96 protein-coding genes, 1 other RNA gene and 1 pseudogene (2 of these 98 running past the window's edge) are annotated in these 115,343 nt (G+C 38.0%); 41 read left to right on the forward strand and 57 right to left on the reverse strand.

All coding sequences use genetic code 11. From position 1 onward, the window contains the following. The 3 genes from GAB14E_RS17125 to GAB14E_RS17115 all read left to right on the forward strand — a co-directional run. A protein-coding gene (locus GAB14E_RS17125) for a DUF3549 family protein (RefSeq protein ID WP_033081211.1) crosses the window boundary here: on the forward strand, positions 1 to 1,026 show its 3' portion. Its footprint begins 39 nt before the window's first position; only the last 1,026 of its 1,065 coding nucleotides appear in the window; the start codon falls outside the window, past its left edge; its stop codon occupies positions 1,024 to 1,026. 9 nt (positions 1,027 to 1,035) lie between these two features. Next, positions 1,036 to 1,338, forward strand: a complete 303-nt coding sequence (locus GAB14E_RS17120; protein WP_033081212.1) for a DUF3301 domain-containing protein — start codon at positions 1,036 to 1,038, stop codon at positions 1,336 to 1,338. Between the two features lie 124 nt (positions 1,339 to 1,462). Further along, positions 1,463 to 2,623, forward strand: a complete 1,161-nt coding sequence (locus GAB14E_RS17115) for a hypothetical protein (protein WP_033081213.1) — start codon at positions 1,463 to 1,465, stop codon at positions 2,621 to 2,623. A 253-nt stretch (positions 2,624 to 2,876) separates the two neighbouring features. On the opposite strand, the gene GAB14E_RS17110 is transcribed toward GAB14E_RS17115, so the two are convergent. From GAB14E_RS17110 to cobT, 5 genes are all read right to left on the reverse strand, one after another. Beyond that, positions 2,877 to 4,394, reverse strand: coding sequence for a cobyric acid synthase (locus tag GAB14E_RS17110; RefSeq protein ID WP_231562002.1), 1,518 nt, complete (start codon positions 4,392 to 4,394; stop codon positions 2,877 to 2,879). A 94-nt stretch (positions 4,395 to 4,488) separates the two neighbouring features. Then, positions 4,489 to 5,268, reverse strand: coding sequence for a histidine phosphatase family protein (locus GAB14E_RS17105; RefSeq protein WP_033081215.1), 780 nt, complete (start codon positions 5,266 to 5,268; stop codon positions 4,489 to 4,491). Positions 5,269 to 5,323: 55 nt separating this feature from the next. Then, positions 5,324 to 5,890, reverse strand: a complete 567-nt coding sequence (gene cobU, locus GAB14E_RS17100; RefSeq protein ID WP_033081216.1) for a bifunctional adenosylcobinamide kinase/adenosylcobinamide-phosphate guanylyltransferase — start codon at positions 5,888 to 5,890, stop codon at positions 5,324 to 5,326. After that, positions 5,887 to 6,738, reverse strand: a complete 852-nt coding sequence (locus GAB14E_RS17095; RefSeq protein ID WP_231561994.1) for an adenosylcobinamide-GDP ribazoletransferase — start codon at positions 6,736 to 6,738, stop codon at positions 5,887 to 5,889. The genes cobU and GAB14E_RS17095 overlap by 4 nt, the downstream gene beginning before the upstream one ends. After that, entirely contained in the window at positions 6,731 to 7,927 is a 1,197-nt protein-coding gene (cobT, locus tag GAB14E_RS17090) for a nicotinate-nucleotide--dimethylbenzimidazole phosphoribosyltransferase (protein WP_052093501.1), read from the reverse strand. The genes GAB14E_RS17095 and cobT overlap by 8 nt, the downstream gene beginning before the upstream one ends. A 234-nt stretch (positions 7,928 to 8,161) precedes the next feature. Between cobT and GAB14E_RS17085 the strand changes: the two genes are divergently transcribed. Next, complete coding sequence (locus GAB14E_RS17085; RefSeq protein WP_033081217.1) at positions 8,162 to 8,710, forward strand: hypothetical protein; 549 nt, start codon at positions 8,162 to 8,164, stop codon at positions 8,708 to 8,710. A 137-nt stretch (positions 8,711 to 8,847) separates the two neighbouring features. On the opposite strand, the gene GAB14E_RS17080 is transcribed toward GAB14E_RS17085, so the two are convergent. Further along, entirely contained in the window at positions 8,848 to 9,975 is a 1,128-nt protein-coding gene (locus tag GAB14E_RS17080) for a PilT/PilU family type 4a pilus ATPase (protein WP_033081218.1), read from the reverse strand. A 40-nt stretch (positions 9,976 to 10,015) separates the two neighbouring features. Next, entirely contained in the window at positions 10,016 to 11,059 is a 1,044-nt protein-coding gene (locus tag GAB14E_RS17075) for a type IV pilus twitching motility protein PilT (protein WP_033081219.1), read from the reverse strand. A 118-nt stretch (positions 11,060 to 11,177) separates the two neighbouring features. Between GAB14E_RS17075 and GAB14E_RS17070 the strand changes: the two genes are divergently transcribed. From GAB14E_RS17070 to GAB14E_RS17030, 11 genes are all read left to right on the forward strand, one after another. Further along, positions 11,178 to 11,909: a YggS family pyridoxal phosphate-dependent enzyme gene (locus GAB14E_RS17070; protein ID WP_081967731.1), complete on the forward strand. Its 732-nt coding sequence runs from the start codon at positions 11,178 to 11,180 to the stop codon at positions 11,907 to 11,909. Next, positions 11,909 to 12,748, forward strand: coding sequence for a pyrroline-5-carboxylate reductase (gene proC, locus GAB14E_RS17065; RefSeq protein WP_331386594.1), 840 nt, complete (start codon positions 11,909 to 11,911; stop codon positions 12,746 to 12,748). The genes GAB14E_RS17070 and proC overlap by 1 nt, the downstream gene beginning before the upstream one ends. A 42-nt stretch (positions 12,749 to 12,790) precedes the next feature. Then, on the forward strand, positions 12,791 to 13,336 hold the full coding sequence (locus GAB14E_RS17060) for a YggT family protein (protein ID WP_033081221.1): 546 nt from the start codon (positions 12,791 to 12,793) through the stop codon (positions 13,334 to 13,336). A 113-nt stretch (positions 13,337 to 13,449) separates the two neighbouring features. Further along, positions 13,450 to 13,890 carry a DUF4426 domain-containing protein gene (locus GAB14E_RS17055; protein WP_052093502.1) on the forward strand — a complete coding sequence of 147 codons (441 nt, stop codon included), beginning with the start codon at positions 13,450 to 13,452 and terminating at the stop codon, positions 13,888 to 13,890. A gap of 189 nt (positions 13,891 to 14,079) precedes the next feature. Further along, positions 14,080 to 14,694: an RdgB/HAM1 family non-canonical purine NTP pyrophosphatase gene (gene rdgB, locus GAB14E_RS17050; RefSeq protein WP_197061162.1), complete on the forward strand. Its 615-nt coding sequence runs from the start codon at positions 14,080 to 14,082 to the stop codon at positions 14,692 to 14,694. A 42-nt stretch (positions 14,695 to 14,736) separates the two neighbouring features. Then, a complete protein-coding gene (hemW, locus tag GAB14E_RS17045; RefSeq protein ID WP_033081223.1) occupies positions 14,737 to 15,894 on the forward strand; it encodes a radical SAM family heme chaperone HemW in 1,158 nt (385 codons plus the stop codon). Further along, entirely contained in the window at positions 15,894 to 16,436 is a 543-nt protein-coding gene (gene tadA, locus GAB14E_RS17040; RefSeq protein ID WP_052093503.1) for a tRNA adenosine(34) deaminase TadA, read from the forward strand. Before hemW ends, tadA begins: the two co-directional genes overlap by 1 nt. 186 nt (positions 16,437 to 16,622) lie before the next feature. Then, positions 16,623 to 21,836 (forward strand): response regulator, encoded by a 5,214-nt coding sequence (locus GAB14E_RS23925; RefSeq protein ID WP_052093504.1) that lies wholly within the window; start codon positions 16,623 to 16,625, stop codon positions 21,834 to 21,836. Between the two features lie 183 nt (positions 21,837 to 22,019). Further along, entirely contained in the window at positions 22,020 to 24,311 is a 2,292-nt protein-coding gene (locus tag GAB14E_RS23930; RefSeq protein WP_052093505.1) for a serine/threonine-protein kinase, read from the forward strand. Positions 24,312 to 24,384: 73 nt separating this feature from the next. Next, positions 24,385 to 25,125, forward strand: a complete 741-nt coding sequence (locus GAB14E_RS17035; protein ID WP_033081224.1) for a PP2C family protein-serine/threonine phosphatase — start codon at positions 24,385 to 24,387, stop codon at positions 25,123 to 25,125. Positions 25,126 to 25,171: 46 nt separating this feature from the next. Beyond that, the gene (locus GAB14E_RS17030; RefSeq protein WP_033081225.1) at positions 25,172 to 25,519 is read left to right on the forward strand and encodes an FHA domain-containing protein; all 348 of its coding nucleotides are present in this window, start codon (positions 25,172 to 25,174) and stop codon (positions 25,517 to 25,519) included. Positions 25,520 to 25,748: 229 nt separating this feature from the next. Here GAB14E_RS17030 and GAB14E_RS25065 read toward each other — a convergent pair whose 3' ends face one another. Both GAB14E_RS25065 and mltF read right to left on the reverse strand, forming a co-directional pair. Further along, positions 25,749 to 25,892 carry a hypothetical protein gene (locus tag GAB14E_RS25065; RefSeq protein WP_197061160.1) on the reverse strand — a complete coding sequence of 48 codons (144 nt, stop codon included), beginning with the start codon at positions 25,890 to 25,892 and terminating at the stop codon, positions 25,749 to 25,751. A gap of 119 nt (positions 25,893 to 26,011) precedes the next feature. Then, positions 26,012 to 27,574: a membrane-bound lytic murein transglycosylase MltF gene (gene mltF / locus GAB14E_RS0122615; protein ID WP_081967740.1), complete on the reverse strand. Its 1,563-nt coding sequence runs from the start codon at positions 27,572 to 27,574 to the stop codon at positions 26,012 to 26,014. 225 nt (positions 27,575 to 27,799) lie between these two features. On the opposite strand from mltF, the gene purL reads away from it, so the two are divergent. Then, a complete protein-coding gene (gene purL, locus GAB14E_RS17025) occupies positions 27,800 to 31,786 on the forward strand; it encodes a phosphoribosylformylglycinamidine synthase (RefSeq protein WP_414734055.1) in 3,987 nt (1,328 codons plus the stop codon). A 227-nt stretch (positions 31,787 to 32,013) separates the two neighbouring features. Next, positions 32,014 to 32,688, forward strand: coding sequence for a nitroreductase family protein (locus GAB14E_RS17020; RefSeq protein WP_033081226.1), 675 nt, complete (start codon positions 32,014 to 32,016; stop codon positions 32,686 to 32,688). A gap of 49 nt (positions 32,689 to 32,737) precedes the next feature. On the opposite strand, the gene GAB14E_RS17015 is transcribed toward GAB14E_RS17020, so the two are convergent. Further along, positions 32,738 to 32,953: a hypothetical protein gene (locus GAB14E_RS17015; protein ID WP_033081227.1), complete on the reverse strand. Its 216-nt coding sequence runs from the start codon at positions 32,951 to 32,953 to the stop codon at positions 32,738 to 32,740. Positions 32,954 to 32,965: 12 nt separating this feature from the next. Continuing rightward, positions 32,966 to 33,304: a ribonuclease E inhibitor RraB gene (locus tag GAB14E_RS17010; protein WP_033081228.1), complete on the reverse strand. Its 339-nt coding sequence runs from the start codon at positions 33,302 to 33,304 to the stop codon at positions 32,966 to 32,968. A gap of 115 nt (positions 33,305 to 33,419) precedes the next feature. Between GAB14E_RS17010 and GAB14E_RS17005 the strand changes: the two genes are divergently transcribed. Continuing rightward, complete coding sequence (locus tag GAB14E_RS17005; protein ID WP_033081229.1) at positions 33,420 to 34,361, forward strand: RluA family pseudouridine synthase; 942 nt, start codon at positions 33,420 to 33,422, stop codon at positions 34,359 to 34,361. 60 nt (positions 34,362 to 34,421) lie between these two features. Here the strand turns inward: GAB14E_RS17005 and dapA are convergent, their stop codons facing one another. From dapA to GAB14E_RS16990, 3 genes are all read right to left on the reverse strand, one after another. Next, positions 34,422 to 35,354: a 4-hydroxy-tetrahydrodipicolinate synthase gene (gene dapA / locus GAB14E_RS17000; protein ID WP_033081230.1), complete on the reverse strand. Its 933-nt coding sequence runs from the start codon at positions 35,352 to 35,354 to the stop codon at positions 34,422 to 34,424. Between the two features lie 91 nt (positions 35,355 to 35,445). Continuing rightward, positions 35,446 to 35,835, reverse strand: a complete 390-nt coding sequence (locus GAB14E_RS16995) for a hypothetical protein (RefSeq protein WP_231561996.1) — start codon at positions 35,833 to 35,835, stop codon at positions 35,446 to 35,448. Between the two features lie 185 nt (positions 35,836 to 36,020). After that, a complete protein-coding gene (locus GAB14E_RS16990) occupies positions 36,021 to 36,797 on the reverse strand; it encodes a DUF4097 family beta strand repeat-containing protein (protein ID WP_033081232.1) in 777 nt (258 codons plus the stop codon). Positions 36,798 to 36,907: 110 nt separating this feature from the next. On the opposite strand from GAB14E_RS16990, the gene GAB14E_RS16985 reads away from it, so the two are divergent. From GAB14E_RS16985 to GAB14E_RS16970, 4 genes are all read left to right on the forward strand, one after another. Further along, positions 36,908 to 38,251 (forward strand): CinA family nicotinamide mononucleotide deamidase-related protein, encoded by a 1,344-nt coding sequence (locus GAB14E_RS16985; protein WP_052093506.1) that lies wholly within the window; start codon positions 36,908 to 36,910, stop codon positions 38,249 to 38,251. 112 nt (positions 38,252 to 38,363) lie between these two features. Then, complete coding sequence (locus tag GAB14E_RS16980; protein ID WP_033081233.1) at positions 38,364 to 38,690, forward strand: hypothetical protein; 327 nt, start codon at positions 38,364 to 38,366, stop codon at positions 38,688 to 38,690. 115 nt (positions 38,691 to 38,805) lie between these two features. Beyond that, complete coding sequence (locus GAB14E_RS16975) at positions 38,806 to 40,494, forward strand: DUF342 domain-containing protein (RefSeq protein WP_033081234.1); 1,689 nt, start codon at positions 38,806 to 38,808, stop codon at positions 40,492 to 40,494. A 5-nt stretch (positions 40,495 to 40,499) separates the two neighbouring features. Beyond that, entirely contained in the window at positions 40,500 to 41,300 is an 801-nt protein-coding gene (locus tag GAB14E_RS16970; protein ID WP_033081235.1) for a YggN family protein, read from the forward strand. Between the two features lie 137 nt (positions 41,301 to 41,437). Here the strand turns inward: GAB14E_RS16970 and GAB14E_RS16965 are convergent, their stop codons facing one another. Continuing rightward, on the reverse strand, positions 41,438 to 43,099 hold the full coding sequence (locus GAB14E_RS16965; RefSeq protein ID WP_033081236.1) for an electron transfer flavoprotein-ubiquinone oxidoreductase: 1,662 nt from the start codon (positions 43,097 to 43,099) through the stop codon (positions 41,438 to 41,440). A gap of 258 nt (positions 43,100 to 43,357) precedes the next feature. On the opposite strand from GAB14E_RS16965, the gene GAB14E_RS16960 reads away from it, so the two are divergent. From GAB14E_RS16960 to GAB14E_RS16950, 3 genes are all read left to right on the forward strand, one after another. Further along, the gene (locus GAB14E_RS16960) at positions 43,358 to 44,110 is read left to right on the forward strand and encodes an electron transfer flavoprotein subunit beta/FixA family protein (protein WP_033081237.1); all 753 of its coding nucleotides are present in this window, start codon (positions 43,358 to 43,360) and stop codon (positions 44,108 to 44,110) included. Further along, positions 44,107 to 45,033 carry an electron transfer flavoprotein subunit alpha/FixB family protein gene (locus tag GAB14E_RS16955; protein ID WP_033081238.1) on the forward strand — a complete coding sequence of 309 codons (927 nt, stop codon included), beginning with the start codon at positions 44,107 to 44,109 and terminating at the stop codon, positions 45,031 to 45,033. Before GAB14E_RS16960 ends, GAB14E_RS16955 begins: the two co-directional genes overlap by 4 nt. Before the next feature lie 484 nt (positions 45,034 to 45,517). Further along, positions 45,518 to 45,859 carry an SUI1 family translation initiation factor gene (locus GAB14E_RS16950; protein WP_033081431.1) on the forward strand — a complete coding sequence of 114 codons (342 nt, stop codon included), beginning with the start codon at positions 45,518 to 45,520 and terminating at the stop codon, positions 45,857 to 45,859. Positions 45,860 to 45,908: 49 nt separating this feature from the next. Here the strand turns inward: GAB14E_RS16950 and recR are convergent, their stop codons facing one another. Both recR and GAB14E_RS23705 read right to left on the reverse strand, forming a co-directional pair. After that, positions 45,909 to 46,514 carry a recombination mediator RecR gene (gene recR, locus GAB14E_RS16945; RefSeq protein ID WP_033081239.1) on the reverse strand — a complete coding sequence of 202 codons (606 nt, stop codon included), beginning with the start codon at positions 46,512 to 46,514 and terminating at the stop codon, positions 45,909 to 45,911. 169 nt (positions 46,515 to 46,683) lie between these two features. Continuing rightward, positions 46,684 to 47,371, reverse strand: a pseudogene (locus GAB14E_RS23705) (PAS domain-containing protein). 95 nt (positions 47,372 to 47,466) lie between these two features. On the opposite strand from GAB14E_RS23705, the gene GAB14E_RS16940 reads away from it, so the two are divergent. Together GAB14E_RS16940 and GAB14E_RS16935 are read left to right on the forward strand one after the other, a co-directional pair. Beyond that, positions 47,467 to 47,895, forward strand: a complete 429-nt coding sequence (locus tag GAB14E_RS16940) for a hypothetical protein (protein ID WP_033081240.1) — start codon at positions 47,467 to 47,469, stop codon at positions 47,893 to 47,895. Between the two features lie 162 nt (positions 47,896 to 48,057). Continuing rightward, a complete protein-coding gene (locus tag GAB14E_RS16935) occupies positions 48,058 to 48,471 on the forward strand; it encodes a hypothetical protein (RefSeq protein WP_033081241.1) in 414 nt (137 codons plus the stop codon). A gap of 186 nt (positions 48,472 to 48,657) precedes the next feature. On the opposite strand, the gene GAB14E_RS16930 is transcribed toward GAB14E_RS16935, so the two are convergent. The 7 genes from GAB14E_RS16930 to GAB14E_RS16900 form a co-directional block, all read right to left on the reverse strand. Beyond that, positions 48,658 to 48,885, reverse strand: a complete 228-nt coding sequence (locus tag GAB14E_RS16930) for a hypothetical protein (RefSeq protein ID WP_156115665.1) — start codon at positions 48,883 to 48,885, stop codon at positions 48,658 to 48,660. Positions 48,886 to 49,132: 247 nt separating this feature from the next. Further along, on the reverse strand, positions 49,133 to 49,336 hold the full coding sequence (locus GAB14E_RS16925) for a hypothetical protein (RefSeq protein ID WP_033081243.1): 204 nt from the start codon (positions 49,334 to 49,336) through the stop codon (positions 49,133 to 49,135). A gap of 520 nt (positions 49,337 to 49,856) precedes the next feature. Beyond that, positions 49,857 to 52,487, reverse strand: coding sequence for a beta-glucosidase (locus tag GAB14E_RS16920; RefSeq protein ID WP_033081244.1), 2,631 nt, complete (start codon positions 52,485 to 52,487; stop codon positions 49,857 to 49,859). A gap of 249 nt (positions 52,488 to 52,736) precedes the next feature. Next, on the reverse strand, positions 52,737 to 53,567 hold the full coding sequence (locus GAB14E_RS16915; protein ID WP_033081245.1) for a sugar-binding protein: 831 nt from the start codon (positions 53,565 to 53,567) through the stop codon (positions 52,737 to 52,739). Then, a complete protein-coding gene (locus tag GAB14E_RS16910) occupies positions 53,560 to 54,138 on the reverse strand; it encodes a gluconokinase (RefSeq protein ID WP_033081246.1) in 579 nt (192 codons plus the stop codon). The genes GAB14E_RS16915 and GAB14E_RS16910 overlap by 8 nt, the downstream gene beginning before the upstream one ends. After that, positions 54,131 to 56,551 carry a GH36-type glycosyl hydrolase domain-containing protein gene (locus tag GAB14E_RS16905; RefSeq protein WP_052093507.1) on the reverse strand — a complete coding sequence of 807 codons (2,421 nt, stop codon included), beginning with the start codon at positions 56,549 to 56,551 and terminating at the stop codon, positions 54,131 to 54,133. The genes GAB14E_RS16910 and GAB14E_RS16905 overlap by 8 nt, the downstream gene beginning before the upstream one ends. Further along, positions 56,544 to 58,019: an MFS transporter gene (locus GAB14E_RS16900; protein ID WP_231561997.1), complete on the reverse strand. Its 1,476-nt coding sequence runs from the start codon at positions 58,017 to 58,019 to the stop codon at positions 56,544 to 56,546. Before GAB14E_RS16900 ends, GAB14E_RS16905 begins: the two co-directional genes overlap by 8 nt. A 437-nt stretch (positions 58,020 to 58,456) precedes the next feature. Here GAB14E_RS16900 and GAB14E_RS16895 point away from each other — a divergent pair, with 437 nt between their 5' ends. The 3 genes from GAB14E_RS16895 (at position 58,457) to GAB14E_RS16885 (ending at position 63,975) form a co-directional block, all read left to right on the forward strand. After that, positions 58,457 to 61,471 (forward strand): TonB-dependent receptor, encoded by a 3,015-nt coding sequence (locus GAB14E_RS16895; protein WP_033081247.1) that lies wholly within the window; start codon positions 58,457 to 58,459, stop codon positions 61,469 to 61,471. Between the two features lie 265 nt (positions 61,472 to 61,736). Continuing rightward, positions 61,737 to 62,453, forward strand: coding sequence for a SapC family protein (locus GAB14E_RS16890; protein ID WP_033081248.1), 717 nt, complete (start codon positions 61,737 to 61,739; stop codon positions 62,451 to 62,453). Positions 62,454 to 62,490: 37 nt separating this feature from the next. Further along, positions 62,491 to 63,975 (forward strand): tryptophan halogenase family protein, encoded by a 1,485-nt coding sequence (locus GAB14E_RS16885; protein ID WP_033081249.1) that lies wholly within the window; start codon positions 62,491 to 62,493, stop codon positions 63,973 to 63,975. Between the two features lie 137 nt (positions 63,976 to 64,112). On the opposite strand, the gene GAB14E_RS16880 is transcribed toward GAB14E_RS16885, so the two are convergent. Next, positions 64,113 to 65,672 (reverse strand): tryptophan halogenase family protein, encoded by a 1,560-nt coding sequence (locus GAB14E_RS16880; protein ID WP_033081250.1) that lies wholly within the window; start codon positions 65,670 to 65,672, stop codon positions 64,113 to 64,115. A 365-nt stretch (positions 65,673 to 66,037) separates the two neighbouring features. Between GAB14E_RS16880 and GAB14E_RS16875 the strand changes: the two genes are divergently transcribed. After that, the gene (locus GAB14E_RS16875; protein WP_033081251.1) at positions 66,038 to 66,439 is read left to right on the forward strand and encodes a sensor histidine kinase; all 402 of its coding nucleotides are present in this window, start codon (positions 66,038 to 66,040) and stop codon (positions 66,437 to 66,439) included. 144 nt (positions 66,440 to 66,583) lie between these two features. On the opposite strand, the gene GAB14E_RS16870 is transcribed toward GAB14E_RS16875, so the two are convergent. From GAB14E_RS16870 to GAB14E_RS16860, 3 genes are all read right to left on the reverse strand, one after another. Beyond that, on the reverse strand, positions 66,584 to 67,384 hold the full coding sequence (locus GAB14E_RS16870) for a substrate-binding periplasmic protein (protein WP_081967732.1): 801 nt from the start codon (positions 67,382 to 67,384) through the stop codon (positions 66,584 to 66,586). A 250-nt stretch (positions 67,385 to 67,634) separates the two neighbouring features. Continuing rightward, entirely contained in the window at positions 67,635 to 70,253 is a 2,619-nt protein-coding gene (locus GAB14E_RS16865; RefSeq protein ID WP_081967733.1) for a glycoside hydrolase family 3 protein, read from the reverse strand. A 52-nt stretch (positions 70,254 to 70,305) separates the two neighbouring features. Continuing rightward, complete coding sequence (locus GAB14E_RS16860; RefSeq protein WP_033081253.1) at positions 70,306 to 71,565, reverse strand: sugar MFS transporter; 1,260 nt, start codon at positions 71,563 to 71,565, stop codon at positions 70,306 to 70,308. A 310-nt stretch (positions 71,566 to 71,875) separates the two neighbouring features. Between GAB14E_RS16860 and GAB14E_RS16855 the strand changes: the two genes are divergently transcribed. From GAB14E_RS16855 to GAB14E_RS16835, 5 genes are all read left to right on the forward strand, one after another. After that, positions 71,876 to 73,207: a GH1 family beta-glucosidase gene (locus tag GAB14E_RS16855; RefSeq protein WP_033081254.1), complete on the forward strand. Its 1,332-nt coding sequence runs from the start codon at positions 71,876 to 71,878 to the stop codon at positions 73,205 to 73,207. A gap of 48 nt (positions 73,208 to 73,255) precedes the next feature. After that, entirely contained in the window at positions 73,256 to 74,791 is a 1,536-nt protein-coding gene (locus tag GAB14E_RS16850; protein ID WP_033081255.1) for an MFS transporter, read from the forward strand. An 85-nt stretch (positions 74,792 to 74,876) separates the two neighbouring features. After that, a complete protein-coding gene (locus tag GAB14E_RS16845) occupies positions 74,877 to 76,205 on the forward strand; it encodes a glycoside-pentoside-hexuronide (GPH):cation symporter (RefSeq protein WP_033081256.1) in 1,329 nt (442 codons plus the stop codon). A gap of 77 nt (positions 76,206 to 76,282) precedes the next feature. Continuing rightward, a complete protein-coding gene (locus GAB14E_RS16840; protein ID WP_033081257.1) occupies positions 76,283 to 77,284 on the forward strand; it encodes a LacI family DNA-binding transcriptional regulator in 1,002 nt (333 codons plus the stop codon). A 57-nt stretch (positions 77,285 to 77,341) separates the two neighbouring features. Next, entirely contained in the window at positions 77,342 to 78,331 is a 990-nt protein-coding gene (locus tag GAB14E_RS16835) for a glucokinase (protein ID WP_033081258.1), read from the forward strand. A gap of 78 nt (positions 78,332 to 78,409) precedes the next feature. Here GAB14E_RS16835 and GAB14E_RS16830 read toward each other — a convergent pair whose 3' ends face one another. The 16 genes from GAB14E_RS16830 to GAB14E_RS16760 all read right to left on the reverse strand — a co-directional run bounded on the left by GAB14E_RS16830 (position 78,410) and on the right by GAB14E_RS16760 (position 96,703). Next, entirely contained in the window at positions 78,410 to 78,739 is a 330-nt protein-coding gene (locus GAB14E_RS16830) for a YbaB/EbfC family nucleoid-associated protein (RefSeq protein WP_197061163.1), read from the reverse strand. A 76-nt stretch (positions 78,740 to 78,815) separates the two neighbouring features. Continuing rightward, positions 78,816 to 81,044, reverse strand: a complete 2,229-nt coding sequence (gene dnaX, locus GAB14E_RS16825) for a DNA polymerase III subunit gamma/tau (protein WP_033081260.1) — start codon at positions 81,042 to 81,044, stop codon at positions 78,816 to 78,818. Positions 81,045 to 81,073: 29 nt separating this feature from the next. Continuing rightward, positions 81,074 to 81,619 carry an adenine phosphoribosyltransferase gene (gene apt, locus GAB14E_RS16820; protein WP_033081261.1) on the reverse strand — a complete coding sequence of 182 codons (546 nt, stop codon included), beginning with the start codon at positions 81,617 to 81,619 and terminating at the stop codon, positions 81,074 to 81,076. A gap of 114 nt (positions 81,620 to 81,733) precedes the next feature. Continuing rightward, entirely contained in the window at positions 81,734 to 82,129 is a 396-nt protein-coding gene (locus GAB14E_RS16815) for a response regulator (RefSeq protein ID WP_033081435.1), read from the reverse strand. A gap of 155 nt (positions 82,130 to 82,284) precedes the next feature. Then, entirely contained in the window at positions 82,285 to 82,965 is a 681-nt protein-coding gene (locus GAB14E_RS25645) for a YehS family protein (protein WP_033081262.1), read from the reverse strand. A gap of 67 nt (positions 82,966 to 83,032) precedes the next feature. Beyond that, the gene (locus tag GAB14E_RS16805; protein ID WP_033081263.1) at positions 83,033 to 83,512 is read right to left on the reverse strand and encodes an aminoacyl-tRNA deacylase; all 480 of its coding nucleotides are present in this window, start codon (positions 83,510 to 83,512) and stop codon (positions 83,033 to 83,035) included. A 151-nt stretch (positions 83,513 to 83,663) separates the two neighbouring features. Further along, positions 83,664 to 84,077 carry an HvfA family oxazolone/thioamide-modified RiPP metallophore gene (locus GAB14E_RS16800; protein ID WP_033081264.1) on the reverse strand — a complete coding sequence of 138 codons (414 nt, stop codon included), beginning with the start codon at positions 84,075 to 84,077 and terminating at the stop codon, positions 83,664 to 83,666. A gap of 192 nt (positions 84,078 to 84,269) precedes the next feature. After that, complete coding sequence (locus GAB14E_RS16795) at positions 84,270 to 85,550, reverse strand: tetratricopeptide repeat protein (RefSeq protein WP_033081265.1); 1,281 nt, start codon at positions 85,548 to 85,550, stop codon at positions 84,270 to 84,272. 2 nt (positions 85,551 to 85,552) lie between these two features. Further along, a complete protein-coding gene (locus tag GAB14E_RS16790; RefSeq protein ID WP_033081266.1) occupies positions 85,553 to 86,167 on the reverse strand; it encodes an energy transducer TonB in 615 nt (204 codons plus the stop codon). A 5-nt stretch (positions 86,168 to 86,172) separates the two neighbouring features. Beyond that, a complete protein-coding gene (locus GAB14E_RS16785) occupies positions 86,173 to 86,574 on the reverse strand; it encodes an ExbD/TolR family protein (RefSeq protein WP_011044506.1) in 402 nt (133 codons plus the stop codon). A 12-nt stretch (positions 86,575 to 86,586) separates the two neighbouring features. Then, positions 86,587 to 87,111, reverse strand: a complete 525-nt coding sequence (locus GAB14E_RS16780) for a MotA/TolQ/ExbB proton channel family protein (protein WP_033081267.1) — start codon at positions 87,109 to 87,111, stop codon at positions 86,587 to 86,589. Further along, entirely contained in the window at positions 87,111 to 88,460 is a 1,350-nt protein-coding gene (locus GAB14E_RS16775) for a MotA/TolQ/ExbB proton channel family protein (protein ID WP_033081268.1), read from the reverse strand. The genes GAB14E_RS16780 and GAB14E_RS16775 overlap by 1 nt, the downstream gene beginning before the upstream one ends. Further along, entirely contained in the window at positions 88,460 to 89,239 is a 780-nt protein-coding gene (locus GAB14E_RS16770) for a DUF3450 domain-containing protein (protein WP_033081269.1), read from the reverse strand. The genes GAB14E_RS16775 and GAB14E_RS16770 overlap by 1 nt, the downstream gene beginning before the upstream one ends. Before the next feature lie 1,023 nt (positions 89,240 to 90,262). Continuing rightward, entirely contained in the window at positions 90,263 to 91,969 is a 1,707-nt protein-coding gene (locus GAB14E_RS16765) for a tetratricopeptide repeat-containing sulfotransferase family protein (RefSeq protein ID WP_033081270.1), read from the reverse strand. Positions 91,970 to 92,030: 61 nt separating this feature from the next. Next, on the reverse strand, positions 92,031 to 93,704 hold the full coding sequence (locus GAB14E_RS23935; protein WP_052093508.1) for a tetratricopeptide repeat-containing sulfotransferase family protein: 1,674 nt from the start codon (positions 93,702 to 93,704) through the stop codon (positions 92,031 to 92,033). Positions 93,705 to 93,826: 122 nt separating this feature from the next. After that, positions 93,827 to 96,703, reverse strand: a complete 2,877-nt coding sequence (locus GAB14E_RS16760) for a TonB-dependent receptor domain-containing protein (protein ID WP_033081271.1) — start codon at positions 96,701 to 96,703, stop codon at positions 93,827 to 93,829. Positions 96,704 to 97,353: 650 nt separating this feature from the next. Between GAB14E_RS16760 and priC the strand changes: the two genes are divergently transcribed. Both priC and GAB14E_RS16750 read left to right on the forward strand, forming a co-directional pair. Continuing rightward, complete coding sequence (gene priC / locus GAB14E_RS16755) at positions 97,354 to 98,037, forward strand: primosomal replication protein PriC (RefSeq protein WP_033081272.1); 684 nt, start codon at positions 97,354 to 97,356, stop codon at positions 98,035 to 98,037. A 96-nt stretch (positions 98,038 to 98,133) separates the two neighbouring features. Continuing rightward, on the forward strand, positions 98,134 to 98,400 hold the full coding sequence (locus GAB14E_RS16750; RefSeq protein ID WP_033081273.1) for a late competence development ComFB family protein: 267 nt from the start codon (positions 98,134 to 98,136) through the stop codon (positions 98,398 to 98,400). 429 nt (positions 98,401 to 98,829) lie between these two features. Here GAB14E_RS16750 and GAB14E_RS16745 read toward each other — a convergent pair whose 3' ends face one another. The 13 genes from GAB14E_RS16745 to pspA all read right to left on the reverse strand — a co-directional run bounded on the left by GAB14E_RS16745 (position 98,830) and on the right by pspA (position 111,612). Next, positions 98,830 to 99,801 (reverse strand): aspartyl/asparaginyl beta-hydroxylase domain-containing protein, encoded by a 972-nt coding sequence (locus tag GAB14E_RS16745; protein ID WP_033081274.1) that lies wholly within the window; start codon positions 99,799 to 99,801, stop codon positions 98,830 to 98,832. Positions 99,802 to 100,326: 525 nt separating this feature from the next. Next, positions 100,327 to 100,423: signal recognition particle sRNA small type (ffs, locus tag GAB14E_RS24460), an RNA gene on the reverse strand. 134 nt (positions 100,424 to 100,557) lie between these two features. After that, complete coding sequence (locus GAB14E_RS16740) at positions 100,558 to 101,490, reverse strand: DUF3014 domain-containing protein (protein ID WP_033081275.1); 933 nt, start codon at positions 101,488 to 101,490, stop codon at positions 100,558 to 100,560. Positions 101,491 to 101,693: 203 nt separating this feature from the next. Next, entirely contained in the window at positions 101,694 to 102,332 is a 639-nt protein-coding gene (gene maiA / locus GAB14E_RS16735) for a maleylacetoacetate isomerase (RefSeq protein WP_033081276.1), read from the reverse strand. Between the two features lie 299 nt (positions 102,333 to 102,631). Further along, on the reverse strand, positions 102,632 to 103,621 hold the full coding sequence (locus tag GAB14E_RS16730) for a fumarylacetoacetate hydrolase family protein (RefSeq protein ID WP_033081277.1): 990 nt from the start codon (positions 103,619 to 103,621) through the stop codon (positions 102,632 to 102,634). Between the two features lie 180 nt (positions 103,622 to 103,801). Further along, positions 103,802 to 105,352: a transcriptional regulator TyrR gene (gene tyrR, locus GAB14E_RS16725; RefSeq protein WP_033081278.1), complete on the reverse strand. Its 1,551-nt coding sequence runs from the start codon at positions 105,350 to 105,352 to the stop codon at positions 103,802 to 103,804. Between the two features lie 197 nt (positions 105,353 to 105,549). After that, on the reverse strand, positions 105,550 to 105,903 hold the full coding sequence (locus GAB14E_RS16720) for a 4a-hydroxytetrahydrobiopterin dehydratase (RefSeq protein WP_033081279.1): 354 nt from the start codon (positions 105,901 to 105,903) through the stop codon (positions 105,550 to 105,552). A gap of 87 nt (positions 105,904 to 105,990) precedes the next feature. Then, positions 105,991 to 106,794, reverse strand: a complete 804-nt coding sequence (phhA, locus tag GAB14E_RS16715; RefSeq protein WP_033081280.1) for a phenylalanine 4-monooxygenase — start codon at positions 106,792 to 106,794, stop codon at positions 105,991 to 105,993. 604 nt (positions 106,795 to 107,398) lie between these two features. Then, positions 107,399 to 108,523 carry a YcjF family protein gene (locus GAB14E_RS16710; protein WP_033081281.1) on the reverse strand — a complete coding sequence of 375 codons (1,125 nt, stop codon included), beginning with the start codon at positions 108,521 to 108,523 and terminating at the stop codon, positions 107,399 to 107,401. After that, on the reverse strand, positions 108,520 to 109,995 hold the full coding sequence (locus GAB14E_RS16705; protein ID WP_052093509.1) for a YcjX family GTP-binding protein: 1,476 nt from the start codon (positions 109,993 to 109,995) through the stop codon (positions 108,520 to 108,522). The genes GAB14E_RS16710 and GAB14E_RS16705 overlap by 4 nt, the downstream gene beginning before the upstream one ends. Before the next feature lie 199 nt (positions 109,996 to 110,194). Beyond that, complete coding sequence (gene pspC, locus GAB14E_RS16700; protein ID WP_033081282.1) at positions 110,195 to 110,647, reverse strand: envelope stress response membrane protein PspC; 453 nt, start codon at positions 110,645 to 110,647, stop codon at positions 110,195 to 110,197. After that, positions 110,644 to 110,856 carry an envelope stress response membrane protein PspB gene (gene pspB, locus GAB14E_RS16695; protein ID WP_033081438.1) on the reverse strand — a complete coding sequence of 71 codons (213 nt, stop codon included), beginning with the start codon at positions 110,854 to 110,856 and terminating at the stop codon, positions 110,644 to 110,646. The genes pspC and pspB overlap by 4 nt, the downstream gene beginning before the upstream one ends. 90 nt (positions 110,857 to 110,946) lie before the next feature. After that, entirely contained in the window at positions 110,947 to 111,612 is a 666-nt protein-coding gene (gene pspA / locus GAB14E_RS16690) for a phage shock protein PspA (RefSeq protein ID WP_033081283.1), read from the reverse strand. Positions 111,613 to 111,859: 247 nt separating this feature from the next. On the opposite strand from pspA, the gene pspF reads away from it, so the two are divergent. The 3 genes in view from pspF to GAB14E_RS16675 are tightly spaced (at most 1 nt apart) and all read left to right on the forward strand, a layout consistent with a single transcriptional unit that may run on beyond the window. After that, positions 111,860 to 112,978 (forward strand): phage shock protein operon transcriptional activator, encoded by a 1,119-nt coding sequence (gene pspF / locus GAB14E_RS16685; RefSeq protein WP_033081284.1) that lies wholly within the window; start codon positions 111,860 to 111,862, stop codon positions 112,976 to 112,978. Beyond that, positions 112,968 to 114,638 (forward strand): ABC transporter substrate-binding protein, encoded by a 1,671-nt coding sequence (locus GAB14E_RS16680; RefSeq protein WP_033081285.1) that lies wholly within the window; start codon positions 112,968 to 112,970, stop codon positions 114,636 to 114,638. Before pspF ends, GAB14E_RS16680 begins: the two co-directional genes overlap by 11 nt. 1 nt (position 114,639) lies before the next feature. Beyond that, a protein-coding gene (locus tag GAB14E_RS16675) for an ABC transporter permease (protein ID WP_033081286.1) crosses the window boundary here: on the forward strand, positions 114,640 to 115,343 show its 5' portion. It continues 325 nt past the right edge of the window; 704 of the gene's 1,029 nt are visible here — the first part of the coding sequence; it begins with the start codon at positions 114,640 to 114,642; its stop codon lies off the right edge, out of view.

Here is a 115,343-nt window from a genome sequence, read left to right on the forward strand (position 1 = left end):
TCAGAGTTACTTAAACTTTCAGGCTCTCAATATCGTCTTTATGATATAGGTCGACTTGTCACCAAGTTACCTAAAGAGCAGTTTGAAAAGGTTGAATTAAATCAGTTGCCCTACCCGACCCCCACTCAAGGGCAGGCTTGTATTGCGATAGCTTTTTGGCAAAAACAATCTGCACAACCTTATTTATGGCTATTAAAATTACCACTTGATGAGCGTGGCTTATTAAACCAAGGTGCAAGAAATCACTTTATCGCGATTATTGTCGAAGCTCTAGGTGATAATTTAACCCAAGAGACTTCTAAAAAACAAGAAGAATTACTGAGTAGTAACCCTTACCTATTTACACCTGCACAATATAAACTAGCAAGTTTAAACAGCAAAATAAAAGTTGATTTAAAACAAAAACCTAGTGAATATTTATCACCGTTTATACAATATCTTAACCAAGAGTCTGATTGGGAAAACTGGCAAGATGTTGGTGTACAAGGGATTACTGACTTTATTGCTCGAATAAATCAAGATAACCATAACGAATTACTCCTTAGTGCACTGGCTAAGCTACCAGAAGAAGTACTCTCCCCCGTTTGTAGTGCTCTTGAAAATGAACAATATAATGTTAACTTAATTGATGCATTGTTAAGTTTATTATCAAGCACTTTAGAAAGTTCACCAGTATCTCCGAAAGAGTTATCAAAGGCGACACTGTTATTAAGAGCATTAGCAGCCAATAGCCAACATATACATGTCAAAGTGGTGGTCACACGAATATTAAGTAAAAATAATGTCAGTAATGAGCTGTTAATTACCTTATCTGGTCGTTGTTGGTCGGCATTAGCTGATGAAACGACACTTATGTGTTACTTTGAACACTTATTAAAAAACAACGATATGGCAATGTTCTCCAGTATCTTTAAAGATCTGGTCAGTATTCCATTAATTAGGCCCATCGCTTTTGCTTGTATACGCAGTGCAAATCGCTCACCGGCATTAGCAGAAGCCATTGGACAGTTGTTTAGTCAAACTTAGGTATTATGTATGGAAAATATTTACTATTTATTAGTCTTTTGTTTATTTTGCTGGTATTTCGTTTACTTAAGGCAGGTATCTGAAGCCGCGAAACGTCATGTTTTTCGTTACTGTAAAGAAGGTGGCTTGCAGTTTATTTCACTCGCGAGACGCTCAAGCCGGGTAAAATTTACTAAGCAACATGGACTTTGCATCTATAGCACTTTTGATTTTGATTTTAGCGGCGATGGCGAGTCAAACAATCAAGGTTGTTTAACGTTATTTGGCTTAAAGCTTGAACAGATTAATTTACCCGCTTATCGAGTAAATTAATTTTTCTATATCAGCAATACCATTATAGCTTCACTGTCATACAGACCGTTTAGCTGTTATTTATTTAAAGCATAAGTTTAGTTGTAGAATAAGAATTTACTTATTCCATTTGTTGGAGATTTTTGTGCCATTTTTACATGCAGTTTTTTGTTTAAAAGGATTTGACGATCGCAATCGTTTTTTTGCCACCTCTGTGGTTGCTCTTTTAGGGTTTATCTTTTTTTCTGCAATATTTTCCAATTATGTCGTGGTAAGTTTTGCGACTTTATTAATATTAACCACGGTGCTCACTTACAGTACTAAGCGACGATTACATGACGCTAAGCTTAATAAAAATTGGCAATTAGTGCCAGGTGGCTTGCTCTTACTTACCGGCTTGCTGAGCTTAATAATTGAGAATAGTAGCAGTTATTATTTACTCATTTTACCCGCCCTAAGCACTGCGCTACTACTCACTTACCCAAGTAAAAATAATAAAGCAACTGGTAATTATATCCTTGGTTATTACGGTCCCGTTGATCTCAGTATTTATCAGCAAGAGACTATTGCGATGAAACCTCATAATCAACGTATCGAACCGACATTGTTGACTGATGATCCTAGCGAGAGCCTTTATGCTAATGAAACTACTCTAGCGCAAAGCGCTACTGCAAACCACCAGTCTGATTATCAGACTGGTAACGATCAAACTAACAGTAAACAAGTGGATATCGGCGAGCTTATTCGCATAAAATTCCTAGGAAATCGTAAATTACAGTTAGGTATTTTTGCTAGTGTTGCACTAATTTTCATTGCCGTCTTGCTCAGTAGCCTAGTTAACACTATCAGTCAGCGAAATATTGATGTTCATGATATTGAATCAACTCAGCCACAAGTGCTAGCTAAGCAAACTTCAAATGATATTCTTGCCAACAAAAAATACTTACTGGCAATGCCAGATAATTTCAATTTATACTTATCTGAGTATCAAGGAATAATAATTCACTGGCAAGCCGACCAAGTTAGCACCGGTCAACTATGGTCACTTTCATCGGCGAAAGGCGATAAAAGCTGTCAGAGCATTAAATTTAATAAAGGTTCACCGTTACGTCCTCTATCTGTTTTAGTTGAAAATGGCAGTGAGTACTTCGCTAGCTTCTCTCCTCTTGATAGCCAAGAGCTAGTACAGGCGCTTGCTTTTCGCGGTAAATTTTCATTATGTGGTTATAGTTTTTCTCTTAAAGGCAGCCAAGCTGTATTGGGAAAACACAATCAATACGCTCCTTTCTTAGATAAAGACGCTTAACTATAAGCGCACCTAAAGAAAATCTTGGGTTAGCGAGAATCAGCAGCTAAAAAAAATCTGCTCAACTAAGTTGGACAGATTTTTTTAATATAGACGTGCCTACTTCACATATTTATTTCAATCAACTCTTACTGAGTAAAGCCTATACCCGCCTTTATCAAGTCAGTATAAATGCTTTTCATAGCATTGGTATTATCACTTAAAGGATTGATTTAGATCATTACTGCAAACAATATCCATTACTATATTGTGGTTAAGTGTACCAGTCAGTTATTATTTTTTTTATTTTTTTCATATCTAGATGTTTTTGACATGCTTGATTTACTCGCTCAATTGCTTGTTCCTCAAGTGCTTCAATACTTGGCGAGTCACTCACCTCATGACTAAGCCAAGTCATAAAGAGTTTTAAAGCTTTAGGTTGATCAAATAAACCATGTAAATAACACCCTGCAATTTGACCATCATCGCTTAATAAGCCTTGTTTCTCACCTTGAATATCAAGTAAATAACTCGTTTTAATGCCATCATTGATCAGTGTACTTTCTCCAGCATGAATTTCATAACCACCAATATCTGCGCGGTGCTGAGCAAGTTGCAATACGCCGGTAACATTAGTTAATGTTTTTTGCGCTTTTAGTACAGTCTGCATTGGAAAATAGCCTAAGCCATGACTTACGCCTGCTTGTCCTTCTAAGCCTTTTGGATCTTCAATCAGTTTACCCAACATTTGATAACCACCACAAATACCTATTACTTTGCCGCCATAACGCAGATGTTTTGCAATATCATCATGCCAACCACGTTGATATAAAAAGGCCAGATCACCACGAACATTTTTACTACCAGGTAAAATGATCAGATCGCATGCTGGAATAGTCACTTTTTCAGGGCTGTTTTCACCTTCAGCACCTTTAGCGAAAAGGAACTGACAATCAATATCGTTATGGTGGCGTAAAGCATCAAAATCAGTATGATTACTCATATGCGGGTAAACTAAAACGACAATTCGAATTCTCGCTGAGGACGATTTAGCTTCAGTAAATTCCTGTTTAGTCACTAATGCATCTTCAGAAGATATATCTAAACCGTGTAAATAAGGCAAAACCCCTAACACCGGTTTATTGGTTTTTTTCTCCAACCAGGTAAGTCCTGATTCAAGCAATTTAATGTCACCGCGAAAGCGATTAATGACAAAGCCAACCACTCTGTCTTGCTCTGATTGCGATAACAACATCAAGGTGCCAACCAATTGTGCAAAAACGCCACCTTTATCAATATCAGCAATAATCAAAACGGGACAATCAACGGCTTCGGCGAACCCCATATTGGCAATATCCCCCTCACGTAAATTTATTTCTGCTGGGCTTCCCGCACCTTCGACCACCACTAAATCATATTTTTTTATCAAACGTTTGTGTGAGCTAAGCACGGCTTGCATCGCCACTTTTTTATAATCTTGGTATTCATTGGCTTCCATATTAGACGATGTCTTATGGTTGAGCGCTTTGCCGTGCACGATAACTTGTGCGCCAGTATCACTATTAGGCTTCAGTAAAATAGGGTTAAAATCGACATCTAAAGGTAAACGCGCAGCTTTCGCTTGCAATGCTTGCGCTCGGCCTATTTCTCCTCCACACGGGGTAACGGCACTATTAAGCGCCATGTTCTGTGGTTTAAAAGGTGCCACTTTTATTTTTAAATCCGCAAATAAGCGGCAAAGGCCAGCCACTAGGGTCGTTTTCCCTGCATCTGACGTTGTTCCTTGTACCATCAAGGTTTTTCCTTGACCATCTTTGCCTGATCCTTTTAGTTCTGACTCAACAAAATTCTGAGCAAAGGGAGCGTTATTCTTTTTAATTTTCATTCTAAAAACCTTCGAGCAACGGCATAGCAATGCACATCACTTGTTGATGCAGTTGTTGGGCTGCTTGTCTGCTGTATTGATCCGGTAGTGTTTGTTGTTGGCTACTGTTTATATCTTGATAAGGCTGGCTAATGTTAATTCGAGTTAAGCTGCCATGGCCAATCTGTAATTTTTGGTGCCAACTGGCTTGCTGCCAATCGAGTTGCAGAATATGCGCTAAAATCATACGAATAACGCCGCCATGAGCGATAACTAAAATTCGTTGAGGTATTTTCAGTGCTTTTTTATCAGAGGAAATAACAATATGTTGTGCTATTAGTTCTTGCCAAGTTTTTATTACTCTATGGTGAAAATCAGCCAAAGCCTCTGCATTAGGTAACATTATCTCAGCAGGTGCCTGAAAAAAGGCTTCAAGCTGCGACCAGTGCAGCTCAATTCGCTGGTCGTTTATATCACTAATACCTGTAGCAATAGAGGGCTCATCACCAAAAGGAATGTCATCAAATGGCACTCCATCAAAGCAGCCGAAGTTCATTTCTTGTAAACCTAGTGAGATCTCTAACGGTATCTCACAGTGATGAGAAAACTCTTTTGCTAGATGCTGACAACGTATCAAAGGAGAACTAATAATACATTGATAGGCTTTACTTGTTTTTTGCTGGGCAACTAAACGTTCAAGCAAATGAACGTTTTCTGTAACGATAGGCTGGACATCAGTACGGCCATATAAAGCCGGTTTACCGGCGACTTTAACATGCCTTATTAGGTCAATTTCAATCATAAAATTCAATATTTATCCGTGATATAGCTAATATTTCAGTTTGATAAGCTATTTTCTACTCTGCATTATCTTTGTTAGCCATTGGTTTTAAAAGTAGCGGAATACCTGCCGTTACCAAGGTAACTTTATCGGCTACTTCTGCAACTTTCTGGTTTAACCAACCACAATAGTCAACATATAAACGGGTTGATTCGCCCATAGGCACCACACCTAAACCTATTTCATTACTAACGATAATAATATCGACATTTAGTGATAGCAAACTCACTATTAGTTTATCTATCTCGATTTGTAAGTGTTGACCTCGCTCAGCATTGCTTGCCTCGTGTACAGCATAAAGTTGATTGTTCAACCACAAAGTTAAGCAGTCCAATAAATAGACATTATTGTTATCAAGTTCAATCAGTTTTTCAGCAAGCGCTACTGGGCATTCAATTAATTGCCAACTATCACCTCTATCACTTTGATGTTTTATTATTCTATTATCCATCTCAGCATCAATGGCTGTTGCAGTAGCAAGGTAGACCGGTTTTTTATTGATATTTATCGCCAAGTCTAATACTTGTTGCTCCGCAAATCGCGACTTACCCGAGCGAGCCCCCCCTAATACAAAATGAATCATCCTACAACTCCCGATAAGATATCTTTATTGGCAAAGGAAACGAGTGTTAAATAAATCAGCAACTGAGAAATTTGTTGAGCCGCACCTAAACAATCACCAGTGAAGCCGCCTATCTTAGCCAAAAGCCATTGTTTAAATAGTCTGCGAAAGACAAATAAAATTAACACCAAGCAGAGGATAACTTCACTGCTATAAAATATTAATGGAGATATGCCAATCAAAAGTAAAATACTTAGCTCTGATGAAGACTGTGCTTGGGCTAAAGGTTTACTTTTACTGTGCTCAGAATCACAAACATAAGGCATGGATGAAATTAAACTGCCAGCAATAGCTCTAGATAAACATTCAGCTAATACAATAGCAAGAAGTAAGTGATTACTATCTTGTTTAGCTAGCTCGACTAACAATGTAAACTTTAACAACAAAGCTATTATTAAGGTCACTGCACCATAAGTGCCAATACGACTATCTTTCATTATGCTTAGCCGTTTTTCTATAGCAAATGCACCACCTATACCATCGGCCATGTCTGCTAAACCATCTTCATGAAAAGCGCCCGTCAATAACAAACTCACGCCCATCACTAACAAGATAGCGATATTGATGGGTACAAAGGCACTGAAACTGGCGTAACTTAACGCTAACAGCAAACCTATAACTAAGCCTACTAAGGAGAAATACTGGTTAGATCTACTGAGTAAGGCCTCTGAATAAAACATTGTTTTGGGCACTGGAATACGGGTAAAAAAACTTAATGCCAAATAAAATAAATTTAGCTGAGCTTTTAACTTTTCAAATAGCTGTTGTGTTAACTGCCCTGTTGACATCTCTTTTATCGGCTTAGTCAACGCTAACTCCAGCACTTTCGAAACTGGCCATATTATTATAAAAGCTTGCTGCGGCTTTTATCAGCGGTAAAGCGAGTGCTGCACCTGTGCCCTCACCAAGACGAAGACCTAAGTTCAATAATGGTTGGCTGCTAAGGTCAGTAAAAGTTTGAGCCGCCAGAAGTTCTTCAAGTAATATTTGGTGTGCTTTTTCTTGGGAGACATGGGAAAATATAAGGTAATTAGCAACCTCTTTATCTAAACGAAATGCAACGAGTGCGGCGACACTAACAATGAAACCATCAATAACGATAGGTGTACTTAAAGCTGCCGCAGATAAGATAGCAGCAACCATCTGCACGATTTCAAAACCGCCTAACTCTGCCAGTAAGTTTAAAACCTCATCTTGATTCAAACTCTCAGCTTGACGATCGGATAGATTAACTCGTTGTAATGCCCTTTCAATTAAGGCAACCTTTTTTGCCAATTGCTCATCTGTGATCCCTGTGCCACGACCAACACATTCACTGGCACTAAGAGAAGTGAGTGCAGACATTAAAGCTGCAGATGAGCTGGTATTGGCGATGCCCATTTCACCAAGTAATATTAACTCAACACCTTGCTTAACTTGGTCTTCAATAAGTTTATTTGTCTGTTCAAAGCCCTGTTTCAACTGTTCAAGTGTCATAGCAGCTTCAACTGAAAAGTTATTGGTTCCAGCTCCTAGTCGCTGTTGATAAAGCTTCACGACATTCAATTGATTATGCTTTGGTTGTGAAATTTCGCCCTGGCTTACTGGTTCTAATATGCCGCAATCAATCACATTAAGCGTTATATCATTGCTTTGACAAAAACAATTGATTGCCGCTCCACCTTGTAAAAAGTTGAGCACCATTTGTTTAGTGACTGCACTAGGCGCAATACTAAGGTTCTCTACATTGATGCCATGATCGCCAGCAAATACCAACATGCTTGGCTTTTTTATACTGATCTGGCATTTGCTTGAATCATTACTTGCACTAAATTGACTGAGTTCAGAGCTATCAGTACTAAGGCCTGAGCTTTTTTGATATCTTTGCTTAGTAATCAAAGCGAGTTGCAAAGCCAAAGGTTCAAGTGCCCCTAAAGCACCTAAGGGCTTAGTTTTGTTGTCAATATTACTTTGTATAAATTCTACTGCTTCTTTGTTTAAGGGGGCGATGGACATCATGAGTTTAATCTATGTATTTGTAATAAATGGAAAATTAATAACAATATTTTAAGCTATTTAACTCACTAAAAACATAACTCTTTTTACTATCATATACAGATAAATTCAGTTTAATATGATGATAATCACTATGAAATACAGCGCTTGCTTAGCTAGAAATAAGTAATAAAACTCTGTACCATCATAGCTAAGAGATTTTCAACTTAAAATTTTACGTCAGGCTGATATAGTTTTATGAAAATAGTTACAAAATATACCCTTATCTTTTCCAGCATTTTTTTGGCTGGCTGCGTTAATCAAAATACTAAAATATCCTCAAACATTATGCCCACAACGAACGCGTGCACTAAGCTCGAGTTATTAAAAACAGCTTATCATGATGACTTTTCTCAAATAAAAGAAATTAAAGTGGGTGGTCGGGTAAGTAATATGTGGAAAGCTAAATATCAGCTTTTTGGTGAAAACTGCCAAGTCTTTTCATGGGGAGGGGAGCAACATTCCTATTCTTGTAGGTTAGTAGCACCTAATGAAGATACCGGAAAAAGCTATTATCAAAATGCTAAACGAATTACTCAAGAATGTTTAGGTGATGAATGGCAATTGCAAGAAAGTAAGAGAAATCATGATGACGGCATGAAAGCAAGCTTTACCAACCACAATGCTAAACCTAGTGAGAAAGTAACATTTTCAACACATTTAGTCCCCACTTCAGGTTTATTTTCGACAACTTGGACCATTTATTATTATGTGGGTAATACTTCACAGCCTGGTAATAAACAATAATGACTTTCATTGCTTAAGCTAGCTGTAGTGAATATAAATTCACTACAGCTTCATCAAAGTGAAGAGTTAATATTAACTTAAATGAATATGTAAATATCAACTTGAGTGCTAGGTAAACCCGTCATTTTGAATATCGATTAATCATCTACGGGTTCAAAACCATCCAATGTTACCCCTGATAGCCCACCTGTACCCCCCTGCTCATTACTGCGTAATTTAATCATTAAGCGTAAATCATTCGGGGAATCAGCATGATGTAATGCATCGGCATAGGTGATCATGCCTTTTTGGTAGTGATTGAATAAAGCCTGATCGAACGTTTGCATGCCCAACTCATTAGATTTTTCCATAACCTCTTTAATGCTGCCTATATCACCTTTTTTGATGAGCTCACTAACATAAGGTGAGTTAAGTAAAATCTCAATGGCCGCAACACGGCTATGGCCATCTTGCGTTGGTACCAGTTGCTGAGCAATAATTCCGCGTAGGTTCAAAGCCAAATCAAATAACAATTTACCATGTTGATCCGCTGGTACTAAATGCATAATACGATCAATTGCTTGGTTGGCATTATTAGCATGCAGAGTCGCTATACATAAATGACCTGTTTCAGCAAAACTTAAGGCATGCTCCATAATCTCCTGATTACGGATTTCACCAATCAAGATAACATCTGGGGCTTGGCGTAATGAACTTTGCAACGCCGCATCAAAAGATTCAGTATCTAAACCAACCTCACGTTGGGTGATCATGCTTTTTCCGTGCTCATGAACAAATTCTACCGGATCTTCAATGGTAAGAATATGACCACTGGAATTTCGGTTACGATAGCCAATTAATGATGCCATCGATGTCGATTTACCGGTACCAGTACCACCGACAAACAGTACTAAACCACGCTTAGACATAATGACATCTTTCAGAATAGGTGGTAATCCTAAGTCATCGACGTCGGGTATATCTGTAACAATACGTCGGGCAACCATACCTGCCATATCACGTTGCCAAAAAGCTGAGATACGAAAACGACCAATACCTTCAATTTCAATAGCAAAGTTACATTCTTTTTCAGTATCAAATTGCTTCTTTTGCTTTTCATTCATGGCGTCATATACTAGCGACAACGACTCTTCAGCAGTTAATGCCCCATCATCTATCGGTTGCAAATCACCATTTATTTTAGCGCTTACGGGTAATTTGGCGGTAACGAACATATCAGAGGCATCTTGTTTTACCATCCGTTCTAATAATTCATGAAGTCTCATTTAATATCCTTTCTTTCATATTCAAGCAAAATGCTAACCATTAAAAGCCAGAGAACTGGTTTTTATCGACCGCTTTTTCCATGGCATTTTGTTTGGTAATGATGCCTCGATTAACAAGGTTTTGCAGACATTGATCCATAGTTTGCATGCCATGCTGCATACCCGTTTGTATTGCTGAGTACATTTGGGCAATTTTATCCTCACGAATAAGGTTACGAATAGCAGGCACTCCAATCATTATTTCATGAGCTGCAACACGACCACCACCCACTCTTTTAATGAGTGTTTGTGAGATCACTGCACGAAGTGACTCCGACAGCATAGAGCGAACCATAGATTTTTCTTCACCTGGAAATACATCAATAATACGGTCAATAGTTTTTGGCGCTGAGGTAGTATGTAAGGTGCCAAACACTAAATGGCCAGTTTCAGCTGCAGTCATCGCCAAACGAATCGTTTCTAAATCACGCATTTCACCAACAAGGATAACATCGGGGTCTTCACGTAGGGCCGAGCGCAATGCCGCAGAAAAGCTTAACGTATCACGATGTACTTCTCGTTGGTTGATAAGACACTTTTTAGTTTCATGAACAAATTCTATTGGATCTTCGATGGTGAGAATATGATCGTGTTTATTATCGTTAATATAATCAACCATGGCTGCTAAGGTGGTCGATTTACCCGACCCTGTTGGTCCCGTAACCAAAACTAAGCCACGTGGTGTGTCTGAAATCTCACGAAATATATCAGGACAACCTAAATCATCAAGTGAAAGTATTTTACTTGGGATAGTACGAAATACGGCAGCTGGGCCGCGATTTTGATTAAATGCATTTACCCTAAACCGTGCTAAATTAGGCACTTCAAAAGAGAAATCGACTTCTAAATTTTCTTCATACTCTTTACGCTGGCGATCATTCATAATGTCATACACAAGCGCATTAACATCTTTAGCATCAAAAGCTGGGATATTGAGTTTACGTACATCGCCGTCGACACGAATAGACGGCGGTGTGCCCGTTGATAAATGTAAATCTGATGCGTCATGCTGCACACTAAATGCTAGAAGTTCGGTAATATCCATAAAAGCCTCTTTTTATAGGATGATAAAAAATAATAATTTTATCTTTTATCGGTAATAATTTATTAGGTTATACTAACCAGAAAATAAGATAAGTTAAAACAGTTCACTATAATTTCCCATGATAAATATTAAAGATAATATTGATAAAATTAAAGCCCAAATTCAGCAGGCTTGCCAACAAAGTGCTCGATTAATTCCTGTTACTGAATTACCAAAGCCATTGTTAGAAAACTCATCACCCGTATCGCTTTTAGCTGTCAGTAAAACTAAACCTGCGACACTGATTGAACAGGCCTACTTAGCTGGACAAAAAGATTTTGGTGAAAATTATCTGCAAGAAGCGGTAGAAAAAATAACGCAGCTAGCACATTTACCTGAATTAACTTGGCACTTTATTGGTCCTATTCAATCAAATAAGACCAAACTAATTGCCAGTAATTTCTCTTGGGTTCATAGTGTTGATAGAGAGAAAATTGCGCTACGCCTGAATCAACATATCCAAGACGATGATTGCCACGATACTCCGCTAAACATTTGTTTACAAGTGAATATTAGCAATGAAGAGTCAAAGTCTGGTATTGATGTAAGTGAAGTTTTCACACTCGCTAAAGTCATCAATAACTGTGATAAACTTACCTTACGAGGTTTAATGGCTGTTCCTGAGAAAAATGCTAACAGTGCCTGTTATGAAAAGATGCAGCTGTTATTTGAACAATTAAAAAAACAATACCCTAGTGTCGATACGCTTTCTTTAGGCATGTCTAATGATTTAGAACAGGCTGTCGCCCACGGTTCCACTATGGTGAGAATCGGTACCGCCATTTTTGGATCTCGAACAAATAAAACTTAATTTTTAGGATCTTCTCTATGAAAAAAATTGCATTTATTGGTGCTGGTAATATGGCACGTGCGATTATAACTGGCTTAATCAGCTCTGGCGTTTCAGCACAAAACATAATGGTGGCTAATCCCTCAGCAGAAAAAAGGTTAAAATTAGCACAAGAATTTGGTGTTTTACAAACGGATGATAATAACAAGGCCAGCGAGTTTGCCGAAGTGATCGTGCTTTGTGTTAAACCACACTTTATTGCAGAGGTTTGCCAGAAAATAAGCCAAGCGATAAATATTTCCGGTAAACTTTTTATCTCAGTAGCTGCAGGAGCAACAGTTAAACAAATTCAACTTGCCTTATCATCAAGTAACGCTGTTAATACTCCCCCTGTCGTTCGTGTTATGCCAAATACCCCAGCGCAACTCGGCTTAGGAATGAGTGGTTTATTTGCCTCGAAAGAAGTAAGTATTGAACAAAAGGCCACTGCTGAGAAACTCATGACTGCGGTGGGGAAAATAATCTGGCTTGCCGCCGAGGGCAAGATTAATGATATTATCGCGGTTGCAGGCTCTGCACCCGCCTACTTTTTCTTGTTTATGGAAGCGATGGAAAAGCAAGCATTACAATTGGGATTTTCTGCCCAAGAAAGTCGCATATTAGTTCAGCAAACCGCCCTTGGTGCAGCGCAAATGGTCGAACAGAGTGATGATGCGATTAGTACGTTACGCGCTAATGTCACCTCAAAAAATGGCACAACACACGCTGCGATAGAGCAATTTAAGCTTGATGGTATCGAAGCAATGGTGAAAAACGCTATGCTTGCTGCAATAGCACGTGCAGAAGAAATGGCTAAATAATTCATTTCTATACAACATATTTAATTTATTAGAGGAAAACCAATGGAAGCAGTTATTTATTTGCTTAGATTCGCCTTCGACGCTTTGTTAATGATCTTAATCATACGTGTGTGGTTACAATGGGTTAAAGCTGATTTTTATAATCCCTTAAGCCAATTTATTGTTAAAGTGAGTAACCCTTTAGTGGTGCCACTACGTCGAATTATTCCTGGACTGGGTGGATTAGACTTAGCTACAGTGGTAATTGCCTATGTTGTAGCTACCTTAAAGTTTGTCACTTTGGCAGCTCTATCCGGAGAAAGCCTAGGAGTTTTAGCGTTTTACATTGGCCTATTAGTTTTATTAAAACAAGCTGGTTTCTTACTGTTTATAATTATGATCGTGATGGCTATTATGAGTTGGGTAGTACAAGGCTACAATGCTACTTTGATGGTTCTTAGCCAGTTAACAGACCCATTTTTACGTCCAATTCGTAAAATAATTCCAAATTTGGGCGGTTTAGATTTATCAATGTTGGTAGCTTTTTTAGCGATGAATGTGATTAATATCTTATTATCAAATTCACTACCATATTGGGGCGCTTTGTAAAATCGTACCTTGATATATTTTTCAGCGTTACTGACCTTTTTGGGCGGCTGTTCTATAATAAAAGAATATAATGGAACAGTTCCAAACCCTACGTGATTTTTTTGGAGAACAACATGAAAGCTTCAATCATCAAACTACTTATCGCACTTAGCCTTAGTTTGTTTGTGATGACCAGCGCTAGCGCTGAAAACATGAAAAAATTAGGCTCTATGAATGTTCATTACATGGCTATTGGCTCGACTTTTTTCACTCCAGAAATTGCCAAGGTTTATGGCATTACTCGTAGTAGATATAATGGTTTAATCAATATTTCTGTATTAGATAATAGCCAACAAGACAACCCAGCGAAAACGGTTAGCATTACCGGTAAAGCTAAAAACAACCTTGGACAATTTAAAGAGTTAGACTTTAAAGAAGTCAAAGAGGGTAATGCTATTTATTACCTTGCTCAGGTTAGCTATAACAATGAAGAAACACTTCATTTTGATATAATGATCAATGATGGCAAAGAAAAACAACAACTAAAGTTTTCCCAAATTTTTTATGTTGATTAGCTTCGCACCATTTCGTATAAAGAAGTGGCCACTTAGAATGTCATGAGCGATATTCGAGCAAACCAAAAGAGCTTATATAGCTCTTTTTTTTATCGTTAATTTTAGCCAAAGCCACCTCGCTAAGGTAGAATAGCGTCGATAGAAAGCCCATCATAAAAGTAGCATAAACCGTAATAACCACAGGTAGTCATCATGTCAAAAGTTGTATTAGCCACAGGAAATCAAGGCAAAGTTAAAGAGTTGTCGCACTTATTAAGTGAGCAAAATATTGAGATTGTGCCACAAAGTGAATTTGACGTGCCTGAAGTTGCTGAAACAGGCACTACCTTTGTCGAAAATGCCATTATTAAAGCCCGTCATGCCGCCAAAATCACAGGTTTACCTGCAATTGCCGATGATTCAGGCTTAGAAGTTGATGCCTTAAATGGTGCGCCCGGCGTATATTCCGCTCGCTACGCAGCAGATATAACCCAAGGTGAACTTACCGATGACGATAATACCAATAAGCTGCTTGCAGCATTAGCTAATACTCCAGATGAACAACGAACAGCTCGATTTCACTGTGTATTGGTTTATATGAAACATGAAAATGATCCAACACCACTTATTTGTCACGGTGTCTGGCAAGGGACTATTTCCAGAGACAAACAAGGCGAACAGGGCTTTGGGTACGATCCTATTTTTTGGCAAAACGATTTACAAATGTCTTCTGCGCAATTACCACGGGAAGTAAAAAACAAGTTAAGTCACCGCGGTCAAGCACTAGCTAAATTAGTTGAAAAACTTAGTAAAACTTCGAAGTAAACGTTATTTTGAGCCCAGTGCTTACTGTTAGGTATGTTAAATATGTTAGAAAACCAGCCTCTTTCCCTTTATATTCATATTCCATGGTGTGTGGAGAAGTGCCCCTATTGTGATTTCAATTCTCATGCTGTTAAAAGTTCGATTCCTGAGCAAGACTATGTAAGCGCATTAATTGCTGATTTAGATGCCGATATTACTCGCTTTCAATTAACCGAGCGCTCCTTACACTCAATTTTTATTGGTGGTGGCACACCCAGTTTATTTTCGGCACAATCGATTAAGAGCTTGTTACAACAAGTACTCAATCGCTTTGATCACAAAGACGATATAGAGATTACCCTAGAAGCGAATCCTGGTACGGTTGAAGCTGATAAGTTTATTGGTTTTTTCAATGCCGGAGTTAGTCGGCTTTCTATCGGCGTGCAAAGTTTTTCTTCTGATAAGTTAATTAAGCTTGGTCGAATCCATGATAGCAACCAAGCGAAAACCGCAGCAAAATTAGCAACTGAAAGTGGCGTGACAAGTTTTAATTTAGATCTCATGCACGGCTTACCTAACCAATCAATTGATAATGCCCTTGACGATCTAAAAACGGCCATCAGCCTAAACCCTAATCATATTTCTTGGTATCAGCTAACCATTGAGCCAAATACCATTTTTCACTCAAAACCACCTAAATTGCCTGTAGATGATATTTTATGGGAAATCCAAGACCAAGGAGTTAAGTTACTCAATGCCGCTGGTTACCAGCAATATGAAATTTCAGCGTACGCTAAATCTGGTTATCAATGTCAACATAATTTAAATTATTGGCAATATGGCGATTATCTTGGTATCGGCTGCGGCGCTCATGGCAAGATTACAGATAGTGAAACACAAAAAATTATGCGCACGGTTAAAGTGAAACATCCTAAGGGATATTTAGATGTGAACCGTGACTTTTTAGATCAATTGACAGAAGTTGATGAAAGTGATCGCCCTTTTGAATTTATGATGAACCAATTAAGGTTGCATAAATCATTTAGTGTCAAGCAATTCCAAACAAGTACCGGCCTAAAAATAAACGCCGTTTTACCTAAACTTGAAGAAGCTAAAAAAAAGAACCTTATGGCTTGTCAGGTGATAAATAATGAAGAACATTGGTTGGTTACTAAAACAGGACAAAGGTACTTAAATGATTTGTTGGAGTTATTCTTGTAATGAAATCATCAATAAGCTCAGAGCCAGCACTAGTCACTGAAGAGCAGGCTCTACTTGATATAACCTTCATGAAAAGAGCTATTGAGTTAGCACAACAAGCCGAGTTGCATGATGAAATACCAGTTGGTGCAGTAGTCGTTTATCAAGATAAAATCATTGGCGAGGGCTTTAATCAGTCCATCATGCTTAATGACCCTTCTAGTCATGCTGAAATGAATGCTATCAGAGCAGCAGGGGACTTCCTTAATAACTACCGACTACTTGATTGCACTCTATATGTAACTCTTGAGCCCTGCCCTATGTGTGCTGGTTTATTAGTGCATAGCCGAATAAAGCGTTTAGTCTATGCTTGTAGTGATCTTAAAACAGGCGCGGCAGGCAGTGCTTTTAATTTAGTGAACAGCCCACAACTGAATCACCAAATAGAAGTTCAATCAGGTAATTTACAAGAAGAGTGTAGCCAACTATTATCTTCTTTTTTTAAACGACGTAGAAAAGAAAAGAAACAAGCTAAACAAGCGGCTAAAAAAACCTCCCTTTAACAGCAAATAAAACCGGTAAACATTGTTACTAGAAATAGTAGCAAATTGATGGCGAATATTGAACGCTGTGCTAACTTATAAGTACTCTTCTTATTTAGTGATGTTAATTTTCTTCTTTTATTCATATTAAAAAATTAACAAATTAATAAGCTATTAACGCTGTACTTGGCTCATGGAAAGACTCCTATGTCGGCTTATTTGTCTAATAATCCCAAAGATACTCACGCTCTACAATTAACTAAACCAAACACGAATGCTGATTTTTTTGACAGTAACAAAAAAGTATTTTTAATCATAGTGTTAGTCTTGTGTTTATTACCTAGCCTACTCAACTTTATTGGACTCGATTTCTCTTCCAATATAACAGCACTGAACACCAATCAAGCTATCGAAGCTAATCACTTGTTTTATGCGCTTGCCGGAGCGCTTCACCACACATTATTAGAGTGGTCCGCAGTGATTCTAGCTGTACTGACTTTCATTCTGGCATTAGTGCATTATCGGATCCATAAAGATGTTGCTATCCCAATAATGGGCATGGCAATTTTTTGTGCTGGCTCAGTGGATGCTTTTCACACCTTAGCTGCCACCCGGATTATTTCAGCACAAGCTGCAAATACCGACTTCATTCCTTTTACTTGGGCTTTTTCACGAATATTCAATGCTTGTATTATGATCACCGGAACTCTGATATCTTTTATGCTTTATGCAAGGCAGCAAAAAGCTGACAAAGCTGACAAAGCTGACAAAGTACATAATATTGAATACGTACAAACAAAGAGTAAAAATGATTACCGAGCCATACTTATTATCGGACTTTGTTTTATCACTCTGGCTTATGTCTTAGTACACATCGCAGCTAATAGTACTAACCTACCGCAAACCATGTTTAGGAATGCCCTGATCACTCGCCCATATGACGTATTACCGTTAGGTTTATTTGTCTTTGCCGGCAGCTTATTCATCAATTTGTATAGACAATTCCCAACAATCGCCAAGTATGGCTTATTACTCAGTGTTATCCCTGAAGTCACTACCCAAATTCATATGGCATTTGGTTCAGTTGCCTTGTTCGACAACCACTTTAATATCGCCCATAGTTTGAAAATACTCGCTTATGGTTGCGCCTTTTTAGGTTTACTTTTTGATCTAAAAGCAACGTCAATAAATAAATCAGCGCCTGAATTAAGCCCTACCAGACAACCACTAATGAATTCCTGCCAAGATAAAACCGACAATACACAATTGCAAAGTGAGTTATTAGACGTGGGCCATGCTCGACATTCTATTAGTATGCAAGTACCTATTGCCGCTTTTATTTTAGTATTAAGTGTTGCCACTTTAGTGAGCTTTTTATTTTATTTTGAGACTGAGCGTTTGTTAACAGAACAGACAAGTAATGAAATAGCCATTGAAAGTAACCTAGTTGAGCCTATGATTGCACAACTTTACAGCCAAGCTAATTCTGACATTCTCTTTTTAAGCCGTACGCCTGGCGTACAAGGCGTTATTGACTCTCTTACTGAAAGTGATGAACTGCTGTGGAAAAGCCGCATTGAGCAAACATTCAGTGAATTCCTCATTAATAAATCATTTTATTATCAAATTCGCTATATAGGTATCGCCAATAACGGTCAGGAATTAATTAATGTCCGCAACGACAGTCAAAGTATAGTGATACCAAGCTCTCGTTTACAGCAAAAATCTACTAGGCCGTATTTTCAAGCCACTATTGATAAAGACCCCGGGCAGGTATATTTCTCTAAAATAGAGTTAGCTAAAAATTACGGTAGAATTGAGCAACCTCATAAGCCGGTATTACGAGTAGCAACGCCTATTTACCACCCCTCTACAGGAAATGTTTTTGGCCTTATTGTTATAAATATTAACTTTGGCGACTTTATTGCTCAACTAAAAACCAGAGAGTTGAGTCAATTATCTTTTTATTTAACCAATGAAGAAGGCGACTTTGTTTCACACCCTGACAATAGTAAAACTTTTGGTTTCAACCTAGACCATCGTTATTTAATACAAAATGAATTTCCTGAGTTACAAACAGTTTTTAGGCAAAAATTAACGGAACATCGAGTAGAGAGCCTCACTATTGATGAACATAAGTTTCTTGGTCATTATCAACAAGTAAATTTGAATCGCTTCGATAACATTCATCAACTCAATTTATTGGTACTAAAAGACAGCACAGAAATGGAGCAAACGTTAGCGGCTTACCGAATGCGTAGTTTATTATTAGGTAGTGCCTTGGCTTTAGTCGCGTTAGCAATAGCAACAGTTGCCGCTAGGAGGATTGCCACACCATTACAACAAATAACAGATAGTATAGAAAACTACGAAAAATCTAATACCTTAAGCACACTACCCATCGAAAGTAGCACCGAAATAGGTGTACTTGCTCGCAGTTTTAGTAATCTATTTACCAGAATGCAATTTGCTCTAGGTGAACAACAGCACTCTGCATTACTAGCAAAACAAAGTTCGGAACAAATAAAGGCTATTTTCTCCAGTGCCGCTGAAGGTTTCATCACCATGGATGAACAAGGCGGTATTATTACTTTTAACCAAGCTGCTCAAGAGATGTTTGGCTATAGTGAGACCGAAGCCCTTAATCAAAACATTCGTACTTTAATTCCAATACAGAAGAACTCAAAACACAGTGGCAACCTGAATAAAGATGAGGCAACTGGCATAGCTCATATTATGGGTGTAGGTAGAAAGCTCAAAGCTCAGAATAAATCAGGTGAAATTTTTTCTATTCATTTATCCATTTCAAAAGTTACCAGTGAACAAGGTATAGTCTTTACCGGTATTATTCGAGATATTTCAAAAGAAGAACTGCTTGAATTAGAGCAAGAGCAACACCAGCGCATTTTAATGGAGGTAAACGAAAGAGTCAGCCTAGCAACAGATGCTGCAGGTATTGGCATTTGGCAATATGAAATAGCCAATGAGAAGCTTACTTGGGATAAGTGGATGCATAAAATATATGAAACATCTACGGCCGACTTTACTAATAAGCTCGCAGATTGGCAAAATTCAGTGCATCCTGAGGATTTGGAATCAGCCAACCAAGCGGTTATTGATGCAATTGAAAAGAAAACAAATTTTGATTATGAATTTAGGATAATAACACCTGAAGGTGAAATTAAGCATATAAAAGCCATGGCTTTGGTGAAATTGGATAGTCAAGGCAATGCCGTACAGATGACGGGCGTTAACTTTGACATTACCGAGCGAAAAGTAGTTGAACAAGAGCATATTACGGCGAAAGAATTAGCTGAAGATACGGCTCGCCATAAAGCTGAGTTTCTTGCCAGTATGAGCCATGAAATACGAACGCCTATGAATGGAATTTTAGGTATGCTTGGTTTACTACTGAGAAATGATCTAAGTGAAGAGCAGATGCATAGAGTGGATCTAGCTAATTCTAGCGCAGAGGCCCTACTGAGTTTAATTAACGATATTTTAGACTTCTCTAAAGTAGAAGCAGGTAAACTCGATTTAGAAATCATAGACTTCGATTTAAGAAAACTGTTTGGCGAGTTCAGCGAGTCACTTGCTTTAAAAAGCCAAGAAAAAAATATTGAAATAATATTAGATAATAGAGGTATCCAACAAAGTCATGTCAAAGGAGATCCCGGCAGGATCAGACAGATTCTTAATAACTTAACCGGTAATGCCATTAAATTTACCGAGCAGGGTGAAATAGTCATCACGGCAAAATTAATAGAAGAAGAGCCCATCAATGACTCAAGGGCCAATCAGCTAATCTTGCACTGCAGTGTTAGTGATACAGGCATAGGAATCCCCCATGATAAGATATCAAATTTATTTCAATCATTTACTCAAGTTGATGCATCTACGACTAGGAAATACGGTGGCACAGGCCTAGGGCTTGCTATTTGTAAACAACTCTGTCAATTGATGCAAGGTGATATTAAGGTAACCAGTACTTTCGGTGCAGGGTCTACCTTCTCTTTTTCTATCAATTTGACAAAAAGTGAGCAAGCAAAGATTGTTTTACCTAATGTAGATATAACAAATATTGCTATGTTAGTCGTTGATGATAACGCGACTAACCGCCTAGTATTAAAAGCTCAATTAGAGCATTGGGGAGCAATTGTTTATGAAGCCGATAGCGGGACAGCAGCCTTAGAGCTCCTTGAAAGTAATGCGCTTAATAGTAATCAACCCAACATACAAATGGCTTTTTTTGATATGTACATGCCTCATATGGACGGTGCAGAATTGGCAAAAAATGTCAAAAGCAGTCAAGAGCTCAAAGATATTAAATTAGTCATGATGACTTCGATGGCATCCCGTGGCGACGCAAGTTACTTCGCTAGCTTAGGTTTTGCCGCTTACTTCCCCAAACCGGCTATAACCAAAGACTTATTTAAAACCTTAAATTTGTGTTTATCTGAAATGGGTACTCCTCCGCATGAATTACCCCTTATCACTCACCATTATTTAAAAGAGCTAGGACCTGCTGACGAAAAAAATTGCAATAAAGACATAAGCCAATGTCGATTATTACTAGTGGAAGATAACAGAATCAATCAAGATGTAGCTAAGCATATTTTAGCTGAGTTTGACATTATTCCTGATATTGCTGTTAATGGCTTAGAGGCATTAAGCCGCTTAAAATCTACAGAAGGTAATAACCCCTACGATATAGTATTGATGGACTGTCAAATGCCTGAAATGGATGGCTACCAAGCTACAGCAGCTATCAGGCAAGGAGAGGCTGGTAATGAAAATAAACGGATAACGATCATCGCTATGACAGCCAATGCGATGAAAGGAGATAGGGAAAAATGTCTAGCTTCGGGCATGACTGATTATTTAAGTAAACCCATCGAGCCAGTCAAACTTAAAGAAAAATTACTACAGTACACTGAGTTATCGACTTTAGGTGAAGCTATCCCCCCACCAGAAAAAAAACTTGTGCAAGTTACAACTATAGCTGCAGAAGAAGTTACTGCTGCTAGCGATATAACTTTACTTGTAGAAGACAATGAACAACCATCTATTTGGCAAAGAAGTGAATTTAGTAAACGTTTAAATAATAATGAGGATATTCAACATAAACTCATCGCATTATTTATTGAAGAAACGCCGAAACAACTGAGTGCTTTAGCAAGAAGTGTTAGCCAACAAAACAATAAAGAGCTCCATGAAATAAGTCATAAAATCCAAGGTATGTCGGCAAATTTAAATGCTGCTGCTTTACTCCAATATACCAAAGACTTTAATCAGTATGTAAAATATCCTCCACTTACTCAAGCTAAAACAGAGCAGTTATTTCAGTCCATGCAATTAGCTTATCAAGAACTTGAACATGAATTAAAAGATGTATTGCATGAAAAACTGATCAAAAGTTGAGTCAAATAATAAACAAGTAAAATGATTAAGTCCGGCTGAATCATTATTTACCACTACTTTATGCTGGATTTACTCTGAATTTATTCGCTTAAATTTGATATACCAAGTGTATTAAGGTAATAATAGGGGCGTAACGACAGCGACATAATAATACTAAAAAATAGCTAAAGGTTTTCACTACACATGATTCAACGTATTCTGCCCATTTATCATACGGGTTGGTTTTATCTACTGCTATTATTCTGGGGGTCGAGCTTTTGGTTAGTTGCTAATGGTGGTTTAAAGCAAATAAATCAACTAAATATTAACGCCCTAGCTAAAACGACTCAAAATCAGGTATTATCAAATAACTCTGCGTTCGAATCACCTGATATATTAACCCTATACTCCACCTTTGACGATTCACAGTTGGACACGATAGTATCACTTTTGTCAGATCACCAAGAAAGTCAAGTCACCTTACTTGGCGAGCCCTCAAGTCATTTTACTAGTCAACTTGAACGTTATTTATCAAAAAATCCTAGAAATAATAAAATCATCATAGCTTCTAAAAATAATTCATCCGAGCCGGCATTAAAATCACCATCGCCTATGTTATTCAGCGGCACTCTAGATTGGTTTAGGTATTCTTCGAAAAATGAGATAGAACAAGTAAGTTCAAAGCACTTAATTTATACACCCTTCATAATCAATCAGTCACAAAGTTTCTCTTTATTGTGGCAGCAACAAGGGGGCACCTACTTAACTTTACCTAGTGAAATATTAAAGCAATTGAGTAAAAACAATGAGCTTACTTTCAATAAAAATTGGCAATTAAACTTAGCTAACGAACAAAACACCCAAATTCCTCAAAAGCTAAAATTAGGTTTTTTTGGTGATATATTCACCTCTGGTGAGACTTACCAATATAGCCAAGTCCAGCAGACCCGCTTAAGTAAGTTTGATAAAAGTACTCTTCCATTAATTTCGGTTAAGCAGTTTTTTGAACTAGATTACAACTCACCAGATAAACAGAAAATAATTATCATTACTGATAATAAACTAAGTCAGCATGAATTGTTGCAGCCATTGCTTGATAAGTTGATCAAAGGTGATTATCTAACTCAAGATATAAGTACTATTTTATTATGTTGGGCTTTGACCGGCCTAGGTTTAACTTTGGTTTGGTTTATAAGTCAGCTGACCTTTAAGCAACAATTAATTGCTATCATAAGTTACTGTTTAGTTTTATTCATCATTCAATATTTAATGTTCAGACAGCAGCAATGGCTTGAGGTTTTCCAGCTCATATTTTTGTTAATGGGATCATGGCTATTATTTTTGGCTTACCATAAAGAATGTCATTTACTTTTAGCCGCGGTAAATGAGCAACTAGGTCAATTAGATAATAACTCTTTAACCATTGACGTGATGGGAAAACCTAAAAAAATCGCAACTAAAAAGAGTAATACCGCACAAAAGCCTGTCCATTCCCTATTAAGCCAAGCCCAAGAGAAAACAAAGCCCGCACAAGATATATCAAGTGCTACCATGACTAAAGGCGAATCAAGTATAATGGAGGGTTTTGAGCAAACATTAGTAATACTTGATAAACAAGTTCAGAGTAACAACTCAATAAAACACCACTTAACTGTTGATAACTTTGGCCGTTATCAAGTAGAGGGGATTTTAGGTAAAGGCGCGATGGGCATTGTTTATCAGGGTGTTGACCCTAAAATAAACCGCCATGTTGCTATAAAAACACTGCAGTTAAGCGACGACATTGATTCTCCAGAGTTTGGTGAAGCGAAGGAACGTTTCTTTAGAGAGGCACAAACAGCTGGCGGTTTAAGCCACGCCAACATAGTAACTATCTATGACGTTGGTGAAGAAAACAATCTAGGTTACATCGCCATGGATTTACTCACAGGTGCACCATTATCACTATTTACTCAGCCTGAACAAACATTACCAGTGCCATTAGTTTATCAATTATTAATCCAGATAACCGATGCATTAGATTATGCCCATAATCAAAATGTTGTGCATCGAGATATCAAACCAGCTAACATTATTTACGATGATGATTTACTCAAAGTTACGGTCACTGATTTTGGCATAGCCTATGTTAGTGATAATAGTAAAACACGTACCGGTATTATCATGGGTAGTCCCTATTATATGTCTCCGGAACAAATACTTGGCTTAAGAGTAGATGGCCGCAGTGATATTTTCAGTTTAGGTGTGACTTTCTATCAATTACTTTGTGGGCATTTACCTTTTGAAGGTGAATCTATTGCAACCGTTGCTTATCAAATAACTAAAGCAAAAGCAGTCGCTGTCAATCAGCTTAATAGCAAGTTACCAAGTAGTGCTCAGCGTATTTGTAGTAAAGCCATGCATAAAGATATAGAAAAACGTTACCAATCAATGGCGGAATTTAAATTAGCACTAACTAATGCGCTTAAAAGAGACTTTAAAGTCACGACAAATTAATAGAAAAAACAATGAGCAAATGCATTTCATGTTATGTTTCAGAATAAAATAAAGGTATTAACTGTTAACACTTATGAATTATCACATTAAATCCCTATGCCACCAGGGTGCAATTCGAAAAAATAATGAAGATGCCATAAGTTACGGCATTCATAAGGAGCTGGATGTTGCTTGGATGCTAATTGCTGACGGTATGGGTGGGCATAATGCTGGTGAAGTTGCTAGTAAGATGTTGGTTGACCATATAAAATCTGAGTGGCACAAAGTATCCATAACTCACCAAGCTAATTGGCAAACATGGATTTCAGAGCAGCTTAATGCTGCAAATATAGCAATCCTAAGCCAAGCACGGAAGACTATTGACCAACAAGGTATGGGTACTACGGGCGTATTAATGGTAATAGAAAATAATAACTGCCATCTTGGCTGGATTGGTGACTCACGGGCATATAGCTTAAAATATAGCAACTTAGTACAAGAAACCGTTGATCACACCATGCTACAAGAATTAGTTAATAAAGGTGCAATAAGCGCCGAAACAGCTAAAAACTCCAATACAAAAAATTTACTCTCGCAAGCTATTGGCGTCCGAGAAAAGATAACCGTTGAGACAAAAACTATTGTACTAAATAGTGGTGATACCGTTATGTTATCAACCGATGGTTTACATGATTATTTAACTGAGCAAGAAATTTGCAACTATTTATCACTATTTTCTGATAAAAAAGATGTTTGTCATGACATGGTGAGCCAAGCAATAACCCAAAATAGTAGAGATAACCTTACGGTAGGTTTAATCAACTTAAGCAATTAATTAGAAATAAATACAATAATAAAATATCACTAAATTAGGAGTTTTTATGGCTTATCTAGCCTTAAGTGTTGAAGATGTAATCATTAATAAATGGCCGTTAGTCGAAGGGGCTTTAGATATAGGGCGCGCTAGTGATAATGACATTCAAATTAATGATGCTGCTGTCAGCTCGAAACATGCTCGATTAATAACAGAGCTGGACCCTTTTATTGAAGGTCAATTGATTACTTATTTAGAAGATCTTGCCAGTACTAACGGTACTGAATTAAATGGCATAAAGGTTACCCGTGAGAAATTAAATCCTGACGACATAATCACCATAGGCTTCAATGAATTTCAGTTAATAGATAACCAATCAAATAAACTCGACGAGACTGCTATTATTATTGGCTAGCATACTAAAGCTTCATGGAATATTTTATCTTGAAAGCAGAAAATAATGTGACATGAACGTTAAGTAAATCATAATACCTACTACCCGATAAAAATCATGATGATTTGACACTAAATGGCACATTGGGTTTTAATCAATTTCAGTTAAATGATATACAGCCATCTAACTCCAATCGTTTTGCAGACCTCTGATCCAAGTAGACTCAGAATTGAGCTCTATGAGACTGCTATTATCTATTAATTTGACTGGTGGCCTGCGCTTCAACGAGTTCATTTATCGTTTGGTTAAAATGTGACTGTCTACGCGTGGTTACTTTATGATGCTGACGATTTAGCAGTTTTCTACGTTGATTACTTTTTAATGGTCTTTTCATTGTAAACTATTTCCAATGGTCTTTTTAAGGTTGTACTCACTATAGTCTGCAATAGTGACAGTTTTATGACATTGAAAATCAAATAATTTCGAATAAGTGTTAGGGTATACAGTTAACACTTATTGAACCGTTTCAATCTTAGCTTCACCTTCCTTTATAGTACTTTTGGGTTCTTGCACAGTGGGCAGATCCTTTAATGACTCATCCATTATCAACTCAGCTTTTAATAACTCACTTTCAGCCAATAAAGCTTGTGCCTTTTTTTGCTCTAACACCAATGCAATGGCCTGCTCTTTTGCTTTTTCGTCTAACCAACTTAAGGTATCGTAATAACGGCGAATATTGTCAACGTAATGCACTGGCTCCTCACCGCGCGCGTAACCATGTTTGGTATTTTTGTAATACTTCTTCTGTTGCAATAACGGTAAACGCGTTTTAACTTCGACCCAACGATCTGGATCGCCACCTTGGCGCTGTGTGATAATCCTGGCATCGTTTAAATGGCCAAAACCAATATTATATGAAGCTAAAGCAAACCAAGTACGATCAGGGCTTGGTATTCTATCAGGCATCATAGCAATCATACGTTTAAAGTATTTAGCGCCACCACGAATACTTTGCTCGGTATCTAAACGGCTTTTGATGCCCATTTGTTTCGCTGTCGCAAGAGTTAGCATCATCATACCGCGAACACCTGTGTAAGAACGCGCAGTGGGATTCCAGTGTGACTCTTGATAGCTAATAGCAGCCAATAAACGCCAATCTAGCTCTTGGGCGTACTTTTCAAATAGTGCTTGATATTTGGGTAACGTTTTTGCTACAGCTTTAATAAATGTTCGGGTTTCAACATAATTAAATTGTTCAATGTGGCCATAATACTTATCATCTAACGCCAGTAAAGTACCGTCGTGATGTACTTGACCAAAAAATTCAACCAAGCTTGCTAAGATATCGTCATGGCTATTTTTACTAATCATCCAAGCTAAAGGCTCTGGTTTCTTTATACTAAAACCAATACTTATTTCAGGGTAATAACTGCGATTTATTGCTAAGTTATTACTATCAATAACCGTATAATCGATTTCACCGCTGAGTACTTTAGCCATTAGCTCTTCGCTATCAAACTCAATGGTTTCTTGCCAAGTGAGCTCACTGTGCGTTTGTTTTAGCTTTTCCAGATTTTCCACATAACTAGAGCCCGTAGTAACCATTAACTTACCGGTTAAGTCAGCCACTTTTCTAGGCCGTACATTGCCTTGCTTATACACTAACTTCTGGCTAATCGTTTCATAACTCGGCGAAAAGCGAAAACGCTGTAGCCGTTTTTCAGTTTTGGATAAACCGGCTGCCAATAAATCAACTTCACCGGTATTTAATTTAATAAAAAGCTCATTAAGGCTATAACTTGGAATAATACGCAATTCAACATCGAGAGAATCTGCATATTTCTTGGCTAATTCATATTCGAAACCAGCAAAGCCATTTGCGGTGGTGTAATAGTTTGTCGGACCAAAAATAGTGCCTACATTGATATAACCTCTCGCCAAAATACGAGATAAGTCTGAAGAGTCATTTTTTTTATCACAGGCACTTAATAAGATAGTGACAAAAATCACCAATAGTAGAGAGCTAAAATCAATCACTAACTTACTCTTTAGTTTAGTAATTAACTTTGATTTCATTGAAAAAGGATAGTATTTATTCATGTCTTCAATTGTGTCGTGTATTGCCTCATTATCCAAGCACTTTTTACCTGACACTTGTGTTAAGTTATTACTTGACTTTTTACGTTAACAAAAGCGTTATTTTCAACTATAATACGCGCGAAATTTTCGGTTAGCTTTTACTGTGTAAGTTTAGCAATTAAAAGCCAATCAAAGCCCTACATAAAACTTGGTGATTACCCTATGACGATGTTGATTAAAAACCTTCGTGGCGCTCCAGCACTTTCAGATTTTCGAGTTAAAAAATTATTAGCTCAATGTGAACAGTTACAACTGCCTGTAAATGATATTTATGCTGAATTTGCCCATTTCGCACAACTTAATGAAGTGTTAAGTGATAGCGAAGAGAATGTTTTACAGCAATTGCTAACTTACGGTCCAACTATTGAAGAACATCAGCCAGCAGGCTTGTTTCTTCTAGTGACTCCTCGTCCGGGCACTATTTCTCCGTGGTCATCAAAATCTACCGATATAGCTCATAATTGTGGCTTAGCTAAAGTTATACGTTTAGAGCGTGGTATTGCTTATTACGTAACATTAGAAAATGATGCACAATTAACTACGGAGCAAGAAGTACAATTAAACGCATTATTACATGACCGTATGATGGAAAGTGTATTCAACGACTTTGCTCAGGCAAGCAAGTTATTTGCCAGTAATGAGCCAGGTGAATTAACCGCTATTGATATTGAAAATGGCGGTAAACAAGCACTTGTTAAAGCGAACGTAGAATTAGGTTTAGCCTTAGCAGATGATGAAGTAAATTACTTATTTGAAAACTTCACTAAGTTAGGTCGTAATCCACACGACATTGAGCTTTATATGTTTGCCCAAGCAAACTCAGAGCATTGTCGTCATAAAATATTCAACGCTGACTGGACTATTGACGGTGTTAAACAAGAGAAGTCTCTGTTTAAAATGATCCGTAATACTCACGAAGTTAATGGCGATTACGTGCTTAGCGCTTATAAAGATAACGCTGCGGTAATGGTCGGTAATAAAGGTGGTCGTTTCTTCCCTAACCCACAAACGAATGTTTACGGTTACAACCATGAAGATATTCAAATCTTGATGAAAGTTGAAACACATAACCACCCTACTGCGATTTCTCCATACCCTGGCGCTGCAACAGGCTCTGGTGGTGAGATTCGTGATGAAGGTGCTACCGGTATCGGCTCTAAACCTAAAGCGGGTTTAGTGGGGTTCTCTGTATCTAACTTACGTATTCCAGAGTTTGTTCAACCTTGGGAAACAGACTTTGGCAAGCCAAGTCGCATCGTTACTGCTTTTGACATCATGATGGAAGGTCCATTAGGTGGTGCTGCATTTAACAATGAATTTGGTCGTCCAGCTATTTTAGGTTACTTCCGTACGTATGAAGAAGAAGTTAACTCGTTTAACGGTAAAGAAGTACGTGGTTACCACAAGCCAATTATGCTTGCTGGTGGTTTAGGTAACATCCGTGATGAACATGTACAAAAACGTGAAATAATCGTTGGCGCTAACCTTATCGCTTTAGGTGGTCCTGCAATGAACATTGGTTTAGGTGGCGGTGCTGCTTCATCAATGGCGTCAGGTCAATCAGCTGAAAGCTTAGACTTTGCTTCAGTACAACGTGAAAATCCAGAAATGGAACGTCGTTGTCAAGAAGTTATCGATAAGTGTTGGCAGCTAGGCGAAGAAAACCCAATTGCTTTCATCCATGATGTTGGTGCTGGTGGTTTATCAAATGCTTTCCCTGAGTTAGTTGCTGATGGCGGCCGTGGTGGTGTATTTGAACTTCGCAAAGTACCTAATGACGAACGTAGCATGGCGCCACATGAAATCTGGTGTAACGAATCTCAAGAACGTTACGTTATTGCTGTATCTGACAAAAACTTAGCAGTTTTTGAGCAAATATGTGCTCGTGAACGTGCACCTTATGCTGTTGTAGGCCGTGCCACTGAAGAATTACACTTAACCGTTACTGATGAACATTTCGCTGGTGATGAAAAACTCAATACGCCAATTGATTTACCGCTCGACGTATTATTAGGTAAAACACCTAAGATTTATAAAGACGTTAAAACTGCAACCGCTGAAGGTGACTCTTTAGATTTAAGCACAGTGACACTAACTGATGCTGCAGATAGAATTTTAAGTCTACCGACTGTTGCAGAAAAAACCTTCCTAATTACCATTGGCGATCGAAGCGTAACAGGTATGGTTAACCGCGATCAAATGGTTGGACCTTGGCAAGTACCTGTAGCCGATTGTGGTGTTACCGCCTCAGCACTTGATTCATACCACGGCGAAGCAATGTCATTAGGTGAACGTACGCCAGTTGCTTTATTAAACTTTGGCGCTTCTGCTCGTTTAGCCGTGGCAGAATCACTAACGAACATTGCTGGTACTGATATTGGTGATCTGAATCGTATTAAGCTTTCAGCTAACTGGATGTCTCCAGCAGGTCATCCTGGTGAAGATGCAGGTCTTTACGAAGCTGTTAAAGCTATCGGTGAAGAGCTTTGTCCAGCCCTTGGTTTAACTATCCCTGTTGGCAAAGACTCTATGTCAATGAAAACTAAATGGGACGAGAACGGTACAGAAAAGTCTGTTACCTCTCCAATGTCTTTAATTATTACTGCTTTTGGGGCTGTTGAAGATATCCGTAAAACGGTTACTCCTGAGCTTCGTACTGATAAAGGTGATACACGTTTAGTTGCTATTGATTTATCGAAAGGTAAAAAACGTTTAGGTGGTTCATGTTTAGCACAAGTTTACAAACAGCTTGGTAATGAGACTCCTGATGTTGATAATGCTGAAACCTTAAAAGGTTTCTTCAACGCAATGCAAACTCTTGTACGTGCAGAGAAAGTCATTGCCTATCATGATATTTCAGATGGTGGTTTATTCACTACTGTTACTGAAATGGCTTTTGCTGGTCACACCGGTGTTGATATTGATATCAGCAAGCTAGTTACTACAAATGAAGAAAGTGGCGCAAGTGATGATTTAGCAACATTATTTAATGAAGAGCTTGGTGGCGTTATTCAAATTCGTGAGAGCGATGTTGATGCTATTCATGCTGTATTTGCTGAACATGGTGTTTTAGATTGCTGTACTGACATTGGTCGTTTAAACAATGAAGATACTATTCGCTTTACTCGTGACGGTGAAGTAGTACTAGAAAATTCTCGTACCTACTACCGTACTGTATGGGCACAAACGACTTATAGAATGCAGTCACTTCGTGATAACCCAGAGTGTGCGCAACAAGAGCATGATGTTAAATTTGATACTGAAGATCCAGGTTTAAACACTGAATTAACTTTCGATATCAACGAAGACATTGTTGCTGATCTTATTATTAGAGATGCTGTAAAAGACGCAGAAAACAGTGCCGATGGTATAGCTAACCCACGTGTTGCTATTTTACGTGAGCAAGGTGTTAACTCTCATGTTGAGATGGCTGCTGCATTTGATAGAGCCGGCTTTGTAGCCATTGACGTGCATATGTCTGATATTTTATCTGGCCGTACTGATTTAGCAGACTTTAACGGCTTAGTTGCTTGTGGTGGTTTCTCTTACGGTGATGTATTAGGTGCTGGTGAAGGTTGGGCAAAATCTATCTTATTTAATGACAATGCTCGTGAAATGTTTAAAACATTCTTCGAACGTGAAACGACATTCACTTTAGGTGTTTGTAACGGTTGTCAGATGTTGTCTAACCTAAAAGCTATCATTCCTGGCGCTGAGCATTGGCCGCACTTTGTACAAAACAAATCTGAGCGTTTTGAAGCACGTTTCTCATTAGTTGAAATTCAACAGAGTCCTTCAGTATTGTTTAAAGGCATGGAAGGCTCTCGTATGCCAATAGCTGTATCACATGGTGAAGGTCATGCTGAATTTAGCTCTGATGAAGCTATTGATGCTGCTAACAACTCAGGTACTGTATCTATGCGTTTTATAAATAACTACGGTGACGTAACTGAAACATACCCAGCTAACCCTAACGGTTCAGTTGATGGTATAACTGCATTAACTACTACGGATGGTCGTGTTACTATTATGATGCCACATCCTGAACGTGTATTTAGAACAGTTGCTAACTCTTGGCATCCTGATAGCTGGGGTGAAGATTCACCTTGGGTGCGCATGTTCCGTAACGCCCGTGCTTTTATAGGTTAATTTTATTGCTAGTTGTCCAAGGCTCTTCATCAGAAATACTCATTGACTAACGTCAACCCCGTGTTTCTTCTTTGAACCTTGAACTGCTAACTGAAAAATAAACAATAAAATAAAACCGGAAAATGTCTGTTAAAAGATCTTCCGGTTTTTTATTGATTTTTTTTCAATGTTAAAATATTGTAAAGAAACTCCGTTAAAAAATATAAGCAATAAAGGATATATTCCCTATGCAACAGCATGACAGCTCTCCACTTTCTGATTACATCGAATACCCTGTAGACGAAATGCTTTCAAGATCTCAAGCATTTTACCTTGATATTAAACGTCGTCATACTATTCGTAGTTTTAGTGATCGTGAGGTCCCTAAGGAAATTATTGAAAATTGCATCAAGGCTGCTGCAACAGCTCCAAGTGGAGCAAATCACCAACCTTGGCATTTTGTTGCAGTACATAGCAGCGAAATAAAAAAACAAATTCGTGAACAGGCTGAGTTTCATGAACGCGGATTTTATGAAGGCCGCGCAGGAGAAGAATGGCTTGGCGCACTAAAAGCACTAGGCACTGATGCAGACAAACCCTATTTAGAGCACGCACCGTGGCTAATCGCTATTTTTAGCCAAAAAAAAGGGGGGGTAAATTCAGAAGATAGTAATACTAACTATTATGTGCATGAATCTGTAGGCATTGCGACAGGTTTTTTAATAAATGCCTTACATACATCAGGCTTGGTGACATTAACTCATACACCGAAACCTATGTCATTTCTAAGTAAAGTATGTAATCGACCTGAAAATGACCGTGCTTATATGCTACTTATTGCGGGATATCCAAGTGAAGATGCAACGGTTCCCCACCACGCCCAGGTGAAAAAGAGCCTAGAAGATATCGCTACTTTTTTATAACAGTTTTGGTTTTCTATTTTATATCTAGAAAGCCAAAATTTATGAAAGCTTAAACAAAATCTAACGAAATATCTGTACAACCTTTTAGGCACCTTACACCCGTTTCTTCTTCCTGCTCTGGGGTATAGAGCATTATTGGTTGCTTACAGGTTTTGCACTGTACTGTTCTTCCAGCCATCACTTGTTTAATAAGTTTCTTTTGCTCAAAAAAAGAGTCCTTACTCGCTTTTTGTAAAGCCGCAAATTGCTTAAGATCTATGCTCATATACTTCCTAAATTAGCCGACAAAATAAACACCATCAAATTGGCCTTTTAACGGTGCCGCGCTTGACTCTAACAGCTCTTGATAACTGCTAATATTCTCATAGGTCACCGGCATTTGTGGGTAAGCGGTAATTTCCCAAGGTAAATTGGGGTGCGCTTCGGAGGGAGTGAAAGACAGTTTCTGATTGTTTTCTAATAATAGCTGACCAAACTTAAGGGCTAGCTCCTGCTCAGGAAATAAAACTGAGAACTCTATTTCTCGCTCAGTTGTTAAATCTTCACCACTTTCTTGCATCTGCCAAAGGGTATTGCCAATTTCGTCTTCAGGGAAAAGTACTAAGTCACGAGTCATATTAGTGTCCATTATTAAATTTTTAGTGTTTATTTTTATCAATGAGTCATTTTAGCTTTGCTACGACAATAAACCTAGTAAAATAGATCTACCGTCCTTTTTAATCCTTTGAAATATGCAAAAAGATCAAATAAGCTCTTTAGTGGAGAGTAAAAACCTCAGTAATCACCAACAATTTGAATGGCATATCCAGGTCAACAATGAAGCTAATTGTACTGTGTTATCCCTACTTGAAGAACATAACCAGTCTCAAACAATAGTGCTTTCAAAGGCAGACATAAAAAAAGCGATTAGCAAAGGCGCATTATGGTTAACGCCAGCTAAAAATAAAAAACAAACGCTACGATTGCGCCGCGTTAAAAAAAAATTGACCGTAGGTGATGAACTGCATTTTTATTACAATAGCGAAGTACTCTCTGCAGCTATTCCACAGGCTCAATTAATTGAAGATTTAGTTGATTACAGTGTTTGGTATAAACCGTACGGTATGTTATCGCAAGGCTCTAAGTGGAGTGATCATTGCACCATTGGTCGTTTCGCTCAACAAAACTTACCAAATGAACGCCCTGCTTTTATCGTGCATCGATTAGATAGAGCAGCGACAGGTTTAATGCTTATCGCGCACAGTAAAAAAGCTGCCCGAGCATTATCAAATATGTTTGAACATCACCAGCTTGAAAAACATTACCAAATCATTGTCCATGGCGATCATAATAAAAGGCCGCAGCCCGAGGTTATCGACAGCGAAGTTAACGGCAAGAGTGCTCGAAGTACCTTTACTTGTTTATCTTATGATAGCGAGTCGAATCGTTCACTTATCAAAGTAAAAATAGACAGCGGCAGAAAACATCAAATACGCATCCATGCCGCTAGCATAGGCATGCCTGTAGTGGGTGATAGATTGCACGGGATAGCTGATGAAAATGAACAAAATAATTTACAATTATGCGCAGTGAGTTTACGTTTTGTTTGTCCGTTATCATCAGGAAATAACCAAGAACAACATAAACAACAACGTTTCTTTGAGTTGCCAGAAACATTAAAGCCTCAGTTGTAACATACGTTAGAAATGAGGCTTTAAATTTATAATTTTACTCTGTAAAAGCTAAATAATAACTTATATACAGTAATAAAAGTCACTATCTTCAAGTAATGATAAGCTGTCGCCCACTAAATCTTTAGTCGCTATGGCTTTAATAAGTTCAAAACCTTGTTGACGCTGTTCTAACGTCAATGCTTGGTATGGTAAGCGGAAGTTTTTAGGCACAGCATCAGTCATCATCAGCGCTGTGTTAATGGCAATAGGGTTTGGCTCACAAAATAACCATTGCATCAAACCTTGTAAACTATGATTTAGCTTAGCTGTCTCGGTTAAGTCGCTAACAGAGTGTTTTTTCTCCATTAATTGGCGCATTAAACCTGGGATGATATTAGAAGTAACTGAAATAACACCATGGGAGCCATGTTTATGACGACCGACATAACATTCATCGTCATTACCTGACCAACAAGCAATACCTTGCTTCTCGTAATGGGCAATACGGTCGTTACCGCCACATTCTTTAACGCCAATAAAGTTTTTATGTTTAGACAAGGGCTCAATAATTTCAGGTGTTAAATCCTGTCCAGTTCTACCCGGTACGTTATAAATGAAAGCAGGACCTATATCGAGTACCTTTTTAAAGTGCTCAGTAACGCCTTTAAATGAAGTACGGCCATAATAAGGGTTAATTTGTAATGCTGCATCCATACCAATAGCAAAACCGTTTTCAGTGGCTTTTATTGCTTCGCGAGTATTATTGCTGCCAGTGTTACCAACAATAATCAGCTTATCGCTAAAATTGTTCACACAATGAGCAATTAACATTAAATGCTCTTCCCAGCTAAGTAAGTGACCTTCACCGGTAGTACCACCAACCACAATACCATGTACACCGGCAGCGATTTGTTGTTCTATCAGTGCATCATAAGTTTTTAAACAAACCTCACCTTTTTCAGTGTAAGGAGTTTTTATTGCGGTAATTAAACTTGCTGCTAGTAAACGCTTCATTAACTATCTCTAATTCTTTTGTTTAACTTAATGCTTAACTCACGTTAAGTATTAAGTATGTATGGTAAATCAGTAAATTCTTGCCATTATTCTAACAATGACCGAGGTCATCAACAACCCGTCTCATGATATATTCTTCATTCGTTAACCTATGTTGATAATGAAATATTTTATGATCTAGTGCTAGTACTTTATATGCTTGATAATTATCATCATTATTTAAATCTGCTGCATAAAGCTCTTCATTTATAAGTTCATTTTTAGTCAAGGTAAAATGAATATCGCCAACAAGGCCCCAATCCCCCAGTTCAGTAATTTCCTCTGTTACCTGACCCTTATCGTCCATTGTTATAAAGGTAAATTCAAAACTTCCATCACTACTAAGCTGAGCGTACTCAACGGTTTCATGGCCATGTTCATCAAAATCATTTCGATACCAACGACCAAAAAGTAATGCTCGGGCATAACTGGTTTGACTCACTATTTGTTTTCCTTAGATTTTGGCATGTGGAATATATTTTTAAGTTATTAGTTAGTCATAAAAAAACCACAAGCCATATTAATTTAGCTTGTGGTTATTTTAATGTAAAAAATGGCGATATGAAAAGTTATTCTATTAATTAAGCCTATTCATCCATTTATATTCTTAGTAAGCAAGACAAGTCACTATTCACTTTTTAACACATTAATACTGCCATTAACGCTATCCAAATTAATGTGACCATCACCGTTACCAAGCTGCCCTCGTAAGTTATGACCAGAGAAACCATTCTTTTTTGCTGTTAAAGCAAAAGCATTGTTAATGCTGCCATGCATAGTGTCAGCTGTAATATCAGCATTGATATGATCTGGTAGGAACAACTTGATACTACCATTAACGGTTTCAACTTCAATATCGTTAATATTATTCGCTGCTTTGTCATATAAAACGTCGACACTGCCATTAACTGAGCTGATATTACTATTACCACGTAAACCAGTAGCACTGATATTACCATTAACAACTTGTGCTTCTACGTTTCCAGCAATATTTTTAATCACTAAATTACCGTTTATAAGTTCAATTGAGGATAAGTTTGCATCTACTGGCAACCATACTTGGTAATCAACTTTAGCTGATTGTTTATTTTGACGGTAGCTATTCTCTTTGTAATCGGTACTTACCGTTACTTTCTGTCCCTGTTGAGTCATATTAATACTTACATCATCGCGAGATTGTTGTGTTAATGCGGTTACGCTAGCCAATATTTTTACCTTATTCTTTGACCAACTATTAATAGTCACTGCGCCATTAATGTTACTCAAGTTAAAATCACTTTGACTTGATATTATAAATGTTTTCTCTATCTCCTCATTTATTTTTGCTGAAGCTTGCAAGCTCAACAAAATAAGTGAAGTTAAAACTACTGACATTAACGAACTATTTTTAATTACTTTACTCATTGATTGTTCCCTCTGTACTTATAAAAATTGATGCCACAAAAAAATTAGATGTAAGTTGAGATAAAAAGGTTTAAATTTATCGATAAATAATTACATTTAGGAAGCAATACATGTCAGCCCCAAAAGTACAGTTATTATTAACAGGTAATGAATTAATGACTGGTGATATTGTTGACAGTAACTCAGCGATGATGGCACAAATGCTAAAAGATCTTGGTCTTGAGGTTAACCGTAAAGTAACCGTGGCAGATGATTTAGCGCTACTAGTAAGTGAAATTACTTACATGGCGAGTACCAGTGACATATTAATCATTAACGGCGGTTTAGGCCCTACAGTAGATGATTTAACCGCAAAAGCTTTAGCTCTCGCTATAGATGAACAACTTAGCCAGCACCCTCAAGCATTAACTCATTTAACTAACTGGTGTCAACAAAGAGGCACAGAATTAAACGCACCCAATCTAAAACAAGCCATATTACCTAAAAACTGCCAAGTAATAGCTAACCGGACCGGCAGCGCCGTCGGTTTTTCAGTGCGCTTTAAAGATTGTGACATTTATTGTACTCCTGGCGTTCCTCATGAATTAAAAACAATGCTGAAGGAACAAATAACACCGACTATAACTAAAAGCCTACCAAGTGACTTGGTCACCGAGGTAACTCGTCTACAGGTATTTGGTTTGGGAGAGTCAAGTTTACAAAAGTTAATTGATGAACAATTACCAACATGGCCAGTAGAAATAGAACTAGGTTTTCGTGCCGGTATGCCATTGCTTGAAGTTAAACTGACTACAAATACCCATAAAGGCCTAGAGTTAAAAGCACTTTGGCTGAAAAAACTCGCTGACGTACTTGGCGAGCACTTAATCGCTGAAATTACAGGCAAGCCGAAATCATTAGCTGAGCACCTGCTCAATACCCTTCAACTACAAGGGTTAAAAATAACTACGGCTGAATCATGTACTGGCGGGCTAATTGCTAGTAAATTAACCGAAGTAAGCGGTTCATCATTAAGTTTTGAGGCCGGTTTTGTCACTTATAGTAACGAAATGAAAACGGCTATGCTTGATGTCCCTACCAATATTATTGAGCAGAATGGTGCGGTAAGTGAAGCTGTAGTTATCGCCATGGCAAAAGGGGCAATAATAAAATCCAATGCGGACCTTGTTATTGCTGTTTCTGGTGTTGCTGGTCCTAACGGTGGAACTGACGATAAACCTGTTGGTACCGTGTGGATTGCTTGGGGCCGACTTAATAACATCAAAACTCTGTGTTTATTATTGCCCTATAATAGACTGCAATTTCAACACTTTGTCACAGCTATAGGCTTAGACTTACTGCGTCGACTGCTACAAAACCTAACGTCAACACCAAATTATGTCATTGAAAGGGCATTTCAGCCTCGCCAACGTTTCAAGGATAAAGCACAAAACATTAACAACATTATCGACTAGAATAATATTACCAGCAGATAATTCATGCCTTAGTCATTGCTTAGTTTAGTAAAAATTTATATATTAAGACTAATAATAAAGATAAATAAGAAATGCATATCAGGAGCCTATTTTGATAGAGAAAAATTTTATAACCAGCGGCCGTAATACAGTCATCCACAAAGTAAAAAAATTCGACTTACTTATTATCAATGGTGATAAGGCAGTGGTTATTGTCAGCCACCGTGGTATAGGTATTTATAAGGGAGAAATCCCGGCGAAACGCTCAATTGCTAAAAAAGCTTATCAAGACATTGTTGATATTTCATCTGCGGATCTATTTGGTGAAGAGAAAACGTTATTATTTGTACAAGCACTTGATGGTATTGAATATAAGGTTGATTATTCAAAACAAGGTACTAATAGCTTTATTAAAATTCATCAAAACCACTACATGTAGGTTCATTATATAAAGCCAGTTTTATTCAGATATCACATAATAATTATATAACAAAAGAACAGCATCTACCCGTTATTTGGCTCAGCAGTACTTAACGGTTAGGGGAGCCCCCGTAATGACCAAAGCCAGTTTAGTTTGCAACAAGAAAGACAATATCGATTTAGTTTTAGAGCCGATTAAAGGTGGCGATACTATTTCCGCTTTGACTATCAAAGAGCTTATTGCAGCATCAGAGTTTACGAAACTTAAAATTAGTAACAGTAATGTCAAAAATGCCGTTGCCGAGTTAAATGATGTGCTCAAACCTCTACAAGATAAAAAAACCGGTAGAACTATACGTTACCAAATACTGGAACGTGTAGATGCAACAATCAATATAACAATAGAATCAGATGAAATGGGTGCTAAAGCTGAAATTACCAGCGCTCAAGGCGGTAAACACCTATCAGCGAAAGCTATTTTAAACGCAGCCCAAGAGGCTGGTGTTAAAAAAGGCTTTAGTAAAGAGCATTTAATACAACTTGCTCAGCTTGCTGCAAAAGAAGCTCCTAACAGCCAGGTTGATTTGCAAATTGCCACAGGGAAAATAGCCGTTAATGGTAAAGATGCCATCATCAAGCCACTGGTCGAAAGTGCACAAGCCCGTATCCTCAAACCTAAGAAACGTGAAGATGGCAGCGTCGACATGCGCGATCTCGGCGATATTATCTGTGTAAAAGTAGGTGATCCACTCGTGAAAAAAGTTCCTTTAACGCAAGGTGTGCAAGGTTATACTGTAACAGCCACACCTTTATCACCAGAGCCTGGCAATGATATCGAGCTAGTCGCTGGTGAAGGAACCAATATAAGTCCACAAAATATTAATATTTTGGTTTCTGAAAAAGTTGGTTTACCTAAGCTCATCAACAACGGCATGGAAGTTGATGAAGTTTATAAGATAAAAGATGTTACCGTTGCCACAGGTAATATCAACTTTACTGGTAGCGTAATTATTGACGGGGATGTCACCGAAGGCATGAAAGTCACGGCTTCAGGTGATATTACCGTCGGCGGTTTTGTCGAATCTGCAACCTTAGAAGCAGGTGGTGACATTACTATTTCAGGTGGCATTATTGGCCGAAAGCATGATACTGAAAAAATGCAAATCACTGATATTACTATGAGTGTCAATATTAATGCCAAAGGCAGCATTTATGCAAAATATGGTCAATATGCTCAAATAACTTGTGGCCAAGATGTTCGTATTGAAAACCAATTATTGCATAGTACTCTAGATGTTAATGGTCGATTGTGGATAGGAAAAGATGACAAAGCGAGCGGCAAACTTATTGGTGGTTATACTAAAGCAGGCAGTTCAGTAAACGCCGGCATAATTGGCGCTACTGCTGGTAGTAACACCATAGTTAATTTTGAGCATAAAATTATAAAATTTAAAGATGAAATTCATGAAACTGAAACTTTACTTAAGATAGAGTCTGATAAAACCAATGAATTAAAAACAGCGATAAAGAAATTAAAAAGTCTTCCTAAAGAAAAAGCAAAACCTGAATTACTCGCAAAAATAATGCCTACTTATCAATTTCATGCCAAACGTATGGGTGAGATACTCAATGATAAAAGCGCGCTTGAAGCTAGTTTACAAGATTATATGACCAGTGTTTATATTGAAGCTACAGAGAAGCTTTACCACGGTGTTGAGCTAATTGTTGGTGACTTTAATGACAGATCTCGTCGTGAATACGGCCCAAGTAAAATGATTTATCGTGAGCGAAAAATACTTATTGACCCGATAGTAAACACCTAATAGTTATGACTTACCTTTCAACGTTTAAATATTGCGGCTTCCTACTCGCTAGCCTGCCTTTGTGCCAGCAAGCGTACGCTCAACAATGCTCTATTAACCTAAACTATGGCGTTATTATCGATCCTAAACATATTCGTATTGTTGATAAAGGTCAAACCCAGGTACAAATCAACCATAGCGAACAACTTTTTATTCGCGGACGAGAAATCGCCTTATCTATTGAACAGCAGCAACTATTAAGTAAGTTCAGTGCAGGTATCCGACAGCAAGTCCCTGAAATAGTATCTATTGCTATTGAAGGTGTCGATATTGGGCTAAAAGCTGTTAACGAAGTTGTTGCAGGCTTAACCGGTGAAAACAGTGCTTCACAACAAAAAGTACAAGCTAAGTTTGATGAGTTAAAGTGGCGGATACGTGCACGTTTTAACCAAAGTGCCAATAATTATTATATAGCCCCACAAGACTTAAATGATTTTGATGAAATGTTTGCAGGTGAGTTTGAACAAGAAATTGAAGCAATGATTTCAACGTCTATTGGTACAATATTAGCTGCAGTAGGCCAATCGATTTTGTCAGACGATAGTAATAGTGAATACGGTGGTGAAACGCGGATAACTACCTTTGATAAGCGATTCTCAAACATTAGCAAAGGTTTAGAGTTAGAAGTCAGTGAAAGAGCAAAAGCGTTAGATAAAAAAGCAGCTATATTTTGCCAACAACTGATTCAATTAGATGCAGTAGAAGCGCAGCTTCATCTAGCAATACCAGCATTAAAAGATTATAACCTTATCGAAACATCGAACTAGTACAATAGCTATACACCCACCCCATAAATTTCAATTAACCTAGCTATTTCCAACTGTTAAATCTTTGCAAATAAAAACCCCAAGATACTTAGCAAAGTAGCTTGGGTTTCATTAATACGGTGATAAATTAGCGAATATTACATGTTCGGATAGTTTGGCCCACCCGTTCCCTCAGGCGTAACCCAAGTAATATTCTGACTAGGGTCTTTAATATCACAGGTTTTACAGTGAATACAGTTTTGCGCATTAATAACAAACTTATCACCTTCTTCGGTTTTCTCAACTTCATACACTCCAGCAGGACAATAAAGTTGTGCTGGCTCATTGTATTTAGTTAAATTTACCTTGATGGGAATATCGGCATCTTTAAGTTTTAAATGACAAGGCTGTTCTTCTTCATGGTTAGTATTTGATAAAAATACTGAAGAGAGCTTATCAAAACTTAATTTATTATCCGGTTTAGCGTAATTAATAACAGGCATATCAGCGGCAGGTTTTAATTGAGCGTAGTCTAAACTGTCATCTTTAAAGTTAAACGGCAATTTACCGGCGAAAAAGTTTTGATCTAGAGTGTTATAAGCCCCACCTAACATGGTGCCAAATTTATGCATCGCCGGACCAAAGTTTCGAGTATTGTACAGCTCCCCATATAACCAAGAATCTTTATATAACTGGGTGAAGTTAGTTAAGTCTTGTTTACCTTCTGTCGCAACAGCATCACCACTTATCAATGCTTGTGCAATCGCTTCAGCTGCAATCATGCCCGATTTCATTGCTGTGTGATTGCCTTTAATCTTAGCAAAGTTAATGGTACCTGCATCACAACCAACAAGTAGTGCGCCGGGCATAGTCATTTTAGGTAATGAATTAAAACCGCCTTTAGCCATAGCACGTGCGCCATAAGAAACACGTTTACCGCCTGCTAAGTATTGGCTAATTTTAGGGTGGTGTTTGTAACGTTGGAATTCATCAAAAGGACTTAAGTGTGGGTTGCTATAACTTAAATCGACAATTAAACCGACAAAGACTTGATTGTTTTCCGCATGATAAAGATAACCACCACCGTTGGTATTTTTATCTAATGGCCAACCAGCAGTATGTACCACTAGTCCTTCTTGGTGTTTATCAGGGTCAATATCCCAAATTTCTTTAAAACCTAAACCATAATGTTGTGGCGAGCTATCTTTATCTAAGGCAAATTTTTCAATTAACTCTTTACCTAGATGACCACGACAACCTTCAGCAAAAACAGTGTATTTAGCACGTAACTCCATACCTGGCATAAACGAATCTTTTTCTTTACCTTCAGCATCTAAGCCCATATCACCGGTAGTAATACCGCCAACACTACCGTCATCATTATAAATAACACTTTGTGCAGGAAAACCAGGGAAAATTTCAACGCCTAACTGCTCAGCCTGCTCTGCTAACCAACGACAAACATTGCCCATGCTAACAATATAGTTGCCATCATTGTGCATGGTTTTTGGTACGGCAAAGCTCGGTAATTTAATGCCTGAACTATCATTATTTAATAGGTAAATATCATCACCGGTAACTTTAGTCGTTAACGGTGCATTGCGTTCTTGCCAATCAGGAAATAACTCATTTAAAGACCTTGGTTCAAACACCGCACCAGAAAGAATATGAGCTCCGACTTCTGAGCCTTTCTCAACAACGCAGACCATTAGTTCTTGCTGTTTTTCTTGTGCTAGTTGCATCAATCGACAAGCCGTTGATAAACCAGCAGGCCCAGCTCCAACAATGACTACGTCAAATTCCATCGATTCGCGTTCCATAAGATCTCCCAGTGTGATTATATTTATATTTATATTTATTTTATAAAAGTTTATACTGTAATTCAAACGTGCGTTTGATATTCAAACAAGTGTTTGATAGTATCTTATAACAGATGCCCAAGCAAGACACTGTTATGAGCATTTATCTAGATTGTATCTTAGTTTAAAAGTTTTAACCAAGATTACGTTGACGTTGACGTAAACCAAGGGTATCTTTTAGCTATTATTGTAAATTAACAAACCTTTTCAGAGGCTGCGATGAAAGTACTAGTTCCGATTAAACGTGTTATTGACTATAACGTCAAAGTTCGAGTAAAACCCGATCATTCCAATGTAGATCTTGCCAATACAAAAATGGCGATAAACCCTTTTTGTGAAATTGCCATTGAAGAAGCTGTGCGTTTAAAAGAAGCTGGTACAGCAACAGAAGTAATTGCTATTTCAGTCGGTGATAAATCTTGCCAAGAGCAGTTACGTACTGCCCTAGCGCTAGGTGCGGATCGTGCTATACAAATTGAAACTGATGAAAGTTTAGATGCATTAAACATAGCTAAATTATTACAAAAAGTGGTTGAAGAAGAGCAACCACAACTTGTTATTTTAGGTAAGCAATCTATTGACAGTGATAACAACCAAACAGGCCAAATGCTTGCTGCATTAACAGGTATGCCACAAGGTACTTTTGCTTCAGTGGTAAAAGTAGAAGGCGATAAAGTTAATGTTACTCGTGAAGTAGATGGCGGTTTGCAAACAGTTGCGCTAAATTTACCCGCTATTGTAACGACAGATTTACGTTTGAATGAACCTCGTTATGCTTCATTGCCCAATATTATGAAAGCTAAACGTAAACCATTAGTGGTAAAACCAGCAGCAGATTTTGGTATCGATTTAACTGCGCGCACTAAATTATTAAAAGTTACCCCACCAGCAGAGCGTAAAGCAGGCATTGTGGTAGAAAGCATTGATGAATTAGTTGAAAAATTGAAAAATGAAGCCAAGGTGATCTCATGAGTATTTTAGTAATTGTTGAACACGACAACAGCTCGTTAAAAGCTGAGACCCTTAAAACAGTAAACGCTGCACAAAAAATTGGTAGTGATATTACCTTATTAGTTGCTGGTTTTAATTGTCAAAATGTTGTTGAAGCAGCGACAAAAGTTAATGGCGTAAGCAAAGTATTAGTAGCTGACAATGCTGCTTATGAACATCAACTTGCTGAAAATGTTAGCTTATTAGTGACTGAATTAGCTTCTGATTACGAACATATCTTAGCTACAGCCTTAACAACCGGCAAAAACTTTATGCCGAGAGTTGCCGCTTTATTAGATGTTGCGCAAATTTCTGACATCATAGCTGTTGAAAGTAGCGACACTTTTGTTCGCCCTATCTATGCAGGTAACGCGATTTCAACAGTACAAAGTCTAGATAGCAAAAAGGTTATAACAGTACGTACTACCGGTTTTGACGCCGTGGCTACTGACGGCAATGCTGAAGTGGTTACTTTAAACACAGTTACCGATGCGGGTCTATCAAGTCATGTAAGTGACGAGTTGACTGTTTCTGAACGTCCAGATTTAGGCGCAGCGAGTGTAATAATCTCTGGTGGTCGCGGTATGCAAAATGGCGATAACTTCAAGTTACTTGACGGTATTGCTGACAAACTTGGCGCTGCTATTGGCGCATCACGAGCTGCTGTTGACGCTGGTTTTGTACCAAACGATATGCAAGTTGGTCAAACAGGTAAAATAGTTGCACCTGACTTATATATTGCTGTCGGTATTAGTGGTGCTATTCAGCATTTAGCTGGTATGAAAGACTCAAAAGTCATTGTTGCAATCAACAAAGACCCTGAAGCACCAATCTTCCAAGTTGCAGATTACGGTATTGTTGCTGACTTATTTGATGCTTTACCTGAGTTAGAAAGCAAACTATAAGATAAGTAAAAAACATTACTTTGTAGCCTTTATTTCAAATAGTGTTAAGCACAAAATAATGTTGATATAATAAAACCACGCTTATGCAAATAAGACGTGGTTTTATTTTATCTAAAATATGTTTAGTAATACCAAGTTGATTAAATTCTTTCCCACTCAGCGAGAATTAAAGGGTTTAGAGGCAAGGCATTGATTAAAGATAATGGTTATTCCCTTGTCAAAATCAATAACGCCGCATATAAACCCTTTAAACTCGTCCTATGGGAGCTTACTCAATGCCCACTAACATCGTTAAATTTATTTGGTTTAGAATGACTAGACCTAAACAAATCTGCCTTGTTAATGAACATTGAGTACAGCTCTGAGTTGAGGAGAAGTTTAATCAAATTGGTATTATCCCAATCTGAATAATAGTATTGAGTGAGTTATGAAAAATAGTTTATCTAGTTTAAGTGATTTAGCTGCTGCTTTTGGTAAAAAGCCAATTGAGCAAGGTAAGTCGGCGCCAACAAGTGATGATTCATTAGTCTATTCAACTGACAGTGGCCGCATTGACCAAAAAAAACAAAAAACAGTTACCCCAAGTGATGGTTTTGCTCGGGTTAGACGTGAAACTAAAGGCCGAAAAGGCAAAGGGGTTATTGTTATCAGTGGCTTAGGCTTAGATAGCAAAGCACTAAAAGAATTAGCAAAGAAATTAAAGAAAACCTGTGGCAGTGGCGGCTCAGTCGTTGGTGAAACCATTGAGGTTCAGGGCGATAAGCGTGACGTAATACAACAGGTTTTAGAAAAGGCAGGTTTTAATGTTAAATTTACCGGCGGTTAAACCTTCCCACCGACTTCTGCCTTAGCGCTTTTTATCGACTATGAATAGGTTAAAGCTCATAAGCTTTTCTACCCGATAAGGCATGAGATAGCGTATTGCCATCAACAAACTCCAACTCACCTCCTACAGGTACACCATGCGCTATTCTAGATATATTGACTTGGTATTGCTGAGCAAGTTCGGCAATAAAGTGTGCTGTAGCCTCCCCTTCTACCGTAGGGTTTGTTGCTAAGATAACCTCACTAAAGTGACCAGTAGCAAATTGCTTGGCTAATATATCTAAGCCTAAGTCATCTGGACCAATTCCATCAATGGGCGATAAGTGCCCCATCAGCACAAAATACTTACCAAAGAATTCACCTGTTTGCTCTATGGCAATAACATCACCCGGCGTTTCAACAATACATAAAGTAGTAGAAAGTTGCCGTTTTGGACTTTGACAAATTTCACATAAGGCTTCTTCGGTAAAATTACGACATTCTTGGCAATGGCCAATATCAGTCATCGCCTTTGCTAGAGTTTTGGCAAGTTTACTGCCGCCACGTCGGTTACGCTCAAGTAACTGAAAGGCCATGCGTTGTGCTGACTTTGCGCCAACACCAGGTAAACACTTTAGTGAATCAATTAACTCTTGCACAAGTGGACTAAATTTCATAAATAATGGCTTTTTTTAAATTTGAATTGGCTGACTTTTAAACAGAATAGCCTTATAAAAAAGTAATAATTAGTTAAACTACTTTTCAAAACATAAAACTAATTTTAATAAAATTAGTGGCTAAATAGTAGAGGCTTATCGAAAATATTTTAATATATAGCCGTACCATTCAAATAACGCCTATAGAAGATAATCGCTGCTGCCTTAATTGCAAGGGTAGCTGCCCAAACATCAATTTAAAGTGTCGACTAAAATAACTGTGGTCAGAAAATCCTGACTGATAAGCAACTTGAGCAATGGGTAGTTTAGTTTCAACCAATAATCGTCGAGCATTATCTAAACGGATTTGACGAATGAATTGCTTTGCCGTTTTAGCCAAGTATTTTTTAAAACGCCTTTCTAAGGCGCTAATAGATAAATGCGCCACCTCGGCAAGCTGCTCTATTGAAAGTTCATTATGAAAGTTTTCTCTGATGAACTGCACTGGAATTTTAATTCATCGATACCCGATAAGGTTTTCACTGTTTTTGTAAATGTCGAGTAATGCCATATGAACCAATAATGAGCTTTTTTTCATCAAACAATGGCCTTTTAGAGGTTGAAAACCAAGCCGATTCAGCTGATCTAATGATATTCATTTCTAAGCGATCAGTGACAGTTTCACCTGACATCACCTTTTGATCATCGACAATAAACTGCTTTGCTATATGGTTAGGCGATAAATCACTATCTGACTTACCTAAAACCTGCTCTAAATTGCTATAACCTAGATGTTCGACAAACATTTGATTAGCGTAAACCACCCTACTCAGAGTATCTTTTATCCAAAAGATAATATCAGGCAACAGATCAAACATAGTAAAAACTTGTTTAACGCTGACGCTGTTTGGGTGCCAACAAATCCCATGGTTATACAGGGTATTGAAGTAAACAATAAATTTACTCTAGCGCGATGAATAATCTTGACCGTACTACGCGAGTTTTTCTTGATACTAATACCGCATGGGAGAACTACACCCCGCTAGAAGTCACACAAGGTCGTCAAGCTAAGCCTGACTTTATCGGTTGGTCTGGACTTGCCCCTACCAACTATTTAATTAAACATACCATTGGACTTCCTATCAACGCACCAAAGAATGAAATAACTTGGCGTATTAACGAGATGGGTCGCCATGTCATTGAAGGTTTGCGCTTTAATGGTCAAGGAGAAGCAATGAATTCAGTGGATTTAATTGCTAATAAACGAGCAGAGTTAACGGATAATATTGATATCCAATGTCGACAAACTTTCACTCTGAATATTATTACCCAGTTAGCCAAGAAAAGTTATCAAGTAAATTGTCAAAGCAAGACAAACATAGTGTTTAAACATAACCTTTAAACATTGCCTGTAAACATAGGCACTACATGAGCTTTTCTTATTACTAACTAATAGGCTAACTAATTAGCCGACTAATTAATGAATAACTGATTATTTTATAGACAAATAAATATGAACGCTTACAATCAGCTGTGAACTAACAAACGGAATTGAGATAGCAGTATGCACAAACATAGATTAAGTTTCGCTGATATTAGCATTATCAGCGACAGCATTGCCGAAATAATTATCGATGAAGGTGTTGAGGTATCCATAGAAATGGTTGAAGAATATGATAACTTTCTTGCCTGTATTTTTAAAGGTAACTATGGGGTGTTAATCAATAAAATTAATAATTACTCTTATAGCCTAGGCGCACAATTTATCATGGGCTCTAGTGAAAATATAGTTGCCATTGCAGCAGTGAATTATAGCGAACAAGGTAAAAAATCCAGTAAAACGGTTGCCGATAGGCGCAGCATTGATCAATTGAATGTCAGAACTTTTTCAGGTCTAGATTTAGGCTGGCAAGATGCAGTAACTTGGCTGAATAAGGAGTTAGTTAAAACTAATATCACCTCCCCCCATCCACCGTAGCCGAGTAAACAGAATAAGTTTTGTCGATAACTAATACCTCTAAGTAATGCCGATAAATTATGCCGAGAAGTAAAGAGTAGTTATTTATAGGACTGACTATCGACAAGGCAGTAATGTTATTGAAAGCATGTTACTTTTATTTAAGTTAAAGCATTCGTTTAGATAGTCACATTACTTTAAAGAGTTTTACTGCGCTGAGCTGCTTTCGTATAGCAAGCTAGCAGCAATAGCAGGATGATCTGAAGGATAAACAGAGGTTTCTTTTGCCTTACCAGTCAGGTCTTTTACAAAAAGACAATCTATGCCGGCATTTTTGACTAAGGTCAGCTTAGATTTTGACTGCACTAATTCCCCCTCGCGACTATCACAATGAGCATTAAAGTCACCCAATAAGATTTTCGGGTATTGCTTCATAGTCCCAATGAACATTAACTATAAAATAGCGCTCATTCGCTTTTTCTATCAGCGCATACTCACCTGTTTTGGTAGCATTAGGGCCATCGGTTAAATCAAAACGGCCAGAGTCAATAAAGCGATTGCCCTGGCAATGGTTAATAAAAATTTGGAATTGACGCTGCCAACATTGACCAAGTGATTTTTTTAAAGTAACCGCACGCTGATAGTTAGTCGGTAGTTTATTATTAATATCACTTTCTTTAAGCTACCAATCGTCGACACCTTCTTGAATACCAAGAATATCAACCTTATTACCCTTAATTAACTCAGCGTAATCATCACTATGCGCAGGCATGGCTTTCCAGCCATAAATGTTAAGTGAAATCACTGTGCTAGCATCAGGCGCTTTATCAGCTATTTCAGCAAAGCTCTCTACGGAAAAACTTGATAATATAAATAATAAAATCAAAATGATTTAGCTTTCATAACTACTGTTAACCTATTGAGTGGGAGTGTTAATCTCATAAGATAATAACCACTGATAAAGATCATCGCCTGAATAAACTCGAGTCCAAGCATCATGACCTTTATCCTCATGAACAGTAAAACCCACCTTGTTATGACCAAGTTTTTCTAAGGTATCTAATCCGGTCCAATTAGCAATACTTTGCCCTAACCAAAAGCCGTGTAATTTATCTTGATAACCTGCTCTTGAGACAACAATATACTTGGAATTTCCAGTTCGACCCGACTATTTCTCTTTGCTAGAGTCACTGACAATCTTAGTATTATCGCCTTCTGCACACGCAGATAAAAAAGTCATCACTATCAAGTATAAAAATAGCTTTGCTAATTTCATCCACTTTCTTCAGTTAATATATATTGAGGTGAGATTTTTTCGGGTAACCATCTCAGCTATTAAGCCTTGCCTCTGAGGTATTGAGATAAATATTCTGACTAGGCTCGAATATGTTAAGCCAGAAGTTAAATTATTGTTGGTAATTAAAGCTTGCCTTAAGTTTGATTTGATCAAGCGAGGTGCCCAGCAATACTTCAAAATCACCGGATTCTGCTAGCCAATCATTACTATTAATATCCCAAAAAGATAAATCACGTTTATTCAGGAATATACTGATTAGTTTACTTTCACCTGGCGCTAAGAATACTTTGGCAAAACCTTTCAATTCTTTTGCTGGTCTATCAACACTGGATTCAACGTCATGTAGATATACTTGCACCACCTCGGCGCCAGCAACTTTACCGGTATTTTTAACCATTGCTGTCACGGTAATACCTTCATCCGCAGTAATACTTGCTGCCGATAAAGCAATATTGGTTAAGGCAAAGCTGGTATAAGAAAGGCCATGACCAAAGACAAAAGTTGGCTTAATATTTTGTTGCTCAAACCAACGATAGCCAATAAATACGCCTTCAGTATATAAACTTTCTTTGGCGTTATAATCATTCAAGGCTATTGGTGCAGTATCTTCTAAACGAGCCGGTAAAGTAATTGGCATTTTACCACTTGGATTAACAACACCAGTTAAAATATCCGCAAAGGCATGACCCGCTTCCATGCCTCCATACCAACCCCAGACAATAGCATTAGCTTGTTCAGCCCAAGGTATTTCCACCGCTGAGCCAGCCACTAGAAATACTACGGTTTTCTCATTGGCGACAATCAGCTTACTAATAATTTCGTCTTGTGAGTTAGGCAATTTCATATCAGGGCGATCAATTGACTCCCTGTCATCTCCATGGCTCAAACCGCCAAAATAGATAACTGCGTCGGCTTGTTGAGCTGCTGCAATATATTCCGCTTCACTAGCAAATAATTCGCCCGGCGCATTCCAGCCTAAAATAAAGTGTTGCTTGCCATCGTACTCAATTTCAAAGGTATAAGATTTACCGGCGATTAACTCAATATCATGAGTTAAGGCACTAAGTTCTTTTGATGTATTAGCACTCACTTGATGACTAATAACGATGTTATCATTTATTTTTAATTTAAAGTCACCTAGTGTTTCCACGTTTAATTGATGCAAACCTGACATTAAAGGTTTGATCTTTGCAACCATAGTGATGTGCTGATTTTTGCCGATATCTTTAGCGCTAAACTTTGAGTCAACAATCCAAGATTGTTCAATTAACTTATTACGTTTTGACTCAGCAAAGTATGAGATGTTCCATGCTGGTGTACCCGTCCAATGACGACTTTCAACATAATCACTGGCAATGGCAGCTAACTCACTGCTGCGCGCTCTCATCACAGTAATTTTAACCTGATCGCCAAAATGTGCTATTAAGCCTACTAACGGAGTCACTTCATATAAAGATTTTACTTCTGATGAGCCACCACCTTTGCCATGTTTTTTATCAGCATTAGGGCCCAGTACCAGTATATTTTTCAGTTGTTTTTTATCTAAGGGTAATATCGTTTTAGTGCCAACAATGTCATTTTTTAATAACACCACACCTTCGGTAGCAATTTTACGGGCGGCAGCTTGATGTGCTTTAATATTTCTAGCACCCGGTAAACGATTTTCATCATACATACCTATAGTGTGCTGCGCTCGTAAAATACGTCTAGCTTTTTCATCGGCGACAGATTCAGGGATTTTACCCGCTTGGATCATCTCTAGAAAAGGTTTAGCCAAGAAGTAGTCTTGATAATCAGCAACATCAGTGCCCATTTCTAAATCTAAACCATTAACAGCGGCATCATAGGTATTAATATCAACATGCCAATCGGTAAGTAAAACACCTTGATAGCCCCACTCGCCTTTTAGTATATCCATAACCAAGTGCTTGCTTTGATTAGCATTAGTACCATAGTATTGATTGTATGACCCCATCATACCAAGCACACCGCCCTCTTTAACCGCCGCTTCAAAGGCAGGTAAGTAGACTTCTCTTAAAGTGCGTTCATCTGGCTTGGCATTCACACCGGTGCGGTTTAACTCTTGCGTATTTAACGCATAGTGTTTAACCGTAGCGGCAACATCATTAGCTTGAATGGCTTTGATTTGCGGTACCACTAGTTTTGCCGCTAAAATGGGATCTTCGCCCATATATTCAAAGTTTCTACCGTATAAAGGCAATCGCGCTAAATTAACACCTGGGCCTAAGATAAAATCTTTTTTTCTATTCCGAGCTTCAGCACCTAAGACCTGACCGTGCAAACGAGCTATTTCAACATCCCAACTTGCCGCAACTGAGGTAAGGTGAGGTAAATAAGTCGAATGATCATCGGTCCAACCCGCTGATGCCCAGGTATGTCGCTCTATTTGATGACGAACACCGTGAGGACCGTCAGATAACCACATTTCAGGAATACCAACACGCTCAACGGCATTAATGTGGAATTTGCCACTGGCATGAGCCAAAGAGACTTTTTCTGGCAAGGTCATTTTTTCCAATAATGCTTCAACATCTTGCTCTACTGTCGCTAGGCGATCTTCCGCATGAGCCAGATTTTGCTTGGCTGCTGTACTAGCTTCCTTATTAGTAATGACGGTTTCATTGTCATGTATACAGCCACTAAGACCTAGCGTTAGGGTAAGTGCCGCAGAAACAAGCATAGTGTTTTTCAATCTATCTTTGATAAATATAGCTTTCATTAACTAACCTTTTTCAACTTCTTTATTTTTGTGGTGAGTAATAAATGTAAGCGCTTACATTTATTACTCTAACATAATATCTACCGATATTTTTAGCAAGTGAAATTATGGCTTCAAGTTTAAATCTTATTATTAGCAAATGTCTTTATGGCAGCTTACCAATTTGTTATTTAACAAATTTATTAAAGCTATAGCTATTGTGATATTTTTAATAAAATGCGGAATTAAAATGAAAGGTAATCGTTTTAGTTACCTAATCAGGGTCAATCTTTGGAAAACATCGGCGGTGATATAACCTAAATTTTTATTACCATTTACCGCTTTAATATCAACCGAGCCAATAAAATGTTCACGGGTTTTACTGCCATCGTTATCACAATAAGCCAACATGAAGCCGAGGTTTTTCCCCTCGGATAATTTTACTGGCTGTATCTTTTTATTTTGTATGCTTGTTTGCATTGGCACTTGCAATGAAAAACTATCGCCATAAGCTCGAACCGACAATTCCCAGATAACTTTATTTGGTGATTGTTCATTACGTCGCCAAACACTAGTTACATGATCATTTAACAAGATAAAATTATCAGAGCCATCGGCATTGTTTTCTCCAATATCAACCACCTGATTGTCAAGAGCAACATGATAAGCAAAAGCATTAAAATTAAACTGATGATTACCACCTGAACCATCTTCATCAATAAATATCTCTAAACAATCATCATCCCAATATAGATGACGCGGATCGGCGTGTTGATCGAATAAAATATCATCGGTGATTTCTACCAACAGATATAACTGTTGTTCATCCCACATTATTTTAAATCGACCAGAAAAATCCTCTTTGCTTGGCATACTGCCTAAGATTAACTGGTCTATTGGTTGCCAGCTTGCTAATTGCCAGCTAGCCTCATTGGCAATGCCGTCCATGGTCATTATTTCTTTTACTTTTTTAGCCTCAAGGGCGCGTTTATCAATCTCAACATCAATAACAGTAACAGTAACGGCAAATGCATTGGCATCCACTGTAGTTAACGTCACTATCACCACTAACACTGTTAGTAAATTTACCAATCTACTCATTGTTCCCTAGCTCCACTATTTCTTTAACTATGTTATTTATTTCGTTTGCTACCAGTAAAAAAGATCTATCGATATTTATAAAGCTAACATCTTGTTCACTCTGCATCGGTGCCTGCATCGCTAAAAATTGGCTATCAAGTAACTCAGTAGAAAAAAAGTGCCTTTCACGCTGAGCAATTCTTTTTTCGATAACGTTTCGGTCACCAACAAGATATAAAAAATGACATGCAAAAGGTAACTCTCTAAATAGATCTCGATGCACCGACTTTAAACCTGAGTAAGCAAGCGCAACTGACTTACCTTGCTGATGAAGTGAAGTTAAATGCGCGATGATAGTTGCAAGCCATGGCGCTCTCATCTCATCCGTTAAGGGCTTATTATCTGCCATATGCTTTTTGGCTTGAAGGCTATGAAAATCATCTGCATCAATAAAAACTAACGAAAGTTCATCGGACATTTTTTGGGCTAAGCTTGATTTACCCGTGCCGCTAACACCCATAACTATAAATAATCGCGGCACTTGTTTCGCTAAAGATTGGTTTTCTAAAGCTTGGTTACCTAAGTTACTCATGTAGCGGTACCGTCACCTGCAGTTGATAATTTTGTCCTTGCTGTAAGGTAGTTAATACATTGCCAGAGATAACTTGTTTATTGAGTAAAATTTCAATCGTACCTATCTCGCTGCTTTGCTCGATAGTGAAATCAATGATTGCTCGCCTAAATAGCCGTTGACCTGATAAATATTTCATCGCTGTGGGCAATTTTGGTGCTATATGCAAACCACTGGCACAACCCTTTAAGCCACACAGCTCCTCAACTAAACAACGATATAACCAAGAGATAGTACCGGTATTAAATAAATGACTCGAGCGACCGGCTTGTTTAGGGAATTGATGATAAGCACCGCGATAATAATTAGGCACATAAATTGGTAACTGCCCGGTTCTTTGGGAATTTTCAAGGGAGGGCAGCATTTTACTGAGCAAGTCAAAAGCTAAGTTATTTTGTCCCGCTTGATAAAGGGCGTAAATATAAAATATTGCCGCGTGATTATAGACAGAGCCATTTTCAGATACGCCTGGATGTTTTTGGGTAATACGACCAATATCTTCCACTATGGAGGTATAACTAGGCGCCAGCATCATCACCCCTTGCGGTGTTGTTAACTGTTTTGATATTGCCGAAATCATAGCTATTTGTTGTTGCTCATTTGCCGCGCCACTGAGCATGGCCCAACTCTGTGGATTAAGAAATATTTTGCCCTCTGCCTCTTCATCAGTTCCAAAAACACGACCATCATCGGTAATGCCACGGGCAAACCACTGCCCATGCCACAAGTGTTCATTTACCGCCTTATTAATGGCTTGGGCAGCAAAGCGATATTCATCATACTTTTGCCGGCTAATATTAATGTCGTATTCATTGCAAAGGTCACACCAACTAGTTAATGCGTAGGCCGTTGCTAATGATAGCCAACTAGATACTCCTTTACCTTGATAACCAACCATATTCATCGGATCACACCAATCGCCTTGCTCTATAAAACTTAAACCGCGATGATCGGTGGCATTAATAAGGTAATCTAAAGCTAACTCTATATGGCAGGTAAAAGATTGAGCTTGCTCTGAATCGGCAAAAGTTATCATTTCACTGAGTAAATTGACATCAGCAGTTTCGTTTAAATAAACCGATAGGCAGATAGGTAACCAAACCCCATGATCAGCATGGGGCACCTGATTAATATATTTAAGCTCTGCGTCTTGATGCAGCAAAACCCCTTCTGGCATAGCACCGCTAATGGCTTGCTGTGATACCGCTAAGATATAAGCTCGCCGAGTGGTATCGCTATCAATAAAAGCCATGCCCATATTATCTTGAATATAATTACGCGTTTGTGGGTCTGTACTTAAGCGATTAACATCGCCGTGATAAAACATCTGCCTTGGCAGCCAATGATTAACAAAATCATCAAAGCCATTATTTTCTTTACCATTAACACTGTTAATGGTTAAACAGGCTTTGCCTTGATTAAGGTAATCCCGATAACATTGCTCTGCTTGGCTTCTCTGCCTATGCCCCAAGTATTTTTCTTTAATTATCGCGATTTCGGCTTCATCTTTTGCCGGACCAAATAAAAATTGATAGGTTTTGCGCTCACTGGCTAATAACTGCTGCTGAAACTGCATTACTGCAACCGGAGTTTCATAACGTGCATCAACATTTTCTAAAAGCTCAGCTTGTAAGGCACTGGGATTATGCAAGCCACCCTCGCCTTCAAAGACCTTTTGATTGGCATGCCACGCCGTAGGAACAGTATCACTAAGAAAGAAAGTTTTATCTTTTAACTGCTTATTTTTAAAGTAGTCTTCTACTTTTTGATAAGGGGTTACACTATTTCCCACAATGGCATTTAACGCTTCATCATAAGTAGCTGACTGATTCATCCACGACATATAGCCAATAGTGAAATACGGGTAAACGCTAATATTTCTTAGCCGCTCAGTTAAGTTAAGCACCGAAAAAGACCAACATTCAACTAAATCATCTTTGGTTAAATTCACTTTGATATTTATCTGCAAGCCACTGTGTTCAATGGACCAAGCAATATCACTATTGCCAAGTTCAAAAGAGAACTTATCGAGTTCAACCCGCATTGGTTCATAAGGTAATGAAATTATTTCGCCACTATCTTCATCTTTAAGGTAAAAAAATCGTCCAGGATGATGACTAAAATAACTATGCTCGGGTTGTATAAAACTTTTAGCTTCCATGTTCGGCGCGTAAGAGTATTTAGCGGGCTCAGGCTGCATAAACTGTGCATTAACATAACCACGACAATTAACTTGTATGACCATGGCGCGGTTCCATAAAAAACCTGTCGCATTAGGCAATTCTGTAGGGCTGTTTAGTTTTATTTTACTATGACCATCAACAGCGTTACCTATAGAGAGTAAAGGCTGCTTAGCTAAAGGAGAATTAGGCATTAACGGCTCCTGTTTGCTCATCAGTATCATTAGGGTTTTCTTGCTTGGTTGGGTTTTGCAGTGCGATTTCTTCCCGTGCTTTTATTTCCTGAGTAAGTAATTCACCTTGCAACTTTTTCAACTGCTGATCATCTAACGGATAAAAATAAATAACTGGCACTGCAATGGCGGCAAAAATAGCCGGAAGCAAGGTCATTAATAACACTATACCTTGCTCCGATGCACCAGTTTGCACCTGGTTGGCAATATAACCTAAAGAAGCCAGCGTCCAGCCAATCATAGCGCCCGCAAGGGCACCACCCAATTTTTGTGCAAATGCTGCAGCTGAAAATATCATCGCTGTGGCCCGTCTGCCAGTACGCCATTGCGAGAAATCGGCGGTGTCGGCATACATAGAAAAAACTAACGGTGATTTTGGCCCCAATGCTAAACCAATTAGTATTTGCAGGACAAACATCAAAGTAATGTTGTCCTTTGGCACAAAGTAGAAAATGAGTGATAGCGCTGCGACAATAGTCATTAATATCATCAACAAGCGGCGCTTATCAATGAACTTGGTCAATAAAGGCGTAGACGCTGCGCCAACGGCTAAAGCAATCATGTAGGCCATAGCAAAGCTGCCAATTAAATCTGGACGTTCAACATAATATTTAAAATAGAAAGTTCCGCTGCTGCCTCTTAATGAGATAGTCATCATGATGATAAGTGCTAGGACAAAAAGAATCTTCCAAGGTTTATTCTGGGTTAAATCTTTTAAATCTTGTAATACCGGTGTTTTTTGCTGTGCTGGCGGCGATATACGCTCAGTGGTAGACAAGAAAGTTATTACAAAGAGTACCGCAGCAACTAAACCATAAGTAAGCATAGTAAGTTGCCAACCAAGTGCTTCATCACCCTGCCCTAAGTAATTTACTAACTCAGGCGTCATATAAGCAACAAGACTACCACCTGAAAAAGCGCCAATAAAGCGAAAGCTGGTTAAGGTTGTTCTTTGCTGACTGTCACCCGTAACCACACCGAGTAAGGCACCGTAGGGCACATTTATAAAGGTGTACGCCAACATCATAAAGATGTAAGAGCCATAAGCCCAAATCAGTTTATTGCCATCACTGACATCAGGCACGGTAAAAGTAAGTACCCCTGCGGCAATCATAGGGATAATACCCCAGAGTAAATAGGGCCTGAATTTACCAAAACGGGTATTAGTTCTATCAGCAATTGCACCCATAAGTGGGTCAGAGAAGGCATCAATAAGTCGAGTCACCAGCATCATGGTACCGACGGCGGCCGCTGAAAGACCAAAAACATCGGTATAAAAGATAAAGAGAAATACATCAAAGACACGCCAATAAAAGTTTGAGGCAACATCGCCGCAGGCATAACCTACTTTTTCGCCTAAGCTCAGGGCAGAATTCGGGCCAGAGTTTAGGCCTAAATTCTGTTGATGCTGTTTTATATTTTTTATCATTATTAGGCTCACTGTTATTACCAAAATTACATTCACACGTGAAAAACACCAAGGTACTAATTACAATTTCATTAGCTTAGACGTCAATAAATGTAAGCGCTTACAAATATACTGGCATTTGTATTATTATCAATGATAATTTTTAACATCTAATGGTAAAGCAATGTAACTCCCTTTTGTAACAGTAACTTACGACAAACAAATAAAGCACGCACCTGTATGCTATTTGTACATTTAGTGTATAAACTTTAATTTACTTTGAAATATTTATTGACCTATTTTTGTTATTAACTTACCGTCCATGTAAGCGCTTACATAGATACATTCAATTACAGCTTGTCATTTATTACCGATTTGTTATATTTTTCTGTATAAAAATGTAAGCGCTTAACCAATACATATAATTATAAAGTGATCCACTAAACTGGGGATATAACATGATTCAGAAAACATTTACTAAAACAAGAATTGCAACAAGCTTATCATTGATACTCGGGGCAACAGCGCTACCTGCAGTATCAGCAGAAGAAGTATCAGAAAAAGCAGACGTTGAAGTTATCGAAGTAACTGGTATGCGTTCAAGCATTAAAGAGTCAACACGTTTAAAGCGTGATGCTACGGGTGTCGTCGATGCCATCTCTGCTGAGGATATAGGTAAGTTCCCTGATACTAACTTAGCGGAATCTTTACAACGTATCACAGGTGTTTCAATTGACCGTTCAAATGGTGAGGGTAGCCGAGTAACAGTTCGTGGATTTGGTCCTCAGTATAATATGGTTACCTTGAATGGCCGCCTTATGGCTTCATCTACTTTACCTGACGGTGGTGGCGCTTCTGATAACAGAGCTTTCGATTTCCAAAATCTTGCTTCTGATGCTGTTAAATCGGTAGAAATATACAAAACAGCTAATGCTGCTGCTGCAAGTGGCGGTATTGGTGCAACCATTAACATTAATACAGCTAAACCACTTGATAACCCAGGTTTTATTGCCAGCATCGGTGGTAAAGCCATGATGGACACCTCCGTAAGAGATGGTGTTGGTGATTACAGTGACCAAGTAACACCTGAACTTTCTGGCTTATTAAGCTGGACGGATGAAGATGAGATGTTTGGTGCTTCAATCACCGCTAGTTTCTCTCAACGTGATAGTAGCTCAACGTCTGCTAACATTGATCAATGGCGTAACGGTGTATATGACGGTACTGTACCTGATATGGTGCCGGCTACCTCTCCTGGCGCTCCTACGCAATTAAATAATGCTCCAGGTATCGGTGAAGATTTTGCATTACCTTCAAGTATTTCTTACCGTTTATGGGATAGACAGCGTGAACGTACTAATGCGCAATTAACCTTGCAATATCGCCCTATAGAGACTATTACCGCGACTTTTGATTATACCTATTCTAAGTTAGAGCAAGAGCAACAAGGTACTGAACTATCAATTTGGATGTCTGATTATAAAAGTGATATCACTTTTACTGATGGTTTAAACCCTTCACCTTTACACTATGCTGAGGATAAAAGAGAGCAAGCACCGCGTGATATTGCAACAAAACAAAAATATCGTAACTCAATCACCGAAGATGACGCTATTGGCTTGAACTTAGTTTGGGAAGTTAATGATGATTTAACCTTAGCCTTTGATTATAACGATTCTTCTTCTGAGTCGTCACCATTATCAAGCTATGGCAATGATGTCACTTTCGGTATTGGTTCAAACATTTTAGCACAACAAGGTGGTTACTTCGGTACCTCTGGCCTTCCAGACATAATGGTTGGGTTTGATGATTGTGACGCTCGCATTGGTTTAAACTGTAACAATGCATTTGACGTCAGCGATGTGGGTACCTCTATTTATCAAAAGTCACATGCTTACAATACCAATGATATTACTCAAATTCGTATCGACGGAACTTGGGCGTTTGAAGACGGTACAATCGATTTTGGTATTGAATCAAGAGAAATGGATAACCACTCAACTCAATCAAGTACTAACCAATCCATGGGTGATTGGGGTGTAAACAACCCTGGTGAAATTCCTGCCTCGATGTTAGATGCTATTGATTTTAATGATTCATTAGACGATTACAAAGTAGCAGGTTGGACACAGGCATTCCGCGGCGACACTATAGCCCTAGCCGATTGGGCCGCGCCTGTGTATGGCTTAGATTTAGCACGTGATACAGCCCTTGCAACTGACCGACGTATTCAAGAAGATGTTACTGCGGCTTACGTAAAAGCCTCTTACTCGGGTCACATCTCGGATCTGCCTTATAACGTCTCTGTAGGTCTACGTTATGAAGATACTAAATCTACTTCAACGGCTAATATCGCTCAACCAACCGCGGTACGCTGGGTAAGCAATAATGACTTTACCGTAGATCAAGGCGCCTTTGTCGATGCTGAAATGCGTAGTGAGTCAAATTCTTATAGTCACTTTTTACCTAATATTGATTTTGATATTGACTTAACAGAGAGCGTGAAAGCACGTGCATCATTTAGTCAAACCATTGCTCGGCCTACCTACGGCCAATTAAGTAATGCTGTAAGCATTACTGGCGGCCCTGGCGCACCAACAGTACTTAATGAACTAAATGGCTCGGCAAGTAGTGGTAGAGCATCACTGGTACCATTAGAATCAACTAACATTGATATTTCAATGGAATGGTATTTTGCCGATACAAGTTATGTTTCTGCAGGTTATTTCAGAAAAGATGTTGATAAATTTATTGGTAATGCACCGGTTGTCAGTGATTATTATGGTTTAAGAGATCCAAGTGCCGGCCCAAGAGCTTTACAAGCGATTAATGATTTAAATGCCGCTGGTATTAACGTTAACGAAACAACCTTATTCTCACAAGTTGCGGCGACTCAGTTAGGTGAAACAATTTATGCTAACGGTCATACCGATAACGACTATGAAAAATTAGTAGATGTTTATGCTAACAGCGACGATCCATTAATGAATTTTTTATCACAATCACCCACGAACAACAAAAGTGCGGTTATCGATGGTATGGAATTCGCGGTGCAGCATTTCTTTGGCGATAGTGGTTTTGGTTTTCAAGCGAACTATACCCTTGTTAATGGTGATATAGAGTTTGATTTAACAGCTACGGATACCCAGTTTGCTTTACTTGGTTTAAGTGACACGGCTAACTTGGTGTTGTTATACGAAATGGAAGACTTCTCAGCACGTATTGCTTATAACTGGCGTGATGAATTCTTGAACAATGCGGCAGTTTATTCAAATGAGCCTGAGTTTACTGAAGAGTATTCACAAATTGATTTCAGTGTTGGTTATCAAGTGACCGAGCAGTTCTCAATGTCATTCGCAGGTATTAACATTACTGGTGAAGACCCGCGTAAACATGGTCGAACAGCTAACCAGCTTACTTATGCCGAAGAATGGGATGCACGTTATGAATTAGGCCTTCGTTACACTTTCTAAGTTATACGAGATCAGTTTTTAACGAATAACTAAAAATTAAGCGTTACCGATTAATAAGCCGCTAAGCCTAAAAATTTGGCGGTTTATTTTTATTTAGTATATAAATACTCAGCTCCTAGAAGAACAAGAAAAAGCTAAATGATTTTTTATAAAGTGATCTTTCTGCCAGATCCTTTTATAAAAAATTACTTAAAACTGTTAAAACTAGTGCTATCTAAAATAAATAAAAACCTTTATTAAGTAACATTCATCTATAGGATTTTCCATGGCTAATCACGACATTCTCGATAATAAAAACCACAAATACATTAAAGTTATCACCCATTTTGACGATGAATTTTCAGAAAACATTAACAGTGCCTTGATATTCCCTAACGAAATTAAAGCAGCACAACGTGACTACCCTATTCTATTTATTAAAAACCCTGAAACAGGTCAATTTCAAAGTGTGGTATTACTTGGTTTAGTTGCTGGTGAGAACCAATATATTAATAACGGTTGGCAAGCCAGCTATATCCCGGCGATGATTAAAAAAGGCCCTTTCATTATTGGTTTTGAAGAAAAAGAAGAAAACGGCGAAAATGTTAGACAGCCAATAGTCGCCATTGATATGGACAACCCTCGAGTAAACAAAAAAAGTGGTGAGCCAATATTTTTAGAAGATGGTCAGGCTAGTCCTTACCTCCAGCAAGTAAACCAATCATTAAAAACACTGCATGAAGGTTCACAACTAAACCAAGAAATGTTGGCCGCTTTCTTGAAAAATGATTTAATTGAACCTGTTGCTTTAAATATTGAATTAAACAATGGTGAAAAAATTTCTCTGCAAGGCAATTATACCCTAAACGAAGAAAAGCTTTCCCAGCTTAGTGGTGATGCCCTGACTGAACTGCATAGCTCTGGCCTGTTAAGAGTAGCCTATTTCATTACTGCCTCTTTGGACAATATTCAACGCTTAGTCGATTTAAAAAATAAGCAATAGTTTGCCTGTTAATGACAACCCATGTTTTGAGGTTTAAATGAATAATCAAAAAATCACTAAAATAGTTGTTGCTGGTGGCGGAACTGCCGGTTGGATGTCAGCAGCTTCATTGTCAAAGTTGTTAGGTAAATCCTTTGATATCACCTTAGTAGAGTCAGACGGAATTGCTACTGTCGGTGTTGGTGAAGCAGCAATCCCGACTCTAACCGCATTTCATCGTCTACTGGGGATCAATGAACAAGCCTTCATGAAAGCAACGCATGCAACGTTCAAATTAGGTATTAACTTTGAAAACTGGAAAAAGGGCGATGATGAATATATGCATGGTTTTGGCCGTGTAGGAAAAGAATGTTGGGCTGGAGAGTTTCAGCATTTTTGGTTACACGGCAAACAAAACAACATTGAATTCGCCTTTGATCATTACTCTCCTGAAATTCAAGCAGCTAAAGCTGAAAAATTCGCCCTTTCTAAAAAGGGCTTAAATTATTCCTATCATTTAGACGCTACTCTCTATGCAAAGTTTTTACGCACTTTTGCCGAGGATCATGGTGTTAAACGCATAGAAGGTAAAATTATCGACGTAGCCAAAGATAGTAAAACGGGTGAAATTAAATCACTACAACTTGCCAATGGCAATGTTATTGAAGGTCAGTTATTTATAGATTGTACTGGTTTTGTTGGTTTACTCATCGAAAAAGCCTTACATACTGGTTATGAAGATTGGTCACACTGGTTGCCCTGTGACAGTGCTGTAGCCGTACAAACAAAGTCGGTATCAGCACCCTTGCCTTACACCCGTTCTATCGCCCGTGAAAGCGGCTGGCAATGGCGTATTCCATTACAACATAGAGTAGGTAATGGTTTAGTGTTTTGCAGTAAGTACTTAGCTGATGATGATGCCAAAACCTTTTTGATAGATAACATTGAAGGCGAGCCAATTAACCAACCAAGAGTGATTAAGTTTAAGACTGGCCGTAGAAGGAAAGGCTGGAATAAAAACTGTGTTGCTTTAGGTTTATCTAGCGGCTTCTTAGAGCCATTGGAATCAACCAGTATTCATTTGATCATGTCAGGTGTTTTACGCCTAATTCGACTATTTCCTTTCGAAGGGATAAGCCCTTCTGCTGTTAACGAATATAATCAACAACTCACCAGTGAACTTGAACATATTCGAGACTTTATTATTTTACATTACCATGCAACCCAGAGAGCTGACACACCGTTTTGGCAGTACTGCAAAGGTATGGAAATACCTGATTCACTTAAACAAAGATTAGATTTATTCAAAGAGACTGGCCGGATTTTCACCTCTGAAGGCGAATTATTCCGTGTTGATTCATGGGCACAAGTCATGTTGGGGCAAGGTGTTTATCCTGAACAATATCATCAAATTGCCGCGATTATGAAGCCACACGAACTCGATAAATTCTTAAGCGATATAAGACAGACAATTGATAAGGCAGTCGCAGACCTACCTTCACATCAAATTTTCTTAGACCAATATTGTCGTTCAAACCACTAGCGTATGGATAAAGAAGAATTGATAGCGTAGAAGTTTTACTTGCCATGGCCTTGGTAGTACTTACTTAAGTATCACCAAGACTATGACAATACCTCTATTATTTATCAGAATATTGCTCACTACCTTCATTAAAATAGCTAAATCTTATGCATACCATATTGTTTAATTTTATTAATCAACTCTCTATTACTGGGTAATGCCGATAAGTACTTTTTAGTAAGCTGGACATTTTCACTAAAGAACTGATGCGCCATTTCTTCATTGACGAACTTGCGCGACACTTCACTTTCTTGTGTTTCAAAGCCCATGCCATAGAGCACATATTGCCAACTTGAAGAAGGAAAAACCTCTTCAACATGGTGGAAGTCTTGCGGCCCTGGTGGCTGATGCTCCCATAAGGTTAATAACTCTTGCAGACTTTCAGGGATCGTTTCAGCATTACAATTATCTCGCCAATAAGCAGAGTCGGATCTTTTAGTTAAAATATAGTGCAGCTTTAAAAATTCTATAATGCGCTGCCAACGATAGAGGAATTGTCTATTATAACGTTTGGCGACTATGTCCATGGTTTCGCGTGTTGCTGGCATTTCACGACTTATTTTTGCTGCCGCTAGCTCAACTAAAACTAAGGCAGAAGCTTCAAGTGGCTCTAAAAACCCAGAAGCCATGCCGATAGCGACACAGTTTTTATGCCAAAACTTTTCTCTATGTCCGGGATTAAAGCTAATTTTTCTTATGTTAAGTTTATCTGTTTCAGCTTTGCCAATAGAAGATTCAATATAAGCGCGTAGCTCTACTTCAGCATCTTTTTCATTGGTATGGTCGCTTGAGTAAACATAACCTACCCCTCTTCTTGAAGGTAAACCTATATCCCAAATCCAGCCTGAGCTTTGCGCTGTTGATATAGTATGCGAAGCAATGTCACTATTTTCGTCAGGATAAGGCACTTGTACTGCTAAGGCAGTATCATTAAACAAAATATGCTTTTTGCTAATAAAAGGCACCTTAAAGTGTTTACCTAATAATATTGAAGAAAAACCTGAGCAGTCGATAAATAAATCGCCAGTAATATCACCGTGCTCTTTTGTTAGAACTGAGTCAATATCACCATTGTCAGCTGAGTTTATTTCAGCTACATGGTCAACAACATGTTTAACGCCTAGTTTTTCAATACAGTGTTTTCGCAAAAACTGACCTAATTTAACCGCATTAAGATGATAAGCATAATTTGCTATGCCGGCATATTCAGGTGTTGAAATGAGTTTAGGTGCGCGGCCTTGTTCACAGATATGCCCTTGATAACTGACAGCATCAGCAAATGAAATTTCGCCTCTATGTTTCTGCCAAGGGAATACTAGGTCTGTTTTGGTATAACCTTGAGGTAAGACCAACGGGTGATAATAATAGTCGTCTTCAGCGCCGGTAACCCACTTGGAAAATTTGGCCCCCTGTTTAAAAGAGGCTTCACATTCTCTAAACAGATCAGTTTCATTTATGCCAATTTTATCTAAGGTTTCTCGCATGGTTGGCCAAGTTCCCTCACCCACACCAACAGTATTAACTTCAGGCGACTCGATTAAAGTTACTTGCAAACCCGATGCAGACTTTGAATTATGCTCTGCGGCAATCACACCTGCGGTTAACCAACCTGCGGTGCCTCCACCTACGATAACAATATTTTTAATGACTTTACTCATGGCTCCCCCGCATAAAAGATATTAGTCAGTTTTGGCAACTATAGGTCGCCAGTTAAGCACTATCAGGAATAATTTCACATCCAAAAATTTTAACGTGAACACACCTTACGATTTAACTATAAAAGGAGCAAATATTTCATCCATTGTCACCCCCTTGATTGTTTGCCACTCCTCTACTTCAATGGCTTATAAAATAAATAAGCCATTGACAAATGTAAGCGCTTCCACATCAGTATTTAAAACTAATTATTTTAATTAAGCAAGGCATTTATCGATTAAGGATTGCGTAGTTAGCAGACAAAATTAGTACCTGCTTAATTAATGCAAACTTACAGCGTTCAGCTGACTTGGTCAGCAATTTCAAATTGGTTGCCGTTGATCAATCAAATAAAAACCTTCGTTTATATAAGGTGAAAATATATACCAATAAATTACTGAGTAGTTTGCAGTCCGTATTAAAAGAGAAGCAATGCACCTTATCCTTGATATGTGCTGACGATATTACTCTTTGGGGCGATCCCAGTGTTTTAACACAAATAATAACCAACTTGGTAATGAACTCTATTATCCATGGTTTTGAAAGCAGCAACACCAGAAATATTACTATCGAAATGACCTCCTCTGGGCAATTTTTACTGTTAAATTATATTGACTCGGGTAGTGGTATAAAAGACGAAGACAGAGAAAAAATATTTGAACCATTTTTCACTACTAAGCGTAATAAAGGCAATAGTGGCTTAGGCATGCATATTGTTTCAACCTGGTAACACAATCATTAAAAGGCACTATTGATTGTGTTAGTGAGTTAGGAAATGGCGCACAGTTTATTTTGAAGTTCCCTTTTGATACTAGGGGGAGCTCTACTTAACTGCTGCTAGTCATTTAGGTTAAGGTTTATACATGCACGGTAATCAATCGAAATTATTTTGCTTGGCCTTATTAGTCATTATTAGAGAGGAGTCAACATGAGAATATAGTTCAGGGTTAGCAATAATAAATTGTTCAATCGCTTTTGAGAAGACTTGTTGCTGAGCAGCCTGTTTGATTTTAAACATTTCATCTGCAGTAAAAATAAGTTTACTGTTTTTACTAAAACCAAAACAGAGTTGCCTCGAAGTATTATAGCTATAAGGGTTTACCTTAATTTTATCATCTATATTCCCTAATTCATTTTGAATACTTTGTAATATTGGCGCAGACGTAACGATTACATCAATACGTTTGAGCAGTAACATTTTCAAGCCCGTTGCAATATCCTTTATTATCACCTTACTAATGTCTTGCGCAAACTCAAGCTCTTTAAAGTACTTAGTATGTTTTGTTATACCAACCACATGCTTTTCTAAATCACCAAAACTAACAATATCCGCCGTATCGATACGACTAACAAATATATAACTATCATCCTCTTGATAAGGTACAAAATGAGCAAATGTTCGCCTCGCTGGATCATCCACTAGACCGGCTAAAACATCAACTTGTCCTAACTCTAACATGCGCAAACAACGAGCAAAATTGGGCCCTGGTATATACTCAACATCATGACCAAGCAATGTTGCTAAGACTTCTAATACTGCAATACTTTCCCCTTTAGGTTCACCTGTAAGGATCTGTAAAGGGGGATAATGATCAATACAAACCTTCATCGTCGCAGCCGAAGCATACATAGCCGAGAAAAAAAGTACAAAACAGACTACTTTAAGAGTATTCATCACTTAATTATAGTCAGCTTAGCTTTTGATAAGCAGGATTTAACATTTTGAGAAATCACGATACTTCCAGCACCAATATTGATGACGGATAAGTATTATTGAACGAGCGAGGTAGTTGTTGGTTGATTTTATTACTCCATCAAGCTGACTATCTGTTTGATGAGGCAATGAAATAAATGAGACTAATAAAAATCAGCTAAATATTAGCAATACATATTCAGCTGACTTAATTACTACACCGACATAATGATTACTGACAAGAAATAGTCGCTTGCTCGAGGTTACCAGGTCGAATATAGACATTTGTGAAATCTATGTTTAATGGTGCTGCTGTCTGCAATGAAAATGGACTAAGAATGTTACTCAAATCAGCGCCACTTTTTACAAAACAGTTTAAGTCAATATTCAAAGTGTGCCATTGATTAACCGCTAATAATGACAGTTGCTTTGTTATATTAACTTTACCTTGGCACTGCTCTCCACAAAGCATTGCTAAATAAATGGCCTGTTGCTCTGCTAAGTTTTGCTTTTCCGTCAAACGCACAGTTAGCTCTAGGGTCGAATTCGCTTTGCCATAGGGTGATAGGTCAGTGGTAGAACTACTGGTAAAAGCAAGCAGGCCCTTTTCAGAACCATTAAATAATACTCTTCTAGCATCTTCTTGCACATCTCTATCGATAGTACGCAAATACAGCGCTTTATTTTCAATGATACTACTGGTCATACTGCTGGTAGTGTGGCTATCAGAAATCATCATTTTCCATGGTGATTTTACCGAGCTTTCAAACAAGGTAATACTGGCTAAACTTGCCGTGGTGTTCTCAGTAATAACGTTTAAATCATCTGTTAAGACATTTGGCTCACCATAGTTTAAACCAAAACCGTAAGGCAACAATGGCTGATAATTCTCATCAAAACGATTGACCTGAGCTTGATTAGCACTTGCCGGCCAAGAGTAGGATAACTTACCGGTAAAATCATAGTTTAATTCACCGTTTTCTTTACTAAAAAGTACATCAGCGACAGCCACACCTTCTGAGCCAGGTAGCCATACCGCGACAAACGCATCAGAGGCATTCAGCTCAGCATTAACCCACAATGGACGACCACTAATAAACAGAGAAACGACCTTAATACCATCGGCTTTAAGACGCTTTAACAAGGCAAGGTCTTGTTTAACACCTTGTTGGTATTCTAGGTTTTCAATATCACCAACGCCTTCGGCATAAGGCTCTTCACCAAAAACCACAATAGCGACATCAGGCTTATTTTTATAATGTCCATCAACATTTAGCTCAACTTTACCACCTTGTGCTTTCACCTTTTGTTCAATACCCTGATAAATAGAGCTGCCACCCGGAAAATCGTCATTGAAGTTATTAGTGCCCTGCCAAGTTATCGTCCAACCACCCGATTGCTTGCCAATATTATCAGCACCATCGCCAGCCACTAGAATATTTTGCTTGGCTGACAAAGGTAAGACATTGCCTTTATTTTTAAGTAAAACTAACGACTCTCTTACAGCTTGTCGGGCAACTTCTCTGTGCTCAATAGCGCCAATTAAATGTGTTTCTCCTGATAAAGCTCTATTTACTGGGCTGGGTTTATCAAAAAGGCCAGCTCTGAACTTAACCCGTAGAATTCTACTGACGGCATCATCAATACGTGTTTGTGAAATTTCACCACTGTTAACTTGTGCAATAGTATTTTCATACAGCGGCTGCCATGCATCCGTTGGCACCATAAAAATATCTAAACCGGCATTTACAGCTTGTGCACAACTTTCATTTGAACAGCCTTTGACTTGTCCATGACCATTCCAGTCACCAACAACAAAACCATCAAAGCCCATTGTGCCTTTCAATACATCGGTTAATAAGTACTTATTGCCATGAACTTTACTGCCGTGCCAACTATTGAAAGAGGCCATCACCGATTGTGCGCCAGCCGTTAAACTACCAACGTAACCTTGACCATGAATATCGAGTAACGCTTGCTCTGATGAAACATTGTTGCCTTGGTCATCACCGCCCAGGGTGCCACCGTCGCCAATAAAATGCTTTACTGTGCTGATAACACGTTTATCACCGAGAAAGTCTTTATCTGCCGCACCCTGCAAACCTTTTACTATGGCAGCAGAGTATTCTCTGACAATCTCAGGATCTTCAGAGTAACCTTCATACGTTCTGCCCCAACGATCATCTCGCACAACAGCAACGGTTGGAGCAAAAACCCAGTCAATGCCAGTGACCATCACTTCAGTTGCCGTGATCGCAGCAATTTTTTCTATCAACTCAGGATTATTTGTTGCCCCTAAAGCAATATTATGAGGAAACAAAGTAGCACCAATAACATTATTATGTCCGTGCACCGCATCTGTGCCCCACATAGTAGGAATACGGTTACCATCTAAACTGTCATCGATTGATGCTTGGTACATAGCTTCCGCTAGGTTAACCCAATCACTTGGCGTGGCATGTTTATCATTATTTGGAAAAGCGCCACCGCCATTTAGGTATGAGCCAAAGCCATATTTACGCATATCTTCTACCGTGATATCGCGTATTTCTGGTTGGATCATTTGTGCTACTTTTTGCTCAAGGGTCATTGTCGCCAGTAAAGCTGCAACTTTTGCTTCAATGTCGGCATCCGCTTTAACCGCTATATTAAGTTTTGGCCAAATGCCAATATTGGTTGATGATACGGCTGGTTGTGATGATGTAGCTACAGCCTCTTGCTTATTGCCATTACAGCCATTACAACCAACAAGTACAGAGGTTATAGCCAAGCAAAGTATGCTGATTTTAAGCTTATTACCTTTAAACGTTTGGCTTTTTAGCCGAGCCATAATTAAATTATTTTTTATCATAGTGTTACTTCTTATTCATGTTATTAGCTAAAAGACTAGTGATGACCAGCTCTTATTTGGCAATTGCTTTTACTTTACTACCTGATAGACCATAATAAGCAATAAAGAAATAGCAAAATATAGGTAAGATAAACGCCGGCTGCACACCAACACTGTCAGCTAGCAGTCCTTGAACAAGTGGAATAATTGCCCCGCCAACAATAGCTAAACATAAAATACCTGAAGCTTGACTGGTATGTTTACCTAAACCTTGAATAGCTAAACTAAAAATTGTTGGGAACATAATTGAGTTGCATAAACCAACCAGTAAAATTGCCACCATGGCAAGAGTGCCAGATGAGAATACCGCCACTAAAATCAAGATAACGGCCAGTGCTGCGTTAAAACATAGCGCTTTACCTGCAGCAATTTTTTGCATAACGGCGGCACCGATAAAACGACCAACCATGGCGCCCCCCCAATAATAGGCGATATATTTTGCCGCTTGCGACTCTTCTAGACCGGCAATATTAGGATCAGCAAAGAAGCTAACTAAAAAGCTACCGATAGAGACTTCAGCACCCACATAAACGAAAATACCAACAGCGCCGAGTACTAAATGACGATATTGCCACGCACTACCATCATCTTGAGCTTTTTCATCTTCTTCAACTGGAGATAAGTTAGGTAATTTTAACCAAGCAAAAATAGCGGCAAGCCCCAATAACATGGCAGCTAGAAAAACATATGGCATTTGTACTGCTTCTGCTGACGCTTGGGCAGATAGTGCATCCGCCGCTTCATTTAAAATCAACAAGGCGCCAAAAAATGGCGCTACAGTAGTACCTAAGGCATTAAAAGCTTGTGTCATGGTTAAACGAGATGAAGCCGTTTTAGCATCGCCTAACATACTGACGTATGGATTAGCTGATACTTGCAACAAGGTAATACCACTGGCCAATATAAATAATGCCATTAAAAAAACCTGGTAACTGTGCATGCTTGCTGCGGGATAAAAGCATAAACAACCAATGGCTGCTATCACTAGTCCTAAAACAATACCTTTTTGATAACCTAGCCTTTTTACTATTGCGCCTGCGGGCAGTGAAACTAAGAAGTAGGCGCCAAAAAAACAAAACTGTACCAACATTGCCTGGCTATAAGATAAATCAAATACACCTTTTAAATGCGGGATCAAAATATCATTTAAACAGGTAATAAAGCCCCACATAAAAAATAACGAGGTTAATGACGTTAGTGCAAAAGCAAAGTTATTGTTTTGCGGCGCATCGCTCACCTGATTGAAAGTACCTGAATTTGAATGCATTGCCATAATTTCCTCTTCTGTATGTGTGTGTTGTTTTAATTATTTTACTCACCATTGACGAATCAGCCGCCAAGTAAAAACGGCTAAATAAAGAAAGATAAACCAATATTTTCAAAAGTTTAATTTGATTGAAATTAAAACAGAGTGAAAGTGGTTGACCTAACTCTTATAAAGCTCTAATCTAAATGTAAGCGCTTACATTGAGCATTAAAGAACATCTAGTTACTTTTTTCAACCTTTTTTATAAGTGCTTATATAAAAATAAATTAAGATAATCGCCAAACTCAGTTGGCTTAAAGACATAGGTATAAAGTTAATGACTGTCAAACTTACTCTACCCGCTCAATCTAAAATGTTATCTCAAGATTTCATTTATGGTGTAGCAACCGCTTCATTTCAGATAGAGGGCGGAGAAAATAATCGCCTACCATGTATCTGGGACACATTTTGTGATACTGCAGGTAAAGTTGCTGATGGTTCAAATGGCTTAATTGCCTGCGATCATTACAATCTTTGGCAACAAGATATTGAATTAATTGAATCGTTAGGCGTTGATGCTTATAGATTATCTATTTCTTGGCCACGAGTTATCACCGAGTCCGGAGAGTTAAATCAACAAGGTGTTGATTTCTACCTTGATATTTTAAACGAATTACAACGCCGTAACATTAAAGCTTTTGTCACGCTTTATCATTGGGATCTACCACAACACCTTGAAGACGAAGGTGGCTGGTTAAATAGAGCAACGGCTTATAAGTTTAGAGATTATGCAGATTTAATTTCAAAAGCTTTTGGCGATAGGGTTTATTCCTATGCTACGCTCAACGAACCTTTTTGCAGTGCTTTTTTAGGCTATGAAGCCGGTATTCATGCTCCGGGTATTGTCGGTAAAGAGTTTGGTAAGAAGGCTGCACACCATCTATTACTTGCCCATGGTTTAGCTATGCAAGTACTGGAAAAAAACAGCCCAAATAGCAAAAATGGTATAGTGCTCAACTTTACGCCTTGTTACCCTGAATCTGATTCAGAAGCTGATATAAAGGCATCAGATTTTGCTGATGATTATTTTAATCAATGGTATATCAAGCCATTATTTGACGGTGAATATCCAGAGATAATGTCACAGCTACCCGCAGAACATCACCCTGAAGTACTTGAGGGGGATATGGAAATAATTACTCACGCAATAGATTTTTTAGGGGTTAACTTCTACACCCGCTCTATTTACCGCGCAAATAGTGACGAGCACTTTTTTCAAATAGATGCTCCAGAGCCTAGAACCGACATAGGTTGGGAGATTTATCCAAAAGCTTTTACTGAGTTATTGGTATCACTCAATGAAAAATACTCACTTCCCGCTATCTACATCACTGAAAATGGCGCGGCAATGGCTGATAAACTAGTTGATGGTGCTGTAAATGATATAGGCAGGATTGATTATTACCAAAACCACCTTAATGCAGTAAATGACGCTATTGAACAAGGTGTACAAGTTAATGGCTATTTTGCTTGGAGTTTAATGGACAATTTTGAATGGGCGGAAGGTTATTTAAAACGCTTTGGCATAGTTCACGTCGATTACGATACTCAGGTAAGAACAATTAAAGCCAGCGGACTTGCCTATAATGACTTAATAACAAATAGATAAACCGACTTTTATGCCTAAAGTGGTTCGCAGTTAAAGGATAAAAAGCAAATGAGTAAAATTCCCTTTTATGAAAAAGTAGGTTACGCCACAGGCGATGCTGCCGCTAATTTAGTTTGGCGCGGTGCTTTAGCCTACTTAGCGGTGTTTTATACCGACACTTTTGGTTTAACGGCTGCTGCCGCCGCCATGTTATTTTTAGTGGTACGTTTATCTGATGGCGTTACCGATATCATTATGGGCATGATTGCCGATCGTACTAATACCCGCTGGGGTAAGTTTCGCCCCTGGATATTATGGTCAACGCCCGTTTTAGCTTTATTTATGGTGTTATGTTTCACCACCCCTGATTTATCTGATAGCAATAAACTCATCTACGCTTATGTTACCTATATTGGCTTAACCCTCGCCTATACTGTGAATAATGTGCCCTACTCCGCTTTGATGGGTGTAATGACACCAAGCGACACTGAGCGCACTAGTTTATCGGGCTTTCGCTTTGCTGGCGCTTTTGCTGGTGGTCTACTAGTGATGGGCTTTTTACCTGACTTGGTTGCCTATTTTGGTGACGGTAATGATGCCTTAGGCTATCAATATAGTATGTACATGTTTGCCGGTATTTTAATTGCCCTTATGGTAATAACATTTGCCACCACCAAAGAACGGGTAACGACGGTCGTTGATGAATCAAGCAATTTAAAAACAGAGCTATTGGATTTAAGTAAGAACTTACCTTTTATCATCTTGCCTTTATTAGCGATGAGCTTATTTTTCTATTATCGCGATATTTATAGTGGCATATTCTTTGTCATCATCATGACTTCTATGTGGATACTGATTAAACGTTTAATCAAAAATACGCCTGAGGATATGAGTGGCACGCAACGTGATATGGTTGATCTACTAACCAATAAACCTTGGTTGATACTTTTAGGTATTGGTTTTTTAACCATGATGTTTAACGGCATAAAATACGGCACAATTGCTTATTATTTCAAATATCAAGTAGGCGATGAACTGATGATTGGTAAGTACTTCATCGCACTATTACTGGTGTCTATTTTAGGCGCCTTATGTACAGGTTTTTTATCCAAAAAATTGGGTAAGCGCAAGTTGTTTATTGTCGCACTTATACTTAGTGGTTTATTAACTGCCGCTTTTTATTGGGTACCTCAGGGCAATATCACTGCGATTTTCATCTTAGGTTGTAGTGCTGAATTCTTTGCTGCCATGATGCCAACGTTATTTTTTACTATGTTAGGGGATTCTGCAGATTTTTCTGAATGGAAAAATGGTCGCCGGGCAACTGGCCTTATCTACTCTGCGGGAACCTTTGTACAAAAAACCGGTGGTGGTTTTGCTGGCGCACTGGTATTGGTCGTGCTTGCTAGCTATGGTTATGATGGTATGGACAAAGCCACTATCGAAGCCACTTTGCCCGGCATGCAATTACTAATGAGTTGGATACCCGCCGCCTTTGCTTTTGCCGGTGCAGCGTTAATGATGTTATACCCATTAAGCTGTAAACAAAATCAACAAATAGGTGATGAATTAATACAACGTAGAGCAGATTTAGTCGCAGCTTAGTCATAGCAGTTTGGTATCGCTAACGATAATGAGTTAAAACATAAATAGCTAAATTATAATAATAAAAAAAGAGAGTTTACTATCTATGATCAGTGTTAGAGAAAAAATAGCCTATGGCTTAGGCGATACCGCCAGTAACATTATTTTTCAAACGGTAATGATGTTTTTATTACTTTTTTATACTGATGTTATGGGACTATCACCGGCAGCTGTTGGTACCATGTTTCTTTTAGTTAGAATTATCGATGCGGTTACTGACCCGCTAATGGGTAACCTTGCTGACAATACTAAAACCAAATGGGGCCAGTTTAGACCCTACCTTCTATGGCTTGCTTTCCCCTTTGCCATTATCAGCATATTGGCTTTTACCACGCCGGATTTACCCGACGATACTAAAATAATTTATGCTTTTGTCACTTATACCTTATTAATGATTGCCTATACGGCCATTAACATCCCTTATTGTGCACTCGGTGGTGTCATAACCGCCGATGCAAAAGAGCGAGTTACCGTACAATCTTACCGCTTTGTTTTTGGCATGTTAGGGGGGGTAATTGTCGCTGCAGCCACGTTACCCATGGTGGAGTTTTTTGGCAATGGTGATAGCGCCAAAGGCTATCAGATGACCATGATAGCAATGAGTTCACTGGGCTTAATATTGTTTTTGTTATGTTTTTTAGGCACTAAAGAACGAGTAAAACCGCCAGAGAACCAACAATCCTCAATGAAAGAAAACCTGCAATCTTTATGGCAAAACGATCAATGGCGTATTTTATGTATGGCCGCATTATTTTTGCTAACCGGGCAAGTGTTACGCTTTACCCTAGCCGTTTATTATGTGAAATACTTTCTTGGTCGTGAAGACTTAATTACTTCCTTCTTAACGTTAGGCGTTATCGCCAGTATGATTGGTTGTGCAGTAGCTCAACCGCTAGCAAAGCGGGTTTGTAAGATCAAGGCTTATATCGCGCTACAAGTAATCTCAGCAAGCATATGTTTATTTAGTTTTTTCATTGGCGAAGAACAAATAGTTTTAGCCTATATTGCCTTTATTGCGTGGAAGTTCTTTTTAGATATGGCGACGCCCCTGTTATGGGCGAAAATGGCTGACACCATAGATTATGGCCATAAAAAAACAGGTATTCGTATTACTGGCATGGTTTACTCTGGTGTAATCTTTTTCATTAAAATGGGCGTAGCTATTGGCGGAGCGCTAGCTGGTTGGTTATTAGCATTTTATAACTACCAGGCCGATGTTGCTCAAACAGAAGCCACAAAACAGGGTATATTATTATCCTTTACAGTTTTACCGGCGTTAGGCTCATTTGCAGTGGCTTGGGTAATGCGGAAATACACCTTAACAGAACAGAAAGTAGTTGAAATCCAAGCACAATTAAGTACTACTACTAGTTAACATATCGGCAAACATGTTAGAATTTTATCGTTACAATTCAAAGTATTTACCACTACATTGCGCAACTTAGGAATAACATGGCGACTATATACGAAGTTTCAAAACTGGCGGGGGTTTCTTTAGCAACTGTTTCTCGGGTGATAAATAAAAACTCTCGAGTCAGCGATAAAACACGCCAAAAAGTTCAGGATGCCATGACGGAGTTAGGCTATCGCCCTAATTCTATTGCGCAATCGTTAGCGTCCAATAGAAGCAATAGTGTTGGCATATTAGTTTCAGAACTACATGGCCCTTTCTTTGGTCAGATGATGGCAGGCATCGAGGCTGAATTGAGAGCAGCTGGTAAGCATGTCATTATTACCACCGGTCACAGTGAAGAAGATAAAGAAAAAGACGGCATAGAGTTTCTGATCAGCCGAAATTGTGATGCCATTATCTTACACGTCGAGGCTGTGACTGATGCTTACCTGATTGATTTATGCAAAGGTAAAATGCCGGTATATTTCATGAGTCGATTAGTTGAAGGTTTAAATGAAAACTGCATTAGCTTAGATAATGAATTAGGTGGCTACTTAGCAACCCAGTCAGTATTAGAGCAAGGCCACTCAGCTATTGCGTATATCGCGGGACCACAATTTAAAGCCGATTCAAAAGACAGATTAGCGGGTCATAAAAGAGCACTTGCCGAGAATGATATAGCTTTTAGTGACACGCTATATTTTGAGGGGGACTTTAAAGAAACCGGTGGTAGTGACGGCTTAAAATGTTTCATTGATAGTAACCAGCAGTTTAGCGCTTTAATTTGTGCCAATGATGAGATGGCTTCTGGTGCAATAACTTATGCCAGAGAGCAAGGACTATCCCTACCTAAAGATCTATCAATAATCGGCTTTGATAATATTATTTTTGCACGACATACCTATCCCAAGCTTACCACCATAGATAACCCGGTAAATTTAATGGGCCATATGGCGGCAAAATTAGTATTAAAAAACATTTATAAACAAAAGAATATGTCAATTATCCATTCTTTTGAGCCGACACTTATTACCAGAGATTCCGTTATTAACAAAAACTAGCCTATTTGCTAACGCAGTTGAAAAATAAATACCTTTGAACGAGAAGTAACACAAAAGATGATGAACTCAGAAGATACTCAAGTTATTAATCTGGTTGCTGATATTGGCGGCACAAATATCAGATTAGCGATTACCGAAAATAATAACATCACAGAAATCCTTAGCTATGAATGTGCACAATTCCCAAGATTGATTGACGTAATTCGCCAGTACCTAGCAGAAAAGCAACTGACTAATGCCAGTATCAATGCTTGTCTTGCCATAGCTTGTCCCGCTGATGATGATTTAATTTCGATGACCAATTTACCTTGGCAGTTCTCTCAAAAAGAACTTAAAGCAGAGTTAAAACTTAACAAATTAATGCTAATCAATGATTACACAGCTATTGCGATGGCAATTCCCATGTTAACAGATGGACAAAAAGTAAAGATTGGTGGCGGCGAACCTATAGCGAATAAACCTATTGCAGTTTGTGGACCAGGAACAGGCTTAGGCGTGGCTAACATAATTCCTGTCGATAACAATTGGCATTGCTTAAGCGGCGAAGGCGGTCATATTGATTTTGCCCCTGTTGATGAGCTTGATATTCAAATATTGCAGTACTTAAAAACGTTTAAGAAAAGAGTATCTTACGAACAACTGCTATCGGGCTATGGCTTAGAGCAAATATATCAGGCGTTAGTGGTTATCAAAAGTGAAGACTCACCAGCCGCCTCTGAAACTAAATTAACGGCGAAAGATATTAGCGCGCAGGCTATAAATGGCAACTGCCCATTGTGTCAGCAAGCCTTGGCTCAATTTTGTAAAGTGCTGGGTAGTTTTGCTGGTAATCTCGCTTTAACAACAGCCTCTCTTGGTGGCGTATATATTGCTGGTGGTATTGTGCCTCGCTTTATTGACTATGTTAAAAACAGTGGCTTTAGAGAAAGGTTTGAAATGAAGGGTCGTATGTCTCATTTAAACCAACAAACACCTACTTATGTTATTACTGAAAGCCAACCGGGCTTAATCGGTGCTGCGGCTTACCTTAACCAAGTCTGCAAATAACTCAACAGGCATTACCTTTTAGAAACAAAAAAGCTCAAGCAATGCTTGAGCTTTTTTATATGCGCTATAAATAGCAGCTTAGAAAGGCATTTTCATCCCTGGTGGTAATTGCATACCGCCAGTTACTGAACCCATTTTATCTTTATTTTGCTCTTCAACACGACGCACTGCATCATTTACAGCTGCAGCAAGTAAATCTTCAATCATGTCTTTATCATCGTCCATTAAGCTTTCATCAAGCTCAACACGACGAACGCTGTGGCTGCCTGTCATCGTTACTTTAACCATGCCAGCACCAGCTTCACCAACAACTTCCATTTTTGCCAGCTCTTCTTGAGCTTTAGCCATTTTGGCCTGCATTTGTTGGGCTTGCTTCATTAAATTGCCCATTCCGCCTTTCATCATGATATTCTCCAGTTTTCTTAGGTTGACTATTTTATAAATTATTCTTTCATTTTACCCTAAAGCAAACAAATTTTGAATATTAGCGTGGTGAAATACTCTCTTCATTTAAAGTTGCCTGAAAAGTATCTTGCAGCGCAATCACCACTGTATCTTCTTTCAATAAGGTTTTCACATATTCAAGACGCTTGTCATTAATTTGCACTTGAATTTGATAAGGATCTGCTATCGTTTCTTCGACAATATCGAGTGTGACCGTTACAGGCCTAGAAAGAAACTCACTAATATAGCTCTGTAATTGTTGAAGAGCTACGTCAGTACTTAAATGTCGGGTAGCCTGATCTAGTTTAAGGATCAAATTATCATCAGTGGATTTTTCACTAATCGTTGCGTGTATTGCTAATTGACGGATCCGTGCAGTAAGCTGCATTGAATCAATCATATGCGCCCATTTATCAACTTGATTCGCTTTGGTAACGACTGTTGGATCAATATTGTCTTGGTGAAACGGTTCTACTGGCTCAGGTGCTATTAGCAAACTTTCAGTTACTGCCTCTGGCGTTTCAACACTTACCTTAGCGCTGTTTTTACTACTCTCTGTATTATTAGAGTGACGCAGAGCTGCGTCACGGGGCTTTTTTGCTTGCTTCTCCAACTCTTTTTTCCGACTACGCAACATATTACGTGTAGCAAGCACTGAGGCGACAGGACTATTAATACTTAGCTGCCCTTCTAGCCCATGATCTACACTAACCGCTGGGGCTTGTTGCTCGTTGCTGCTTGGCAGTACCGGAGCTTGCTGTAAAAGAACTGACTGAGAAGTAACGTCCTCTTGAGGAGGCTGTGGTGGTGGCGCTTGTTTTAATTGCTCACTGTCACTTTGCACCATTTCAGCAGCTTGTTGCTCAATAGCAAACATTTGCTGATTTAACTCTGCATTTGGAGCATCAGTGTTTAGAGCTGGCTCATCAACAATAGCTTTTCTAATATCTTGGCTAATACCTTGAGTGATACCTTGAGTAATAGGCTCAAGTTCAACTTGTGGTTGTATTTCAACTTCAGTAGCAATTGACTCAACAGTTTTTATTTTATCTTTCAGGCTATCATTTGAATATGTTTCAACAGGTTTAACAAAACTGACCTCATCGAAGTTAACTGAAGTTACTTGTTCACTATTGGCCAGTTCAGCATTGTCAGCGTTAGAGCATTTAACAAGCTGTGATTTGTTCATTGGCTTAAACGCCAATAGTCGCAATAACGTCATATCAAAAGCGGCTTGTTCATCAAAAGCGTACGGTAAATCTTTTCGGCCATTGAGGCTTATTTGATAATAAAGCTGAACATCTTCTGCGGACATGGATTGGCTAAATTTTTTCAATAAGGCGAATAAGTCTGCGGGCAAATCAAAGTGCTGGTCAACAATTTGCAGTAAAGCTATTTGATGAAATAGTTGAATTAATTCGGCAAATAAGCGGCTATAACTTGGTGCATAAGAAGCTATTTCTTGAGATAAAGTCATTAGACATTGACTGTCTTGCTTAAGTAAAGCGATAACAACTTGGTAAACCCAATTTTGATCGATCCCACCAAGCATTTGCTGAATATTAATTAAACTAATATTACCTTGCCCTTGGGCAATGGCTTGATCTGTTAAACTTAACGAATCACGCATACTACCACGAGCAGCTTTAGCCAGTAAGGTTAAACAACCTTGTTCATGACTAACTTGCTCGTGAGATAAAATTTCAGCGAGCTTTTCTTCAATTTGCTTAACCGTTAAGGCTTTTAAATGAAACTGTAAACAACGAGATAAAACAGTAACAGGCAGTTTCTGTGGATCTGTAGTCGCTAAAATAAATTTAACGTGCTCTGGCGGCTCTTCAAGCGTTTTTAATAAGGCATTAAAACTATGACGAGATAACATATGAACTTCATCTATCAGGTATACTTTAAAACGTCCCCTGCTCGGTGCATATTGTACATTATCAAGAATTTCACGAGTATCATCCACTTTCGTTTTAGAAGCGGCATCTATCTCTAAAAGATCAACGAAGCGACCTTGATCAATGTCAATACAAGCATCACACTTGCCGCAAGGTTTATCTGTAATACCTAATTCACAGTTTAAGCTCTTAGCAAAAATTCGTGCAATAGTCGTTTTACCTACCCCACGTGTACCAGTAAATAGGTAAGCATGATGCAAACGTTTTTGCGATAAAGCATTGGCAAGCACATTGACCACATGCTCTTGTCCCATTAACTCCTGAAAGTTCTTAGGACGCCATTTTCTTGCTAAAACTTGATAGCTCATATTAAATTACTTTTTGATTCTGAAAAAAATTACTCGCCTTGATACTGAATCAAAGAGTAAGCCGTAATATTAAGGTCAGTTAGACGCTTTTCTCCACCTAGATCAGGCAAAGAGATAACAAAGCCTGCATCTTGTACCTTAGCACCAAGACGTCTTATTAATTTGGTAGTTGCTTCAATTGTGCCACCCGTTGCTAATAAATCATCAATGATCAGTACATTATCTTCTGGAGTTAGTGCATCTTGATGAATTTCTAAGACATCTTCCCCATACTCTAATTGATAAGCTTGTGCGTAAGTATCACGAGGTAACTTGCCAGGTTTTCTTACTGGGACAAAGCCAATATCAAGTGCAAGCGCCAAAGGTGCACCAAAAAGGAAACCTCGAGCCTCAGTACCAACTACTTTAGTAAAACCTTTACCTTTATATTCAGCGGCTAAGAGTTCAATTGTTAAAGAGAATGCTCTGGCATCTGCTAACAAACTGGTGACATCGCGAAACATAATGCCTTTTGAAGGGTAATCTGGCACAGTTTTTATCGCATCGATTAACTGCTGTTGTTGGGTATTATTCATGATGGTAGATCAGAAAACCATAGATTGGCTCTCTGTAATAGTTATAAATAGATAAACAAATCATAAAGCAATTGTGGCAATTTATATAGCGATAAAGTGCCCACTTGCATAATATTATGAATTAACTTGTAAGCTCTCACAGTCGAATTTTTCATCGGTAAACTGTGTAATCAAATTAAGCAGTTGCGTTTTATCTATCGGCTTGTCAATAACACTATCAAAAAGAGGAAACTCGGCTAAAGTTTTAAGCGTTTGGCTACCTTGGGTAGTCATAAAGATAATTTTTGTATTAGCCAGTTCAGGGTTGTTTTTAAGATTCTTAGTCAGCTGTAAACCATTCATCAATGGCATTAAATGATCGATAATAAAGAGCTGATAGTTACCTTGCTGAGCCTTACTTAATGCATCTAGTCCGTTGATTGCTTTATCAACAGTATGGCCATTCGAAATAAGTAGATCTGTGAGCATATCTTGAACAGTTTTTTTATCATCAACAACTAATATATTCATATACAATTTTTAAACAATAAGAGTTAATTTGGCGCGGATCTTACCCTATAACTATTGCAGTATATAGGGGTATCTTAGATCAATTATGAAACAGAATGATTCCAACGAAACAATATATCAGTACTAATGTACAACTTTATTGCCAAATGACATCGTTATTTTGACAATTTAAGGCGTTGACGCTTTGTGGTCGTAGTGCTGTTTGGATTAACATAAACATTACTTGCATTAGGTCTTGCCCCTTCTACCCAAGGCGATGAAGGTGCGGGTTTAGCTGTTTTTTTCTTAGCATAAGTCTTTTTATCATAACCCGCTTTGGCGTTACTTACCGTTGACTTGGCAGTCCCCTGTGCTGAACTTGCTATTTTACCTGTCCTTTCAACATGAAATTTTTTATCAATAGCCTGAAGAAGATTACGTAAAACTTGGTCTTTACATTCACGATAGTGCTTATGGTCGACTTTTCTGGAAAAGGCACTTAATTCCGCCTTACCAAGGTTAAAACCTACCTCTTCTAATAATGAGATGATTTGTTCAGCTTGCAGGTTCAAGGCAATTTTGAGTTTTGTTAAAATAATATTATTGGATAAACGTTTTTCTGGCACAGCTTGAGGCCCAGGTTTTTTACCTCTTTTTTCATTGATAAAGCCATTTAAAAATATAGCCAATTTAGTATCAAATAGGGCAACAAAATCGCTATCGTCATCCTTTTTCAGCCATTGACTTATTTGCTCACGGTTAACTTCCTCACCTGCCGAGGCAAAGATAGCCACCATCTGTTTATCATTAAAGTTAAAGGTATAACGCAAGCGGCGTAAAATATCATTATTATTCACGGTAAAATCCAAAGCATAAACATAAGTCAGTTATTATACACGCTAAGGCAGCTGGCTTACATAACTGTTAGTGAAATACTTCTCGGCTGAAGTGAAGGTGTTTTCCTGAGCTCATTATTGCTTTAAAGTCTTCTTGGCTTACTCGAAGTAAAGTCTCATGGTCTCCAGCTTCGAGATATACCTCTGCCAATTGATCTAACTCTCGCTCACAAACCATGCTTAAATGATAAGCTTCTGCGGCCGGTGGAACTGCGCCATGATTACAATCAGAGAACACTTGATAGACCTCTTGCTCTTTCATTAACCTAAAACAGCCATGTAAATTTTTATTAAGTGCAGACAAACTGATTTTATGGGCCGCAGGAAGTATTGCCATTAACTTTTTGTCTTCATGGTTCTTCAATAGCACAGCTTTAGCTATCTGTTTTAACGATATATTAGCCGTAATAGCACTACAAATTGAGCTGTTGCTATGAAAGTGTTCAATCTCTTGATATGGAATGCTTTTTTCTATTAAGTAACGTGTGAGTCTAGTTGAAGTGTTCATATATACCTCAGATACGTATAAGCCCTTATTACAGTATAGTCATATATGATTATATTTACTTAGGAAGAGAGCACTTACAAACGGGGGCTGATAACAACAAAAAACGGGCATCAGCCCGTCTTAATATGTTCATTACACATTTGTTAATAAATTAACCACCACACTTTTTACTTTTCTCTTTTGATTTTCCTTCGCCGCACTTACCTTCGCCACATTTTCCTTTTTTTGCCGCTTTCACTTTACCTTCGCCGCACTTTCCTTCACCACATTTTCCTTTTTTTGCTGCTTTCACTTTTCCTTCGCCGCACTTACCTTCGCCACATTTACCTTTTTTGGCATCTTTCATTTTTCCTTCACCGCACTTACCTTCACCACATTTACCTTTTTTGGCGTCTTTAGATTTACCTTCGCCACATTTACCGTCAGTGTGATCACCTACAATTGTCACTAGCTCAGTACTAGCAAAAGGGTTTGTTTCTGCTTTTACTACATTACTAGTAAATACACTAAAAACGATTAAGCCCAATAGAGCTACTAATGTTGAAGATCTTTTAACTATATTCATGATTTGTTTCCTTTAACTTTGTTTATATTGAAGTAATCTTATTATTTTTAAGATTTAGTTATATGACTTTTTAAATAGACCTGAAAACAGCAATAAAAATTTCATGCATCGTGAATTTTTGACAATAAAAAACCAGCGATATCAAAAAAGATATGCTGGTTTTTTAATGACGTTTTATTTAATCAACTATAACTAAATGGTAACGTTTTTTCTTTTAGCTGTGTCAACAATAAAGCTTTTCCAACCTCTAGCCGATTTACGTGACTTTGGATCTTTTATTGCTTTTTGAATAGCTGCATAGGCTTGCTTATACTTTTCAAGATAGAAATAAGATTCAGCAATACTCATATGAATGCGACCTTGGTTAGATACACCAAGCTCAATAGCTTTATTTAAGGCAACAATAGCTTTAGCAAATTGCTCATCTTGTTTCAACAACATACCTTGCTTGCGATAGTGTTTCGCACTGCTTGTCATTTTGGCTAATTCACCATAATAACTTGCTGCTTTATCAATATGCTGTGCAGAATGCCAAGCGTTAGCTAAGGTGGAGATATTTTTATCGTCACGCTTAACTAAACCTGATGCAATATGCTTTTCTAACAATTTAGCTGCTTTATAAGGCGTTTCAGATTGAGCATATAAACTTGCTAATGTCTTAATCTGAGACTCTTTATCCAAATAACCAAGCTTGTAGGCTAAGTCAAGTGTCTGAGTCGCTTTATCGTAATCCTCAACTAATAAATAAAACATTGGTAGTTGTGTCCACCATTGTTTATTTTCAGGAAAAAGCTGTATTACAGTTTCTAACACCTCAACCGCTTCTTTATACTTTTTATTTTCATAATAAGAAGTAATCTTTAAGATATACGGGTTTTGATTTGGCTTATCACCAAAAGCTGCAATAGCCTTGTTAGCAGGTTCAATTACCTTATCTAATTGCTTTAACGAATAATACGCATTAGCAATTTTGATATAGACTTGACCATCACTTTTACCAGTGAAATCCATCCAAGCATAATAAGCTTTTAAGGCACCTTCATAGTCCTTGGTTTGCATTTGCATGTCACCCAATAACTTTAAAGATTCCCCATGATCTACTTCATTAAGTAGATCTGGCTCTATTGCTTTTTTAAGATAATCAATAGTATTTTGCTCATTGTCACCTAAGGTCGCATACATAACAGCAAGCATGCGGTTAACATAAGCTTTGTCATATGCTTTAGATGCATCTATGTCTAACAAAATAGCAATAGCACCTTTAAGATCATCAGCACTATAAGCTTCAAAAGCTTTTTGCACTTTCTTACCGACACGAGGACCTACAAGATGAGTCTTACGCTTCTTTTTCTTCTCTACTTTCTCGGCGCCAGCAGCTTCTGCATAATTTGCAAAAGGAGCTTGTGCCACAAGTAGTGAAGCAACGACAACAAGAGAAGTTGATAATTTTTTAAATTTTAAGTTTTTAAACATAACTATTCAGCTCCCATTTTGAAATCAAGTTGGACCGTTAGACCTGGACGTCGTTGAGCTTTACCATCAACAATTTTCGGCTTGTATTTCCACTTTCTAAGCGCACGTCGAGCTTCTTTGTCAAAAACACGCTTAGGTTGAGCTTCTAATACTTTAACATCTTCAACACCACCCACTTCATTGATAGTAAATGAAAGAATAACATAACCTTCTTTACCATCTCGAGCAGCTTGAATCGGATACTTAGGTTCGATACGTACGATCGGTGTTGCATCGCCATCTCGCCCTAAACCAGCACCTGGAGCAGATAACCCCGTTGATGCACCAGACATTTGAACACCTGGCATATTAAAGTTTAAACCACCAGTATTATTGCTGGTTTCAGGCTCCGGTGTTTGCTGCTTCGGCGGCGCTTTTGGCGGCGGAGGAGGCGGCGGTGGTACACGTCGACGCTGTTCGGCTGCAGACTTTGGCGGCGTAGTATTTACTTCTACGATAATATTTTCTTGTTGATCTTCCTTATTTCTATCACCACTAGAAACAAGAAAGGCCATAAAAGCAAATAAGCCAAAGGTAACTACAGCGCCTAGTAGTATTGATACTAAAAAGCGAACCATATGTCTTACCCCTTCGCAGCCGCGATAGAAATTCGGTCTATACCAGCCTCTTTAATTGCATCCATTACTTTAACAACTACGCCATGTTTAGCGTCTTTGTCAGCTTGAATGATTACAACATCGGTAGGTTGTTCAGCAAGTAACTTTTCAATTCTTGCACCAACTCGCTCAATGTCTACTCGACCCTTATCTAACCAAATTTCACCATTATCTTTTATTGCAACAAAGATATTGGCATTTTTTTGCTTAGTTTGGTTCGCCGCTTTTGGTTTATTTACTTCAATACCAGCTTCTTTAACAAATGAAGTGGTTACGATGAAGAAGATCAGCATGATAAATACGATGTCGAGCATCGGTGTCATATCAATTACTGCTTCTTCGTCTTCACGAATACGTTTACGTGCCATGAATATATCTCTCTAGTGATGAGGTAAACTGTCAACCAGTTTAGCCTTTGCTAGTTTAACTTTAGCGTCTAATCTTGAACTAAAGAACACACCTGATAACGCTGCTACCATACCGGCCATAGTCGGAATAGTTGCTTGCGATATACCAGCGGCCATTAGACGCGGATTACCAGTACCTTGTTGAGCCATGACTTCAAATACGCCAATCATACCAGTTACTGTTCCCAGTAAGCCAATAAGAGGACACATTGCCACTAAAGTTCTAATGGTAATCATACGCTTTTCAAGTAACTCGTCTGCTTCGGAGATCCAAGTCTCTCTAATTCGATGTGCATACCAAGAGGTAGTATCTACTCTGGCATCCCATTTTGCGATGATATCATCACGCATTTTAGGATAAACACCAGTTAAGAACCAAAAACGCTCTATCATCAGTATCCACATTAAAAAGAGTGCGAAGGCAACAGCGTAAAGTACGTTACCGCCAGTCGCAACAAAACCCCTGACAGATTCCCAAAGCTCTATCAGGAATAACATTATTTAGACCCCTTCTCTGCGATAGCAGCAATTAAACCAGCACTTTGCTCATCTAATTTTTGTAATACAGACTTACTCTTACCAGCAACAATTGAGTGGATTAAGATAAGTGGTAATGCACAAATCAAACCTAAAGCGGTAGTTACAAGTGCAAGAGAGATATTACCTGCCATGATTTTCGGGTCACCAGTACCAAACAACATGATTGTTTGGAAAGTCATAATCATACCGATTACTGTACCTAATAGACCCATAAGCGGAGCAATAGCAGCAAACATTTTGATTAGGTTAACACCACGGTCTACTTTTGGCGTTTCACGGAGTATCGCTTCATCAAGTTTTAACTCTAACGTTTCAGCATCTGCTGATTGGTTGTCGTAGAAAACTTTAAGTAAACGACCTAGCGGGTTGTTTTCATTTGGTTTATCAAGGTTCTTCTCTTGAGCCTTAATTTTGCTGCTCATGCCACCTAAAACGATTAAACGTTCAAGGGCAATTAATAAACCAACAAAGAATAATACTGTAATAGCATAACCAACTTCTTTACCTTCATGGAAGAATTGGTCAATTGTTTTCTTACGTGTTTCTAAAGATAAGATAGCACCACGAGAAGGATCAACATAAACAGGAACATAACCTGAAGTTTCAGCTGAGAAATCAACCGCTGTTCCGCTAATATGACCTGCAGGTTGCTTAGGTAAAGGTTGAACTTGACCTACTTCATCGTTATATCTTAAGTAACCGTTAGCTGAAACTAGGTTAAAGGTACCGATACGGGTAATCTGTTCAGTAGATTTAGTGCCATCAAGGTTGGTTACATCAACAGTAAACTTCGAAATTTTACCAGACTCAGTCATTTCAGTTTGCAGGGCAAACCATAACTCTTCTAAATCAGCAATGCTTGGAATCTCTTTTGCGTTAGCAATGCGGTTTAGCGCCTCACCACGATTAGGGAATTCGGCACTTACAATTGAAGTACTGATTTGACCAAATGCGTTAGCTGCTGCGGCACGTGAAACACCAAACATTTCACCTAAAGTACCTGTTGCATTATCTAACTCAACTGTTTTATTAGTTATAGTCATATCATTAGCAGCATAAGCTTTAGTTAAACGTTTATTACGCGCATTTTGAGCAGCTAGTTCATTTTTAGCTTTAGTTAATAAAGCAGACTTATCAGCTCTAGCAGATAAAAATTCAGCTTCACGCTTTTTATCAAGCTTAGCTTCTGAAACACGGTCAGCTTTTACTTGCTTTAATAAATCATCTAATTGATTTGCTTGGGTTGTAGCAACAAAACCAGTCGTTAGAGTGGCTGCTAGCAATACAAAATTAAAAACTTTTTTCATTATTTCGCTCCTGCTGCAAATACTGGTAATTTAGCTAAATCCATTGGGATTTGTTTACGTGCCATTTGAATTGCACTAGAGATAGGTTTTATGTATTCATCACCTAATTCTTCCCATGCACGTGTTTCATTGTTCCATAACCAAGAATGCTTAGCATCTAGTGATTGTGCAACAAAAGCAATACGACCCATGTGAACGAAATCAGCAGTTAAAGTACGACCACCTAAATCAATCTCACCCTGGTATGCATCAAAAACAGAACCATAACCGGCTTCTATTTCATACGCTTCAAGAACTAAGCGAAACTGCTCTGAAGTAGTAACGTTTGAATCGTCCATAACAGCACGAAGGTTAGCTACACGTTCATTACGACGTTCAATATTCATTGGAACATCTAGTTTGATGAATGTATCAAGAGTATCAACCATTTTGTACATCAATGGTACAACGCCTTGTTTAAATTCATCAATACTGTCAATTTGTTTCTGTAAAGAAGCAATTCTGACTACTTGATCGTCAACCATACGTTGAACATGGTCGTTATAACCACGTAACACGTCAGCTTCATCAACTGTATTACGATATTCGCCAAGAAGATCTTGCGTTTGCTCGTAAATGCTGTTGACTTTAGCTTGTGATTTAGCTGATTGCTTGAAGATTTTAGCTTCAGCTTTTTGTAGGTCTGTTAATGCATCAGCAGCAGCGATATTACTACCTGCTAGTGCTAGTGCGCCAACCATCGCTGTTGCGATAAGGCTTTTCTTACTTACTTTGGACATAGTTCCCAACCATTGCTATTTTTAATCTAGATAACAAATTTTTTTGTTACCGCGAATATAAAAGTCTGTCGTTATTTTAAATGTAACTTTTTATGAATACAACTGAGCAATAATCCCAAATGACAGCTAGGCTGTCAAGGTGAGACTTTAAAGACGATGTATTAAGTTTTAACGTTAATAAATCAATAACGTTAAAACATATCGTTTTGCTAACAAAATTACTCACGTTACCAAGATAAAGTGAGGGACAAAAATTTTGCAGAGGTATGTTTTACTAACATCTTCGTAGTAAGTCAAATTTATTTGCGTTTATTGGTGAATAAAAATACACTTTGCATTTTCACTGTTCGGTTTAATACATAAGTTCAATAATTCCTCATAAATATTAAAAAAGTCAAAGAACACCCTAAGTAAAATTACATTATCTGTTAATCACCCCATTATTGATTGACGGGCGCTCTATCCTTCAGTTTAGGGGTTAGATTATGCGGACTTATTTTATATGGGTGTATTTTATCTTGTTCCATCGCTATAAAACGTCAAAATATTTAATATATAATGTAGCTAGTAGGCTTCAATTTTCAACTATGACATTGGCTAATAAACTTTTACAATGGCTGTATTTCATCCACTAAGTTAAAAACACCTAACCTTTAATCTATCTTACTATGGACAATACATTTAGTTTTGGAGAATTCATTAGATCTTAGGATGATCTATTTTTAGAAAATAAGAGCCTATTGTTATAGTTTGCATCGGGGTATCAAAGAACATCATTTCAAATAGAGAAATATCTCATGTAATCAAGCAATAAAATCATACTTAAAGAATTAAAGTACGATTCTGACTGTTTTGAGGATGGTATTAGCCATCATTAGGAAAGTTACAAACCTCTTACAAGTACTATTTCATTAAGAGTAATTAAGACTAAAAATTAATTTTATTAATGGGAATTCAGTACCTTAGACATTCGCAGTTAATACCTTCATTATTTAAAGCCGCTCTACAATCAACAAGATGAAATCAATCATCAACTAATGCATCAAACAGTGGTTGTAAATAATCTTGGTAGTTATGCCAAACCTTAACAGAGCTTGTATACATGGGTTTGCGTACCTGTACTGCACTAGCAGTGGTAACAATAGATGTACTTTCATTAAACCTGAGACATTCGCTCTGCCAATCTAAATCACAAGCAGAAATCAGCTTTTTAATTTCAATCTCAGGATTATTAACCAGCGATTCATAATGTACATCGTAAATTGAGCCTGGAAAAACATCATGCCAATGTCTCATCAAAAGACGGTACAAGTTGTGAAATTGTCCTAATGTTTTTAAATTGTAGGCAAAGCGATAATTATCCGAGGTAAAATTTTTCTTAAATATGGAAAGACAATTATCCTTGGGATCACGAACACAATGAATTACTTTTGCATTAGGCAATACTATTTTTATCAAACCAATCAGTAACATATTGAAGGGTAATTTGTCGGTTATATAAGTCGAGTCGTTACACAATTGCTCTATCTGTTTGAGATATGCATGACCTACATTTTCTAGTTGTAGTTTTGAATAGGTGTTTAGTGGCGCAAACAAAAAATCTGTTTTCTCTGTTAGAAAGTTATTTGTGCCTAGCTTGAAAAAGTAATCTAACTCTCCTGCGCCATGTACTTTATTATGTGTTGATAATATTTTTTCTACTAAGCTCGTTCCTGAACGTGGCATACCGACTATAAAAATAGGCCTAGCTGAATTCTCTGGAGATAACTGTAGGTTTTTTATTGCCTCTTTATTAAAGGTTTTCATTATGTTTTTTATAAAACTCTCATCTGATTCAACGGTATAGTTATATCGGTTATGTCGGAGCGAGTTCCCTTGATCTAAATACCTAAAAGATCGTGAAAAATCATTAACATCTTCATAGGCTTTAGATAAAGCAAAAGATAGCTGTATTTTGTTTTCTGTTGGTAGATTATCCCGCTTTATCTGTTCCTGCATTGAAACAATATGAGCATCTTTTGCATCAGTATAATGATGAATAGAAGCGTAGGTAAAGTGCGCCTGTGAATAAGAGGGTTGTATGGTATATGCTTTTTGATAACAGGAAGATGCCTGTGTCAATTTACCTTTAGACTTCAGTAGATTCCCCAATTCGTAATGTGCTTTAACATTTTGTGGGTTTTCAATAATTAATTGCTCATATAAACTTTGAGCTTGGCTTAACTCCCTCTTCTCAATCAAGATTTGACCAAGGTATTCTCTTGCTTGTAGCAAGCTTGGCTTAAGTTCAACTGCCGTTCGGCAAGCCTGTTCACTTTCTGCTAATTTATTTAGCGGCCTTAGTGACATGCTCAAACTCAGGTATGCCATGGCAAATTTGGGGTTTTCAACAATAACCTTGTCATAGTACTTTATTGCATTGATAAAATTTCGTTCAAATTTGCAAATATCACCAAGCCCCATCAAAGCACCAACAAAGTTTGGTGCAATTTTTAGAGCATGTGACCAGAGTTGATGTGCTTCGTTTATTCTATTTGACATGGCACATATAAGTGCTAAATGAGAGTACACTTCTGGTAATCGTATATTTTGAGCGATTAACTCTCTATAACCCAATTCTGCTTGTTTATAGTCTCTATTTGCCTGAGCAAGCTCAGCCCTAGTTAAACATTCGCGCTGGTGGCTGGTAATCATTACATTCACTGAGTTAATCATTTTTTTATGGTTCATCGTTTATCAGTAGCTTTTACGTTTAACTAAAGGTTCATTGCTGAAATCTAGCACAGTTTGATTAAATTAATGTTAATTTCTTTAAGCTCTGTTGATAATTTATCCACCTACCAGAAGAGCTTTTATACAAAGGTTGTCTAACCTGCCAGACGCTGGCAGTCTTGACTTGATTTTCGATCTGATGGAATTTTAAGCAACGTTCTTCCCAGGGTAGTTCCATAAATGATAGCAAGTTCTTGATATATGTTTCGGGCTCATCTATAAGTTCATCATAGTTAAATTCATAAATATCATCACAAAATAAAAGCTTCCAATGACTCATTAACCTTTCTTGCTGCTGATAAAAATGAATAGTATTTTCAAGCTTAGTTGCATAGGACATTGATGCACCGAGGCGTAGAAAGAACACAGATAGACAATTGTCTAACATACCGCGCCGTGTCCAAATGATTTTAGCTTGGGGCATTAAGGTCTTTATAACCCCTAAATACAAGAAATTATCCGGACGCTTATCCGTTAACTGACAACCAGCTTCTCTAAACTGGTTGATTTCTTTAAGGTATGCATCCAACATTTGTGTCTTATTTGTCTCTATATTTTCTCTGACATAATGTGGATAGTTTGGATAATTATTGACGATAGTACGATGAAAAAACTCTTGTTCCCCCCCTATACTTACTTGTGAATGAGCAGCAAGGATTTGCTCACATAAAGTGGATCCAGAGCGGAACATACCACAGATAAAAATGGGTGATTGATTAGTAACACAAGGATTAACATCATTATCTACTTCATCTGCTGGCTTTTTTATCGCTTCAAACCAAGCGTTATCAAATGTATTAATAATTGCACTAATATACTCCTCATGTAATTTTTGACTATATTGAGGTAACGTTTGTTGATCAAGACGATTTGCTTGTTGATAAAAATCAAATGCTAAAGAATATTCACCACAGTCATCGTGTGACTTTCCTAATGCATAGCCAATATTAATCTTCTGGGTATCAAGGACATTTGTTGAATTAAATACACTCTCCATTCGAGATATTAAACCATCACCTTTATCTTTCACTTTATAAATATCAGCTTGCCTCGCAAGCGCATCATAATTCTTTGGGTTTTTACTAAAAGCGGATTGAAAGCTAGCTAACGCTTTTTCTTTATCACCTAATTGCTCGTATAAATTCGCTAAATTGTAGCGTAATGCGTCTTGGTTTGGGTATTTAGCAATCGCGCTATTTAATGTATCTATTGCTTTTTCAGCTTCAGATAAATGCTCGCTATAAATCGTTGCTAAATTTAAATAAACTTCATGTTGGTCATTAATCCCGATTTCCAATACCTTATTATAATATGCTACCGAGTCTTCAAACTTACCTGCCAACTTTAAATAGTACGCACAATTAAACAATGCCGTAGCATTGTTGCTTTCTTGCTTCTTCGCTAATTCTAAATATAAAGCGCTAACATCAAGCCATCTTTTTTGATGACAATAGAGTTCAATTAACGGATTTAAGTATTGTTCTGAAGAATCAGATATTTTCAACAATGCTTTTAAGTGTACTTCTGCTAACGCAATATCTTTCAGGTTAAAAGCAAGCTTAACCATAACTTGGTGAGCTTGGAGGTTTTCGGGGTTAGCCAGAAGTAATTGAGCTAAAATTTCTTGACCTGCAGAAATTTCATTTTTGTTTAATAGCCTAATGGCTTGATTAACTGTTAATTCAACGTTCATTATCTTTTTTCATAATGTTATTACTATTAATAGTAATAACATTAATAGTTTTCAAATGGCAAATAAAAAACGGCTAACTTTTCAGTTAGCCGTTTTTAGTTTTGTTAACCTACTAGTTTAGACTAGAAGTTTAAAGAAACCGACATGTGAATGTAACGACCAAGTTGGTCATAAAATGCACCTGGGTCCATTGTGTTACCAGTCATTGGTGGCTCTCTATCTAAAACGTTGTTCACACCAAGACGTGTTACTAAGTTTTCATTAACAGTATAACGTACTGATAAATCAATATAGCTTTCAGAGCCAAGGTCTTCACGAACTAATAAATCATTGCCCGCTTTTGGAACACCACTATCATCAAGCTTCCAGTCATCATTGCTAACTGAGCTGTTGTAGCGCCATTTAGCATTGAATCCCCAGTCATCTAAGTCGTAATTAACATTAACAACATGTCTCCAACTTGGTTGTGGGAAACATTTAGCACTGATAGAACCTGCACAGTCATAGATTGCGTCAGGATCACCTGGTAATGGCTCATATTCTTTAGTTAACATTTGAGTACCCATAAATGTTGCGCTGAAAGAATTACCAAATAAGTCAGTGTTATAACCAGCAGTTACATCAATACCTTCCCATGCACGACTTGCAAGGTTGATATTTGTTGCAGTGATAAAACCTTGCTGACCTGTCCAAAGACTACCGGCATTGTTACGTGTAATATTATCACAGTAAGCAGCATCACCTGAATTGGCACATTGCTCTAATGTTACATCTTCATCAATCGTTCCAATCACTTCTTCAATATCAATTGTCCAGTAATCAATGGAGAAATCGATTTCATCGGTGATTTGACCAACAAGTCCTAATGTTAAAGTATCTGCAATTTCAGGTGATAAATCAGGGTTACCACCATAAAGGCCGTTATATTGTCCTGCTGGGCTTTTTACTACATTACCGTATTGAGCTGCTGTAACACCGGTATTAGCACACTGTTCTTGTGAAAATTCAGGAGTTGCAGTCGCACATGGATCAGTACCAGTCCATAAACCTAAACCTTGGTTGGCGAACATTTCACCAATATTTGGCGCACGAGCCGCGCGGTTATAGCTGGCACGAACTTTCCAATCATCCATTGGCGTCCAATCAAATGCGATCTTATACGTTGGTTCATCACCTGTAGTACTGTAATCAGAGTAACGGTAACCAACTTCCATAATTAAAGACTCAGCAAATTCTGCGTCTTCAACTAATGGAATACTTGCTTCACCATAAAGCTCACGAACTGAGTAACCACCTGAAAGCGCATGTGTTGGGCCACCTTGGCCTAATAACAAACCTTTGTCGTAAACTTCATCTACAACACGCTCATAGTCTTCTTTTCTGTACTCAGTACCAATTACCACAGCGATTGGTGTATCTGCAAATGGTGAAGTTACATCTATTTCACCAGTAACATAAGCACTAAAGATAAATTGATCAGAATACTGCGCTTGAGCGGCAACACCTGTTAATGTAGAAGCTGCATCAGGCGTTATACCCTGGTAAGCAAATACTTCATAAGGAACACAATCTGTAGTATCAGCACAACTTTCACCGTTAGCACTTAATGCTGTAGTAATACGTGGTGCGAAGAAATCATTAATGTACTGTGTGCCTACAGTGGTAGAACCTACTTGGATTGAAGTATCGTAAGTCCAATTATCGTTAATTTCACCTTCAGAACCTAATACAATGCGGAATGAGTCATGCTGAATAATACTTGCACGCGCACCACCTTCAACATTACGTTTACCAATGTAAGTTGAGAATTCCTCGCCTGGCATAATACCAAATGCGTCAGTCATGTATTGACGTTGAGCATCACTAATTAGCGGGCTATCATAATCGATATTATATTCTTCATTGAAGAATGTACCTGATTCAGCGATTTGACCTTTAGTTTGGTCACGCATATACATGAATTCCATGTATGGTTGTACATGGTCATTAATTTCATAGTTTACAAATGAACCAAGTGAGAACCTTTCATCTGGACGCATGAAGAAGTTAACTGGATTATAGTTATATACGTTACCTACAGACGGTGTAAAGTTGCTATCTGGTGTTAATGTTAGGTATTCATAGTTATCCCAATCAAAATGACCATCAGCACCAACAGGGCTTAAGTAAAAGTTAGGTACTACTGCGTTACCAGAACCACCACACCCTGTCCCTGTTGCGTTAAGTGCACAAGAGGTATAATCACGTGTACCAAACTTCATTTCATCATTGCGTTTCCATGTAGCATATGATGTTGCATGGCCTTTACCATCGGCAAAATCACCACCCATAGTAATTTCTAAACCGTAGTTTTTACCTTCGATGTCAGATTGACCTGTCTCATATTCAAAGTCTCTTTTATCCATCAAACCCTGAATGTACTTGTTATCGTTGTTGTGCTGATAACCACCAGCAATAACATCTATTCGGATACCTTCAAAGTCAGTATCCATTACAAAGTTAACAACACCAGCAATAGCATCTGAACCGTATACAGAAGCACCACCACCAGTCATTACTTCAACACGTTTAACAAGAGCGCCAGGAATGCTGTTAACATCTGCAGAACCTGATGAACCACCACCTGGTTGCATACGACGACCGTTAACTAGTACTAGTGTACGGTGAGAGCCTAAACCACGTAGGTCTAAACCACCACGACCAGTAGCACCGTTAGCTTCAAAAGCTGTAGATGATGCTTCAATTTGCGGTAACGTGTTTAACATATCTTCAACACGGGTAAAACCAGAAACTTTGATGTCTTCTGCACTTGTTACCGACATAGGGCTTGAAGTTTCCATGTCAGCACGTTTAATACGTGAACCGGTAACTTGAATTTTCTCTACTTCATCAGCGCCTTCTTCGGCTGCAAAAGTTGGGGCCGAAATTGCTGCTGCAGCGCCAGCACCAAACATCATCGCTAAACGGATGGCTTTAGCTACTTTACTATTGTTATACATGTTTACTCCCTGGATCACATTGGTGATTTGGTTGTTTATTTGTTTGTTTGTTTTTATTTTAAAAGACTCAAAGCTATGCTGCCTTGTTCATCTTTTTCAAGTCATAGACCTGATCTGTCGGTTAAGATAGTAAACGGGAATAACAGGAATCGTCAACACCAATTGCAACCAAATACTAATCTTTTTAACATATGGACACATTCGGACACACTTTCGCAGTAGCAAACAAACCTAACAAGAACACGCTACACCATTGTTTTTATTAAAAAAACCAGCCAGCACAATTAGATATATAATATACATTTTTTATTTGAAAATATTATGTAAAAAACACCATAAATCCATTAACAGTATCGTTACATTTGCTTTTTTCAATACACTTTACAACAACTTAAGTAAACATGTAATTTATCAGAAATAGATAGCTCAATAAACAAACAGCATTTTTTTTTATTTTTTAACCAAAAAAATCAATGAATTAGACTAATAAAAACACAGCTTGTACAATTATAGTTACGAATTATCGATTTATCTAAAATGACAATTTTCACTTCTCACTGCTGATGCTAGTTTACATAAGCCTTCGATACTGTTTAGGTTTTCTCTGCAATGCGTTATAATTCCCCCTCAGACAACATACTGCTCATTATATGCACAACAACCGACATATTATTGCTATTCAACGTTTATCAACACTGCTTGAACACTTGTCTTTGCAATCTAAAAATATCGATCAAGCGAATCGAAAGCATAAATCACATCGTCTTGTTGAAAACAACAACCTCTTCTCACAGCACTTATTTTCAACTGAAAGTGATCAATTTTCACTTTATGCTGATGAAATAAAAAAAAGATTAGATGAATTCTCCAGGTTATATCGTCTAAGTACGGATAATGCGACTAAAGCTGAATTTGCCAAATCATCATTACAACAAATAGAGCAGCAAATATCAGCATTGATGAATGCTATTCAGTCAAATCAAACCATGCATCAAGCAGCTCAAGTAAGTTTTAATGCAAGAAAAAAGGTCCGAATCAATTCGGCTAAAGCGGCCCAACTTAAGCAAAATGACAATTATAATAAAATGACAAAATCAGTATTACTGACCAGTCACCAACTGTATCAACAGCTCAATGAGCACCACGAATTTGAAAGGCGGCTTATGGCGATGATAACTGAACGAGAGCAACAACGTATTCAATCTAGACATGCCAACACGGATAAGCTTTCACACGAGGTACTGGCTTTACATCAACGCCTAGGTCGTTGCCGAAAAGCTATTTCTTCAATTGAGCAAAACATCAAGCGAGCGGAGAAAAATAACCTTAGATAACAATGAAATATTCACTTTATATATTAGCATTTTGTTATAACTCAGGTTACTCTCTGTATAAGGTTTTACTGCCGTAATCACTTATCAAGAGGTTTTATGAAAATTTCAGATGATATCCATAACTATTATGAAAAGTTAGTTATGCAACACTTTGCTGCGGCAAAGTTCGATGACAAATATGATGTAGATTTCATTGCTGATTTAACCTGCGTGGTATTAAATCAATTACCAACTCGTTATATCCGTCATGAAGTAGATATGGCTTTCTACTTACCTCCCTCAGAGCGTTTCGATATGGAAAGCAAGGTGAAAAAAGCTATCGCTAAAGCCCTGGCATTTATGGATGTAAACCGAACAAGTTAATATTATTCAGTAAGGATTGGCTGATAGCCAAATCAGCCATGTAAAAAATAATATTTAACACAAAGTTTAATGGGGTCTGTATCATTTTTTAAAGAATCAACATTGAATGAGCACTGCTGGGCAAGATATATATCTTAATAGCGAATTGGTTAATTTATGTTCTGCATTCAAACAGTGGCATCCTCTATATCAATGTTTCAGCATTCAGCAATGGTTGAATTTAAATATAACTCCAAAGCAGAATAAAACTTACGACGACTAAACCTAAAGTTGCTTTATTCATCAGCCAATTACGTTGTAGTTGTTGCTAAATAGACTTTATATAACTAACCTATTTACATAAAAGTTTTAGCCATTCCCCTAATGAGTCAATCTCAAGATAAAAGGTACAACAGCTCTAATAAAGTCATTTTTATTACCCAATAAGCATTACTTTATCTGCTCAGCCATTTCTACATTCAATGCTGGCATAAGAATACAATATATAAATATTTCTTTGATAGGTGCGCTATTCCCAGCAACGAAGTCGCTTGCGAAGGTGTTCACCTGTTTAAGAATAAACATCCTTAATTTTTGATAATTAGGCCAACCTGCTTCACTTTCACCATAAAATGACCATAAACTACGCCAGTCATACTTAAGTTGATCAGTTATTTCTTTTAATAATTTTATATCGCTACCCCTATTCGTTTTTACAGTCAAAGCATCATTAAATACATCATTAATTAAGCCATCCATTTCACCAGGAGTCATCACTAAAGGGGTATTAAATTTTTCTGTGTGAATAGTCGTTCTGTGATGCAAATCATATGCTAAGAAATGAGCTTTAAAGTCTGCTGAAGCATTTACATCAAAAGGTACATAAGAGTTTTCAAGTAATTTCCAAAAACGACTTGAGCCAGCAATATCTATGACAAGGTGCACACGTAATGTGTTGCCACCGTTGTGTACTCGGTGGTATTTCCATGAGTCAAAAATCCATGCCTGACCTACCTCCATATTGACATGTTTATCCTCACAGTAAAAAAGCACATTTTCATCTGTAATGATGGGAATATGGATTCTTACGCGCTTATACCAATGATAATTAGTATCACTGTGAATAGGGACTTCACAACCAGGAGCTAACCTCATTAAGCGTGATCGGCCAATTATTTCACCAAATGAGGCTATAACTTGCTTATGATAAGGCAAATCATTTAATGACTGCGTAACTTGCATAGGGCCATTAAAGTCATTATTTATTTCACCATTAACTGAAACCAACGGTATTGAAGCGTTACCTTTAAATCTGTCTGGGTGTTCAATCCATTGACATTCATCCAATGCTAAAACTTCTTTTTGTAATTGCTTTACATCGAAAGCTAAGGGTAATTGATAAAACTCGTGAGGTAACTTCATTAATAACTCTTATTTAGATATCTCGATAGAGTATAACGAATGTAAATTTTCACGTCCGTTAAATAATCAATAGTTTCTAATTAATTACTGGTGTTTTGATATAAGCCAGAAGAGAATGAAAGTATAAATCAAGGCTCAGAATACTTGATTATGTTTCAGCCAAAATACATTTTTATTGTTTTGGTGACTACAATACTCCTGTTCATCAAAGCAGTTTTAACTAGCTTTCTGAGCTAAAGAGATGAAACACAAGCAGTATACTACTTTAACCTAACGGCATCTTACAGGGTCAATAGCGTCATTGTTACCCTCCCCCTTCAGATAGAGCCTTGGAGAACATTAGTGAGTAATTTTAAAGTTTTCTCACATCGAGTATATAAATTGTTATAGATTAATTTATTAAGGTAGTTACAAACAGTATATGTACATCGAATACAAAAGATATTTGTAGAAAAGACGTAACACTTGATATAGCGATCATTCCTGATGTGGAGTATTCATGAAGAGAGTAGAATTGGGTGGCAACCCAATCAGCCACACCTCGGCACATGAGTCGTCTGCTGCGGTTGCTTCCTTCCGGACCTGGCCGAGTTCACAGAGTATCATTGCGAGGGGACCGAAAGGGTCACCATAGAAGCTTTAACAACTAATTTGTTACTAAAGCGGCGCGAATTATCGCTAATCGTTTTAATAGATGCAAGCACAAGTTAGTAAAACCTTACTGACTGCCTATTTTTCAAGCTCCTCTACAATAAATTAACTCTGTTCATTCATTTTATAAGCTAACTTCTCATTAACTTCTAACAAAACAGATTTAATAATCAGCAGGTTTTCTTTACCGATGCGTAACAGCAGCTTATCACTATCATCTAATGCTTCTAGTTGAGGATCATTATATTTGTACATAACACTGGTACGAGTAATGTCCAATGCTGATTTAGGTAACTCCATATCCAGCACTCGTGTTATCGCGTCTTGTAATGCAAAGGTAAAGTCTTCGTCATAACCTAACTCGCTATATGCTTCATCAATTAGTGGTTTAGCTTCAAAGTAGCCGTTAACTAAGGTACTACTGTCTAAAGAACGTAATAAATCGACATATAAATCAAATCGTTTACTTGTTTCGCTATTCCATTGCCAAACATTCTGTTCACCATCAAGGTTAACTGCTTGCTCATCCACAGAAAACTTTACTTTAGGCTGAACAAAAGGACTGTGTTCGTAAGCTAATAGACCTTGAGCAAAGTTATCAGTAAAAACAACAAAACGTCGAATAATATCTTCAGTTATTAACAATGATAACAACTCGTTTCGCCAAGTAAATTCAGGTAACTTTCCCTGCACCCAGCTATCACTTTCATCTAATACTGGTAGAGGGGCAATAACAACAGGCTCAACAACGACTTCTTCAATTGCTAGTTCGCTTTCTTCAATAACAAGTACTTCAGGTGATACCTCAGCGACCTTATTCCCCTCCTCCACAACCTCTATTGATTTAGTAACTAGCTCTAATGGTTCTTGTTTTAACAGCTCACTGGTGTCTATGGCACGTTTTTCAGTTTTTCCTCCTGAAAACTGCCACAAAGCGACAGCCACTAATACCAAGGTAACAATAAATATAATGAGTGGGCCTGATTTTTTTTCATTTTCGCCCTGCTCGACTGGCTGTGTTGCTTCTGAATTATCCATGGCTATCCAAAGTTATCTTTTATAAATGCTAAGTAAACTTTATTGCAACGCTTTTTGCTTTGTGATGCAACCATCAAAACGCATTTTTTTAATTTTTTGTGTTTTTATTTGTTTTCAAATATGAATAACTCAATAATAGCCCACGTTTAGTTAGAGCTACGAAGAGATAATTCACACTCAAAAAGAAACAAGGGAGGAAACCTCTACTGCGCGTCGGCTTGGTTCTCAGGCAGTGCTTTGATAAAAGCAGGTAACTTATTACAATTTTCAACAACTTGGTTTATTAGTGGGTAAGCTTGCATATCAACATTAAATCGATGAGCATTGTATACTTGCGCAACTAAACAAATATCTGCGACAGTAACCGAGTCTGCAAAGCAATACTGCCCAGCACTCGTCTTTAACTGCATTTCTATTGCACTAAAACCGATAGACATCCAATGTTCAAGCCATAGCTGTTTCGCCTCATCAGCGACTTTTAATGAGCTAGTCAGATATTGTTGTACTCGTAAGTTATTAAGGGGGTGAACCTCACAAGCAATATCTAAAGCTAAAGCTTGTACTTTTGCCCTAGTTTTTACATCATTAGGGTATAAAGTTTGTTTTGTATTACTCTGTTCAAGGTAGTCAATAATAGCTAAAGATTGGTTTAATGAAAAATCACCGTCCACTAACGTTGGCACTAAGTGGTTGGGGTTAAGCTCACTATAATCCTTACTATGTTGTTCACCGCCATTTTTAACCAAATGCACTGAGATAGATTCAAAGTTAACCTCTTTTAAATGCAGCGCAATTCGTACTCTGTATGCAGCAGTAGAGCGCCAGTATCCATAAAGTTTCATAGTATTCCTTATACCAATAAATATGTGTTCATTCTAAATGGACTAAATATTCCATTAACATCGTTACTTTCAATCCTAATAGTCAACTATTACTCAATTAAGCGCCTTGTTTTTGAAGATTTAAGCTCATTAATACTTGATCACTAACTTATTAGTGTTGGTCTTATTCTAGTAATTATAATTTAAAAAAAATGCTAATTACCTGTCCAAGTTAACTTCTCTAGTTAGCTTTAGGGCTGATAATTAGCATTTACTGTTTATTTTTTATTTGTCGTTCAGAGGTGTTAGCTTACAACTAACTACTTTGCTTTATATTCAACAACTTTTTGATCAATAGCGCCAAAAATACTCGCGCCCTCACTGTCAAACATTTCAATGCGTACAGTATCACCAAAACTCATAAATGGCGTAGATGGCTTACCATCGGCAATTATTTCTAACATACGAATTTCTGCTAAGCAGCTTGAGCCTGCAGAGCGGTCATAGTTTGAAATAGTACCCGATCCAATAACACAGCCCGCTGATAAGGGACGTGTTTTAGCCGCATGAGCAACAATAGTTGGAAAATCAAAAGTCATATCGACGCCACAGTTTGGCTGACCAAATAAGTTTTCATTTAAATGAGTAGTTAACGGTAAATGTAATTTTTTACCATCCCATGCATCACCTAATTCATCCGGCGTTATTGCAACTGGAGAGAATGCGCTTGAAGGCTTAGAGGCGAAAAAGCCAAAACCTTTAGCTAATTCACCAGGAATCAAGTTACGTAGTGATACATCATTTACTAACATTAACAACTTGATATGGCTTGCCGCTTGCTCTGGAGAACTTCCCATAGGAACATCATCAGTGATAACAGCAACTTCTGACTCAAAATCGATACCAAATTCTTCACTGGCAATTGAAATATCATCACGTGGACCAATAAACGCATCTGAGCCGCCTTGATACATCAAAGGATCAGTCCAGAATGTTGCTGGCATTTCAGCATTTCTAGCCTTACGTACTAATTCAACATGGTTAACATATGCGCTACCATCAGCCCATTGATAAGCACGAGGTAATGGTGATTCACACTCACTTTGTTCAAAAGCTAAAGTATCAGAGATTTCGTTGTTATTTAACGATTGATAAACCTCAGCTAATTTTGGTGAAATCTCACTCCAGTTATCAATAGCAGCTTGTAAAGTTGCGGCAATATCATTTACCAGAACCGCTTTATCAAGTGCGCGACTAACAACGACTAGTTGGCCATCGCGAGTATTATTTTTAAGTGTTGCTAATTTCATTGTTAAACCTTTTTAATTATAACTGTAATATTGATCGATATATTTAAAGTATGGTACGAATTTTATCTCCGACAGCCAAGTTATCACGGCAGCTTAGCTAAAACAGTACGGAATAATTTCTTTACGGCAATTATTACACTGCTATGTCTGAAGCTTTAGCCTACAAACTTACTTATATTGTTATATTTTCACTGTTTTTTTATTAATATCGTATTCACGTAATTTATTTGCAATCGCGGTATGGCTGAGGCCAAGTTTTTTAGCTAGCTGTCTAGTACTTGGATAAGCAGGATAAAGTTTACGTAAAAGATCAGCTTCGAATTTTTTTACTGCGGCATCTAATGTGCCTTCAAACTCTTGCTCTAAATAACCGTGTTCACGGGTATAGGCCGGTAGCGCCAAGTGACTAGTTTCAATTTCCTCCCCCTCAAGCAATGAAGCTGCACGGGTAAGTACGTTTTCTAGTTGACGAATATTGCCTGGCCATGGGTAGTGCTCAATAAAATCACGACAATCTTCGCTAATTTTTAAATGATTACGACCGATTTGATGTGCGGCTTTAACAGTAAAAAACTCTGCTAAGGGTAAAATATCACTACGACGCTCTCTTAGAGCTGGTAATGTTAACCCAAAAACATTTAGTCTATAGTAAAGGTCTTCTCTAAACTCACCGATTGAAACAAGATTTAACAAATCCTTGTTGGTTGAGCTAATGATACGGACATTGACAGTAACTTCTTGCTCTGAATCGACGCGCCTAAAACTACCGTTTTGAATGACCCTTAATAACTTACTCTGTAGCTTAGCTGACATTTCGCCAATTTCATCAAGGAAAACTGTACCACCATCTGCCAACTCAAAAATGCCACGTTTACTTGACTCATGTTCTTTTTCACCAACACCAAATAATTCTGACTCTGCTACATCATCAGGTAAGGCTGCACAATTTAAGGTCATAAAAGCATGTTCTGCACGCTCACTAGCACCATGACAAGCTCTAGCAAGTAGCTCTTTACCTGTACCAGTTTCGCCCATGATTAAAATTGAGGAGTCCAGAGATGACATACGCTTAGCTTCACGTATTACTTTTCGCATCGCACTTGAGCTTGCCTGAATGCCGGTAAAGGTGTTTTCATTAGGCTGTTTGAATGCATTCATTTGTTGGCCAAGCCGTGCTTCAGATTTCAAAATCAAGACAGCACCAGCAAGTACGCGACTGTCTTCTTCACCGGCAACATGAATTGGCATAATATCAGCAACAAAATCATCGCCTTGGAACTTCAAACGTCGAGTTTGCGCCAAAACATCATTAGCATCTAACCAGCGATTAAAATTAAAACCTTTTAACCATAAGCTAACATGCTGACCAATTAATGATTCTTCACCTTCACCAATAATGTTTGAGACGATGGTATTTACAATACGGATATTGCCTTTTCTATCAATGGATATAAAAGGATCGGGGAAAGTTTTGATTAAAGTAGACAGCTCGTTTCTTTCACGTTCAGATGGCATGTAAGGGGCTGTTTTAACATCTCCCACCCCTTCAATCAAACGCAATTGTGGCATAAAAGTTTGTAAATCTGAAAATTCTAAATCAGGTATATTAATAAAAATACGCCCTGGCTGCATCAGTTCAATACCACGCACATTAATGCCATGTTCGACAAATATACCTAATACTTTTTCTCCCATGCCAACACGGTCATGACAAGTAATTTCTAAACGCATTCAAAGCCCTTACTCTAAAATTTAACAAGTAGAATTTAACAAAAGGCTATTGTAAACTAATTTTTACGATAATAAAGCACAACATTGACCAAGTTGTATTTTGATTAATGTTGTTACTTTATTTTGTCACTACATTTCTCACGTAATAACTACACTATGTAGATTGATCCTGTAAGTGATTGTGTTAATGACATTAATTATTCGCCTAACTGATCCGTTTTAGCAGCACAAATAAAGTCATTTTTATGCAGTCCACCAATAGAGTGAGTCCACCAAGTGACCGTTACTTTACCCCATTCAAGTAAAACCGATGGGTGATGGAATTCACTTTCAGCCAACTCAGATACTTTATTGGCAAATGCCCAAGCTAACTTATAGTTTTTGAATTTGTATTCACGCTCGAGCATCATGACATTATCACGTACTTCAGGCACCCAATCGGGAATTAATGCGATTAGCTCTTTAAGCTCTTCATCACTTACTTTAGGCGCATCGACGTGGCAAGCTTCACATACTTGACTTGCTAATTTATTACTGGATTGTGCAGTCATCATTTATCCTTGTATTTTTATATTTATATTTATTTGAAATAATTTAAAGGGAGTAAATCTTTATTGTTGTGTCGATAAACCAAACCATTAACTGGCTTGTTTAGTCGGAAATTTAGCATCGTGTAAACCTAACATTTGCGCTTTAGCAACCAATTCCATGATATCTTCAACTTCAAACTTGCGAATTTCATCTAAATCAGAAACCTTAGTTAACATGTAATAAATTGGTTGCATTATATCTATTCGATAAGGCGTTCTTAAAACATCTAAGACATTAAATGGCTGACGTTCAGCCTTAGCACTGTTCATTGCGTACTCGGTTTCCCCTGGTGAAGACAATACACCGCCACCATATATACGTAAGCCTTTTGGCGTATCTAGTAAACCAAATTCAATAGTAAACCAGTATAAGCGTGCTAAAAATACCCGTTGCTCTTTACTCGCATTTAAGCCCATTTTTCCGTACGCTTCGGTGTAGTTTGCAAAAGACGGGTTGGTTAATAACGGGCAATGACCAAAGATTTCATGAAAAATATCTGGCTCTTGTAAATAATCCATTTCTTCACGACTACGAATAAAGGTAGCAACTGGGAATTTCTTTTCAGAAAGTAGTCTAAAAAATTCACCAAAACCGATTAACGCCGGCACTGGATAACATTCCCAGCCGGTTGTAGCCTTTAGCACCTTGCTCACGTCATCTAGTTGAGGGATGCGGTCTGTTGGTAAGTTTAATTTTTCTAAACCTTCATGATATTCATCACAAGCTTTACCTTTAATACATGCCAATTGACGAGCAAACAATTCCTGCCAAATAACATTCTCTTCTGCTGACCAATGTATAAAACCCTGCTCATCAGGTTCTCTTGAAATATACTTTGTGCCTTTTGCCATAGTGTTAACCTTTCTTCTTAAGCGACTTTTGCTATATTTTTTTGATGTAATTCTTTTTAGCGTTAAAACTTAACCTTATAACAAACGTTAAGTTCAACGGAACAATTTTAATTGTTACTGCATTCATATTAAGACATCAGGATAGATAAAATAAAGCAACAAGAAACGGCTAAAAAACCAACAAAACCATTTGTTGTACATGAAAGGTTACAGTAAAAATTACAACAGTGGTGATCTCATACCATTCCTCATAAATAAGTGGCCACCTAGAATGATATGGGCGACACTTGAACAAATAAAATATGTATAGATATAGTTACTACTATATCAAACAAGTGGTGTGTCGTTATCATGGTGTCCATACATTTCTGAAGGGCGAATACCTAATTCAAGGTAAAGGCTTAATAAGCGGCGTTATTGATTTAGACGAGGACTCTACATGGATGGTGTTCTTAGATAATTCACGTGGTACAGGAAGTACCTTATTAGATAATGCAGGAGCATATTATCCTGAGCTTATTCTCCTGAGTAACCATTCTATTCAATCAATGCCTTGCCCCTAAATTATCGCTAAGCGATCAATTTCTTATACGGATTGGTATTACTATTTATGTTTACCTGGACTGATCAGAGATTTAATTTGTTGAGCTATTTTTTTACGAACATGGGTTAATTTTGGCTTTTGTTCAAAAGGTATTGGACGACATAACTCCATCGTTTTAGCCCCTAGCCTTGCTGTGAGCATGCCTGCCCCTACCCCCTGTGCGAATCGCGCCGATAACTTGCCCATTAACTCAGCGCCAAGCATGTCACTACCAAGATCTGCCACCAACTCACTAGCACCTGCATAAGCCATATTTACAAATATTTGTTTTATTAGCGTTATTCGACTCCAATAACCCAGTTTTAAGCCATATAAGCCTGCTATTTTGTTTATCATGCGTAAATTACGCGATAACATAATCAACATATCAATGAGTGCTACCGGACTTAAGGCAACCAAGACAACCGCCTCAGTAGAGAACTTTGCCACCTCATTTAGTGCTTTTTCATCAACTTTAGTTAACACCAAACGTGAATAAAGTAGCACTAACTCACTAGAACTATGTTCTCCAGCATAAGCATCATGCCAAACTTGTTGCTCTGTTGGACAATCAAACACCAAATCACAAGGCAGATTTTCGCTAATATGGTCACAAAAATCCTTACCACGTTGATTAGAAGACTCAGTTAACTGTTCAGCATCTATCAATAACAGCTCTTTTGCTTGCTGTTTCATTTTCTGACGACTTTTAAACTGCTTCAGACCGATAAACTCATGCCATAGAGCATTACCAGTGACTAACATTAATGAGCCGAGCAGAAGTGCATAAAGGCTAGTAATTATTGGGGCTTGTTCAAAACCTGAGACAAAGAAATCAAACGCTTCGATAGTGAGTAGCGTTATAAATAAAACCGTAATTATTCGCCATAACCATGAATACTTTGTGCCTTGAATGCGAGTAGAATCTTGCTGTAACTTTTCGGAATCAAGTTCTATCTCTCTCACCTCATCAACAGCTAGCGGTAAATACTCCTCATTAGTAAAAACTAGCTGTTCGGAGACATTGTTACTGCTGACTTTAAAATGATTATCACTTTGCTCAACTAAGCTGTCATGTTCACTAAACAATATTTGCTGCTGCAAGTTTTCACTGGCTATATTTTTTTTATCTTCATTATTTGTCATATCATTTTATCTGCTAGTAAAAACTGTAAGACTTGATCCATACGAACATGTGGTAAACATTGCTGTTTATTAAGTCCATTTAAAGGGGCGAACGCTATAAAATTAAAGGTGTTAGATTGCCAATAATCATCCTTAGGTAACTGACTGGGGACCGCACCAGGAAATAGCGTAACCTTTTGGCCAAATACACTTGCTGACTCGGCTGTATTAAGGGCAGTTAAACGTTGACCTTGGATAACGGGCACATCTACACCCTTATGTTTACTGAGTCCTGAATTGGTCGCTTTAACAGCAGCTATGGCTAAGGTTTTAATTTGCACTGCTTCATAACTTAAATGATGTTTATTTTGATGAATCAATTGGTTTAACAATGACACCATAGGTGCGTGTTGCTCTGGTGTGACATGATCAGCTTTGGTAGCACCAAAAAGCAGCTTGTCTATTTTAGGGAAGAATAAACGAGAAAATAGCCCTGACTTACCATAACTATAACTTTGCAAAATCATCGACATAGCGAGTTCTAAATCGGCAAAACTCTCTTTGCCATTATTCAAAGGCGTTAAACAATCAGCCAGTACTATTTGCCGGTCAAAGCGAAGGAAATGCTGCTGATAAAACTTCCGCACCACATGCTCTTTATATTCAAGATAACGAGATCGTAACATACCAATAAAACTATCATCAGGGGCATTTTGATAGTCATTAGCATCTAGGTTTTCTAATCCTGGAAAAGGGAAAAACTCTAAGATTGGCGCCCCCGCTAACTCACCTGGTAATATAAACCGTCCTGGCTGTATAACCGATAAACCTAACTCATGCCGAAAAGTATGTAAAAGCGCAGTATACTCTTGGGTGAGTTCTGCTAATAGCTCTTCACTAGTACTAGAAAATGGATCAATTATGGCTAATTTAGCCAGAAAACTTTCACTGTGCTTAGCCCTTGGCCTACGAGTCATTAGGTCATGTGTTTGCTGTGACCACTCTTGATATGTTTGTTTAAGCATAGGTAAATCAAGTAACCATTCCCCTGGATAATCTGTAATATCTACGGTCAAGGTTGCCATATCAGTGGCATATTTTAGTATTGAATTTTTTGGCTGATAGCGAATTGCTAAACGTAACTCACTGATACCATGGGTAGGCTCTGGCCAGCTTGGCGGCTCAGATGTTAACGCAGAAATTGCGGCATCATAATCAAACCTTGGAACATGAAAGTGTTGTTGCGGCACCCGTTTAGCTGCAATGAAATTGCCATTATGCACAGGGTCGAAGAAACTAAGCTTAGTGCCATTCCCTTCATTAATTAATTGATTCACCAATGAAGTTATAAATGCCGTTTTACCACTGCGACTTAGCCCTGTAACAGCTAAAGTAACATGCTGATCTAAAGTTCGACTGAGTAGTTCATTAGCCTTATGTTTTAGCTTATCTAAGCCACGTTTTTTTAAAAATGATTTACTTATTAATGCCATAACAAATTGGTAACTTGTAGATTCAAATCTGATTTTAAAAGTAATTTGATAATAAAGTCTTTTAAATAAAATTACACTCTATTGATGACTTTCCATTAGAAAAATTAACACCCCAGTGCTGAGCAAGGAAACATTACCGGGGAAAAGATAAAAGCTGCCAACTGACAGATTTTATCTTTTATTAGGCAACGGTTAGCGATTAAAGCTTATTAATTTCCCTAGAAACGGTAAACTCAGCCGAAGTGACATATTGCTCCATCGCTTGTACTTTTTTCTCTAGAGCACGAAACTTACGGCGAATATCATGAAGTGCCTGCTTAGGTGGCTCACCTGCTTGCCAAATTCGTGCTTTTACCTTGATTGACTCATTGCTTACATTAGTCTTATGCCTTGCTTCTTTATGACTACTCGCATAACGACTGTCATGTGCTTCATTGCTTCTCTTACCTGTGCTCCGTGGAGATTTGTCCAAAATAAACCAACCAGCGATATAAGCTAAGATAAGAAAAGGCATACCAAAAAGCACGCCTGATACCACTAATATTCTTACCAACCAGGTTTCCCAACCGAAATAATCCGCTATGCCTGCACAAACCCCGGCAATTTTACCCTGCTCGGCGTTACGATATAACTCACCTCTTTTTCGATTCATAGTTTGGCTCTCCAGTTTGGGGTCTCCGCGTCTAAAATCGCTTCAAGAGTTTGTATCCTATCAGCCATGGTATCAGCAACTTCTGATAAATCTGATAATTGAATATACTCTTCTTGGCTCAACCCTTGGCTTACTTGTTTTTTACTACGGTAATGCAACACTAACCATATAGGGGCAACAATAATCATAAATATAATGACAGGTGCCATGATAACTTCTTCCACAATACTTCTCCTTTATCCTATTCTACCGATAGCTTTTTATGTTTTTAATCTTGCTTGTTATGCTTCTGAATTAGGCTATTTTTTATTATTTTTCATCTTAGCTTTTAACTGCGCTAATTCATCATCAACTTTTTCATCCGTCGCCAGCTCAGCAATCTCATCAGCTAACGATTTACCACCTAAGTCATAAGATTCAACTTCTGCTTCAATATCGTCAATTTTACGTTCGTAATGATCAAAGCGGTTTAACGCATCATTCACTCGTGTGCTGTGAATATTTTCTTTTACTTTTAAACGAGAGCTTGCTGATTTTTCGCGAATAAGGATCGCCTTTTGACGTGTTTTAGCATCTGTCAGCTTATCTTGTAATTGCGATATTTCATCTTGCAACTTGCGGATATGTTCATCAGTGTGAGTTAATTCATCTAATAACGCCGCAGCACTTTCACTGCTTTTTTTCTTTTCCATTAAGGCTGCACGCGCTAAATCTTCACGATCTTTACTTAAAGCCAGCTCTGCTTTTTCTTGCCATTGTTGGGCGTCTTTTTCAAGACGAGTCACTTGACGGGTTAATTCTTTTTTGTCTGCTAGTGTTTTTGCCGAGCTAGAGCGCACTTCAACTAAGGTATCTTCCATTTCTTGAATGATTAACCGTACCATCTTGGTTGGGTCTTCGGCTTTATCTAATAAATTATTAATATTAGAGTTAATAATATCTGTGAATCTTGAAAAAATACCCATAACAACTTCCTCAACTAATGGCTAAATGATGCCAAACTGTATTTGCTTTTACTTGGACTAAGCATTAACTTAGCGCGTATTTATGCTTTAACTACACTTTTAATATATTCATTTTTTGCGCCAACTTTTAATATTATGATAAGAGATTGTTTTAAAAGAGTTATTATTTATTTAAAAAAGTCTTTCAACCATTCAAGTAATAAAATACACTATTTGTTAGTGAAATAAACCAACCTTTGAGTTTACTATGGCGCGTTTTAACCAACAAGATAACCTACTTGGCCAATCAAATAGCTTTTTAGAAGTACTCGAGCAAATATCTCAAATTGCTCCTTTAAGTAAACCCGTACTTATTATTGGCGAGCGTGGTACAGGCAAAGAGCTTGTCGCGGCCCGATTACACTATCTATCTAAGCGCTGGGATCAAAGCTATCTAAAGCTTAATTGTGCTGCTTTAAATGAAAACTTACTTGAAACAGAATTGTTTGGTTACGATAGTGGCGCATTTACCGGCGCTAATAAACGTCACGAAGGACGGTTTGAGCGTGCTGATAAAGGCACACTTTTTTTAGATGAAATAGCCAATACCTCTGGTCTTATTCAAGAAAAATTATTACGAGTCGTTGAATATGGCGAATTTGAACGTGTGGGTGGCTCAAAAACCATTTATAGTGATGTTCGTTTAGTGGCGGCCACTAATGAAGATTTACCGACATTGGCAGCATCGGGTCAGTTCAGAGCCGATTTATTAGACAGATTAGCTTTTGATGTTATTACCCTACCACCATTAAGAGAACGTTTAGATGATATTTTAATGTTGGCGGAAAATTTTGCTATTAATATGGCGCGCGAGCTCGAATTTGAACTGTTTAGTGGTTTTACCGAGAAAGCGAAACGCAGTCTACTTACCTACCATTGGCCTGGTAATATTCGAGAGTTAAAAAATGTGGTTGAACGCAGTGTTTATCGTTGTAACAATCCGCATTTACCCGTTCATGAGTTAATTATTGATCCATTCGAGTCGCCCTTTAGACCAAATCAACGAATTCAAACTAATGATAGAATCAGCGAACTCAATAAAAATAGCTTAACTGCTAGTGACAGTGCCCTTAGTGAAACAGCAACAGTGGTCGCATCGGCCATAGACAGTATTAAAACCGCAGCCAAAATAACTACGCAGCAATTCCCTCAGTCTTTAAAGGCATTATCACAAGATTATGAAATAGAATTAATACAGTCGGCCTTGGCGCATTGTCAATTTAATCAAAAGAAAACCGCTGACGCACTCGAATTAACGTATCATCAACTAAGGGGTTACCTAAAAAAATATAACTTGCTTGATGGCAGTATTAACGATGAACTATAGACCTGTATATCTTCTAGTAGTAATCACTATTGTTAGCTTATTAGTAGGCTGTGATGAGGGCGATAAACTTTCTTTAAGTGAACGAAGCGTTATCTATTGCTCAGAAGGCTCTCCAGAAACATTTAACCCACAATTGAGTACTTCAGGCACAACCACTGACGCTATTTCTAAACAACTTTATAATAGCCTTATAGTTTATAAAGGAAAAGATAATACCTTAGGTCCCTCTCTAGCAAAGGACTGGCATGTAACTCGTGATGGTAAAATGATCACCTTTTATTTACGCCAAGATGTGCAGTTTCATCAAACGGGTTATTTTTCACCAACAAGGTTATTTAATGCTGATGATGTTTTATTCAGCTTTAATCGTATTTTAGATAAAGAACATAGTTTTCATCAAGTATCTGGTGGCCAGTACCCTTTTTTTCAAAGTATAAAGTTTTCACAGCTGGTAAATAAAGTTGAGAAAATAAATGACTTCACCGTTCGTTTTGTTTTAAAACGGAACGATAGCTCCTTTTTAGCAAACCTAGCCACTGATTACGCTGCTATTTTATCAGCTGAATATGGAGAAAAATTACTCGATGCACATACCCAGCATGAGATTGACATATTCCCTATTGGTACCGGCCCATTTAAGTTAAAGGATTATCGAGTTGGCTCACTAATTCGCTTCTACCGTCATGATTTCTATTGGCAAGAAAAGGCTAAAATAGAACAACTTGTTTTTGATATTTCTCCCAGTAAAACCAGTCGTTTAACTAAATTGCTAGCAAAAGAATGTGATGTCAGTAGTTACCCTATTGCTCATGAAAAGATTGCTGAAAGAAACGATTTAGAATTGAGATCTATTACCTCCCTCAATGTAGGCTACTTTGGCTTTAATACCAAAAAAGCACCTTTTGATAATAAATTAGTGCGCCAAGCTATTAGCCTAGCAATTAACAAACAAGCCTTAATAGATACGGTTTACCGCTCTCAAGCTGCTAGAGCAAGATCAATACTTCCTGAAACCTCGTGGGCTTATGACCCTAATACCCCTGAACTTGGCTATGATCCAGTACGGGCAAAGTCGCTACTAGAAGTAGCCGGTTATGCGCAAGGTTTTACTATGGATATATGGGCAATGCCATTGCAAAGAGCTTACAATCCAAATGCAATTACCATGGCAAAACTAATCCAAGCCGATTTAAAGAAAATTGGCGTAAAAGTGAAGATTGTTAGTTATGAATGGAGTACTTTTCTACGCCGTTTATCCTTAGGTGAGCATCAGAGTTTCCTATTAGGTTGGAACGCTGACAATCCCGAGCCCGATAATTTTTTCACACCAATGCTCAGTTGCTCCGCTAGTGAAAAAGGCAATAATCGCACCTTTTGGTGTAACAAAAAATTTGACCTTTTGCTGCAAAAAGCCCTAAAAACAACCAATATGAATAAAAGAAAAGTTTATTATTCTCAAGCGATGGAAATAATAAATGAAGAAATGCCGTTATTGCCTATTGCTCACTCCAAACGATTTCAGGCTCGCGGCATAAATGTTGAGGGTGATATATTGTCAACCTTTGGTGGTATTAGCTTTTATCAAGTTTCCAAAAAAGATCTCAGCAGTAACCCCTCCCCTTTAGACAAACCAAAGCATAGTAAAAAGGTGAGTAAGTAATATGCTGACTTTTACCTTACGACGCATAAGTCTATTTATTTTTACTATGCTGGTATTAACTTTATTATCATTTAGCTTAAGTTTTTTGTTCCCCGGTGATACGGTAATCAATCATTCAGGGCAGACTAATGCCACAGCAGCTGAACTAGTAGAGCTTAAAGCAAGCTATCAAATGGATAAAAATATTGTCAAGCAATATGGTGCTTATTTAGGCCATATTCTTAATGGTGATTTTGGTCAATCCATGGCCAGCCAATCTCCCATTAATAATGAAATTATAGAATTACTACCTGCAACAATAGAGCTTAGCTTAGTGGCTTTGCTTATTGCTATGTTAGTTGGTATTCCTTTAGGTTTTATTGCCGCCATTAATCATAATAAAGCCAGTGACAATGCAATATTATCTTTTGCAATGATTGGTTATTCTATTCCGGTCTTTTGGCTAGGATTGTTGGCAATTCTTGTTTTTTCTATCACTTTGGGCTGGTTGCCATCAGCAGGACAAATAAGTCTACTCTTTGAAATTGAATTTGTTACCGGCATCCAATTTATTGATATTTTGTTAAGTGATAGTCCCTATAAATGGCAAGCATTTAGTAATGCCAGTGCTCATATAATTCTACCTGCATGTGTCATAGCCTTAGCACCGGCAACCATTTTTATCCGCTTATCTCGTGCAGCGATGATCGAAGTATTAGCCGCCAG

Source organism: Colwellia psychrerythraea (assembly GCF_000764185.1).
Classification (GTDB): Bacteria; Pseudomonadota; Gammaproteobacteria; order Enterobacterales; family Alteromonadaceae; genus Colwellia; species Colwellia psychrerythraea_B.

Bases quoted from the DNA above. Each gene is read 5' to 3' on its own strand.
- GAB14E_RS17120 (WP_033081212.1), top strand. From the start codon at position 1,036: ATGGAAAATATTTACTATTTATTAGTCTTTTGTTTATTTTGCTGGTAT.
- GAB14E_RS16730 (WP_033081277.1), bottom strand. From the start codon at position 103,621: ATGAAATTAGCAACACTTAAAAATAATACTCGCGATGGCCAACTAGTC.
- GAB14E_RS16975 (WP_033081234.1), top strand. From the start codon at position 38,806: ATGACCAAAGCCAGTTTAGTTTGCAACAAGAAAGACAATATCGATTTA.
- GAB14E_RS17015 (WP_033081227.1), bottom strand. From the start codon at position 32,953: ATGAGCATAGATCTTAAGCAATTTGCGGCTTTACAAAAAGCGAGTAAG.
- GAB14E_RS16760 (WP_033081271.1), bottom strand. From the start codon at position 96,703: ATGTATAACAATAGTAAAGTAGCTAAAGCCATCCGTTTAGCGATGATG.
- GAB14E_RS16870 (WP_081967732.1), bottom strand. From the start codon at position 67,384: ATGAATACTCTTAAAGTAGTCTGTTTTGTACTTTTTTTCTCGGCTATG.
- apt (WP_033081261.1), bottom strand. From the start codon at position 81,619: ATGAATAATACCCAACAACAGCAGTTAATCGATGCGATAAAAACTGTG.
- pspB (WP_033081438.1), bottom strand. From the start codon at position 110,856: ATGGCACCTGTCATTATATTTATGATTATTGTTGCCCCTATATGGTTA.
- GAB14E_RS16850 (WP_033081255.1), top strand. From the start codon at position 73,256: ATGAGTAAAATTCCCTTTTATGAAAAAGTAGGTTACGCCACAGGCGAT.
- GAB14E_RS17105 (WP_033081215.1), bottom strand. From the start codon at position 5,268: ATGATTGAAATTGACCTAATAAGGCATGTTAAAGTCGCCGGTAAACCG.
- GAB14E_RS16915 (WP_033081245.1), bottom strand. From the start codon at position 53,567: ATGAGTAGATTGGTAAATTTACTAACAGTGTTAGTGGTGATAGTGACG.
- GAB14E_RS17010 (WP_033081228.1), bottom strand. From the start codon at position 33,304: ATGACTCGTGACTTAGTACTTTTCCCTGAAGACGAAATTGGCAATACC.
- GAB14E_RS16985 (WP_052093506.1), top strand. From the start codon at position 36,908: ATGTCAGCCCCAAAAGTACAGTTATTATTAACAGGTAATGAATTAATG.
- GAB14E_RS16835 (WP_033081258.1), top strand. From the start codon at position 77,342: ATGATGAACTCAGAAGATACTCAAGTTATTAATCTGGTTGCTGATATT.
- GAB14E_RS16955 (WP_033081238.1), top strand. From the start codon at position 44,107: ATGAGTATTTTAGTAATTGTTGAACACGACAACAGCTCGTTAAAAGCT.
- GAB14E_RS16705 (WP_052093509.1), bottom strand. From the start codon at position 109,995: ATGGCATTAATAAGTAAATCATTTTTAAAAAAACGTGGCTTAGATAAG.
- GAB14E_RS16840 (WP_033081257.1), top strand. From the start codon at position 76,283: ATGGCGACTATATACGAAGTTTCAAAACTGGCGGGGGTTTCTTTAGCA.
- tadA (WP_052093503.1), top strand. From the start codon at position 15,894: ATGAAATCATCAATAAGCTCAGAGCCAGCACTAGTCACTGAAGAGCAG.
- GAB14E_RS17080 (WP_033081218.1), bottom strand. From the start codon at position 9,975: ATGAGACTTCATGAATTATTAGAACGGATGGTAAAACAAGATGCCTCT.
- GAB14E_RS16795 (WP_033081265.1), bottom strand. From the start codon at position 85,550: ATGTTTAAAAACTTAAAATTTAAAAAATTATCAACTTCTCTTGTTGTC.
- GAB14E_RS16920 (WP_033081244.1), bottom strand. From the start codon at position 52,487: ATGAAAGCTATATTTATCAAAGATAGATTGAAAAACACTATGCTTGTT.
- GAB14E_RS17030 (WP_033081225.1), top strand. From the start codon at position 25,172: ATGGCTTATCTAGCCTTAAGTGTTGAAGATGTAATCATTAATAAATGG.
- GAB14E_RS16800 (WP_033081264.1), bottom strand. From the start codon at position 84,077: ATGAATATAGTTAAAAGATCTTCAACATTAGTAGCTCTATTGGGCTTA.
- GAB14E_RS16775 (WP_033081268.1), bottom strand. From the start codon at position 88,460: ATGAAAAAAGTTTTTAATTTTGTATTGCTAGCAGCCACTCTAACGACT.
- GAB14E_RS16790 (WP_033081266.1), bottom strand. From the start codon at position 86,167: ATGGTTCGCTTTTTAGTATCAATACTACTAGGCGCTGTAGTTACCTTT.
- GAB14E_RS16750 (WP_033081273.1), top strand. From the start codon at position 98,134: ATGAAAATTTCAGATGATATCCATAACTATTATGAAAAGTTAGTTATG.
- GAB14E_RS16930 (WP_156115665.1), bottom strand. From the start codon at position 48,885: ATGAAGCAATACCCGAAAATCTTATTGGGTGACTTTAATGCTCATTGT.
- pspF (WP_033081284.1), top strand. From the start codon at position 111,860: ATGGCGCGTTTTAACCAACAAGATAACCTACTTGGCCAATCAAATAGC.
- GAB14E_RS17110 (WP_231562002.1), bottom strand. From the start codon at position 4,394: ATGGTACAAGGAACAACGTCAGATGCAGGGAAAACGACCCTAGTGGCT.
- GAB14E_RS17085 (WP_033081217.1), top strand. From the start codon at position 8,162: ATGAAAATAGTTACAAAATATACCCTTATCTTTTCCAGCATTTTTTTG.
- GAB14E_RS16680 (WP_033081285.1), top strand. From the start codon at position 112,968: ATGAACTATAGACCTGTATATCTTCTAGTAGTAATCACTATTGTTAGC.
- GAB14E_RS16890 (WP_033081248.1), top strand. From the start codon at position 61,737: ATGGCTAATCACGACATTCTCGATAATAAAAACCACAAATACATTAAA.
- GAB14E_RS16845 (WP_033081256.1), top strand. From the start codon at position 74,877: ATGATCAGTGTTAGAGAAAAAATAGCCTATGGCTTAGGCGATACCGCC.
- GAB14E_RS17075 (WP_033081219.1), bottom strand. From the start codon at position 11,059: ATGGATATTACCGAACTTCTAGCATTTAGTGTGCAGCATGACGCATCA.
- mltF (WP_081967740.1), bottom strand. From the start codon at position 27,574: ATGAAATCAAAGTTAATTACTAAACTAAAGAGTAAGTTAGTGATTGAT.
- GAB14E_RS17005 (WP_033081229.1), top strand. From the start codon at position 33,420: ATGCAAAAAGATCAAATAAGCTCTTTAGTGGAGAGTAAAAACCTCAGT.
- GAB14E_RS16905 (WP_052093507.1), bottom strand. From the start codon at position 56,551: ATGCCTAATTCTCCTTTAGCTAAGCAGCCTTTACTCTCTATAGGTAAC.
- GAB14E_RS16815 (WP_033081435.1), bottom strand. From the start codon at position 82,129: ATGAATATATTAGTTGTTGATGATAAAAAAACTGTTCAAGATATGCTC.
- GAB14E_RS23935 (WP_052093508.1), bottom strand. From the start codon at position 93,704: ATGAACGTTGAATTAACAGTTAATCAAGCCATTAGGCTATTAAACAAA.
- dnaX (WP_033081260.1), bottom strand. From the start codon at position 81,044: ATGAGCTATCAAGTTTTAGCAAGAAAATGGCGTCCTAAGAACTTTCAG.
- GAB14E_RS16910 (WP_033081246.1), bottom strand. From the start codon at position 54,138: ATGAGTAACTTAGGTAACCAAGCTTTAGAAAACCAATCTTTAGCGAAA.
- GAB14E_RS16855 (WP_033081254.1), top strand. From the start codon at position 71,876: ATGACTGTCAAACTTACTCTACCCGCTCAATCTAAAATGTTATCTCAA.
- GAB14E_RS16940 (WP_033081240.1), top strand. From the start codon at position 47,467: ATGAATAATCTTGACCGTACTACGCGAGTTTTTCTTGATACTAATACC.
- cobT (WP_052093501.1), bottom strand. From the start codon at position 7,927: ATGATGTCCATCGCCCCCTTAAACAAAGAAGCAGTAGAATTTATACAA.
- maiA (WP_033081276.1), bottom strand. From the start codon at position 102,332: ATGAAACTTTATGGATACTGGCGCTCTACTGCTGCATACAGAGTACGA.
- GAB14E_RS17055 (WP_052093502.1), top strand. From the start codon at position 13,450: ATGAAAGCTTCAATCATCAAACTACTTATCGCACTTAGCCTTAGTTTG.
- GAB14E_RS16770 (WP_033081269.1), bottom strand. From the start codon at position 89,239: ATGTCCAAAGTAAGTAAGAAAAGCCTTATCGCAACAGCGATGGTTGGC.
- GAB14E_RS16785 (WP_011044506.1), bottom strand. From the start codon at position 86,574: ATGGCACGTAAACGTATTCGTGAAGACGAAGAAGCAGTAATTGATATG.
- GAB14E_RS16805 (WP_033081263.1), bottom strand. From the start codon at position 83,512: ATGAACACTTCAACTAGACTCACACGTTACTTAATAGAAAAAAGCATT.
- GAB14E_RS17035 (WP_033081224.1), top strand. From the start codon at position 24,385: ATGAATTATCACATTAAATCCCTATGCCACCAGGGTGCAATTCGAAAA.
- GAB14E_RS16765 (WP_033081270.1), bottom strand. From the start codon at position 91,969: ATGAACCATAAAAAAATGATTAACTCAGTGAATGTAATGATTACCAGC.
- GAB14E_RS17020 (WP_033081226.1), top strand. From the start codon at position 32,014: ATGCAACAGCATGACAGCTCTCCACTTTCTGATTACATCGAATACCCT.
- GAB14E_RS16900 (WP_231561997.1), bottom strand. From the start codon at position 58,019: ATGATAAAAAATATAAAACAGCATCAACAGAATTTAGGCCTAAACTCT.
- recR (WP_033081239.1), bottom strand. From the start codon at position 46,514: ATGAAATTTAGTCCACTTGTGCAAGAGTTAATTGATTCACTAAAGTGT.
- GAB14E_RS16740 (WP_033081275.1), bottom strand. From the start codon at position 101,490: ATGGATAATTCAGAAGCAACACAGCCAGTCGAGCAGGGCGAAAATGAA.
- priC (WP_033081272.1), top strand. From the start codon at position 97,354: ATGCACAACAACCGACATATTATTGCTATTCAACGTTTATCAACACTG.
- hemW (WP_033081223.1), top strand. From the start codon at position 14,737: ATGTTAGAAAACCAGCCTCTTTCCCTTTATATTCATATTCCATGGTGT.
- tyrR (WP_033081278.1), bottom strand. From the start codon at position 105,352: ATGCGTTTAGAAATTACTTGTCATGACCGTGTTGGCATGGGAGAAAAA.
- purL (WP_414734055.1), top strand. From the start codon at position 27,800: ATGACGATGTTGATTAAAAACCTTCGTGGCGCTCCAGCACTTTCAGAT.
- GAB14E_RS16865 (WP_081967733.1), bottom strand. From the start codon at position 70,253: ATGATAAAAAATAATTTAATTATGGCTCGGCTAAAAAGCCAAACGTTT.
- GAB14E_RS16990 (WP_033081232.1), bottom strand. From the start codon at position 36,797: ATGAGTAAAGTAATTAAAAATAGTTCGTTAATGTCAGTAGTTTTAACT.
- GAB14E_RS17070 (WP_081967731.1), top strand. From the start codon at position 11,178: ATGATAAATATTAAAGATAATATTGATAAAATTAAAGCCCAAATTCAG.
- GAB14E_RS16710 (WP_033081281.1), bottom strand. From the start codon at position 108,523: ATGACAAATAATGAAGATAAAAAAAATATAGCCAGTGAAAACTTGCAG.
- GAB14E_RS25065 (WP_197061160.1), bottom strand. From the start codon at position 25,892: ATGAAAAGACCATTAAAAAGTAATCAACGTAGAAAACTGCTAAATCGT.
- GAB14E_RS23925 (WP_052093504.1), top strand. From the start codon at position 16,623: ATGTCGGCTTATTTGTCTAATAATCCCAAAGATACTCACGCTCTACAA.
- GAB14E_RS16880 (WP_033081250.1), bottom strand. From the start codon at position 65,672: ATGAGTAAAGTCATTAAAAATATTGTTATCGTAGGTGGAGGCACCGCA.
- GAB14E_RS16860 (WP_033081253.1), bottom strand. From the start codon at position 71,565: ATGGCAATGCATTCAAATTCAGGTACTTTCAATCAGGTGAGCGATGCG.
- GAB14E_RS16935 (WP_033081241.1), top strand. From the start codon at position 48,058: ATGCACAAACATAGATTAAGTTTCGCTGATATTAGCATTATCAGCGAC.
- GAB14E_RS23930 (WP_052093505.1), top strand. From the start codon at position 22,020: ATGATTCAACGTATTCTGCCCATTTATCATACGGGTTGGTTTTATCTA.
- GAB14E_RS16960 (WP_033081237.1), top strand. From the start codon at position 43,358: ATGAAAGTACTAGTTCCGATTAAACGTGTTATTGACTATAACGTCAAA.
- GAB14E_RS16885 (WP_033081249.1), top strand. From the start codon at position 62,491: ATGAATAATCAAAAAATCACTAAAATAGTTGTTGCTGGTGGCGGAACT.
- cobU (WP_033081216.1), bottom strand. From the start codon at position 5,890: ATGATTCATTTTGTATTAGGGGGGGCTCGCTCGGGTAAGTCGCGATTT.
- GAB14E_RS16965 (WP_033081236.1), bottom strand. From the start codon at position 43,099: ATGGAACGCGAATCGATGGAATTTGACGTAGTCATTGTTGGAGCTGGG.
- GAB14E_RS16970 (WP_033081235.1), top strand. From the start codon at position 40,500: ATGACTTACCTTTCAACGTTTAAATATTGCGGCTTCCTACTCGCTAGC.
- GAB14E_RS16780 (WP_033081267.1), bottom strand. From the start codon at position 87,111: ATGTTATTCCTGATAGAGCTTTGGGAATCTGTCAGGGGTTTTGTTGCG.
- dapA (WP_033081230.1), bottom strand. From the start codon at position 35,354: ATGAAGCGTTTACTAGCAGCAAGTTTAATTACCGCAATAAAAACTCCT.
- GAB14E_RS16745 (WP_033081274.1), bottom strand. From the start codon at position 99,801: ATGAAGTTACCTCACGAGTTTTATCAATTACCCTTAGCTTTCGATGTA.
- GAB14E_RS17060 (WP_033081221.1), top strand. From the start codon at position 12,791: ATGGAAGCAGTTATTTATTTGCTTAGATTCGCCTTCGACGCTTTGTTA.
- pspC (WP_033081282.1), bottom strand. From the start codon at position 110,647: ATGAATCGAAAAAGAGGTGAGTTATATCGTAACGCCGAGCAGGGTAAA.
- GAB14E_RS16720 (WP_033081279.1), bottom strand. From the start codon at position 105,903: ATGACTGCACAATCCAGTAATAAATTAGCAAGTCAAGTATGTGAAGCT.
- GAB14E_RS16895 (WP_033081247.1), top strand. From the start codon at position 58,457: ATGATTCAGAAAACATTTACTAAAACAAGAATTGCAACAAGCTTATCA.
- pspA (WP_033081283.1), bottom strand. From the start codon at position 111,612: ATGGGTATTTTTTCAAGATTCACAGATATTATTAACTCTAATATTAAT.
- phhA (WP_033081280.1), bottom strand. From the start codon at position 106,794: ATGGCAAAAGGCACAAAGTATATTTCAAGAGAACCTGATGAGCAGGGT.